The organism is Gaetbulibacter aestuarii, assembly GCF_039537665.1.
Classification (GTDB): Bacteria; Bacteroidota; Bacteroidia; order Flavobacteriales; family Flavobacteriaceae; genus Gaetbulibacter_A; species Gaetbulibacter_A aestuarii.
This window is the reverse complement of sequence record NZ_BAABAY010000002.1, coordinates 519,042-634,384: the sequence shown is the minus strand read 5'-3', so window position 1 is coordinate 634,384 and position 115,343 is coordinate 519,042. Positions and strand designations below refer to the sequence as shown.

General features: G+C 37.3%; 98 protein-coding genes, 3 tRNA genes and 1 other RNA gene (2 of these 102 cut by a window edge). 37 read left to right on the top strand and 65 right to left on the bottom strand.

The window, feature by feature from the left end; genetic code table 11:
- The 5 genes in view from ABD682_RS11640 to ABD682_RS11620 are tightly spaced (at most 31 nt apart) and all read right to left on the bottom strand, a layout consistent with a single transcriptional unit that may run on beyond the window.
- A protein-coding gene (locus ABD682_RS11640) for a hypothetical protein (protein WP_344741564.1) crosses the window boundary here: on the bottom strand, positions 1–1,146 show its 5' portion. Its footprint begins 33 nt before the window's first position; only the first 1,146 of its 1,179 coding nucleotides appear in the window; the start codon lies at positions 1,144–1,146; its stop codon lies off the left edge, out of view.
- A gap of 5 nt (positions 1,147–1,151) precedes the next feature.
- A complete protein-coding gene (locus ABD682_RS11635) occupies positions 1,152–1,871 on the bottom strand; it encodes an ABC transporter ATP-binding protein (RefSeq protein ID WP_344741563.1) in 720 nt (239 codons plus the stop codon).
- Positions 1,872–1,882: 11 nt separating this feature from the next.
- A complete protein-coding gene (locus ABD682_RS11630) occupies positions 1,883–3,094 on the bottom strand; it encodes an ABC transporter permease (protein ID WP_344741562.1) in 1,212 nt (403 codons plus the stop codon).
- A 4-nt stretch (positions 3,095–3,098) separates the two neighbouring features.
- Positions 3,099–4,286 (bottom strand): ABC transporter permease, encoded by a 1,188-nt coding sequence (locus tag ABD682_RS11625; protein ID WP_344741560.1) that lies wholly within the window; start codon positions 4,284–4,286, stop codon positions 3,099–3,101.
- 31 nt (positions 4,287–4,317) lie between these two features.
- Positions 4,318–5,088 carry an outer membrane lipoprotein-sorting protein gene (locus ABD682_RS11620; RefSeq protein ID WP_344741559.1) on the bottom strand — a complete coding sequence of 257 codons (771 nt, stop codon included), beginning with the start codon at positions 5,086–5,088 and terminating at the stop codon, positions 4,318–4,320.
- 177 nt (positions 5,089–5,265) lie between these two features.
- On the opposite strand from ABD682_RS11620, the gene ABD682_RS11615 reads away from it, so the two are divergent.
- From ABD682_RS11615 to ABD682_RS11605, 3 genes are read left to right on the top strand one after another with little or no spacing between them, the layout of a single operon-like run.
- Positions 5,266–5,796, top strand: a complete 531-nt coding sequence (locus ABD682_RS11615) for a YceI family protein (protein WP_344741558.1) — start codon at positions 5,266–5,268, stop codon at positions 5,794–5,796.
- Positions 5,797–5,829: 33 nt separating this feature from the next.
- Complete coding sequence (ygiD, locus tag ABD682_RS11610; RefSeq protein ID WP_344741557.1) at positions 5,830–6,654, top strand: 4,5-DOPA-extradiol-dioxygenase; 825 nt, start codon at positions 5,830–5,832, stop codon at positions 6,652–6,654.
- A gap of 20 nt (positions 6,655–6,674) precedes the next feature.
- Positions 6,675–7,088, top strand: coding sequence for a DoxX family protein (locus ABD682_RS11605; protein ID WP_344741556.1), 414 nt, complete (start codon positions 6,675–6,677; stop codon positions 7,086–7,088).
- Positions 7,089–7,163: 75 nt separating this feature from the next.
- Here the strand turns inward: ABD682_RS11605 and mnmE are convergent, their stop codons facing one another.
- The 7 genes from mnmE to ABD682_RS11570 form a co-directional block, all read right to left on the bottom strand.
- Positions 7,164–8,552: a tRNA uridine-5-carboxymethylaminomethyl(34) synthesis GTPase MnmE gene (gene mnmE, locus ABD682_RS11600; RefSeq protein WP_344741555.1), complete on the bottom strand. Its 1,389-nt coding sequence runs from the start codon at positions 8,550–8,552 to the stop codon at positions 7,164–7,166.
- Between the two features lies 1 nt (position 8,553).
- Positions 8,554–9,393, bottom strand: a complete 840-nt coding sequence (locus ABD682_RS11595) for a CvfB family protein (RefSeq protein ID WP_344741554.1) — start codon at positions 9,391–9,393, stop codon at positions 8,554–8,556.
- Between the two features lie 74 nt (positions 9,394–9,467).
- Positions 9,468–9,812, bottom strand: coding sequence for a DUF2853 family protein (locus ABD682_RS11590; RefSeq protein WP_344741553.1), 345 nt, complete (start codon positions 9,810–9,812; stop codon positions 9,468–9,470).
- Positions 9,813–9,851: 39 nt separating this feature from the next.
- Positions 9,852–11,612 (bottom strand): 2-succinyl-5-enolpyruvyl-6-hydroxy-3-cyclohexene-1-carboxylate synthase, encoded by a 1,761-nt coding sequence (menD, locus tag ABD682_RS11585; RefSeq protein WP_344741552.1) that lies wholly within the window; start codon positions 11,610–11,612, stop codon positions 9,852–9,854.
- 48 nt (positions 11,613–11,660) lie between these two features.
- Entirely contained in the window at positions 11,661–12,785 is a 1,125-nt protein-coding gene (locus ABD682_RS11580) for a chorismate-binding protein (protein WP_344741551.1), read from the bottom strand.
- Entirely contained in the window at positions 12,782–13,210 is a 429-nt protein-coding gene (locus ABD682_RS11575; protein WP_344741550.1) for a PaaI family thioesterase, read from the bottom strand. The genes ABD682_RS11580 and ABD682_RS11575 overlap by 4 nt, the downstream gene beginning before the upstream one ends.
- Positions 13,211–13,297: 87 nt before the next feature.
- Positions 13,298–13,882 carry an NUDIX domain-containing protein gene (locus tag ABD682_RS11570; protein ID WP_344741549.1) on the bottom strand — a complete coding sequence of 195 codons (585 nt, stop codon included), beginning with the start codon at positions 13,880–13,882 and terminating at the stop codon, positions 13,298–13,300.
- A gap of 113 nt (positions 13,883–13,995) precedes the next feature.
- Here ABD682_RS11570 and ABD682_RS11565 point away from each other — a divergent pair, with 113 nt between their 5' ends.
- Both ABD682_RS11565 and ABD682_RS11560 read left to right on the top strand, forming a co-directional pair.
- Positions 13,996–14,781, top strand: coding sequence for an MBL fold metallo-hydrolase (locus ABD682_RS11565; RefSeq protein ID WP_344741548.1), 786 nt, complete (start codon positions 13,996–13,998; stop codon positions 14,779–14,781).
- Positions 14,782–14,838: 57 nt separating this feature from the next.
- Positions 14,839–15,084 carry a hypothetical protein gene (locus ABD682_RS11560; RefSeq protein WP_344741547.1) on the top strand — a complete coding sequence of 82 codons (246 nt, stop codon included), beginning with the start codon at positions 14,839–14,841 and terminating at the stop codon, positions 15,082–15,084.
- Between the two features lie 38 nt (positions 15,085–15,122).
- Here the strand turns inward: ABD682_RS11560 and ettA are convergent, their stop codons facing one another.
- The 6 genes from ettA to ABD682_RS11530 form a co-directional block, all read right to left on the bottom strand.
- Positions 15,123–16,814 (bottom strand): energy-dependent translational throttle protein EttA, encoded by a 1,692-nt coding sequence (ettA, locus tag ABD682_RS11555; protein ID WP_344741545.1) that lies wholly within the window; start codon positions 16,812–16,814, stop codon positions 15,123–15,125.
- Entirely contained in the window at positions 16,814–16,996 is a 183-nt protein-coding gene (locus ABD682_RS11550) for a CAL67264 family membrane protein (RefSeq protein WP_344741544.1), read from the bottom strand. Before ABD682_RS11550 ends, ettA begins: the two co-directional genes overlap by 1 nt.
- Before the next feature lie 198 nt (positions 16,997–17,194).
- Complete coding sequence (locus ABD682_RS11545; RefSeq protein WP_344741543.1) at positions 17,195–18,313, bottom strand: OmpA family protein; 1,119 nt, start codon at positions 18,311–18,313, stop codon at positions 17,195–17,197.
- 274 nt (positions 18,314–18,587) lie between these two features.
- Positions 18,588–19,307 carry a pirin family protein gene (locus ABD682_RS11540; RefSeq protein ID WP_395360808.1) on the bottom strand — a complete coding sequence of 240 codons (720 nt, stop codon included), beginning with the start codon at positions 19,305–19,307 and terminating at the stop codon, positions 18,588–18,590.
- A 54-nt stretch (positions 19,308–19,361) separates the two neighbouring features.
- Positions 19,362–19,799, bottom strand: coding sequence for a MarR family winged helix-turn-helix transcriptional regulator (locus tag ABD682_RS11535; RefSeq protein WP_344741541.1), 438 nt, complete (start codon positions 19,797–19,799; stop codon positions 19,362–19,364).
- 4 nt (positions 19,800–19,803) lie between these two features.
- Positions 19,804–20,334 carry an NADPH-dependent FMN reductase gene (locus tag ABD682_RS11530; RefSeq protein ID WP_344741539.1) on the bottom strand — a complete coding sequence of 177 codons (531 nt, stop codon included), beginning with the start codon at positions 20,332–20,334 and terminating at the stop codon, positions 19,804–19,806.
- Between the two features lie 134 nt (positions 20,335–20,468).
- On the opposite strand from ABD682_RS11530, the gene ABD682_RS11525 reads away from it, so the two are divergent.
- Positions 20,469–22,097, top strand: coding sequence for an acyl-CoA carboxylase subunit beta (locus ABD682_RS11525; RefSeq protein ID WP_344741537.1), 1,629 nt, complete (start codon positions 20,469–20,471; stop codon positions 22,095–22,097).
- Here the strand turns inward: ABD682_RS11525 and ABD682_RS11520 are convergent.
- The 7 genes from ABD682_RS11520 to ung form a co-directional block, all read right to left on the bottom strand.
- Positions 22,094–23,179 carry an AMP-binding protein gene (locus ABD682_RS11520; protein WP_344741536.1) on the bottom strand — a complete coding sequence of 362 codons (1,086 nt, stop codon included), beginning with the start codon at positions 23,177–23,179 and terminating at the stop codon, positions 22,094–22,096. The two genes, ABD682_RS11525 and ABD682_RS11520, sit on opposite strands and share 4 nt — an antisense overlap.
- Before the next feature lie 12 nt (positions 23,180–23,191).
- Positions 23,192–24,160, bottom strand: a complete 969-nt coding sequence (locus ABD682_RS11515) for a CPBP family intramembrane glutamic endopeptidase (RefSeq protein WP_344741534.1) — start codon at positions 24,158–24,160, stop codon at positions 23,192–23,194.
- Complete coding sequence (locus ABD682_RS11510; RefSeq protein ID WP_344741533.1) at positions 24,161–25,219, bottom strand: o-succinylbenzoate synthase; 1,059 nt, start codon at positions 25,217–25,219, stop codon at positions 24,161–24,163. It lies immediately after the preceding gene.
- The gene (locus tag ABD682_RS11505) at positions 25,220–25,897 is read right to left on the bottom strand and encodes a metal-dependent hydrolase (RefSeq protein WP_344741532.1); all 678 of its coding nucleotides are present in this window, start codon (positions 25,895–25,897) and stop codon (positions 25,220–25,222) included.
- A gap of 31 nt (positions 25,898–25,928) precedes the next feature.
- Positions 25,929–26,834 carry a 1,4-dihydroxy-2-naphthoate octaprenyltransferase gene (gene menA / locus ABD682_RS11500; protein ID WP_344741531.1) on the bottom strand — a complete coding sequence of 302 codons (906 nt, stop codon included), beginning with the start codon at positions 26,832–26,834 and terminating at the stop codon, positions 25,929–25,931.
- Positions 26,831–27,670 (bottom strand): 1,4-dihydroxy-2-naphthoyl-CoA synthase, encoded by an 840-nt coding sequence (locus ABD682_RS11495; protein ID WP_344741530.1) that lies wholly within the window; start codon positions 27,668–27,670, stop codon positions 26,831–26,833. Before ABD682_RS11495 ends, menA begins: the two co-directional genes overlap by 4 nt.
- A 495-nt stretch (positions 27,671–28,165) precedes the next feature.
- Positions 28,166–28,834 (bottom strand): uracil-DNA glycosylase, encoded by a 669-nt coding sequence (ung, locus tag ABD682_RS11490; RefSeq protein ID WP_344741528.1) that lies wholly within the window; start codon positions 28,832–28,834, stop codon positions 28,166–28,168.
- A 47-nt stretch (positions 28,835–28,881) separates the two neighbouring features.
- Here ung and ABD682_RS11485 point away from each other — a divergent pair, with 47 nt between their 5' ends.
- On the top strand, positions 28,882–30,375 hold the full coding sequence (locus tag ABD682_RS11485; protein ID WP_344741527.1) for a YfcC family protein: 1,494 nt from the start codon (positions 28,882–28,884) through the stop codon (positions 30,373–30,375).
- A 3-nt stretch (positions 30,376–30,378) separates the two neighbouring features.
- Here the strand turns inward: ABD682_RS11485 and holA are convergent, their stop codons facing one another.
- On the bottom strand, positions 30,379–31,383 hold the full coding sequence (gene holA / locus ABD682_RS11480) for a DNA polymerase III subunit delta (RefSeq protein WP_344741526.1): 1,005 nt from the start codon (positions 31,381–31,383) through the stop codon (positions 30,379–30,381).
- 104 nt (positions 31,384–31,487) lie between these two features.
- On the opposite strand from holA, the gene ABD682_RS11475 reads away from it, so the two are divergent.
- From ABD682_RS11475 to ABD682_RS11465, 3 genes are all read left to right on the top strand, one after another.
- Positions 31,488–31,931: a type I restriction enzyme HsdR N-terminal domain-containing protein gene (locus ABD682_RS11475; protein ID WP_344741525.1), complete on the top strand. Its 444-nt coding sequence runs from the start codon at positions 31,488–31,490 to the stop codon at positions 31,929–31,931.
- Positions 31,932–32,921, top strand: a complete 990-nt coding sequence (locus tag ABD682_RS11470; protein WP_344741524.1) for a glycosyltransferase family 2 protein — start codon at positions 31,932–31,934, stop codon at positions 32,919–32,921.
- 109 nt (positions 32,922–33,030) lie between these two features.
- Positions 33,031–33,870 (top strand): OmpA/MotB family protein, encoded by an 840-nt coding sequence (locus tag ABD682_RS11465; RefSeq protein WP_344741523.1) that lies wholly within the window; start codon positions 33,031–33,033, stop codon positions 33,868–33,870.
- A gap of 47 nt (positions 33,871–33,917) precedes the next feature.
- Here the strand turns inward: ABD682_RS11465 and ABD682_RS11460 are convergent, their stop codons facing one another.
- Positions 33,918–34,538 (bottom strand): L-threonylcarbamoyladenylate synthase, encoded by a 621-nt coding sequence (locus ABD682_RS11460; protein WP_344741520.1) that lies wholly within the window; start codon positions 34,536–34,538, stop codon positions 33,918–33,920.
- A 73-nt stretch (positions 34,539–34,611) separates the two neighbouring features.
- Positions 34,612–36,942, bottom strand: coding sequence for an ATP-dependent helicase (locus ABD682_RS11455; protein ID WP_344741518.1), 2,331 nt, complete (start codon positions 36,940–36,942; stop codon positions 34,612–34,614).
- Positions 36,943–37,082: 140 nt separating this feature from the next.
- On the opposite strand from ABD682_RS11455, the gene ABD682_RS11450 reads away from it, so the two are divergent.
- From ABD682_RS11450 to ABD682_RS11440, 3 genes are read left to right on the top strand one after another with little or no spacing between them, the layout of a single operon-like run.
- Positions 37,083–38,354 carry an amidohydrolase gene (locus ABD682_RS11450; RefSeq protein WP_344741516.1) on the top strand — a complete coding sequence of 424 codons (1,272 nt, stop codon included), beginning with the start codon at positions 37,083–37,085 and terminating at the stop codon, positions 38,352–38,354.
- Between the two features lie 3 nt (positions 38,355–38,357).
- Positions 38,358–39,920 (top strand): FMN-binding glutamate synthase family protein, encoded by a 1,563-nt coding sequence (locus ABD682_RS11445; RefSeq protein WP_344741514.1) that lies wholly within the window; start codon positions 38,358–38,360, stop codon positions 39,918–39,920.
- Positions 39,921–39,940: 20 nt separating this feature from the next.
- Positions 39,941–40,462, top strand: a complete 522-nt coding sequence (locus tag ABD682_RS11440; RefSeq protein ID WP_344741513.1) for a DUF7935 family protein — start codon at positions 39,941–39,943, stop codon at positions 40,460–40,462.
- 2 nt (positions 40,463–40,464) lie between these two features.
- Here the strand turns inward: ABD682_RS11440 and ABD682_RS11435 are convergent, their stop codons facing one another.
- Together ABD682_RS11435 and ABD682_RS11430 are read right to left on the bottom strand one after the other, a co-directional pair.
- A complete protein-coding gene (locus ABD682_RS11435; protein WP_344741512.1) occupies positions 40,465–41,376 on the bottom strand; it encodes a patatin-like phospholipase family protein in 912 nt (303 codons plus the stop codon).
- Positions 41,373–43,331: a M1 family metallopeptidase gene (locus ABD682_RS11430; protein WP_344741510.1), complete on the bottom strand. Its 1,959-nt coding sequence runs from the start codon at positions 43,329–43,331 to the stop codon at positions 41,373–41,375. Before ABD682_RS11430 ends, ABD682_RS11435 begins: the two co-directional genes overlap by 4 nt.
- A 71-nt stretch (positions 43,332–43,402) precedes the next feature.
- Between ABD682_RS11430 and recG the strand changes: the two genes are divergently transcribed.
- The 3 genes from recG (at position 43,403) to ABD682_RS11415 (ending at position 48,275) form a co-directional block, all read left to right on the top strand.
- Complete coding sequence (gene recG / locus ABD682_RS11425; RefSeq protein ID WP_344741509.1) at positions 43,403–45,505, top strand: ATP-dependent DNA helicase RecG; 2,103 nt, start codon at positions 43,403–43,405, stop codon at positions 45,503–45,505.
- A 173-nt stretch (positions 45,506–45,678) separates the two neighbouring features.
- Positions 45,679–47,862, top strand: coding sequence for an endonuclease MutS2 (locus ABD682_RS11420; protein ID WP_344741507.1), 2,184 nt, complete (start codon positions 45,679–45,681; stop codon positions 47,860–47,862).
- Complete coding sequence (locus ABD682_RS11415) at positions 47,859–48,275, top strand: thiol-disulfide oxidoreductase DCC family protein (RefSeq protein ID WP_344741505.1); 417 nt, start codon at positions 47,859–47,861, stop codon at positions 48,273–48,275. Before ABD682_RS11420 ends, ABD682_RS11415 begins: the two co-directional genes overlap by 4 nt.
- Here ABD682_RS11415 and ABD682_RS11410 read toward each other — a convergent pair whose 3' ends face one another.
- The 3 genes from ABD682_RS11410 to aroC form a co-directional block, all read right to left on the bottom strand.
- Positions 48,276–49,097, bottom strand: coding sequence for a sulfurtransferase (locus ABD682_RS11410; protein ID WP_344741504.1), 822 nt, complete (start codon positions 49,095–49,097; stop codon positions 48,276–48,278).
- A gap of 17 nt (positions 49,098–49,114) precedes the next feature.
- On the bottom strand, positions 49,115–50,440 hold the full coding sequence (locus ABD682_RS11405) for a dicarboxylate/amino acid:cation symporter (RefSeq protein WP_344741503.1): 1,326 nt from the start codon (positions 50,438–50,440) through the stop codon (positions 49,115–49,117).
- A gap of 86 nt (positions 50,441–50,526) precedes the next feature.
- The gene (gene aroC, locus ABD682_RS11400; RefSeq protein WP_344741502.1) at positions 50,527–51,588 is read right to left on the bottom strand and encodes a chorismate synthase; all 1,062 of its coding nucleotides are present in this window, start codon (positions 51,586–51,588) and stop codon (positions 50,527–50,529) included.
- A gap of 230 nt (positions 51,589–51,818) precedes the next feature.
- Between aroC and ABD682_RS11395 the strand changes: the two genes are divergently transcribed.
- Positions 51,819–52,682 carry a UDP-2,3-diacylglucosamine diphosphatase gene (locus ABD682_RS11395; RefSeq protein WP_344741500.1) on the top strand — a complete coding sequence of 288 codons (864 nt, stop codon included), beginning with the start codon at positions 51,819–51,821 and terminating at the stop codon, positions 52,680–52,682.
- A gap of 3 nt (positions 52,683–52,685) precedes the next feature.
- Here the strand turns inward: ABD682_RS11395 and ABD682_RS11390 are convergent, their stop codons facing one another.
- A complete protein-coding gene (locus ABD682_RS11390; protein WP_344741498.1) occupies positions 52,686–55,613 on the bottom strand; it encodes an FAD-binding and (Fe-S)-binding domain-containing protein in 2,928 nt (975 codons plus the stop codon).
- A gap of 148 nt (positions 55,614–55,761) precedes the next feature.
- Between ABD682_RS11390 and ABD682_RS11385 the strand changes: the two genes are divergently transcribed.
- A complete protein-coding gene (locus tag ABD682_RS11385) occupies positions 55,762–56,247 on the top strand; it encodes a hypothetical protein (RefSeq protein ID WP_344741496.1) in 486 nt (161 codons plus the stop codon).
- 56 nt (positions 56,248–56,303) lie between these two features.
- Here the strand turns inward: ABD682_RS11385 and bshA are convergent, their stop codons facing one another.
- From bshA to ABD682_RS11345, 8 genes are all read right to left on the bottom strand, one after another.
- Complete coding sequence (bshA, locus tag ABD682_RS11380; RefSeq protein WP_344741495.1) at positions 56,304–57,440, bottom strand: N-acetyl-alpha-D-glucosaminyl L-malate synthase BshA; 1,137 nt, start codon at positions 57,438–57,440, stop codon at positions 56,304–56,306.
- Positions 57,441–57,492: 52 nt separating this feature from the next.
- Positions 57,493–60,402 carry a serine hydrolase domain-containing protein gene (locus ABD682_RS11375; protein WP_344741494.1) on the bottom strand — a complete coding sequence of 970 codons (2,910 nt, stop codon included), beginning with the start codon at positions 60,400–60,402 and terminating at the stop codon, positions 57,493–57,495.
- 135 nt (positions 60,403–60,537) lie between these two features.
- On the bottom strand, positions 60,538–61,761 hold the full coding sequence (gene serB / locus ABD682_RS11370; protein ID WP_344741493.1) for a phosphoserine phosphatase SerB: 1,224 nt from the start codon (positions 61,759–61,761) through the stop codon (positions 60,538–60,540).
- Positions 61,762–61,854: 93 nt separating this feature from the next.
- Positions 61,855–62,340, bottom strand: coding sequence for an ABC transporter ATPase (locus tag ABD682_RS11365; RefSeq protein ID WP_344741492.1), 486 nt, complete (start codon positions 62,338–62,340; stop codon positions 61,855–61,857).
- 41 nt (positions 62,341–62,381) lie between these two features.
- Positions 62,382–63,173, bottom strand: a complete 792-nt coding sequence (locus ABD682_RS11360; RefSeq protein ID WP_344741491.1) for a (Fe-S)-binding protein — start codon at positions 63,171–63,173, stop codon at positions 62,382–62,384.
- Between the two features lie 10 nt (positions 63,174–63,183).
- Complete coding sequence (locus tag ABD682_RS11355; protein WP_344741490.1) at positions 63,184–64,497, bottom strand: 4Fe-4S dicluster domain-containing protein; 1,314 nt, start codon at positions 64,495–64,497, stop codon at positions 63,184–63,186.
- Between the two features lie 2 nt (positions 64,498–64,499).
- Positions 64,500–65,465 (bottom strand): MlaD family protein, encoded by a 966-nt coding sequence (locus ABD682_RS11350; protein WP_344741489.1) that lies wholly within the window; start codon positions 65,463–65,465, stop codon positions 64,500–64,502.
- A gap of 51 nt (positions 65,466–65,516) precedes the next feature.
- Positions 65,517–66,638, bottom strand: coding sequence for an N-acetylmuramoyl-L-alanine amidase family protein (locus ABD682_RS11345; protein WP_344741487.1), 1,122 nt, complete (start codon positions 66,636–66,638; stop codon positions 65,517–65,519).
- A 137-nt stretch (positions 66,639–66,775) separates the two neighbouring features.
- Here ABD682_RS11345 and ABD682_RS11340 point away from each other — a divergent pair, with 137 nt between their 5' ends.
- Together ABD682_RS11340 and ABD682_RS11335 are read left to right on the top strand one after the other, a co-directional pair.
- Entirely contained in the window at positions 66,776–69,562 is a 2,787-nt protein-coding gene (locus tag ABD682_RS11340; RefSeq protein ID WP_344741485.1) for a putative LPS assembly protein LptD, read from the top strand.
- 25 nt (positions 69,563–69,587) lie between these two features.
- Positions 69,588–69,971, top strand: a complete 384-nt coding sequence (locus ABD682_RS11335; protein WP_344741484.1) for a Rid family detoxifying hydrolase — start codon at positions 69,588–69,590, stop codon at positions 69,969–69,971.
- Here the strand turns inward: ABD682_RS11335 and ABD682_RS11330 are convergent.
- The 5 genes from ABD682_RS11330 to ABD682_RS11310 all read right to left on the bottom strand — a co-directional run bounded on the left by ABD682_RS11330 (position 69,968) and on the right by ABD682_RS11310 (position 79,066).
- Entirely contained in the window at positions 69,968–71,383 is a 1,416-nt protein-coding gene (locus ABD682_RS11330; protein WP_344741483.1) for a response regulator, read from the bottom strand. The genes ABD682_RS11335 and ABD682_RS11330 overlap by 4 nt on opposite strands.
- Before the next feature lie 197 nt (positions 71,384–71,580).
- Positions 71,581–72,441, bottom strand: coding sequence for an N-acetylglucosamine kinase (locus ABD682_RS11325; protein WP_344741482.1), 861 nt, complete (start codon positions 72,439–72,441; stop codon positions 71,581–71,583).
- Between the two features lie 79 nt (positions 72,442–72,520).
- On the bottom strand, positions 72,521–73,522 hold the full coding sequence (gene gap / locus ABD682_RS11320; RefSeq protein WP_344741481.1) for a type I glyceraldehyde-3-phosphate dehydrogenase: 1,002 nt from the start codon (positions 73,520–73,522) through the stop codon (positions 72,521–72,523).
- Between the two features lie 16 nt (positions 73,523–73,538).
- Positions 73,539–74,525: a 6-phosphofructokinase gene (pfkA, locus tag ABD682_RS11315; protein ID WP_344741480.1), complete on the bottom strand. Its 987-nt coding sequence runs from the start codon at positions 74,523–74,525 to the stop codon at positions 73,539–73,541.
- Between the two features lie 152 nt (positions 74,526–74,677).
- Positions 74,678–79,066: a translocation/assembly module TamB domain-containing protein gene (locus ABD682_RS11310; protein ID WP_344741629.1), complete on the bottom strand. Its 4,389-nt coding sequence runs from the start codon at positions 79,064–79,066 to the stop codon at positions 74,678–74,680.
- 165 nt (positions 79,067–79,231) lie between these two features.
- On the opposite strand from ABD682_RS11310, the gene tsaD reads away from it, so the two are divergent.
- The 7 genes from tsaD to ABD682_RS11275 all read left to right on the top strand — a co-directional run bounded on the left by tsaD (position 79,232) and on the right by ABD682_RS11275 (position 85,427).
- Positions 79,232–80,254: a tRNA (adenosine(37)-N6)-threonylcarbamoyltransferase complex transferase subunit TsaD gene (tsaD, locus tag ABD682_RS11305; RefSeq protein ID WP_344741478.1), complete on the top strand. Its 1,023-nt coding sequence runs from the start codon at positions 79,232–79,234 to the stop codon at positions 80,252–80,254.
- A gap of 4 nt (positions 80,255–80,258) precedes the next feature.
- Positions 80,259–80,963 (top strand): 16S rRNA (uracil(1498)-N(3))-methyltransferase, encoded by a 705-nt coding sequence (locus ABD682_RS11300; protein ID WP_344741477.1) that lies wholly within the window; start codon positions 80,259–80,261, stop codon positions 80,961–80,963.
- Entirely contained in the window at positions 80,956–81,615 is a 660-nt protein-coding gene (locus tag ABD682_RS11295; RefSeq protein ID WP_344741475.1) for a DUF4159 domain-containing protein, read from the top strand. The genes ABD682_RS11300 and ABD682_RS11295 overlap by 8 nt, the downstream gene beginning before the upstream one ends.
- Before the next feature lie 23 nt (positions 81,616–81,638).
- The gene (locus ABD682_RS11290; RefSeq protein WP_344741473.1) at positions 81,639–82,154 is read left to right on the top strand and encodes a TrmH family RNA methyltransferase; all 516 of its coding nucleotides are present in this window, start codon (positions 81,639–81,641) and stop codon (positions 82,152–82,154) included.
- A 70-nt stretch (positions 82,155–82,224) separates the two neighbouring features.
- Positions 82,225–83,313: an AI-2E family transporter gene (locus ABD682_RS11285; RefSeq protein WP_344741472.1), complete on the top strand. Its 1,089-nt coding sequence runs from the start codon at positions 82,225–82,227 to the stop codon at positions 83,311–83,313.
- Positions 83,314–83,323: 10 nt separating this feature from the next.
- A complete protein-coding gene (locus ABD682_RS11280) occupies positions 83,324–84,505 on the top strand; it encodes a THUMP-like domain-containing protein (protein WP_344741470.1) in 1,182 nt (393 codons plus the stop codon).
- 280 nt (positions 84,506–84,785) lie between these two features.
- Entirely contained in the window at positions 84,786–85,427 is a 642-nt protein-coding gene (locus ABD682_RS11275) for a hypothetical protein (RefSeq protein WP_344741468.1), read from the top strand.
- A 282-nt stretch (positions 85,428–85,709) separates the two neighbouring features.
- Here ABD682_RS11275 and ABD682_RS11270 read toward each other — a convergent pair.
- The 4 genes from ABD682_RS11270 to ABD682_RS11255 all read right to left on the bottom strand — a co-directional run bounded on the left by ABD682_RS11270 (position 85,710) and on the right by ABD682_RS11255 (position 88,355).
- Positions 85,710–85,786, bottom strand: a tRNA-Arg gene (locus ABD682_RS11270).
- Between the two features lie 143 nt (positions 85,787–85,929).
- A tRNA-Pro gene (locus ABD682_RS11265) sits at positions 85,930–86,004 on the bottom strand.
- A gap of 132 nt (positions 86,005–86,136) precedes the next feature.
- A tRNA-Ser gene (locus ABD682_RS11260) sits at positions 86,137–86,220 on the bottom strand.
- 86 nt (positions 86,221–86,306) lie between these two features.
- Positions 86,307–88,355, bottom strand: a complete 2,049-nt coding sequence (locus ABD682_RS11255; RefSeq protein ID WP_344741467.1) for an HD family phosphohydrolase — start codon at positions 88,353–88,355, stop codon at positions 86,307–86,309.
- A 124-nt stretch (positions 88,356–88,479) separates the two neighbouring features.
- Between ABD682_RS11255 and ABD682_RS11250 the strand changes: the two genes are divergently transcribed.
- Positions 88,480–89,658: an acetyl-CoA C-acyltransferase gene (locus ABD682_RS11250; RefSeq protein WP_344741465.1), complete on the top strand. Its 1,179-nt coding sequence runs from the start codon at positions 88,480–88,482 to the stop codon at positions 89,656–89,658.
- Between the two features lie 6 nt (positions 89,659–89,664).
- Positions 89,665–90,414, top strand: coding sequence for a C40 family peptidase (locus ABD682_RS11245; protein ID WP_344741463.1), 750 nt, complete (start codon positions 89,665–89,667; stop codon positions 90,412–90,414).
- A gap of 60 nt (positions 90,415–90,474) precedes the next feature.
- Here the strand turns inward: ABD682_RS11245 and ABD682_RS11240 are convergent, their stop codons facing one another.
- Positions 90,475–91,722, bottom strand: a complete 1,248-nt coding sequence (locus tag ABD682_RS11240; protein WP_344741462.1) for a tetratricopeptide repeat protein — start codon at positions 91,720–91,722, stop codon at positions 90,475–90,477.
- A gap of 16 nt (positions 91,723–91,738) precedes the next feature.
- Positions 91,739–94,276: a DNA gyrase subunit A gene (gene gyrA, locus ABD682_RS11235; RefSeq protein WP_344741460.1), complete on the bottom strand. Its 2,538-nt coding sequence runs from the start codon at positions 94,274–94,276 to the stop codon at positions 91,739–91,741.
- Positions 94,277–94,534: 258 nt separating this feature from the next.
- Here gyrA and ABD682_RS11230 point away from each other — a divergent pair, with 258 nt between their 5' ends.
- Positions 94,535–97,090 carry an ATP-dependent Clp protease ATP-binding subunit gene (locus ABD682_RS11230; RefSeq protein WP_344741459.1) on the top strand — a complete coding sequence of 852 codons (2,556 nt, stop codon included), beginning with the start codon at positions 94,535–94,537 and terminating at the stop codon, positions 97,088–97,090.
- 56 nt (positions 97,091–97,146) lie between these two features.
- On the opposite strand, the gene ABD682_RS11225 is transcribed toward ABD682_RS11230, so the two are convergent.
- Complete coding sequence (locus ABD682_RS11225) at positions 97,147–98,469, bottom strand: MFS transporter (protein WP_344741458.1); 1,323 nt, start codon at positions 98,467–98,469, stop codon at positions 97,147–97,149.
- A 59-nt stretch (positions 98,470–98,528) separates the two neighbouring features.
- The gene (locus ABD682_RS11220; protein WP_344741457.1) at positions 98,529–99,344 is read right to left on the bottom strand and encodes a M48 family metallopeptidase; all 816 of its coding nucleotides are present in this window, start codon (positions 99,342–99,344) and stop codon (positions 98,529–98,531) included.
- 143 nt (positions 99,345–99,487) lie between these two features.
- On the opposite strand from ABD682_RS11220, the gene msrB (ABD682_RS11215) reads away from it, so the two are divergent.
- Both msrB (ABD682_RS11215) and msrB (ABD682_RS11210) read left to right on the top strand, forming a co-directional pair.
- Positions 99,488–99,991 carry a peptide-methionine (R)-S-oxide reductase MsrB gene (msrB, locus tag ABD682_RS11215; protein ID WP_344741456.1) on the top strand — a complete coding sequence of 168 codons (504 nt, stop codon included), beginning with the start codon at positions 99,488–99,490 and terminating at the stop codon, positions 99,989–99,991.
- Positions 99,981–100,379: a peptide-methionine (R)-S-oxide reductase MsrB gene (msrB, locus tag ABD682_RS11210; RefSeq protein WP_344741454.1), complete on the top strand. Its 399-nt coding sequence runs from the start codon at positions 99,981–99,983 to the stop codon at positions 100,377–100,379. Before msrB (ABD682_RS11215) ends, msrB (ABD682_RS11210) begins: the two co-directional genes overlap by 11 nt.
- 78 nt (positions 100,380–100,457) lie before the next feature.
- On the opposite strand, the gene ABD682_RS11205 is transcribed toward msrB (ABD682_RS11210), so the two are convergent.
- Positions 100,458–101,384, bottom strand: coding sequence for a nuclear transport factor 2 family protein (locus ABD682_RS11205; RefSeq protein ID WP_344741453.1), 927 nt, complete (start codon positions 101,382–101,384; stop codon positions 100,458–100,460).
- Between the two features lie 315 nt (positions 101,385–101,699).
- Here ABD682_RS11205 and lpdA point away from each other — a divergent pair, with 315 nt between their 5' ends.
- Positions 101,700–103,076, top strand: coding sequence for a dihydrolipoyl dehydrogenase (lpdA, locus tag ABD682_RS11200; RefSeq protein ID WP_344741452.1), 1,377 nt, complete (start codon positions 101,700–101,702; stop codon positions 103,074–103,076).
- 70 nt (positions 103,077–103,146) lie between these two features.
- On the opposite strand, the gene aroQ is transcribed toward lpdA, so the two are convergent.
- From aroQ to ABD682_RS11185, 3 genes are all read right to left on the bottom strand, one after another.
- Positions 103,147–103,563: a type II 3-dehydroquinate dehydratase gene (gene aroQ / locus ABD682_RS11195; protein ID WP_344741451.1), complete on the bottom strand. Its 417-nt coding sequence runs from the start codon at positions 103,561–103,563 to the stop codon at positions 103,147–103,149.
- Positions 103,564–103,706: 143 nt separating this feature from the next.
- A complete protein-coding gene (locus ABD682_RS11190) occupies positions 103,707–104,216 on the bottom strand; it encodes an outer membrane beta-barrel protein (protein WP_344741450.1) in 510 nt (169 codons plus the stop codon).
- Between the two features lie 149 nt (positions 104,217–104,365).
- Complete coding sequence (locus tag ABD682_RS11185; RefSeq protein ID WP_344741449.1) at positions 104,366–104,884, bottom strand: DUF3575 domain-containing protein; 519 nt, start codon at positions 104,882–104,884, stop codon at positions 104,366–104,368.
- A gap of 453 nt (positions 104,885–105,337) precedes the next feature.
- On the opposite strand from ABD682_RS11185, the gene xerD reads away from it, so the two are divergent.
- On the top strand, positions 105,338–106,234 hold the full coding sequence (gene xerD / locus ABD682_RS11180) for a site-specific tyrosine recombinase XerD (protein ID WP_344741448.1): 897 nt from the start codon (positions 105,338–105,340) through the stop codon (positions 106,232–106,234).
- 47 nt (positions 106,235–106,281) lie between these two features.
- On the opposite strand, the gene rny is transcribed toward xerD, so the two are convergent.
- From rny to ABD682_RS11160, 4 genes are all read right to left on the bottom strand, one after another.
- Positions 106,282–107,856, bottom strand: a complete 1,575-nt coding sequence (gene rny, locus ABD682_RS11175) for a ribonuclease Y (RefSeq protein WP_344741446.1) — start codon at positions 107,854–107,856, stop codon at positions 106,282–106,284.
- Positions 107,857–107,915: 59 nt separating this feature from the next.
- Positions 107,916–108,023, bottom strand: a non-coding RNA gene (ssrS, locus tag ABD682_RS11170) — 6S RNA.
- Positions 108,024–108,079: 56 nt separating this feature from the next.
- Entirely contained in the window at positions 108,080–108,373 is a 294-nt protein-coding gene (locus tag ABD682_RS11165) for a cell division protein ZapA (RefSeq protein ID WP_344741445.1), read from the bottom strand.
- A gap of 14 nt (positions 108,374–108,387) precedes the next feature.
- On the bottom strand, positions 108,388–108,678 hold the full coding sequence (locus ABD682_RS11160) for a hypothetical protein (protein ID WP_344741444.1): 291 nt from the start codon (positions 108,676–108,678) through the stop codon (positions 108,388–108,390).
- Between the two features lie 169 nt (positions 108,679–108,847).
- Between ABD682_RS11160 and ABD682_RS11155 the strand changes: the two genes are divergently transcribed.
- Together ABD682_RS11155 and ABD682_RS11150 are read left to right on the top strand one after the other, a co-directional pair.
- Entirely contained in the window at positions 108,848–110,533 is a 1,686-nt protein-coding gene (locus tag ABD682_RS11155; RefSeq protein WP_344741443.1) for a M23 family metallopeptidase, read from the top strand.
- Positions 110,534–110,543: 10 nt separating this feature from the next.
- Positions 110,544–113,018 (top strand): TonB-dependent receptor, encoded by a 2,475-nt coding sequence (locus tag ABD682_RS11150; protein ID WP_344741442.1) that lies wholly within the window; start codon positions 110,544–110,546, stop codon positions 113,016–113,018.
- Between the two features lie 7 nt (positions 113,019–113,025).
- On the opposite strand, the gene ABD682_RS11145 is transcribed toward ABD682_RS11150, so the two are convergent.
- Complete coding sequence (locus tag ABD682_RS11145; RefSeq protein WP_344741441.1) at positions 113,026–114,180, bottom strand: cysteine desulfurase family protein; 1,155 nt, start codon at positions 114,178–114,180, stop codon at positions 113,026–113,028.
- A gap of 100 nt (positions 114,181–114,280) precedes the next feature.
- On the opposite strand from ABD682_RS11145, the gene ABD682_RS11140 reads away from it, so the two are divergent.
- Positions 114,281–115,177 (top strand): hypothetical protein, encoded by an 897-nt coding sequence (locus ABD682_RS11140; RefSeq protein WP_344741440.1) that lies wholly within the window; start codon positions 114,281–114,283, stop codon positions 115,175–115,177.
- On the opposite strand, the gene ABD682_RS11135 is transcribed toward ABD682_RS11140, so the two are convergent.
- On the bottom strand, positions 115,174–115,343 hold the 3' end of the coding sequence (locus ABD682_RS11135; protein ID WP_344741439.1) for a Smr/MutS family protein. It continues 391 nt past the right edge of the window; the window shows 170 of its 561 coding nt (coding positions 392–561); its start codon lies off the right edge, out of view; its stop codon occupies positions 115,174–115,176. The genes ABD682_RS11140 and ABD682_RS11135 overlap by 4 nt on opposite strands.

Below are 115,343 nucleotides of genomic sequence, written 5' to 3'. Positions count from 1 at the left end.
ATGTGACAGACCATTAAACGATTTTTGTTCTTCAGCAAAAAACGATTGAAACACAAGGTCCAGATCAAAATTAGTTGCCATATTATAACTAAGTGCAGGTAGCAGAATGACAAGGTTTGTTCCCGGTGAATAAATACCGGTAAGACTACCATTAAAAAGTGGCGTGAATTGTTTTCTCAGGCTAAACGTTGTATTCCACTTTGTAGGCATCAAATATTGTGGGGAAAGATCAAATGATATGGCGCTCCAATCCGTTAGGGGCTTATTATAACCCATACTATTGTAAAGAAAACCTCCACCAATATACCAGCTGTTTTCAAAAAGATAATCCATTTCTAAAGTTAAATTCAGTAATGAATTTGTACTCTGATGCTTAAAATAATACTGACTTTCCCCCTTAAAACCAATATTCCCAATACTTCCTGACCAGCCTACACCTATAGTCATTGTGTTTTTAAAATATCCAGCTATAAACTGATAATCATAAAACTGTTCATTAAAGAAATATTTAATGGCAATCACTTTATTTTTCAAAGCTTTTGAAGAAGTGGCAGCCAACTCTAGATAGGACATCTCACCCCATTGGTAATTTAGTTTTATCGCATCTCGACCCGGTCGTTCTTCATAATCAAAATCTAAAAAATCATAGGTGTTAAAAATATCGTTAGGATTCCAAAGCGTGCTTATACCCCAATTAATGCGTTGACGACCTATGCGCATTTCTAAACGTTCACTTCTATACTGCAACCAGAACCTATCAATATTTGTGTGCATTACAAGATCTGGGCGATCTATCCATAAAATGGATAAATCCAGAAGTTCATTTTGATCCTTCAAAGCAATAGAAAACCCAGGTGTTTGTTGAAGTAATTCCCCCCAAAATATACGGTTCCTCATTTCCAAAGCACTGCTTAAGCCAACGGCCCTACCATACTTCAAATTAATACGGTTGTGAATGAGGTTTCCGTCTATAATTTGCTCGCTATTTCTAAAAAAACTTAAATTCTGAAGGTCCTTGATGTAACCACTAATTTTTATTTTATCCTTTTTGGGAACAAGACTATCGGACTGTGCATGAAGTTCAAGTTGGATTAATCCAAATATGACTAATAATATTATTTTTATGGACTTATCAGCACGTTCCATGACTTTTAAGTTGCGTGAGCAATTTCATTTTTTATCGGACCAACCCCCGTATCCGAACTAATCTGGCCATCAACCAGAGTAATAACCCTTCTTGCCCGATCGATGACGCGTTGATCATGTGTTGAGAAAATAAAGGTCATACCTTCATCTTTATTCAACTTTGCCATAATATCCAAAAGATTAGAGGCCGATTTAGTATCTAAATTGGCTGTTGGTTCATCAGCCAATACAAATTTCGGTTTAGAGGCCAAAGCGCGCGCCACAGCAACTCGCTGCTGTTGTCCGCCTGATAGCTGTGCCGGTCTGGTATCCAGTTTTTCCAGTAGATCAATTTCCTTGAAAAGACTATTAACACGCGCATTTATAATTGATTTCCTCCAACTTTGTAAATGCATGATCAGCTCCACATTTTCCCGAGCGGTTAAAACCGGAATCAAGTTGAAGGACTGAAATACAAAACCAATATTTTGTAGGCGAAATTCAATCAATTTATTTGGAGATAGTTTGGTGATATCGATATCATTAATAATGATATTTCCCTGGTCCGGTTTGTCCAATCCCCCTAAAAGGTTCAGCAAGGTTGTTTTTCCGGATCCGGAAGGCCCTACCAAGGCTACAAATTCCCCTTTTTCCAAGTGCAAATGCACATTTTTTACCGCATGTACCGGAATCGTATCTGGGTTAAAGGTCTTACTAATCTTATGGGCATCAATGACTGTTTTCATGTTATAAAAATTTAGTGCCTTAGAGCATCAGCAGGCTGTAGTTTAATAGCTTTTATTGAAGGAAATAATGCCGAAATCAAGGCTGTTAAAAAAACAATGATCATAACCACTGGAAGACTATCTACGGGAAATTCAGGATAGATCATTGAGCTAAAACCAAAACCCGACATGGCTGCTTCAGAGAATGAGGATATATCAATACCAACGTGTCCAAAATAATTTGAGGTGAACCAGGATAATAAAATTCCAAATGGAACGCCTACGAAGGTTAGTAAGATTGTTTCGGTAAGAATCAATACAAAAACCCTTTTTCGATTCATACCCAACGCCGTTAACATCCCTATTTCCCGAGTACGTTCAAGTACAGACATCAGCATGGTATTAATAATGCCAAAAGCCAGGGCGAACATAATGATGACGACATAAATTATTGCAAACTGATCAACGTAACCAACCATGAGGTTCGTTTCGGGTGAAGTTTCTTTCCAGGTTTCTACTAAAAGCTTTGGAAAAAGAGTGGCAATCCGGTTTCGTACTATGTCAAGATCATCATCACGGTTCAATAAAACAACCACTTCATGGCTTCCTTGATCGATTCCCAGGTAGGTATTCAAAACAGGTTTTAAAACGTAAACGTTCAATTCATCCAAGGGTGCATTATCCGATTGATAAATTCCAAGAACCCCGAAAGCACCGGCGGTCAATTCATTATTAGTATCGGCAAAAGTTAAAACGAGTTTGCTGCCTAATTTTAATTTCATTTTATCTGCTAATTTCTTCCCGACAAGTATGCCTTGCTTTCCATTCATTGATAATTCATTACCTGAAATAATTTTATCTTTAAGTTGAGAGGCTTTATTTTCCGCCTCCGGTAGGATACCGTTAATTTTCACATTAGCGCTTCCTGTCGTTGTAGAGAGCATGCCCAGAGTTATACTTCGATCAGCAACAAACTTTATTTTATCTAAATTTTTGAGTGAATCTTTTACCGTAGCTCCTTGGAGTGTATATTTCGGATCGAAGTCGTCCTTAAATTTTGGATTGTGAATTTGAATATGGCCCACTTCCGAATCAATTACGATCCGCACTCTGGAAATCATAATACCCTGATACAGAGCCAGTACAAAAATGCCTGCAAAAAGTCCTATCGTAACAGATAAAATAATGATCAGACTGCGGGTTCTGTTTCTCCAAATATTTCTCCAGGCTAAAGACACATTCATGTTATCATTTTTTTAAAGATTCAATAGGATTCAATCGAAATACCTTTAATACGGGATACAGAGATAACACAAGACCTAAAATGAGTACAATCAAGCCTTGTTGTATAAAAATGCTGCTATCGGTAGAAGCGGGAAAAATGGGTTCAAAGCCAAATTCCTGATAGGTTTTAGCAAAATCGCCGGTAAATCGGATGGGATGCCATTTTAAATAATAAACCACAGGCAGGCTTACTAATATTCCAGCCAGGCATCCTGTAATTACCGTAAACAACGACTCAAGAATAAGCAGTGTACTTAATTTGATTTTTTTCATTCCAATAGCCACCAACATACCTAATTCATATTTTCGCTCAACCATCATCATTAGAAGGGTTCCAAAAATTCCAAAGCACACCAAAATATACAAGAGGAAAAAGATGATGTACATACTGGCATTGTCCGTTTTAATATGCTGGCTTACATCCGGCATCATCTCTTCCCACGTCATCACCTCGTAATCATCGTCGAGTAGATTCCTTAAGGAAACAACGGTTTCATCCATGGTTTTGGTTGATTTAAGATTTAAAACATAAGAGGTGAGCTTATTTTGAGCCCCAAACATACTTTGTGCTTCAGGCAGATTTAAATAAAGTGATTGCTTATTCAATTCCGGAGAACCAAATTTTAACATGCCCTTAATCCTGTATTTTCCGGTAGCCATGGCGCCATGATATCCCTGACCTAATAACACAATGGTGTCATAAAGCTTTACTCGCATACGATCGGCCAGACCTTCACTTATTAAAATATCAGGGTCATCATCTTTTAGGTAACTCCCTGAAATAATTTTACTTTTCAATTTGGTGATCTCATTTTCTCTGGCGGGAGCAATACCCACCACCAAACATCCTTTTGTGAGAGAATCTGTGGCAACTAAAGCGAAGGATTCTAACCGGGGGGCAATACTTTCTATATTTTCATTTGATAAAATTTTATTTTGAACTGAGTTTTTGTTTTCAAATACATTATCCAAAATCTGTTCATCCCAAAAGCCCATTTTATGAACCTGAACGTAACCATTATAAAAACCAACTACATTTTTTATTAAATTATCAAAAACACCAACTTGAAAACTACTCGTAACTACTGCAAGAAGAATAGCAAAGAATACTGCAGAAGTTGTTATTGCCGTGCGAGAGCGGTTTCGCCACATATTTTTCCATGCCAATTTTAAAACCCACATATTAGTTCAAATATTTCATTCGATTCAAGGTGAAAAATTCATCTTTGATTGTTCTGTCAAAAAGAATTGTTTTATAGATAATTTCTGTTTTTTGATTTTCCTTATCCATTGGAATCATTTCAACCCGAGTTGGAATGAGTCTGCCATCCATTATTTGAATATCATAGGCATTCATGATATTGACCACATTTCCGTCTTCATCAAAAAATTCAGTATATAATTCCAGAAAGTCCTGCTTATCAATGAAAACCATAAGTTTACTCCAAACTACAGCGGTTTCCGGCTTCGGAATCATCTCGATCATATAACAAGGTTTATTGCGGATTATGGTATCGCCAATAATGCTGTGATGGTAATCTGATACTATAGAAGATTCCTTTACAAGATCATCATTAGTGAAATCGGTTCCCATCCAGGATTGACTCATCATGGAGGGCGGAAGCTTTATGGAGCGTTCAATGGTCGGTATCCAGTTCCAAACCTCTTTTCCTCGTTTTAAAAAAACAGTGCCTTTATCTCTTGCCGGAGATTGAATTAATAGCATGGCAAAATCAGTTCCCTTCATCCAGGTTTTTACATCCATTTCACGGGACCAGGTTGCTCTGGATGTAATTATAACCAGTTCGGCCTGAGACGTTTTTCCACGCATATTATCATCTGCCTTTTTCACAATTTCTTCGGCAGTTTGAGCCCAAATTTGGCTTGTGAAAATCATCAGTGATAAACCAATTAAATTACGGGAGAATAATGAATGCTGAGATGTACTTTTCATAGTTTACCAACTTTCAACTTTTACCAAACTAAGGTATCTGTTTGTTACATAAACCAAAATGATATGGGTCAGGTAATTCGTTCCTGAATTAATTAAGGATCGCCAGATGTTAAACTAGTTCATTTTTTATGGCTTAGTATTTAAATACCTTTGTTTCAAACAATAAAAAATACTATTATGAAAAATACAAAATGGGTTATAGACCCCGATCACAGTGAAGTAGGATTTAAAGTAAAACACCTTATGATATCCAATGTAAAGGGATATTTCTCTGATTTTGAAGGAAGCATAGAAGGTGAAGATTTTACAAAATCACCAATTGAGGTAAAAATAGACACTGCCTCGGTTTCAACGAATAGTGCAGACAGAGACAAACACCTAAGAAGCGAAGATTTTTTTAACGCTGATAAATTTGGAGCCATGACCTTCAAATCAAAATCTATTGAAAAAGTAGATGATGATGAATACAAATTAAAAGGTGATCTAACTATTAAAGATACTACCAAGGAAGTTGAGTTGGATGTTGATTTTGGTGGTGAAAATAAAGACCCTTGGGGAAATCAAAGATTAGCATTTGAGATCAATGGCAAAATAAATCGTAAAGACTGGGGCTTAAACTGGAATTCTGCATTAGAAACCGGTGGTGTTCTTGTAGGCGATGAAGTTAAATTAAATGCCGAAGTTCAATTTATCAAACAAGAGGCATAAGTAAAAAATGAAACCATTTAACAATGGTTTACTATGATCTTGAAAGATTTACATAACATGACCTCAAACTTGAATAATACAGGCAAAATGCCTGTATTATTTCTTGGTCATGGTAGCCCCATGAATGCCATTGAAAACAATGAATTTGTTGAAGGGTTCAGACAAGTTGGTAATACGTTGAAGCGTCCACGTGCTATTCTTTGTATTTCGGCACATTGGGAAACTAATGGCACTTATGTAACAGCCATGCCAAATCCTAGAACCATTCATGATTTTGGAGGTTTTCCTAAGGCATTATTCGACGTCCAATATCCTGCTCCGGGAAGTCCGGAATTAGCTCAGGAAACTAAAAACATCATTAAAAAAACAGCCGTTGGACTGGATGATAAATGGGGTCTGGATCATGGTGCTTGGAGTGTTATAAAACATATGTATCCTGAGGCTAATATCCCGGTTATACAAATGAGTATCGATTACTCAAAACCGGCAAAATATCATTTTGAATTAGCCAAAGAATTGCAATTACTTCGCCGTAAAGGAATTTTGATTGTTGGAAGTGGTAATATGGTTCACAACCTTCGAAAGGTGGCCTGGAACAAATTAAATGAAACATTTGCCTATGATTGGGCAATCGAGGCTAATGAACTTATGAAAAGCTATATTCTTAGCGGAAATTATGAAAATCTTATTAATTTTAGATCGCAAGGAACGGCTTTTGATTTAGCAATACCCACGCCGGAACATTATTTACCTTTGCTTTACGCTTTGGCATTAAAAGAAGAGTCCGAAGACATTTCAATATTTAATGACAAACCCGTTGGAGGATCCCTAACGATGACCTCTGTTAAAATTGGTTAACCCAAATCGATTATAATATTATGAAAACATTATTTAACAAACAATACAATGAAACTTCTTTGAGCCTGGTATCCCTTATTTTAAGAGTAGGTGCCGGTGCCATGATGCTCACACATGGTTATCCAAAATTTCAAATGCTATTTAGCGAGACCATTAAATTTCGTGAAGTTATGGGTATGAGTGCTTCTACCTCATTAGCTCTAGCCGTTTTTGCTGAAGTGATCTGCTCAATCTTTCTAATTCTGGGCTTATTTTCCCGAACCGCAACGATTCCTTTAATCATAACCATGCTTGTTGCAGTTTTTTTAATTCACGGCGATGATCCCTTTTCCAGACAAGAGCTAGGCCTTCACTATGTAATAGCTTACGTTGCTATTTTAATTTTAGGAAGTGGGAGATTTTCTTTGGATAGAATACTATCGCGAAAAAAATGAATTTAATTAGTTAAATTATCCCAAATTTTCGGTAGTCGTTGTGGGTTGGTGGAAGTTAAGCGTAACTGATTGAAGTTACTTTCCAATACAAAAATTAGCAAATATATTACCAAGCAGATCATCCGAAGTGATCTCTCCTGTGATCTCGCCAAAATGGTACAGCGCCTGACGGATATCGATGGCTAAAAGATCACCTGACAGTCCGGATTCTAAGCCGTCCTTCACTTTAGAAACTTCTTCCAAGGCTTTTAACAACGCATCATAATGACGCGTATTCGTAACGATGGTATTATTATTTTGAAGGGCCCCGGTGTTCACAAAACCCAGTAATTTATCCTGGAGCTCATCTACACCAAATTTTGTTTTTGCAGAAAGTAATGCTACCTCCGAAATTTGAGATTGCAATTCGGATTTTTGTACATCCGAAATACTGTCAACCTTATTCGCTAGAACGATCAGCGGTTTTTGAGGATATTTATTTTTGATTTTTTCAATTTCAACCTTAAATGTGGCTTTCTCCTCTGAAAACGCTCCGGCGTCAAATAAATAGATCACAACCTGCGCCTGCTCTATCTTTTCAAAGGTTCTTTTAATACCTATACTTTCAACAACATCCTGAGTTTCGCGAATTCCCGCCGTATCAATAAATCGGAAACCTACGCCTCCTATCGAAATTTCATCTTCAATAGTGTCTCTGGTGGTTCCGGCGATTTCTGAAACGATAGCGCGCTCTTCATTCAAAAGGGCATTAAGCAAGGTTGATTTACCTACGTTCGGCTCGCCAACAATTGCTACCGGAATACCATTCTTAATGACGTTACCCACGGCAAATGAGTCGATCAATCGCTTCAATACAAACAATATGCGATCTACTAACGCTTTAAATTCCGAACGGTCTGCAAACTCAACATCTTCTTCAGCAAAATCCAGTTCCAATTCGATCAAAGAAGCGAAGTTCAAGAGTTCTTCACGAAGTTTTGCGATCTCAGATGAAAATCCGCCTCGCATTTGTTGCATAGCGATCTGGTGTGACGCTGCATTATCACTGGCAATAAGATCGGCTACAGCTTCAGCCTGACTCAAATCTAATTTACCATTTAAAAACGCACGTAAAGTGAATTCACCGGCAGTGGCCATACGGCAGCCTTTTCGGAGGAATAATTGAATGATTTCTTGCTGAATATAATTTGAACCATGACAAGAGATTTCAACAACATCTTCACCGGTATATGAATTTGGATTTTTGAAGACTGAAGCCAAAACCTCATCGATCGTACGCTCTTCATCAACAATATGTCCTAAATGAATGGTATGCGTTTTTTGATCGCTTAGTTTTTTTCCGGATACAGAGCGAAACTGACTATCAGCTACAGCAATAGCCTCCGGTCCCGAAAGCCGAATCACAGCGATGGCACCTGCTCCGGATGGTGTTGCTAAAGCTATAATAGTATCCTGATTGATCATTTTATTCTGAATCTTTCAAATAAATACCTTCGGGTTTAATATCTATCAAACGTTGTTTGTAGAGTGTTCCTATGGCTTTTTTAAAATTCTTTTTACTCATTTGAAGTTCCTGCTTTATGGCATCAGGACTCGACTTATCATTCAAATTTAAAAAACCTTCATGATCTTCAAGGGTCTTTAAAATCTTATCAGCATTAGGTTCAATACTGCGATATCCTATTTTTTCCAGTACAATATCGAGTTTGTTCCCGGGGCGGATCTTCTTAACATAACCCTTCATGGTATCCCCGACACTAATATCCTTAAAAATATTGTTTTTGTGAATTAGTCCGCTATGCTTTTTATTAACGATCACATTCCAACCCATATCCGAGGGATGAGATGCTATAATATCTACCGCATCAAATTCCTTAACTGTAAGATCTTTATTGTCTAAAAAATGATTCGTTTTACTGGACGCTACAAGGCGATCCGTTTTTTCATCCAAATAACAATAAACCAAATACCAACCACCAGCCTTCATTTTAAAGGCTTGCTCTTGAAACGGACAAAATAGTTCTTTGGTTAAGCCCCAATCCAGAAAAGCACCATACTCGGTAACCTGACTGCAACGTAGCAAACCAAAGTCACCTCTCATGACATAGGGCGTTTCCGTGGTAGCTACCGGACGTTCCTCATGATCCAGATATACAAAAACATCAATCTTGTCCCAAATTTTAAAATGCTCCGGAACGTATTTATTCGGCAATAAAACCTGGTTATCTTCTTCATCAATCAGATAAACACCATGATCGGTTTCCCTAAGTATCTCTAGCGTATTGCGTTGTCCTAATTTTATCATGGCGCAAAGGTAATCATATTCCTTTTTGAAAAATAAAAAAGCGCTACAATTATGAAGCGCTTCCAAGTTAAATACTATGACAAGTAAATTGATTCCTTGCCGAAATGCCTGGTGAGTAAATAGTAGATCACAGCACGATATTTCACCCGATTCGATTGGCCATAATGCTCCACCACCTCAACGATAGCTTCATCCAGATCGGGGGTATCAGGTAAGCCTAACTTACCGATCAGGAAATTTGTTTTCACCCGTTCCAGTTCTGAAGGATCTGAACTCGAAACCGTTGCGGCATCAGGCTTATAAATTGAAGGTCCCAGCCCGATAGTAACTTTTGTTAGCAGCGCCATATCGGGTTGTGTATTGAATTTTTCTTTTAGTTCGGCAGCGTATTTTTCAATAAGTGCTTCGCGTTGATTCATGATTTTACGTTTTAAGATTGATATAAATTGAATGAAACTTTACTTCAAAAATTCGAAATAATGTAATAAGATAGAGTCGTTCAAGGTTCGTGGTGTAAATACTTCCAGCAATTGCGGTTGATCTTGGTCTTCAAAAAAGTCTTTTAATTCCTGTTGAAGTGTGTCTTCCGAATGGGCCTTGCGATATGTAAAACCAAACATTTTACATAAATGCGCTGCGGTAAGCTCGTGAGTCGTTTCAAAATAGGTATCAAAATTAGGTGTGTTTTTTTCACCCGGTAAAATTCTGAAAATACCTCCGCCGTTATTATTTAAAAGAATGATGCGGAAATTCTTAGGAATATATTTGTTCCAAAGCGCATTACTATCATAAAAGAAACTCAGATCGCCTGTAATAAAAACCGTTTGATTTTCACTTTGCACGGCGTAACCAATAGCTGTAGACGTGCTCCCGTCAATACCACTGGTACCACGATTACAAAATACCTCGATGGTTTTATTTAATTGAAACAATTGTAAATACCGAATCGCAGAACTGTTGGCAACATGCAGGTTTATTTTATTTGGTAAACTTTCTAAAACATGATGAAACACCAGAAAATCACAATAAGGAATATTATCTACATAGGCATCGTGACGCTCTATTCGCAATTGATTCTTAGATTGCCATTTTGGGAAATATGGTGATTCCAAATGAGGCTCAACCTGAGTGAGCAGCGTCTCAAAAAATAAATTTGGTGTCGATTTTATATGTCGATTCAAACAGAAAAAAGTATCGTTAGCCTGTAATAGATCTACATGCCAATGTTGATCTGGTTGATGCTTTCTCAAAAGGGCTTTGATGCGCTTTGAAACAATAAGACCACCAAAGGTCAATAAAATGTTTGGCCGAATATCTTTGCGCTCTTCTTCCGATAATGGCGTGATCAATTGATCGATACACGTAAAAAAGCTCTCATGATGTAAATTCGAAGTAGTTTCAGTAAGAACGATGACACTCGGATCCTGGGCCAAAAAATCCAACCATTTTTGTTCAACACTATTAGGAGGATTCACTCCTACTAATATCATTTTTTTGGAAGCCGAATTCCAATCGGATATAAAATGTTCTATTTCATTGGAATCTATTCCTAAACTCGATGGCTCCAAATCTGTTTTTAATGGAGAAACAGAGAGGGTTTCCACCGTGTCATAAAGTGGTTCATCAAAAGGAATATTTATATGAACAGGACCTGAGGTTTTGTAAGCGGTATTGATTGCTTTATTGATGGCTTTTTCATTAAACGCCTGTACTTCACCCTGAAGGTTTTCTGCATGTTCCGAGTCCGTTTCAATAAAATCACCTGCCGTTTGCAGTGCTTTAACCTTCATGGTTTTATCCCGATTCACATCGAGTTTCAAAACCGCTGAATAACGAATATGATTTTTGAAAACATAGGGTTGGTTTATGGTTTGTCCGTCTCCAATACCCACGAGATGATCAGGACGATCAGCCGATAAAACCACCAAAGGAATTCTACTAAAATAGGCCTCAGCTATTGCCGGATAATAGTTAAGTAGCGCACTACCTGAGGTACAAACCAGCGCGGTTGGTGTTTGTAATTTCTGAGCCATACCCAAAGCAAAAAAAGCAGCCGCACGTTCATCTACAATACTATAACATGTAAAAAACGGATCATGCGTGAAACTTATAGTGAGTGGCGCATTTCTACTTCCCGGCGAAATGATCACATGTTGAATTCCATGTTTTTTACAAAGTTCAGTTACGGTTTGCGCCAAAGGAATTTTTGAGTGGATCATGTATCAAATTTGTACTACAAAAATACGAAATATGCCACGAAAGAACAATCACAAAACCGATTTAATAACCATGGCTTTGGAAACGGTTTCCTGCCATTCTTCCTCAGGATCAGAATATGAGGTAATACCACCGCCAACATAAACAGAGGCGTGCGAATCTTCGAGAGACATGCAACGTAAATTCACATAAAGCTGTGTACTGTTCTGAGTTGAACCATAAGCACGATTCTCGATGTTTCGTTTACTTCGCCGAGGTGCTTTTGAAGCCAACATATTTAGCTCCCCCAGGAAACCGGTGTAAAACTTGCGATCATAAGTTTCGTTATCTAAAATGAACTGCATGGCTTTATCCTTTGGGAGGCCACAAACTGCAGGCGTGGGATGTAAATGAAATAAAAAATCTTTCAAACTGAAAGACGTATCTTTTAAGGTGCCCCAAATCTTTGTTTTCAGATGGAGTAAATTGGCTGCTTTTACCGTTTGAACATCGCTTACCTGAATATTATCAACAGCCGATTTAATGCGATCAACAATGTAATCAGTAACATATTGTTGTTCCTGAAGTTCTTTATTGCGCCAGCTAACATCCAAACTTCCTTCGTATTTTTGCGTACCGGCCAAAGCCATGATCGAAAATTGTTTGCCTTCCAACTTTACCAAAGTTTCAGGAGTGGCACCGAGCCACAAACCAACTTTGGGGTGATACCAACAATACACAAAAGCCGATTGATACTTGGATAACAGACGTTTAAAAATCAACAAGGGATCACTATTTTTTACAGCAATGTTTTCCTTCCTAGATAACACTATTTTATTAATATCCGATGCTTCAATCAAAGCTTTACCTTGAGCCACAAGCTGCATATGAGATTCTTTAGCATCTTCGTCTTCAATGAAATCTTCTTTCATCTGACCGGAAAATTCAATCTCAGGTTCAAAAGTTTCACATTGGATCTGTTCGGAGTCTTCCTGAGGAATTAATATGGTTGCATTTTTAGAATCGAAAGGTGAAAACACAAAGCCTGTATTCGAAAAATCTTTTGTAGTATGAAGTTCTGCCGTTTTCTGCAAGAAACCCTGCAATAGTGTTTGGTTCGGTTTTCGATAAACAACGAAGGGTAACTCCCGAAGAAATTGGCGATTTATGCGTTCAAAGAATGCGTCTGAGGTCATGCCTTCTTTTTTGGTAAAGAAATAGTTGATAATTTGCAGATAGAAACCAAGTTTCCGTCTTCGTCTGTTACTTTAATTTCAAATAATTGTGTGGTTCTGCCTTTATGGATAAAACGCGCTGTGGCATACACATAACCTGAGGTTACAGATTTGATATGATTGGCCGAAATTTCTGTGCCCCGAATAAAATAATTTTCAGAATCTAAAAATATATGACTTGCAAAACTTCCCACACTTTCAGCCAAAGCTGCCGTAGCACCCCCGTGTAAAACACCATCCGGTTGATGCACTTTGGAACTTACAGGCATTTTTGCTTTTAACCAATCCTCCCCAAGATCAATAATTTCAATACCCAAAGTTTCCATGAGGGTATTTTTACTCATTAAATTGCAGCGTTCTAAAATTTCCTCTTTAGATAAAGTCATATCATCTTTTAATTAGGAGCACAAAAATACGAAATGATACCGAAATGTCTCCCGGTTTTCTATTTTCGATTTCGACTGAAATAAAAATCAGTCCAAAAGCTTATGGATTTGCAAATACTGTAATAAAACTATGGTTCGGGTATCTTGGATCTCTCCCGAATTAAGCATGTTAATCGCCTGCTTAAATGGCATTTCCAAAACCTCAATATCTTCAGCTTCACTATCCAAACCACCTCCTGAATTAACTTTCATAGCATCAGTATATTCACCTATAAAAAAATGCATTTTTTCTGTCATGACCCCCGGTGAAGAATAGCCTTCATAAACCTTTGTTACCTTTTCCAGGCGATAGCCTACTTCCTCCTCGGTTTCACGAATAATACATTCCTCTGGATTATCCTTGTCTAACAATCCGGCACATATTTCAACTAAAAAACCGTCAGGATTGTCATTCTGATACGTAGGCATCCTGAATTGCTTTATTAGTAGTACTGTTTTTTTTGTTTTGTTATAAAGCAAAATACCGGCACCGTCACCACGATCATAAACTTCACGTACCTGATTTACCCAGGTTCCATTACGCATTTGGTAATAAAAACTAAAGCGTTTCAAAATATAGTAATGATCGGAAAGGATGGTGGATTGTATGTTTCTTAAGCGATTTGAACTCATTTCAGTAGCATTATAGATTACTTCTATTGACTTATAAAAAATAGGTGAAAAGTTACATGTTTCAAATACGAATAAAAAAATTATCTTTATGAAAAACCAAAAAATCAATACTTATGAATTTGAAAAAAATTGCACTATTTGTTTTAATAGCGAGTTTTTATAACTGCAAACAAAAATCATCAGAACCTGAAAGTACCGCCGATATGGCTGACAAAGTTATGGAAGCCAAAGATGCTATTGGTATCCATCCTTTTGAACACGCCACTTTTGTAATGACATACAAGGATGCAGTGATCTATGTAGATCCTGTTGGTGGTGCTGCTGCTTTTAAAGGTCAACCAAAACCTAATCTGGCCTTGGTTACGGATATTCATGGTGACCATTTTAATGTTGAAACCTTACAAGAGTTAAATGTTCCGATAGTGGCACCTCAAGCGGTAGTGGATCAAATACCAAAATCAGCAAAAATCAACAGCCTGGTAATTAACAACGGTGAAACTAAAAATATGAATGTAAGCGGCACCGACATCATGATCGAAGCGATCCCAATGTATAATTTACGGGAAGAAGCCCTGAAATTTCATTCAAAAGGACGAGGAAATGGTTATGTAGTTACACTAGGTGATAAACGGGTTTATATTTCCGGAGACACCGAAGATATTCCGGAAATGCGAAATCTTAAAAATATTGACATCGCTTTTGTTTGTATGAACTTACCGTACACGATGCCTGTTGATGCCGCTGCGAGTGCTGTTCTGGATTTTAAACCTAAAAAAGTTTATCCCTATCACTACAGAGGTACAGGTGGTTTAAGTGATGTGGCTAAATTTAAAAAATTGGTAAATACCGGAGATCCAAATATAGACGTTGTACAGTTAAACTGGTACCCGAATAATTAGTTTGTTATTAAATAAAAAATAGTATATTTGATAATACTCATATTTATCTAACCAACCATGCCCCAGTCTTTTATATTTTCGATTCTAGCTTTAATGACGGAAGACACTATTGTAGTTGTGTTGAGTGTCGTTGTTGTTTTCTTTGCAGTATTACTGCTACTCGGTATAAGAAAATCATATTTACTCAAAAAAGAAAATGAACGGCTTGATGAAATAAATAAACAGATTATGGAACAGGCTGAGGACATTGAAACATACCGGGATTTTACCGAAGGTCATTTATACAGTAATGATAAAAAATAAAAAACGCCTGCAATATGCAGGCGTTTTTTTTATAACACTTAGCGCACCAACTTTTTATATTTTATGCGCTTCGGCATGATATCACCGCCTAAACGTTTCTTTTTATTTTCCTCATAGTCTGAAAAACCTCCTTCAAAGAAATAAACCTGGCTATTTCCTTCAAAAGCCAAAATATGCGTACAAATACGATCTAAGAACCAACGGTCGTGACTTATAACTACCGCACATCCAGCAAAATTCTCAAGACCTTCCTCCAAAGCACGAAGGGTATTTACATCCAGGTCGTTGGTGGGCTCATCTAAAAGCAGCACGTTACCTTCTTCTTTTAAGGTCATGGCCAAATGAAGTCGGTTACGTTCACCTCCGGATAGCAAAGCCACTTTTTTATTTTGTTCACTTCCCGAAAAATTAAAGCGACTTAAATAAGCCCGGGAGTTTACCTGTCGCCCACCCATCATGATGAGTTCCTGTTTGTCACTAAAGTTTTCCCAAATGGTTTTTTCAGGATCAATATTGGAATGACTCTGATCCACATAGGCTATTTTAGCCGTCTCACCTACTACAAACTCGCCTTTATCCGGCGTTTCTTCGCCCATGATCATTCTGAAAATGGTGGTTTTACCGGCACCATTCGGACCAATAACACCTACAATGCCCGCTTGAGGCAATTTAAAATTCAGATCGTCATACAGCAATTTATCACCATAAGCCTTACTCACATGATTGGCCTCAATAACGTTAGTTCCCAATCGAGGACCGTTTGGAATATATATTTCGAGCTTTTCATCCAGTTGTTTCTGGTCCTGACTCAATAATTTATCGTAATTCTTCAAACGGGCTTTTTGCTTCGTCTGGCGACCTTTGGCGCCTTGCCGTACCCATTCTAACTCGCGTTCCAAAGTTTTTTGACGTTTCGATGCCGATTTACTCTCTAAAGCCAAACGTTTCGATTTTTGATCTAACCAGGAGGAATAATTACCTTTCCACGGAATACCTTCTCCTCTATCCAATTCCAAAATCCAACCGGCTACATTATCCAAAAAGTAACGGTCGTGCGTTACAGCGATCACCGTGCCTTTATATTGTGCCAAATGATGCTCCAGCCAATGTACCGACTCAGCATCCAGGTGGTTGGTAGGCTCATCGAGTAACAATACATCAGGTTCCTGCAATAATAAACGACATAAAGCCACTCTGCGGCGTTCACCACCGGAAAGCACCCCTATTTTTTTATCGCCTTCAGGTGTACGCAAAGCATCCATGGCGATCTCGAGTTTGGTATCCAGTTCCCAGGCATTCGCCGCATCGATCTGGTCTTGAAGTACTGCTTGTCGGGCCATTAACTTCTCCATTTTGTCCGGATCAGAATACACTTCCTCCAAACCAAACATATCATTGATCTTATTATATTCATCAAGAATAGCAACGGTTTCTGCGGCACCTTCTTTTACCACATCCATAACGGTTTTTTCATCGTCCAGCTTAGGTTCCTGTTCTAAATAACCCACGGTATAACCGGGAGAGAATACCACATCACCCTGGTAATTCTTATCAATCCCTGCAATAATTTTTAACAAGGTCGATTTCCCGGAACCATTCAATCCCAAGATCCCGATCTTAGCACCGTAAAAGAAGCTCAAATAAATATTCTTAAGTACCGGCGTATTAGCACTCTGAAATGTCTTGGTAACACCAGACATTGAAAAAATAACTTTCTTATCGTCGCTCATTACACGCGTCCTTTTAAAGCATTAAACACCCAGGCTACTGCAAAAAAACCAATACCCACCGAGGCAAATCCCCAGCCGGCAATCTCGTCGTACCGAAATGCGCCAAGCGCTATTAACAACAAGCCCTCGATAATCATAATCCACGTGGCCCAGGCCAACACTGTATTTTTATTCATTGCCATAATAAATCTTTTCTTTTTAGGGCGCACCCACGCGAAAAGCGTGGTCAGGCTATCCGCTATATCTTTTCCGGGCCGAAAAAGCCCGCAAAAGGATGCCGCTTCTATCCTTTGCGCAGTTTAGAACACAAATATCGTATTTTTAAATAAAAAAAGCATCCAAAAAAAGGATGCTTCAATATCTAAAAGGTTTTCAAGCGTTTAAAAACTCACAATTTTAAAATCAGCTCTACGATTCAAACGATGTTTTGCTTCAGAACACGGTGTATTATCATCACACTCATTAACTAAATTAGTTTCGCCGTAGGCTTTTCCAACCAATTGGTCCGAAGGAATACCTTCATCTTCCAGGTAATCTAGAACAGATTGCAAACGTCGTTCTGATAGTTTCATATTGTAAGCGTCAGAACCTCGAGAATCTGTATTAGCACCAACTTCAAGTACTAATCCCGGATGCGCTTTAAAGATAGCCATCAGCCCTTCAAGTGTTTTTCTTGAGGTTTGAGTTAAGAACGATCTATCAAAATTATAATAAATAGGTTCTAGCGCTTCTAGTTGATTTTGTATATCCTGACGTTCTTTTTCGCGAGCGGCTTCTTTTGCTTTGCGCTCTTGTTCTAAGCGTTCCGCTTCTTTTTGTCTGGCTTCTTCCTGAGCGCGTTTGTATGCTTCTTCTTTGGCTTTCAAAGCTTTGAACACAGAATCCTTAATACGTTCATTTTCTTTCTGGATATACTCAATTTCAGCCAATTTCTTTTCACCTTTCTTGCTCAGATCTTTCTCATAATTAAATCGGTATACCACACCGGCAGCATGCTGAATATGGTCGGTAAGATCAGGATTCATAGTCCATTTTCCGGTAGTATTGATATCAATGCCCCACCGATCTGAGAACCAGAATCTGGAACCAAAAATGGCATTATAGGTGGCACGTGTTTGGCCAACCGCGGTATTCACACCCAAACCAACCCCTACATAGGGATCAAACCAGCCGTTATCGCCAATTAATTTTCGTAAATCATAACTTAAACGAGCATCCAGCGCCCAGTAATTTTTTCCTTCCGGTAAAGGCGATCCACCAACAATTTTACCTTTTTTATAGTGATTGTATGAAGCAATACCTTCCAAACCTAAACCGCTACGCCAGTATTTTCCCAAACTTAATCGTGAAGGATATGGTGCATAGTTCCATCCGGATTTCAGATCAAAAACTTTTCCCGTACGATCATCAGAGTCATCCACGATATTCATTCCAACACCAAACATGGAGGTACTCACGATCACAGAATCTTTGGAAGTGAGCTCAGGAACTTCAGTCAATAATGAATCTAGTGCTTTATTCGCGCTTGTCTCCAAATCTGGGGACTGTGCAAATGCCATTAACGTAGAAAAAAAACAGAAATATAAAACCGCTTTTTGAAGCATAAATTTTGGGAGGACTTATAATAGTTTCAACGATTAAAAGTATTTAAATCCCTAATCCCTTTAAAAAATAAACTTCAAAGCGTACAAATAATCGATGATAGGAATGATTTCACAAGAGAACCTGTTAAATTTTCCTACTTCACAATAAATTGTACGCCTTAATAAAAAATTATTGCATCGGTACTTCGATGAATAAAAGTCCGGTATCTTCTTTAGTTTTTACCGTAAATTCTTTGGTTTTACTAATACCAATAGCATCTCTGCTATGTAAAGTTTCACCGGCAATGTCGAGCTCTCCAAAAATGGTCATTACATAAACGCCGTGGTTTTCATCTTTTAACTTATAGTTAAACGTTTTGTCTTTATCCAGATCAATGCGTGATAACACAGCATCCTGATGGATCTTTAAACTTCCTTCATGGCTGTCTTTCGTTGAAGTTACCAACGTTTGTAATTTATTTTTACGATCTGCTTCTTCAAAACGCTTTTGATCATAACGTGGTCTTACGTGCTGCTCATCAGGGAAGATCCATATTTGAAATAAATTCAAATGTTCGGTAGCAGAACCGTTGATCTCCGAGTGTTGCACACCCGTTCCGGCACTCATCACCTGAACTTCACCGGGAACCACTGCTTGCCAGGCGTTGTGCATAGAATCACGGTGTTTCAAAACGCCTTTTAAAGGAATGGTAATGATCTCCATATTATCGTGCGGATGTGTTCCAAATCCCATGTTAGGTGCAATAATATCATCGTTTAAAACGCGTAAAGCACCAAATTGAATACGATCTTTATTGAACCAACTTGCAAAACTAAATGAATGCGTTGCTTGTAACCAACCATGATTCGCATAACCTCTACTGTCAGCACGATGTACTACAGTTTCCATTTTATTTGTATTTTCTTTTATTGTTTCCATTATTTTAGCCTTTCTTTTATTAATTTATCTCATTTTATCAAGTAAACCACTTAATTGTTCGGCTTCTTGTTCGTTTAAATTCTTTAATAAATTCTTATTAAAATCTACAGGAATACTATCCAGTAACTTTTTTCCTTTAATAGTGATCGCAATTTTTACAACTCTCCGGTCTTCCTTACATGGCAACCGTTCAATGTAATCTTTAGCTAATAATTTATCCATTAATCGTGTGGCGTTGGGTGCCCGTTCTATCATACGGTCCTTAATAATCTGAACGTTCAAGGGCTCCTTGGCCCCTTTAAGAATTCGTAGGATATTGTATTGCTGCGGCGAGATACCATAAGATTTAAAAAACTCATTCTGGCAACTCGAGATCCAATTTGCGGTGTATAAAATGTTTAAAAGCGCCTTGATCCGGTTGTTAGGGAATGTAGATTGTATGTCTTTGCTTATATCTCCCATGCTTTTACAAATGGTCTCTAAATTTTTTAACAGCCGCTTTTAACTCGGCATCTAATGCGATATCAACAATTTTCCCGGCCTTAAAATTATCACTGAAATGTGGTAAAGAGAACGTTTCAATAATGTGGGCATCATGCCGTGGAAAACGCGACTTCGCAATATCCAAAACTGATTGTCCACCACGGGAACCATCAGAAGTTGCCATAAGCAACATCGGTTTCTTAAAAAATAATTTACCTTCTATTCTAGACAGCCAATCCAAAAGATTTTTAAATGCTACCGTGTAAGCGGCATTGTGTTCTGCCAGGGATATAACAAAGCCATCAGTTTCTTCAAAAAACTTCAATAACTTTTGTGCATCAGCTGGAAAGCCCTGCTCTGCTTCTACATCAACACCAAAAAGCGGAAGATCAAAATCATTTAGATCTAAAAGTTTTACGTCTACATTCTGAACCAATGACGAGGCATAGGTTGCTAATTGTTTATTAATTGAGTTTTTACTGTTTGAACCTCCAAAGGCGATTATTTTCTTCATAGTTTATTTTTTCTGATACAAATGTACAATAATTACATTTATTTTCCAAGGAATATATTTCCATGTAATGTATTTTAACAATTAATTCACTTTTATAATGCTTATTTTGTACATTCGTAGAAAAATTACTAAGGATGGACATTACCTTCAACAAAAACGAAGATCATAATAAATTACAACTGGCGGAACTCAAGAAAAAACGTGTAGATGTTAGTTTAGGTGGTGGGAAATCGCGGATAGAAAAGCAGCACGCCAAAGGTAAAATGACTGCCAGGGAACGTATCGAATTCCTACTAGATCCGAAAACAAAATCCATTGAAATTGGTGCCTTCGCAGGTGATGGTATGTATAAGGAGCACGGCGGATGCCCTTCCGGTGGTGTGGTTGTAAAAATGGGGTATGTTAGTGGAAAACAATGCATTGTAGTCGCCAATGATGCCACAGTTAAAGCCGGTGCCTGGTTTCCAATTACCGGAAAAAAGAATTTACGAGCTCAGGAGATCGCCATAGAAAACAGATTACCTATTATTTATCTGGTTGATTCTGCAGGTGTTTATTTACCCATTCAGGATGAGATCTTTCCGGACAAGGAACATTTTGGACGCATCTTTCGAAATAATGCGGTAATGAGCAGTATGGGAATTACACAAATTGCCGCTGTTATGGGGAGTTGTGTAGCCGGTGGTGCCTACCTCCCCATTATGAGTGATGAAGCCTTAATAGTTGAGAAAACAGGAAGCATTTTCCTGGCCGGAAGTTATTTGGTTAAAGCCGCTATTGGTGAATCCATAGATAATGAAACTCTTGGTGGTGCAACGACGCATTGTGAGATCTCAGGAGTTACGGACTATAAAGCGAAGAACGATAAAGACGCTCTGAATACCATTAAAAATATCATGGATAAGATGGGCGATTATGATAAAGCCGGTTTTAATCGCATAGAAGCTGAAAAACCTGTTGAAAAACCGGAAGATATTTTCGGTATTATTCCTAAAAGTCGCGCTGACCAATATGATACTTACGAGATCATTAAACGACTGGTCGATAATTCTGAGTTTGAAGAATACAAAGCCGGTTATGGCAAAACCATCATTACTTGTTATGCCCGTATAGATGGTTGGGCTGTTGGTATTGTAGCCAATCAACGAAAATTAGTAAAAACCAAAAAGGGTGAGATGCAATTTGGCGGTGTGATCTATAATGACAGTGCCGATAAAGCAACACGTTTTATTGCTAATTGCAACCAGAAAAAAATTCCTTTGGTATTTTTACAGGATGTAACCGGGTTTATGGTTGGTAGTAAAAGTGAACATAGTGGCATTATCAAGGATGGTGCTAAAATGGTGAATGCGGTTAGTAATTCTGTTGTTCCTAAATTTACAGTGATCATGGGTAATAGTTACGGTGCAGGTAATTACGCCATGTGTGGAAAAGCATATGACCCACGTCTTATGGTAGCATGGCCAAGTGCCGAACTGGCAGTTATGAGTGGTAATTCTGCAGCAAAAGTTTTACTTCAAATTGAAAAAGCGTCCTTGGAAAAGCAAGGTGAAAAGATCACTAAAGAAAAAGAGGAAAAGCTATATAATGAGATAAAAGCACGCTATGACCATCAGGTTTCGCCATATTATGCTGCCGCGCGTTTATGGACTGATGCCGTGATAAGCCCGTTAGAAACGCGTACTTGGATCAGCATGGGAATTGAGGCTGCAAACCACGCTCCTATTGAGAAAAAGTTCAATATGGGCGTATTACAAGTTTAAGGTTTCTGGAGGTTGAGTTTTTTGATTGTCCTGTTTCTATGAACCTTATGTGATGCGGTTTCCGCAAAAGAGTTAAGGAAATAAGTTTCCCTGGGTTTTTCAAATTTATCCAAAGAATCGAATAAAGAATCTTCAATTTCAAATGGTTCTCCTTCAATGATCAGGAGTACTTTCTGTCCCAGGGTTTCATCAGGTACTGAAGCTATAAAAAACCGTCTGTTTATAAATTTTTGAAGTTTGTGTTCTATTTGCTCAGGAAACACTTTAATTCCCCCGGTATTGATCACATGATCCCAACGTCCAAGCCAGTCAAATTCAGAATCAGAATACAAGGTAACCATATCATTGGTTACGATCGGTTTTTCTACCAGTTTTGGAGCGTCAATCACCAAACAACCGCGTTCATCCTGTGACACATGAACATCTGGCAGTGTTTTAAAATGTAATTTTGAAAGGTCTTTAGGTTTTTTAAAATTATTCAATTTTTTCATTGCGATATGCGACACTGTTTCGGTCATACCAAAGGTTTCATAGACGTTGGCTTTAATGCCCTGAATAGATTCCAATAAGGATTTTGACACGGGCGCACCTCCCACAATGATGGTTTTTAAGTTTTTGCAGTAGTTTAAAAAGTATTTTAACTGCATGGGTGTAAAGGCACAAAAATCATATTTCTTTTCATAATCGATCAAGGGATATGCTGACGGTTCTACCAATTCCAATCGTAAGCCTAAGGCGATCGCCCGAACGATCATCATTTTACCTGCAATAAAGTTTGATGGCAAGCAATTTAGAACTTTGTCACCGGGTTTTAATCCAAAATAATCCCCGGTCATTATGGCCGAATTAACCATGGCTTGCTTTTTAATTTTAAGCTTTTTCGGTCGCCCTGTAGAACCTGAAGTTTTTGCTATGATGTAATCTTTTTTATCTAACCAATCGAGAAGGAAATTTCCAATTTGTTCCTGATAAGGCTCACCTTCTTTTACAAAACTATATGCCACTTCCATTAAATCTTCAAAAGAATAATAATGCCCATTTAGCCTGAATCTGTTGTGAACTTGGGTAAAGGTTGGTGTCATAAGCGTTTGTTTTTAAGTTGATTGTCCGAGCTCATCAATGGATCCTGTTTGCTGTGGTTCAATGACCTGACCAAATAATTTGTCTTTCCAGTTCGTCCATTTGTATCGCTTTGATAAAATAAAAAGTAAAATAGGAAATACAACAAAAACCGGGATAAAAATTTCAAAAAGTCCTGTTTTTCCGGGTTCACTCACATCTTTCAAAACGGAATAGGTCTGAAATGCTGTCCAGTCAGCGGTAACCAAAAGAGCCGTAAACAAGTTGTTGGCCGCATGGAATCCGAGGGAGAGTTCCAAACCTTCATCCATTAAAGTCATAATGCCTAGAAAAAAACCGGTTCCAATGTAATAGACCAATATGGTATAACCCAGTTTGTCAACTTCCGGATTGGCTATATGTAATAAACCAAATGTAACCGAGGTGATAAGTAAGGGCAGCCATTTGTTTTTGAAAATTACCCCAATACCCTGCATTAAATAACCTCTAAATAAATACTCTTCAAACGCGGTTTGGAGTGGTATCATAATAATAGCAATCAGGCAAAGTACAGCAAATTGAAGCGGTTTAAAGTTAAGAACGTAATCTTCAGGTGCCATCCAGTATTCTATCAAAATAAATCCACTGGATATGATCCCCCATAGTAAAAAGATGAAAAACACCCTTTTCCAATCTATCTTTGGTCGACTCGTTGTAAGCTGCTTCAAACTCAAATGATGTAAAAACTTAACCACAAGAAACAAAGCTCCCAAACCTGCGGCAAAAGTAAGCAGCATGAGGAACAAGCCTAAATTAGAGTCTAAAATCGCCAACATCTGAGTTTGGTCTAACTGTTGGGGTGTATCCCCCATCATCTTCATTTTTATTATAACAGCTAAACCAAATGGCATTTGCCCGATAATGACCCCAATAACTACAATAACAAGACCTACTATATACCGCCACCACTCATGTAAACCCTTAAACCCTTGTTCTACATACATCTATTCTAAATGATTTAAATTTAACTGTCGTAAGTCCCAGGTACGTTTTTCGTTATAATGCAGTGACCCCTCGAGCACTTCCAGGGGACTATCTATATTATTTGTAAATAAACTTCCGGTACCCAGACCCTGAGGTAATCTGGTTCCTTTTTGATAGGTGTATTGTGCAATAGCATTCAAGCCAATATTGCTTTCCAAAGCACTCGTAACCCACCAGCCTATCTTTTGCTTTTCAGCCAGGTCAATCCAGGAATTACTTCCGGAGAAACCTCCTATTAACGTGGGTTTTAAAATGATGTACTGAGGCTTTATCTCTCGTAGTAATTCTTCTTTTTCTAAATTTGAAGTAATACCTATTAATTCTTCATCTAAAGCAATGGGCAAAGGCGACAATTCACAAAGTTTTGCCATTTCGTTAATTTGTCCTTGTTTGATGGGTTGTTCGATAGAATGCAGATCCAATTCAGACAATATGGAGAGTTTTTCAAGGGCTTCATCAGAAGAAAAAGCACCATTAGCATCTACACGTAATTCAATATCCTTCGCTGAAAAATCTTTTCTTATTGTTCTTAATAATTTGAGTTCTTCCTCAAATTCAATGGCACCGATCTTCATTTTGATACATTTGAAACCTGCCTTGAGCTTCTCTGAAATTTGTTTTTTCATGAAACGTTCCGAGCCCATCCAAATTAATCCATTTATGGTAATGGCATCTGTTCCTTCGGTAAACTTCGACGGAAAAAGCTCAAATGGATAATCACTTTCCAAAGCTTGAAAAGCCATTTCAAGGCCAAATTGAATACTTGGGAATTCAATGGTTTCTTTAAGTAAAGCCGAGAGTCCGAGATCGATATTTTTACAAACCCAGTGCAACTTTTCTTCAAAATCAGGTCGGTCATCAGCCGAAAGACCTCGAAACATACCGCACTCGCCTATCCCTGTTTGGATGCCATTATTTAAAATAAGGAACCAGGTATCCTTTGTTTTTAAAATACCTCGGGAAGTGCCGCTAGGTTGTTTAAAGTTGAGAGTATATTTTTTAAACCGAGCCTTAATCATTTATAATTCAATGGATTCACCAATTTCTAAAAGCATGAGATCTTTATTTTTTTCGAAGAACTTTTTCTTAGCCTCATCATGATCAATTTCAATATAACCAAAAGTATCATAATGAACACCAAGAACTTTATCGCAAGCTACAAAATCACTGGCTAAAATAGCATCGTCGATTCCCATAGTGAAATTATCGCCAATAGGTAAAATAGCAAGATCTAACTTCGTTTGCAGAGGAATTAATTTCATATCATACGTTAGAGCTGTATCACCGGCAATGTAAATATTTTTGTGTTCACTTTCTATAATAAAACCTCCCGGCTGCCCGCCATAACTACCATCAGGGAATGAAGAGGTATGAATCGCGTTTACATATTTAACGGTACCGAACTCAAAATCCCAATGCCCACCGTGATTCATAGGGTGACCTTCAATTTTCATTTTCTCATAACGAGAAATAATTTCAAAGTTAGAAACCAACACAGCACCGGTGCGTTTGGCAATCGCTTCTACATCCAGAATATGATCCTGGTGTGCATGCGTTATCAGAATGTAATCTGCCTTAAGCGAATCAATATCAATTTCAGAAGCTTTTGGGTTTCCTGTTATAAAGGGATCTACTAAAATATGAATATCATCAATTTGAATACCTAGGCTGGCATGACCATAAAATGTAATTTTCATTTTCAAAGATTTTTTTGTTATTATTCAGTTTTCAAAATACCTGTCCCAAACCCATTAAGATGGCTAATAAAACGGTAGATAAGGCTAACTTTTTTAATTCCGGATCTAAGAGTTTCGGAACCTTATTTTTGTTAAATCGGTTTAAGTGCTGTAATAAGGGGATAAAGCTAATGATAAACATTAAACTATAATAGGATTGAAAATACAAAATACCAAACAAAGCAGAAAGTGCCAATGCAGAAATTATTAAAACATTGTGATAAATTTTCGTGCTTTTTACACCGAGCTTTACTGCTAACGTATTTTTATTTGAAGCCTCATCGGAAACAATGTCACGTAAATTGTTAAGGTTTAGAACGCCGGCACTCAATAAACCTATCACAACCGCTGGTAAATAAACTATAGAGGTTAAAGATTTTGCAAATAGGACATAACCACCAATAACGCTTACCAATCCAAAAAAAATAAAAACAAATATGTCACCCAAACCGTGATAACCATATGCCGAATTTCCTACTGTATATTTGATTGCTGCCGCAATAGAAGCTATACCAAGAATTAAAAATATTAAGACCAATACACCATGAGAGGTTCCAAATGCTGTAAAGATCAAAATAACCGAAAAAATTAAAGCTAAAATCACATTAATAATAATCCCTGTTCGCATTTCTTTAGGTGTGATCTTACCACTTTGAATGGCCCGTTCAGGACCAATACGTTGCTCATTGTCAGTTCCTTTCAGGCCATCACCATAATCATTTGCCAAATTCGAAAGGATTTGGAAACTGAGCGTTGTAAGTATTGCTAAAATAAAAATAGTCCAACTAAAATATCCTTCTCTGGCAGCCAAACATGAGGCTAGAATTATCCCTGAAACCGACAAGGGTAGTGTGCGTAAGCGCATGGAATTAACCCATGCTGATGCTTTTTTCATCATGGAATCCATTTTTTCTCAAAGTTAGGCTTACGCTTTTCTAAAAACGCATCACGCCCTTCCTTAGCTTCATCGGTCATATAGGCCAATCGCGTGGCTTCACCTGCAAACACTTGTTGTCCTACCATACCATCATCCGTCAGGTTCATAGCAAATTTCAGCATTTTTATAGATGTGGGTGATTTTGCAAGAATTTCCTGTGCCCACTCAAAAGCTGTACTCTCCAGCTCTTCATGAGGTATTACAGCATTGACCATTCCCATTTCAAAAGCCTCCTGAGCATTGTAATTTCGACCTAAAAAAAAGATTTCACGCGCTCTCTTCTGTCCCACCATTTTTGCTAAATACGCCGAGCCATATCCACCATCGAAACTGGTAACATCGGCATCGGTCTGTTTAAAAATTGCATGTTCTTTACTGGCCAGCGTTAAATCGCAAACCACATGCAAGCTATGTCCGCCTCCAACGGCCCATCCGGGAACTACTGCAATTACAGCTTTTGGCATAAAGCGGATTAAACGTTGTACTTCTAAAATATTTAACCTGTGGTAGCCGTCATCACCAACATAGCCTTGATGCCCTCGAGCTTTTTGGTCGCCACCACTACAGAATGAAAATACGCCATCTTTGGGAGAAGGACCTTCGGCAGAGAGCAATACGACACCTATAGAAGTATCTTCATTGGCATCATAAAAAGCATCATAAAGTTCGCTCGTGGTTTTTGGCCGGAATGCATTACGAACTTCTGGTCTATTAAAGGCAATGCGAGCCACACCCTGACATTTTTTATAGGTTATATCTTCGTATTCTTTAGCGGTTACCCAATTCGGTGTCATCATGCTTAAAATTTTTATCAAAAATAATTCATATTTAACAAAAACACTATCTTATTACAAAAAGATGTAATAATCTAAAACTAACCTTTAAATATTTAAAAAAATTGAATACTCAAATTTGTCAAAACGAAAAAAAACTCGATGAATAAATGTCGAATTAGCACAAATTTGAAATAAGTATAATACTAATTTGACCGTAGTCTTTTTTTTATTATGTTTGCATTAAGCTATTAATTAAACGTTAAAATATGCGCTTCATCCAAAATGCGCTGATTTAACTTACAAATGCCCTTCGCCTATGCTATTGAATATTACTATTGCTATTGCGGTTCTTCTCTCTCTTAATTTTATACTGTTAAAGTTCAGTTGTAACAGAATTTCTCGAAAATCTCGAGAAAGTAAAAAACCAGTTATCTTGAATGCAAGAATAACTTCTGAAGAGTCTGAAGAATTAGCGCCTACCGGTAGTTAATATCTTATCAGATTCCAGAACCGTTCTCATAACCATTTAACAGGCAATTTATTTTGTTTGACAAGGATTTTATTGGCTTGGCTAAAATGTTTATTACCAAACCAATAGCCTCGATTGGCACTTAAAGGCGACGGATGACCAGAAGTTAACACGTAATGATTTGAGGAATCAATTAGTTTCGTTTTCTTTTTTGCATACCCACCCCACAACAAAAACACAATTCCTGTTTTGGTCTTATTAATTTTTGTTATTACAGCATCAGTGAATTGTTCCCAACCTTGGTTTTGGTGACTACCGGCCTGTCCGGCACGCACAGTTAACGTAGCATTCAACAGTAAAACACCTTGATCTGCCCAGGGCATCAAATTGCCACTTTTAGGATAAGATTTTCCGAGATCATTTGAAATTTCTTTGAATATATTAACTAAAGACGGCGGATGTGGAACACCGTCATTCACAGAAAAGCACATACCATTGGCTTGACCAAAACCATGATAGGGGTCCTGACCAATTATAACAACTTTGAGATTATCAGGAGTACAATGGTTAAACGCATTGAATATTTGATTTCCGGGTGGAAAACACTCGTGATTTGCATATTCTTTTTTAACAAACGCTACGAGCGACTTAAAATAAGGCTTATCAAATTCCTCCTGAAGCAAGGGTTTCCATCGCTCTTCAATTTCTACCTCCATAAAAACTCTAAAAATGTACTATCTTTATTAAATAAAGTGTAAATCTATTGAAAAAAAGGAAGTTCCCCACGGCTCAAACTATTTTATTAATCATTGCTGCTCTGGTAGCTATCATGACTTTTATTATCCCTGCTGGTAAATTTGATACTTTAGCCTATAATAGCACTGAAAACACGTTTATACGGACATCCTCTAACAACGAAACTGTCCTCCCCGCTACCCAGGAAACCTTGAATGAGTTGAATATAAAAATACCATTAGAGAAATTCACTAGTGGTGCTATTTATAAAGCAGTAAATATTCCCGGTACCTACAAAAAGCTTGATGCCAAACCTCAGGGTTTGGTTGCCTTAATATTATCTCCGGTTAAGGGCATTATTGATGCTGCAGATATTATTTTTTTGGTTCTGGTAATTGGTGGTTTAATAGGTATTATGAATCTTACCGGAGCTTTTGAAGCCGGTATTGCCTGGCTGGCAAAGGCCTTGAAAGGTAGAGAATTCATACTCATAATCGCAGTTACTTTTTTGATTGCTTTGGGTGGAACTACTTTTGGATTGGCTGAAGAAACCATAGCCTTCTACCCTATTTTGATCCCTATTTTTCTTGCTGCCAAGTATGACGCCATGGTGGCGTTAGCGTCTATATACATTGGATCCTCCATAGGAACCATGTGTGCCACTACAAACCCTTTTAGCACCATAATTGCCTCCAACGCCTCCGGAATAAACTGGACATCGGGTATTACAGGAAGAATTTTATTTTTCGTTTTGGGTACGATCATTTGTGTTTCTTATATTCTGAATTATGCAAAACGGGTAAAAAAGGATCCTTCAAAATCGATTATTTTTAGTCAAAAAGAAGCCATCGAAAAACATTTTGGAAATATTACGCATTCCAACCTAAAACTGAATTTCCGTCTTCGTTTGATCCTATTTATATTTATCATGTGCTTTGTGATTATGGTTTACGGCGTTTCAATAAAAGGCTGGTGGTTTACTAAAATGACTGCTGTTTTCTTAGTTGGAGCTATTTTAATTGGATTTACAGGAAGAAATAAAGAAGCTCAGTTTGTGGACACTTTTGTTAAGGGAGCCGGAGAGTTATTGGGTGTTGCCTTAATTATTGGTATTGCCCGCGGTATAACCGTACTCATGAATGATGGTTTAATAAGTGACACCATGTTGTACTACGCCAGTAATATGACCAACGGCATGAACAAAGGCGTGTTTATAAATGCTATGCTCTACATATACGGTGGATTATCCTTTTTCATACCCTCTTCCTCCGGGATGGCCGTCCTTACTATGCCGATCATGTCACCTTTAGCCGACGGTGTTGGAATTGGCAGAGAAGCTGTTGTAAATGCTTATAATTACGGCATGGGATTGTTTGCATTCATTAATCCTACAGGATTAATTTTAGCCTCATTAGCCGTAGTAAAAGTTGGTTACGATAAATGGTTGAAGTTTGTGATTCCTTTGGTTCTCATGCTTTTGGCGTTCACCATGATCGGTTTAACCATTTCTGTTTATATATAAAAATTAAGCTAAAATCTTAGCCATAAGCTCCTTAAGAAGGTCGCCTTGTGGAACAGCATTAGAGTCTACCCCCTTGCTTTTTACATCAAAGGTTCTTAAATGCGACACAATAACGCTAACCTTTTTCATCGGATAGTTTTTTGCTGCAGTTACATATTCGTTCACGAAATATGGATTTATTTTTAAAGCAGAAGCCACACTTCGTGGGGATTTATCCCGCAATCCATGATAATGCAAAAGTTGTGAGAAAAAATTAAATAGTAGTGCAACCGTTACAACCATCGGGTTATCTTTAGGGTTTTCAGAGAAGTATTTGATGATCTGAAAAGCCTTTTTAGAATCCCTGTCTCCTATGGCTTTTCGTAACTCGAAATTATTAAAGTCCTTGCTAATACCGATGTTTTCTTCAATAATCTCCGGAGTAATCTGACTCCCGGGCTTCAGAATAATTTGTAATTTTTCTAATTCATTATTGATCTTGCTTAGTTCAGTTCCTAAAAACTCCACGAGCATTTGTGCTGCTTTTGGCGAGATGGTGTAGTTTTTTGGCGCTAGAACCCTTCTAATCCAATCAGCAACCTGATTTTCATATAGTTTTTTACTTTCATAAACAACGCCACTTTTCCTAACGGCTTTATACAAAGCTTTCCGCTTATCTATTTTTTTGTATTTATAATTAATTACCAGGACGGTAGAGGGTTGCGGAGACTCGGCATAAGAACTCAATTTTTCGATAGTTCGGGATAGATCCTGAGCCTCTTTTACAATAACCACTTGATGCTCTGCCATCATAGGATAGCGCTTTGCCTGACTTATAATATCTTCAACCGTCACATCACGGCCATACAATACCACTTGATTAAAGCCGCGCTCAGCTTCAGTTAATATCGTGTTTTCAATAAATTCGGAAATCTTATCAATATAGTACGATTCTTCACCCATTAAAAAATAAACAGGTTTTATTTTACCGTCTTTAATATCAGCTACAAGTTGTTTTACTTCGTCCAAATTGATGAAAATTCAAATTAAAAAATCCCAATACCTAACATTTTTGAAATCCTATTGGCTATTTTGCAGTAGTGGGTTACCTTTGAAAAAATCATTACGAATACATGCAAGAATTAGACTTTCCAAAGTTTTCATTTCGATTCAAAAATAGGGAAAATAAAGTTTCTATTTTTGATCCTATTCGTAAAAAATTTGTGATCCTTCAACCCGAAGAATGGGTGCGTCAAAACTGCGTGCAATTTCTACTTGAAATTAAAGGTTTTCCAAAATCACTCATCAATATTGAGAAAGAATTACGGATAAATGATTTGAAAAAACGTTATGATATTGTAGTATTCAATACGGATGGCAGTATTCACTTGGTGGTTGAATGTAAGGCGCCGGAAATCCCGATAACACAAGCCACGTTCGATCAGATTGCTCGTTATAATTTAGCTTTAAACGCGAACTATTTGATGATAACCAACGGATTAAATCATTATTATTGTGCTATGAATTACCGGGAAGGTCGCTATCAGTTTTTAAAAGACATCCCGAAATACACTTAAATGAAAATTGCTGTTGTTATATTGAATTGGAATGGTAAAAAATTATTAGAAACTTTTTTGCCCTCCGTTGTATCCTTTTCTAAGGAAGCTGAAATTTTTCTGGTTGACAATGCCTCTAAAGATGATTCGGTGGGTTTTGTTAAAGCCTCCTTTCCTGATATTAAAATTATTCAACATCAAAAGAATTATGGCTTCGCCGAAGGTTATAATCGCGGACTTCAGGTAATAGATGCGGAGGTGTTTTGTTTATTGAACAGTGATGTGGAAGTGACTGAAAATTGGTTAAAACCGATTATAACGTGTTTCGAGCAGGAACCTAAAACGGCTATTATTCAACCGAAATTATTGGATTATAAGAACAAGGAATATTTTGAATACGCCGGGGCGGCAGGTGGCTATATAGACAAGTTTGGTTATCCCTATTGTCGCGGACGCATTTTTAATACCATAGAAAAAGATCATGGTCAATTTAATGATGAGGCCGCTATTTTCTGGGCCAGTGGTGCAGCATTTTTTATTCGTTCTGACGTTTACAGGAGTTTAGGAGGTTTGGACGCTTCATTTTTTGCCCATATGGAAGAAATAGATCTTTGTTGGAGAGCCTTTAATCAAGGATTTGAAACAAAATACATCGGAAAATCTACGGTTTATCACCTGGGTGGGGCTACCCTTAAGAACACCGATGCCAGAAAAGTGTTTTTGAATTTTAGAAACAGTTTATATACGCTTACCAAAAACGCTCACGGATTTTTACCTTTTTTAATTCTCGTTCGGCTTGTCCTGGATGGTTTTGCCGGTATGAAATTTATTTTCGAAGGAAAACCCAAATTCATGTTGGCTGTTGTAAAGGCTCATTTTGGGTATTATCGGCACTTTTTTACCTTTTACAATCAAAGACGGTGTTTGGACAAGAAAAAAAAATATTTCCAAATAACATCCATTGTTATTCAATATTTCGTAAATAAAAATAAATACTTTAAAAGTTTGTAAAAAATTAGCAAAAGTTTTGTTAATCGCTCGTGTTTCAGCTGTTTTTTAACTACTTTTGGAGAGTTTATAAAAACAAAAACCAAAACCTAAAAACCTCGTTTATACAATTATGAAAAAAATACTCTTACTTGGGGCTTCAGTACTTCTTATTTTAAGCTCCTGTGTATCTAAAAAACAATACACCGATCTTGAAGCCAAACAAAAAGAAACTCAAGATCTCTTAAATTCCGCCACTGTAAAATTAAATTCTTGTTTAGAAGAGCGTGCTTCTGCAACCGCAAGAGCTACTGCTTTAGAAGAACAAGTTGCCGATTTAAGAAAAAGCAATGAAAACTTACAAGTTCTATCTGCAAAAGGCGCTAGCAATGTAGAGAAGACTTTAGAAAGCATAAAAGAAAAAGACCTGAAAATTACCCGTTTACAAGATGCATTATCTAAAAAGGATAGTGTAACGCTTGCTTTGGTAACAAGCTTGAAGCGTGAGGTAGGAATCAATGATCCGGACATCCAAGTGAATGTTGAAAAGGGTGTTGTATTCATTTCAATCGCAGACAATCTATTATTCAAGAGCGGAAGCTATACAGTAACCTCCAGAGCGAAAGAGGTTCTTGCCAAAGTAGCTAAAGTAGTGAATAGCAAACCTGACTTTGAATGCATGGTTGAAGGTAACACTGATAACGTACCTTACAGCCAACCTCCATTATTAGATAACTGGGATTTAAGTGTAAAAAGATCTACTTCTGTAATTCGCGTATTACAAGACTTAGGCGTTAACCCTGGTCAGTTAATCGCTGCCGGACGTAGTTCTTATGTGCCTTTAGTTGATAATGATACGCCAGAGCACAGAGCAATGAACAGACGTACAAGAATTATCGTTATGCCTAAAATCGATCAGTTCTATGATATGATTGAAAAAGAAATGAAAAATCTTGAAGCTGCAGGAAACTAAGCAAAAGATTTAGAAACTAAAAGCTCAGCATTTGCTGGGCTTTTTTTTTACAGTAATTCCAAACTACCTTTTCCCTCTCTTATTATGGTTGGCGTACTTTCCGATAGGTCAATCACAGTAGAGGCTTCATTACCACCGTAGCCGCCATCTACTACTAAATCTACCAAATTATCCCACTTTTCAAGAATAAGTTCCGGATCGGTAGTGTACTCAAGGATTTCATCTTCATCTCTGATGGAGGTCGATATAATCGGATTTCCAAGTGCCTTCACAATATCCAAAGCAATGTTGTTATTTGGCACGCGAATACCAACGGTCTTACGCTTCTTAAAAGGGTTTGGTAAATTATTAGAACCGGGTAAAATAAAGGTATAAGGACCCGGTAAAGCGCGCTTAAGAATTTTAAATGTCCGAGTGTCGATTTGTTTCACATAATCACTCAAGTTACTCAGATCATGACACACAAAAGAGAAGTTAGATTTCTCGAGTTTCACCTGTTTTATCAAGGCCACACGCTCCAAAGCTTTGATATTGGTAATATCACAGCCCAATCCGTAAACCGTATCAGTGGGGTAAATGATAAGTCCGCCATCTCTTAAAACCTTTTCAACCTTCGCAATGGCCTTAGGATTAGGATTCTCTTCATAAATTCTGATTATTTCAGCCATAAACCTCGTATTAATTCTACAATAGAATCACCAAAAATTTTAAAATGTATTGCAAACTCTAATGCTTATCAAATTAGCTCAAAACTTCCAGTTTTGCAAAGCGAAGCAATAATTTTTTAGTTCCTCCATGTTGAAATTTTATTTCTGCTTTGGTATCGGCTCCACTACCTTCGATCTTCAATACTTCTCCCGTACCAAAACGGAGATGTTTTACCATATTTCCAACAGCAAGATTATTATCAAACAAATTAGCCTTTCCATTACTTTCTGATACAGGTTTTAAATTTTTAGGTGTTGAAACCTGAAATTTTTCCTGTTCCTTCTTGGGTTTTCCTTTTTTGAAATTCGCTTGTTTAGCGGGTTTAAATCGAACTTTATTGGGTTCAACATCGCCAAAAATATCGGCACTAAGCATCGGATTAATGCGTCGCTCTTCAATGGGGGTAACAATATCCAAATATTGCTCATCAATTTCTTCAATAAATCTGCTAGGCTCAGAATCTATTAATTTTCCCCAACGATAGCGCGACAAAGCATAGGTTAAATAGGCTTGTTTTTCGGCACGGGTAAGTGCTACATAAAACAGGCGTCGCTCTTCCTCAAGTTCACTACGAGTATTCATACTCATGGCACTTGGAAACAGATCTTCCTCCAAACCTACAATATAAACGTATGGAAATTCCAATCCTTTTGCCAGGTGAATTGTCATTAAAGCCACATGATCGCTATCGCCTTTATCTTGATCTAAATCGGTGGCCAGAGCAACATCCTCTAAGAATTCAGCCAGGGAGCCTGTGGCATCGGCAACCTCCTTCTGCCCTTCCACAAAGTCCTTCATACCATTCAGTAATTCTTCAATATTCTCCATTCGGGTTACACCTTCCGGAGTTCCGTCTTTATTGAATTCCTTAATCAAACCACTGGTACGCGTAACATGTTCTGCCAATTCAAAAACATCTGCTTTTTGATTCATGACCTGATAACTCTCAATCAAGGTCACAAAATTCTGCAATTTGGTTTTTGTTCCGGAGTTAACATTTACCGGCATTGAATCGATGTTTTTCATAACTTCAAACATCGTCTTATCCTCGGCATTGGCAGCCACGATCAATTTATCAATTGTCGTTTGCCCAATACCTCTGGCCGGGAAATTAATAACACGCTTTAAAGCTTCCTCATCCGCAGGATTAATAACAAGTCGCAGGTATGAAAGTACATCTTTGATCTCCTTTCTTTGATAAAATGATAACCCTCCATAAATCCGATAAGGAATATCACGTTTCCTTAAAGCATCCTCGATAGAACGGGATTGCGCATTCGTTCGATATAAAATGGCAAAATCGCTATTTGGCAATTGGTTATTCATTTTATTTTCAAAAATGCTATTGGCCACATAACGGCCTTCATCTGCATCCGTTAAAGAACGGTGAACCTGAATTTTAGTACCTTCATCATTCGCCGTCCAAACTATTTTATCAAGCTTGGTTTGGTTCTTATCAATAATGGAATTTGCCGCATTCACAATATTTTTTGTGGAACGATAATTCTGTTCTAAACGGAAAACCTTCACATCGTCATAATCCTTTTGAAAATTCAGGATATTGTTGATATTCGCTCCGCGGAACGCGTAAATACTTTGCGCATCATCACCAACGACACAAATGTTTTGAAATTTGTCCGACAAGGCCCTAACAATCAAATATTGCGAATGGTTGGTATCCTGATACTCATCAACTAAAATATATTTAAACCGATTTTGATACTTGGCCAATACCTCCGGAAACCGGGTTAAGAGTTCATTGGTTTTCAATAGCAAATCATCAAAGTCCATTGCACCTGCTTTAAAACAACGATCTACATAGGTTTTGTAAATATCTCCCATGAGTGGTCGCCGGGCCATGGCATCAGCTTCAATGAGTTCCGGGTTTTGAAAATAGGCTTTTACCGTAATAAGATTATTTTTATAGGATGAAATTCTGGAGCGGATCTGCTTGTATTTATAAACATCCTTATCCAAATTCATTTCTTTAATAATAGAAGCAATAAGCCTATCTGAATCTTGTGTATCGTAAATTGTAAAATTATTAGGATACCCCAAACGATCTGATTCAATGCGTAAGATCTTGGCAAAAACTGAGTGAAATGTGCCCATCCACAAATTCTTAGCCTCACTGGAACCAACAATTTGAGCAATTCGTTCCTTCATTTCACGGGCCGCCTTATTTGTAAAGGTTAAGGATAGAATATTAAAAGGGTCAACACCCTGATTCATTAAATAAGCAATGCGATAAGTTAACACTCTGGTTTTTCCCGAACCGGCGCCGGCAATAACAATCATTGGGCCATCTTGTTGTAACACAGCCTCCTTTTGCGCCTCATTCAATTGATTTAAATACGTCTCCAATTCCAATTCTTTTTACGTTGTGAAAATAACCATTGTCAGGCTTTTAAATAAGCAGTTTTATGAATAATTATAAACAATTAGGTTTAACAGCTGCTTTCGTATTTTTTGAATATATTTAAACAAAAATCTCAAAAAACAGCATGAAAAACCTTTTACTTATTACTCTTTTATTTGGTTTTTACCAGAATTGGGCACAAACCGCTTTAGAAAACCAATTTGCAGATATTGAACCTCAGGTTATTGAGTGGCGACGTGATTTCCATGAGCATCCGGAATTATCGAATCGCGAATACAGAACCGCTGAAATTATTGCTAAACATCTTAAATCTTTAGGTATTGAAGTTAAAACCGGAGTTGCTCATACTGGTGTTGTTGGTATTTTGAAAGGAGATGAGCCCGGAAAGGTTATCGCTCTTCGTGCCGATATCGATGCCTTACCTGTTACCGAGCGTAACGATTTGCCTTTTAAGAGCGAGGTAGTTACCGAATTTTTAGGCACTAAAACCGGGGTGATGCATGCCTGCGGACATGATGCACATACGGCAATTTTGATGGGAGTTGCTGAAATTCTGGCACATAATAAGGATAAAATTAAGGGAACTGTAAAGTTTATTTTTCAACCGGCTGAAGAAGGTGCTCCTCCAGGAGAAGAAGGCGGTGCTGCCCTTATGATTAAAGAAGGGGTGCTTCAAAATCCTGATGTTGATGCCATTTTTGGTTTGCATATTAAATCTACTGTTCCTGTGGGAACCATCAGATATAAACCTGAAGGTATGATGGCCGCAGTTGAGCGTTTTGAGGTGCATGTGAAAGGAAAACAAACACACGGTTCAAGACCATGGATGGGGGTTGATCCTATTTATATTTCGGCTAAAATCATTGATGGTTTTCAAAGTATTATAAGTAGGGAAACAAACCTCACGGAAGAAGCTGCGGTAATTACTGTTGGAAAAATAATCGGTGGTGTTCGTTTTAACATAATACCTGAAAGTGCTGAAATGATAGGAACTGTGAGAACTCTAAATCCGGATATGAAAGCCATGATTTTAAACCGGATGAAGGAAATGTCGGAGACTATTGCCAGGGCATACGGTGGCGAAGCAACCTTTGAGGTTCAGAATAATACCGCGATTACTTTTAATGATCCTGCCTTAGTGGATCAAATGTTACCAAGTTTAAAAAAAGTAGTTGGCGATGAACATGTAGAACTCAGGAAGGCTACAACCGGCGGTGAAGATTTTTCATTTTTTCAGGAAAAAGTACCTGGATTTTACTTCCAACTGGGTGGTATGACACCAGGAAATAAAACGCCTTATCCGCACCATACTCCTGATTTTAAAATCGATGAATCGGGTTTGATCTATGGTGTTAAAGCCTTGACACAGATCACCTTTGATTATCTAAATCAATAAGTTATGGAATCTATTCTGAACTTTTTTTCTAATCTAAGTTGGTGGGGCTGGATCCTTATTTTTCTGGTTCTCGTTGCTATTCGGGATATTTTTCTCCAGCGCGCACATAGTATCACACATAATTTTCCAATCGTCGGGCATTTGCGGTATTGGCTTGAAAGTATCGGCCCGGAAATGCGCCAGTATTTTGTGGCGAGTAACCGTGAAGAACTCCCTTTTAATCGCATAGAACGCACCTGGATTTATGCCTCGGCAAAGCGTGAGAATAATTACAAAGGCTTCGGAACCGATAGAGATATTTATGAAATTCAGCATGTCTTCATTAATAATGCTATGTTTCCTTTTAAGCTTCCTGAAAACCATCCAAATAAGGTCGATCCGGACTTTATTCCATGTGCTAAAGTTATGGGAGCATATAACAAACGAAAAAAACCATATCGCCCGGCGTCTATAATTAACGTATCCGCGATGAGTTTTGGTTCCCTTTCCGCGAAAGCAGTTGAATCCCTGAATATAGGCGTAAAATTGGCGGGAGGTTATCACAACACAGGAGAAGGTGGCCTATCGCCCTATCACAAAAATGGTAGTGATGTGATATTTCATTTTGGAACCGGTTATTTTGGTGTTCGCAACGATGACGGTACTTTTTCTCTGGAAAAACTGAAACAACTGGTTGAAGAACATCCCTTTATAAAAGCCATCGAAATAAAGCTTTCTCAGGGTGCCAAACCAGGAAAAGGCGGTGTTTTACCCGGAGCTAAAATTTCAAAAGAAATAGCTGAAATTCGTGGTGTACCTGCCGGAAAAGATGTGCTATCACCAGCCAATCATTCAGCTTTTAATACCGTTCCTGAACTTATTGATTTCATAGAAATGATCGCTGAAGAAACCGGACTACCCGTTGGAATAAAGGCCGCTATCGGAAAACTGGATCAATGGGAAGAATTAGCTGATGCTATGTTAAAGACAAATAAAGGTCCGGATTTTATTACTATTGATGGTGGTGAAGGTGGAACCGGTGCTGCTCCACCAAGTTTTGCCGATCACGTATCGCTACCATGGGTATATGGTTTTAGTGATGTGTACAAATTACTTAAGCGCAAAGGTTTAACAGATCGGATTGTTTTAATTGGCAGTGGTAAACTTGGGTTTCCAGGTAAAGCAGCCATGGCATTTGCTATGGGCGCCGACTGCATAAATGTGGCACGGGAGGCGATGATGTCTATTGGATGTATACAAGCTCAAATTTGCCATACCAACCGCTGCCCGAGTGGGGTTGCCACCCAAAATAAATGGTTACAAAATGGTATAAAAACTAACTTAAAATCTGTACGGCTGGCGCAATATTTTAAAACCTTCAGAAAAGAATTTTTGGAGATCACTCATGCTGCCGGATACGAACATCCTTGCCAATTTAAAATGAGCGATATTGAAATTAATGTGGACGACCATAACCTTTCCAAAGAACTCAATCAGGCCTATAATTACGAAAAAACACCTGTTCTATTTGAAGGTATGCAAAAGTTAAAAGATTGTGTATATTTGGGAAGCACAAAAAGTAAGTAACCAAAATTATTTAACCAACCATGGAAATGACCCGAGTTTTTGACCTTTTTATGTATGCCATGCCTACGATTATCACAGGTGTTATTGCTTATTATTTTTTTAGAGAACACACTAGAAATGAAGATGGTCGCAGACGCTTTTTATTAAAAAAGGACCTTCAGGTTAATGCCATGCCTTTAAGGCTTCAGGCATACGAGCGAATGGCACTGTTTTTAGAACGCATTACACCGTCAAAATTACTTATAAGAGTAACTCCGATTTCTTCGAGTAAAGAAGATTACGAAGCTTTACTAATTCAGAATATTGAACAAGAGTTTGAACACAATCTTTCGCAGCAAATCTATGTGAGCGATAAATGCTGGAGCATTATAACAGCTTCAAAAAATGCCACTATTCAGCTTATCAGAAAAGCCGGTTTATCTGAAAAAGCCGATACCGCTAACAAACTCAGGGAAATTATTCTAACCGAAATGATGGAACGCCGCGCCCCCAGTGATGCCGGATTAGCATTTTTAAAGGAGGAAGTTTCAGAAATCTGGTAATTCTATACGATGCGGAGTTCATTCGAACGCCCTTGCTCACTTTTAGCCTTGGCGTAATCAAAGCCTTGTTGCCACCAGGACCTCATTAATTTTTTATTAAAGATCAGCGAATTCTCGGTTAATTTAGATGGTGTATAATATAAATTGAGTTCCACATCCTTATTTTTGGCGGCCAATTTCCCAATGGTGACATCATTACGTTCAACCTGATCTAACAAATGCCCGAACAAATTAATCATAAGGGAAAAGGGATTCTTTCCCAAAATCTTGTTATATTCCATAGATTCGGATTCCAGAACAATGGCATCAACATGTGTAGCACCACGTAAAATGGCTTCGCGAATAGGCACAACACAACCTAAACCGCCATCAGCATATTCATAGCCATCACGAGTGGCCAAAGACATAAACGGAATGTAATTACAGGATATCCAGATCCAGTCGCAAAATTCTTCATAGGTAAAATCGTTGATAGACTTATACTCCACCCGATTCTTCGATAAATTAGAAACCGTAACCACAACATCCTCCACATTATTTCGAATGTAATTGAACTCAGCCCGCGTAAAGGTGGTCCGGATATTACGCTTAAGCGCCATACTTTCACCAAAAGTGCGCTTGCGCTTAATAAATTGAAGCAGCGTATTAATGTAGTTGATAGAAACGTATTCTCGATTCCCTTTCTTTCGAACTCTAAAAGGATTGATGCTGAATATTTTACTTTGATTTACATTAGTAAAAACATCGTAGATCTTATCGATCTTACCGGCAGCCAAATGGGGTACTAACAAACTTCCTGTAGAGGTTCCTAAAAACATGTCGTAATCTTTGCCTTCCTCTTCTATTAAATATTGAGCCACACCTCCGGCATAGGCCCCCTTACTGCCACCACCCGAAATTACTAATGCTTTCATTGATTCATGGTTTTTAATAACTGCTTGGCAAATTTAGAAAATTGCCAGTTATGATGATGTGTTGCTTGCTCTATATTTTCCTTACACTCCGAATTACAACCCCCGATCTGATATAAATATTGAATCGCATTTTGTCTAATTTCAAAACCATATTTTGGACTGGTGTAGTCCAAAAGTTCTCGATAATAGGTCGGTTTTTCTTCCGTGTTATAGTCCTCTGTAATTAAAGCCAGAGTCAGCCACAACAAACGCACATTTTTTGTTTTAAAGCCTTGTATTTCTTTTGTTTCATTCAGGTATTTTGAACGGTCTTCCGGAAAATTTTGCCATAAATGAAACAATGCCGCTTCAATGGTTTCATAGGAATTATCCTCAAGCAAACTTTCATAATCATTTTTGAAATCTAACGGAATTTTTGAGACATTTTGAGCAATGGCCTTTCGGACTTCCAAAGCATTCTTAAAAGCATCCTCAGAGATGTTATCTTTTAATTCTGATATAATATTGATCTTGGCCTCATCGGAAATACCTGAAGATAAATAATCCTTGCAGCGCGAATTTATGACTTCGCAATCTGCCATCAAATATTCATTGATGTAAGTAGACTTCTTTAAACTTTCCATAGCATCATGGTAATCGAAAGAGGTTGGGGTTATCCATTTCGCCTTAAAATCTTTTAGATCAATCTGACCTACTTTTTCCACTTCACCTAAAAAATCATCTGTTTGAACATTCTTAAATTTGAAATCATTTAAATAATTCCTGACCGCCGTTTTAAAAACTGAATCCCCAACCTTTTCACGCAAGGCATGCAAAACCCAGGCGCCGCGCTTGTAAAACGTGTCACTACTCGATTTTGGATCTAAAAGTGAAGTCCCTCCACCAGATTTATCCTGTTTAAAAAGGGTATCAGCGTATTCGTAAAGGCGCCAATAGTAATAATTCTTACCAAAAATATGGCGCTCAGCTAAAAGTGCATAATAGGTAGCAAAACCTTCTTGCAACCAATGATGCGTTCCAGAAGTTTCCGTAACCAGATCGCCAAACCATTGATGCGCCAATTCATGGGCACCAACATTTACAAAGTTTTGATCATTGTATCCAATGGAATCAACTACGAACCGATCGGAAAAAATCGTCAGACTTGTATTTTCCATTCCCGCATAAAGAAAATCTTTAACAGGAACTTCTTTATAGTTTTGCCACGGATAAGGGATGCCTATCTCTTGCTCCAGATAATCGAAAATTTCTTTAGTATAGCGATACGTAGGTTCAAATTTCAACGCATCTTCGGGATAATAATACATCTCAATAGGAATTCCTGAATTAGAAGAGGTTTCCTGCTTATCGTATTTACCAATAGCCAAAGCAACCAGATAACTCGCCATAGGTTTTCTCATTCCATAATGCCAGGTTGTGATCGAATCATTTGAAATTTTACTGAATAGTTTTCCATTGGCCATCACCTGATATTTTTTATTGAATGAAATGGTCAGATCAAAAACAATTTTATCATTCATATCGTCTAAGGATGGTAACCAATTACTTGTATATTTACCTTGACCTTGCGTCCAGATCTGCTTATTCCCACCGGGATCATCCCAATCAATAAAATACAACGCTTGTTTAGGTTCGGTTTTCCAGTGAACGATTAATCGATGATTTGTATTTTTTTTAAATGCTTGTTTTACAATAATTTGATTTCCGTTATATAAACTGTCATTATAACTATGGTCTAAGCGATAAGAAACAGATTTAAAGTTCTGGGCATCCAAATAAATTGAGTCAATATCCTTCAGAATATGAAAGTCGTAAGTAACAGTTCCCATAACTTCTTTTTGAATGGTGTCGAATGAAATTACAGCTTTCGCAGTTTTGAAATCGACCACATCGGTTTGTTGCGAGTAACAAATAATAGAAGCAAAAAATATAAATAGTTTAATTATTTTATTCATGTAAACAGATCTGCAACTTTTAGACCAAATTAGCACTTTTAATCTTAATCGAAATACCCTAAATTCGCTTTATGTCTGTAAATCTTCAAACACCCATAGATTATCTGAAAGGTGTTGGCCCGAATCGCGCCGACTTACTTCGTAAAGAATTAGGAATTCACACCTATCAGGATCTTATTAATTTGTTTCCCAACAGATATATCGACCGAACACAATACTACAAAATAAATCAGTTACCCCGAAATAATGCAGACGTTCAGGTTGTTGGTGTGATCACCGGTTTTAAGGAAGTAGCCCAAAAGCGTGGTAAACGGCTGGTTGCCACCTTTCAGGATGACACCGGTGTCATGGAATTAGTGTGGTTTCGTGGCCAAAAATGGATTCGTGACCGTTTAAAATTACAAACCCCTTATGTGATCTTCGGAAAAACAAACTGGTTTAATGGGCGATTTAGCATGCCGCATCCCGACATGGAATTACTTGCTGAACACAAACAAAACCTGCGCTCTGCGATGCAGCCTATTTATCCGTCTACGGAAAAGCTCTCCAACAAGGGTATTTCTAATCGGGTTATGAGTACGTTCATGCAGTCTTTATTTAGAGAAACCAACGGTGAATTTACAGAAACGCTTTCTGAAAATTTACGCTCCGAATTAAAACTGATCAGTAAAAAAGAGGCGCTTTTTAATGTACATTTTCCTAAGAGTCCGGAGCTCCTTTCGAAAGCCCAATTCCGATTAAAATTTGAAGAATTATTTTATATCCAGTTACAACTCATTATTAAAAACAGAGTCCATAAAACTAAAATTAAAGGCTTTGTTTTTGAAACCGTGGGCCATTATTTTAACACGTTTTACAAAGAACATTTACCCTTCAAATTAACTGGAGCGCAGAAACGTGTAATTAAAGAAATTCGAAGTGATATGGGAAGCCACGCTCAAATGAATCGCTTATTACAGGGTGATGTAGGTTCCGGGAAGACCATAGTGGCGTTCATGTCAATGCTCATCGCACTTGACAACGGTTTTCAAGCCTGCTTAATGGCGCCAACTGAAATTTTGTCAGTTCAACATTATAATGGATTATTAGAAATATGTAATCCATTGAATATCAGTATTTCATTATTAACTGGTTCAACTAAAACTTCAGAAAGAAAAGAAATTCATGAAAAACTAGAAAATGGTGAATTAAACATCCTGATTGGTACCCATGCACTCCTTGAAGATAAGGTTCAATTTAAAAATTTAGGTCTTGCCATTATCGACGAACAACATCGTTTTGGCGTAGCCCAACGGAGTAAGTTGTGGCATAAAAATGAGTCGCCACCACACATTTTAATTATGACCGCCACCCCTATTCCACGAACTCTGGCGATGTCGGTTTATGGAGATCTGGATATCTCGATTATTGATGAATTACCACCCGGAAGAAAAGCCGTAAAAACGGTGCATCGTTTTGACAAAAACAGGCTTCAGGTTTTTAAGTTCATTCGGGACGAAATAAAAAAAGGACGGCAGGTGTACATCGTGTATCCTTTGATCCAGGAAAGTGAAAAAATGGATTACAAAGATTTGATGGATGGTTACGCCAGCATCGAACGTGATTTTCCTAAACCGGAGTATCAAATATCCATCGTGCATGGAAAAATGAAACCTGCCGACAAGGATTATGAAATGCAACGCTTTATTAAGGGAGAAACAAACATTATGGTCGCCACAACCGTTATTGAGGTTGGTGTTAATGTACCGAATGCTTCAGTCATGATCATTGAAAGTGCTGAACGGTTTGGCCTATCGCAATTACACCAGCTTCGCGGGCGTGTAGGACGTGGTGCTGAACAAAGCTATTGTATTTTGATGACGAGTCATAAATTGAGTGCTGATAGCAAAACACGTTTGGAAACCATGGTTAGAACAAATGATGGCTTTGATATCGCTGAAGTAGATCTGCGTTTACGTGGCCCCGGAGACATTATGGGAACCCAACAAAGTGGGGTGTTGAATCTGAAGATTGCTGATATAATCAAAGACAACGACATCCTGAAAAGCGCTCGATTCTACGCCAAGAAAATCATAAATCAGGACCCTTCGCTTGGCCAACCTGAAAATCAACTTATACTTAGAACTTACAAACAATTGACTAAGTATAAGAATATCTGGAATTACATTAGTTAACCCGGTATTTTTATTTCACATAGTTTCGTTCTAATAGCCTAAAACATACGCCTAGATTCTTTAAATTTGCGCTGCATTAAAAATGAAATGAGCCTTAATACGAACTTGAAATTAACCCAAATGAAGGTTAGCGAAATACATCTTACCGACCTAAAACAATTTTATCGCTAAAGATGAAAGAACGCCATATACATATTCACGAAAAAACGCTTCAGGATCTGGAGTTTCCGCAGGTTTTAGAACAAATAAGCGAACTATGCATAACGCATTTGGGACGTGAGCAGGTTTTAAGTATTACGCCTTACCGAAATGAGGCCGCTTTAAAAACCAGTTTAAACCTCACGAATGAATACCTGTCTTCATTCTTTAATGATAACCGCATACCCAATCATGGTTTTGAAGCCATTACAAAAGAGCTTCAGTTATTAAAAATAGAAAATACATTTTTAGAGGTTCACAGTTTGAAAAAACTGGTAAGTATGTCTATTACGGTCAATGCCATTCTAAAGTTTCTTAAAAAGTTTGAAGACTACTATCCGGAGCTTTATCAATATGCTTCAGATATTGAAATCACAGAACTTTTAATTGAAAAAGTGGATAGTGTTGTAGATCGATTTGGGGATATCAAAGATCAGGCATCCGATGAACTTTTCCGCTTGCGGCAAGAAATCAATAAGGTAAAAGGAAAGATCAATCAGAGTTTCGCAACAGCATTACACACCTATCATCAAATGGATTATTTGGATGATATCCGTGAAACCGTTGTTGAAAACCGACGCGTATTGGCCGTTAAAGCCATGTACAGACGGAAAGTGAAAGGTAGTGTTATGGGCGGTAGTAAAACAGGTAGCATTGTGTACATTGAGCCTGAAACTACCATGCAATATTCCAGAGAACTTAATAATTTAGAATATGACGAGCGCGAGGAAGTCGTTCGTATTTTAAAGGAAGTAACCAATTTTATACGCCCGTTTTATTCACTTTTAGAACGCTATCAGGAATTCCTAACACGTATCGATGTAATTTCTGCGAAAGCCAAATATGCGAAATCCTTGAATGCTATACTTCCGGAATTCTCTGAGGATAAAAGTATGCATTTACGAGATGCTTACCACCCGCTTTTATATTTAAACAATCTGGAAAAACAGGAAAAAACATTTCCGCAATCGATAGAACTTAAAAAGGACAGTCGTATTATAGTGATCTCCGGACCTAATGCCGGCGGTAAAAGTATTACCTTAAAAACGATCGGGCTACTTCAGGTGATGTTACAATGCGGTATTTTAATTCCGGTTCATGAGCGGAGTAAGGTTTGTTTATTCGATCGCATCATTAGTGATATTGGAGATAACCAATCCATCGAAAATCACCTGAGCACGTACAGTTATCGCTTGAAACAAATGCGCTATTTCCTTACCAAATGCAATAAGAATACCTTATTCCTAATTGATGAATTTGGTACAGGAAGTGACCCGGAACTTGGTGGTGCTTTAGCCGAAACATTTTTGGAAGAATTTTATCATCGGGAAGCGTTCGGGATCATTACGACGCATTATTCTAATTTAAAAATACTAGCTACGGAACTCCCACATATGGTGAACGCCAACATGCTTTTCAATGAGAAAACACTGGAACCTATGTTTAAACTTGTTGTTGGACAGGCCGGAAGTAGTTTTACATTTGAAGTCGCTCAGAAAAATGGCATCCCTTTTAGTTTGATAAATCGGGCGAAGAAAAAAATTGAACGTAGTAAGATCCGTTTTGATGCCACGATCGCCAAATTACAGAAGGAACGATCAAAACTGGAAAAAACAGGACAGTCCTTAAAAGAAAATGAAAAGAAAACTTCTGAGGAAGCTGAAAAACTGGAAGAGATCAATGCGCGCATACAGAAAAAACTGGAAAGCTATCAGGAGTTATATGACAGCAATCAGCGTTTGATCTATTTAGGTCAGAAAGTAAATGATCTGGCTGAAAAATATTTTGAAAACAAACGGAAACGCGACTTAATGGGCGAATTATTCAAATTGATACAAATTGAAAATTCCAAACGCAAAAAAATTTCAGCGAAGCAAAAGAAAGCCCAAAAAGCAAAAGAGCAGCAGGTAAAAAAAGAAGCTGATAAAAAGGTTGAAGTTATTCGTAAAAAGAAAAAAATAGCCAAAGAAAAAGCTAAGGAAATACCTGAAAAACCTAAACCAGTTCTAAAAGTAGGCGATCGCGTGCGTATGGAAGATGGTCGTGCTGTGGGAAGTATCGATAAAATTGAAAAGAACAAAGCTGTTGTAAACTATGGCATGTTCACTACCAATGTGAGTTTGGAGCAATTGGAACTCGTTGAAGCTGTTAAAAAATGATAAAACTTCCGCAGGGAAAATATTTAATTCTTTTTGATGGTGTTTGCAATCTTTGCAACAGCAGTATACAATACGTTATAAAATACGATAAGAAGAACCAATTCATGTTTACAGCGCTTCAAAGTAATACAGGCAAAGCATTGATTGAACGATTTAATATCGATACACAAAAAACTGATTCTGTATTGCTTTACACCCCTGAAAAAGGTTTGGATTATAAAAGTACGGCCGCCTTAAAAGTGGCTTACCGTTTAGGATTTCCACATGCTTTGTGGTGTGTGTTTTTTATTGTTCCTACATTTTTAAGAAATTGGATTTACGATTTTATAGCCAGGAACCGCTACAAATGGTTTGGAAAGAAAGCGGAGTGCATGGTTCCGACGCCTGAATTAAAAGCAAAATTTTTGGAATAATCAGTCTTCAACTAAAGTCCCCCACTCGGTCCAGGAACCATCATAAACTGAAATATTATTATAACCGGCAACTGATGCGCCTAATGCAAGCACACAGGCCGTAATACCCGAACCACAAGAAAAAACTACAGGATCATTTTTTTGAGCCACCATATAAAGTGCTTTTTCCAATTCGATCTTCGATTTAAGGTGACCGTCTTCCAGTAGATCAGTGAAAGGTAAATTCACAGAGTCGGGAATTGTTCCTTGTCGCAATCCTGCTCTTGGCTCAGGAACTTTACCTTGAAAACGATCTGCTGAACGCGCATCCACAACTTTATGAGAATGATTTTGAACCACACTTTTTAAACCCTTAAAGAATTGCATGGTTTTGGGTTGAAGTACGGCTTTAAAATTCCCGGATTCACCGGAATAGGATTTGGCTATTTCAGTAGCGTACCCTGCTTTTTCCCAAGCCGGAAACCCGCCACTTAAGACCGCGACGTTATTGTGACCGAAAGATTTGAATAACCACCAAACACGAGCACTGGAATAAATACCCTTATCATCGTAAACCACAATGGCACTATCGGAATTTATACCTAAAGTTTGAGCTTCCTTTTGAAATTGTTCTGTTGAAGGAAAGGCATTAGGAAAAGGATCAGATGTATTGCTAAATTTATTTTTAATATCGAAAAAACGAGCCTTTGGTATTTGCGAGTAAGCCTCATCGAGGTTTTTCCCCATGGTTCCATCTAAAACCACAAGATTATCAGCATCCAGATTATCATGTAACCAGGACACAGAAACAATTGGATGGTTTATGCTTAAGGTGTTACTCATGATAATTTTGATAAATTCTATTTTACTTCATTGTAATTGTCGTTCCATTCTTTAGGTTTTGGCTCATGAATTTTGCCCAGAGATTTCGCAACAATAAGGGAAACCGTTGCATCACCGGTAACATTCACAACCGTTCTACACATATCCAATGGGCGATCAACTGCAAAAATCAGGGCTAGTCCAATTGGTAATAATTCCGCCGGAAAACCTATAGATTCTAAAACAATCACCAACATAACCATACCTGCACTAGGTACGGCTGCACTTCCAATGGAAGCTAAAAGCGCCGTTAGAATAATAACCAATTGATTTGTGAAAGTTAAACCTTCAGGCCAAATAACCTGCATGATAAATACCGCGGCAATACCCTGGTATAAACTTGTTCCATCCATATTCACGGTAGCACCTACAGGAAGCACGAAACCAGAAACCTCCTTATCTACGCCCAGGTGTTCCTCAACGCGTTCCATGGTAACGGGCAGTGTTGCAGCACTACTACTGGTAGAGAACGCCAATAGTTGCGCCGGACTGATTTGTTGTAAAAACCACATCGGTGATTTTTTTACGTACACGCCAATAAGTAACAAGTAAAAACAAATCATCAAGATAAGACCACCTACCACACAAAGTGAATACATAAGTAATTTTAAAAGAATATCAGGATCGTCAAATGCAACGATCACATTCGCTAATAAAGCAAATACGGCGTAAGGCGCAAATAACATAATAAGATCCACCATTTTCATGACGACCTCATTTAGGGAATCAAAGAAATCGATTAAAGGTTTTGCCTTTTTTTCACCAATCAAAAGTAAACATATACCCACGAACAAGGCAAAGAAAATAACCTGGAGCATGGATGCACTGGCAAAAGATTCAAATATATTACTTGGAAAAATATCAACCAAAGGTTGCAAAGGTCCGGCATCTTTCTGCGCAGAAGCCTTTTCTAATTTATCCGCCACTCCGGCGTCATTTTGATAGCGCTCCTCAATTTTTTGAAGGGTATCCTGAGGCATCCCCTTTCCGGGCTGCACTGTATTTACTATGGTAAGACCAATAATAATCGCTACCAGGGTCGTAATAATATAGATAGAAATGGTTCTTAAACCCATGGATTTGATCTTGGAAATATCTTTTAAATCAGAAATCCCTTTGATCAAAGAGGCTAAAATTAAAGGAACCGCAATGAGCTTCAAAAGATTTATAAAAATGGTTCCAAAAGGTGCTATCCAGTCTCCAACAAACCCTCTTCCACCTTCAACAGAGGTTAAAATAAACCCGAAAATAATTCCGAGAACCATACCAATAATAATCTTCCAATGTAATGCTAGTTTCTTCATAGCGTATTTAAGTCAGTTTTTCTAGTTTGTAAAACAACAAGGTACGTATTTCAATAGGAATAATAAAGATTGAAAAGATCCTCCTCCTATTGATAAATTTTGTTTAGCAGATAAAAATCGGTAATCACCAGAGCAGCCATGGCTTCTACAATAGGCACTGCACGAGGAACAACGCAAGGATCATGACGTCCTTTGCCTTGCATTTTAACAACCTTTCCTTCTTTATCAATAGTTTGATATTCCTGAATGAGCGTAGCTACGGGCTTAAACGCCACATTAAAGTAAATGTCCATACCGTTACTTATGCCACCCTGAATACCACCTGAAAAATTGGTTTTGGTTGTGCCGTCGGTATTAAAAGCATCATTATGATCGCTGCCATACATTGTGCTTCCATGGAATCCACTTCCATATTCAAAGCCCTTTACTGCGTTAATTGACAACATGGCTTTTCCTAATTCGGCATGAAGTTTATCGAAGACAGGTTCACCAAGTCCTGCAGGAACATTTTGAATAACGCAACTAACCACACCACCAACGGTATCTCCCTTACTTCGTACTTCTTTAATATAATCCTCCATTTTCTTAGCCATTTCGGTATCAGGACAACGCACAATATTCGATTCTACCAGAGTAAGATCCAATTCTTCGTAAGGTTTATCGAGTCCCATAGTACCCACACGTGATACGTAGGCTGTAATTTTTATGTCTTTTAAAACTTGCTTTGCAATAGCGCCTGCCACTACCCGACAAGCAGTTTCCCTCGCCGAACTGCGCCCACCTCCACGATAATCACGAAGGCCATATTTTTTGTCATAAGTATAATCGGCATGGCTTGGACGATAAGAATCCTTAATATGGCTATAATCCTTAGACTTTTGATTAGTATTCTTGATCACAAAACCTATAGGTGTTCCTGTTGTTACACCTTCAAAAATTCCGGAATGAAATTCTACAGTATCAGGCTCCTTTCGTTGCGTTACAATTTTAGATTGTCCCGGTTTTCTTCGATTTAATTCATTTTGAATTTCTTCGAGGTCTAAAGAAATTCCCGGAGGGCAACCATCAATAACTCCGCCCAATGCCGGACCATGAGATTCACCGTAAGTTGTAAGATTAAAAAGTTTACCGAAACAATTTCCTGCCATACTATAATTTTTTGCTAAAATAAAGCTTTTTTCGAATTCAACCCTTTAAAATTCCATGATAAAGATTCAGAACAAATTAAGGAATCAAACCTTAGTTTTAAATTAAAATTTGTACCATTGAATAGCCTTGCATAACAATAAGTTAACAAAAAACTGATATATAAATAATTATTACATAATCATTACGTAATATATAATGAGGTTATTTGTACCGTAAATAAATCGAAGAATTGACTATTAAGAGAAAAATAGAACTGGCTGTTATTTCTGATGTGCATTTGGGAACCTATGGATGTCAGGCCAAAGCTTTACTTACATATCTCAACAGTATTGCCCCAAAAACCTTGATCTTGAATGGCGATATTATTGATGCCTGGCATTTCAATAAACGTTACTTTCCTAAATCCCATTTGAAAGTGATAAAGAAAATAATTGATATGGCTGCTAACGGCGTTAAAATTATTTATATCACCGGAAATCACGATGAAGTTTTTCGAAAATTTGACGGCACGGAGGTTGGAAATATTTCAATCGTAAATAAAATAGTTTTAGAACTTGATGGCAAAAAAGCCTGGTTTTTCCATGGAGATGTTTTCGATTTTTCAATTCAACACGCAAAATGGCTTGCTAAATTAGGCGGTTATGGTTACGACTTGTTAACCGTTCTTAACCGGTACATCAATTGGGTTACCCATAAATTAGGTAGAGAACGCTTTTCCTTATCTAAAAAAATAAAAAACAGCGTAAAAAGTGCTATTAAATTTATCAAGGACTACGAAAGAGAAATAGCGCATTTGGCTATTGAACAGGGCTATGATTATGTGGTTTGCGGACATATTCATCAACCTAAAATGGAGCTTATAGAAACCAAGAATGGCAAAACCATGTATTTGAATTCAGGGGATTGGATCGAAAATTTCACAGCTTTGGAATACCAATTCAAACGTTGGAAAATATACCATTATAACGAAGATAAATTAGCGCCATTCAGCGTTAACGAACAAGAAGATAACTTCGATATGCAAGATCTTATAGCGGCTATAACCATCGTTGAGCAAGCTGCCAAAAAGCCTAAAAAGGAAAAGGTAGATTAAGCTTTAGGGGTGACGTAATGCCGCTCTAAGAATAGATATAGGGTGAAATGCCTTTTTCCCGGTACCGTCGTTTATTTGATGTCTGCAACTCGTTCCATTAGCAGAAATAACAACCTCATTTTTCGCTTTTCGAATGGCCGGAAATAAGGTTTGTTCACCAATAGTCATGCTAACCTCGTAATGTTCTTTTTCGTAACCAAAACTTCCCGCCATACCACAGCAACCACTCGGTATTACTGTTACCTTATAATTTTGAGGTAAATTCAAAATAGAAAAACTAGGCATTACAGAACTGATTGCTTTTTGATGGCAATGGCCATGAAACTTGATCGTTTTCACTTCATTAGTGAATTGTTCCGGTTTTATATTTCCTTTTTTAATTTCAGCTTCCAAAAACTCTTCAACCAAAAAGGTGTTTTTAGCCAGATATTTTGCGCCTTCCAGATCATCGGCCAACTTTAAATAATCATCTCGAAAACTTAAAATTGCGGAAGGTTCAATACCAATTAATGGGGTGTTTTCAGAAACTAGATTCTTAAAGGCAGCTACATTAGTGTTGGCACACTTTTTTGCCTGTTTTAATAACCCTTTGGAAATAAAACTTCGTCCGGATTCAGTATGGTCTATTAATTTGACCTCATAATTAAGAGCCTCCAATAATTCAATGGTATCGATACCTATATTCGTGTCCAAACGATTGGTAAATTCATCATTAAAGAGGTAAACCGTTTTAATATAGAGTTTTTGTGACTTTGAGTTATTGAAGCTTTCAAACCAACTATGCAATGTGCTTTTCGACACCAATGGTAATGATCGCTCTTTGGCAATACCTGCAAGAGACTTCAATATGTGGCCTGTAACTTTATTGGAATACAAGGCATTTGTTATTCCGGGTATCCAGCCACCGAATCTATTGATCGTATCATTGTAAGCAAACAATTGGGTTCTCAAAGAAACACCATGAGCTTTCTGATACTGATATTGAAATTCCGCCTTTAAACTGGCTACATCCACACTACTCGGGCATTCGCTGGCACAAGCCTTACAACTTAAGCAAAGGTCAAATACTTCTTTTAATTCTTCGTGATCAAAAGCATTGGTTTTATTCGAATGTGTTAAAAACTCTCTTAACGCATTTGCTCTGGCCCGCGTAGTATCTTTTTCATTTTTAGTGGCTCGGTAACTTGGGCACATGGTACCACCGAACTCAGGTAATTTTCTACAATCACCGGAACCATTACATTTTTCCGCCTCACGCAAAATACCTTCTGAAGCTGAAAAATCCATTAAGGTTTCAACTTGAGGTTCAATACGGTCAGGGTCATATCTCAAATTTTTGTCCATGGGTAAAGCATCTACGATCTTACCGGGATTAAAAATATTATGAGGATCGAATGTTGATTTTATGTGCTTTAAAAGTTGATAATTCTCCTCACCGATCATCATAGGAATATAACTAGATCGCACAATGCCATCACCATGTTCACCGCTCATGGAACCACGGTATTTCTTCACGAGTTTGGCAACTGAAGTTGTTATATCCTTGAATAAAGCAACATCATTTGATTTTTTCAAATTAAGTATGGGTCGAAGATGCAACTCGCCTGCACCGGCATGAGCATAATACACAGCATCCTGATCAAAGGAGTTCATTAGAGCACTAAATTCCGAGATATATGATGACAGATCTTCAAGATCCACAGCTGTATCCTCAATACAAGCCACAGCTTTTTTATCACCAATAATGTTCCCCAATAGTCCTAAACCCGCTTTTCGAAGCTCAACAGCTTTATTGATTTCTTCTCCTCGAAGGATTGGGGCAGCATAACTCCATCCGGAAGCCATAACGGATTTTATTAATTTCTCAGCCAGCAGTTCCACCGCTTCCGCGGATTCTGCGCGCACCTCGCACATTAAGATCGCTTTTGGGTCTCCCTCCAGAAATTGACGGTTAGCCTGTTGCGTTCGGTTGTTTTTTGTACAATCTAAAATGGTTTTATCCATCATTTCACAGGTGTACAAATGATGCTTCATTGCAGGAACAACAGCCTGCAGACAACTTTCAATGGTATTAAAATGAAATGGTACCATGATGGTGTGTTGCGGAGGCAGATCGTCTAATTGTAGCGTAATTTCAGTGGTAAAAGCCAGAGTACCCTCACTTCCTGCTAATAACTGGCACATATTAAAATCTTCCGCAGCCGTTTTAAAGGTGTTCGAATTAATTAAAGCATCGACGGCATATCCGGTATTACGTCTGTGAATGGATTGTTTTGGAAAATTATCAATGATTCTCTTTTGAACCGTTTCTGATTTTAGAGCATTATAAATGGTATTGTAAATTTTACCCTCTAAGTTGTTTTCTTTTGTTTTTTGTTGAAAAGTTTCCCTCGAAACTTTATGGAAAACAGCCTCTGAACCATCACTTAGAATTGTTTTTAACTGGATTATTTTATCTCGGGTAACGCCATATTGAATTGAGGTTGTTCCGGAGGAATTATTTCCTACCATCCCTCCCATCATACAACGATTGGAAGTGGATGTATTCGGTCCGAAAAATAAACCATGCGGTCTTAAATATGAATTCAGGCTATCGCGTACAACTCCTGGTTGAACCGTTATGGTCTTAGCTTCTGTATCAAAATCAAGGATCTCAGTAAAATATCGTGAAACATCAACAACAATGCCTTCTCCAACACACTGACCTGCTAATGAGGTTCCTGCTGTGCGTGGAATTAAACTGGTATTGTTCTTTTGAGCAAAAGCAATTAAAACCTTAATATCCGCCTTGTTCTTTGGATAAGCGACTGCAAGCGGTAACATGCGATACACCGAAGCATCTGTGGCGTAAAGTGATTTTGTGAGATCATCAAAAAGCAATTCGCCTGTAAGATGCGATTTTAATATATCTAAGCGATTTTCTAAGGACATATAATGAAGAAAATTCTACTATTTTTTTTGAAGGATAAAGATAATTACAATTTTGGTCTTATTTTTGTTTAAACCAAATGAATAAAAATTATATGGTCTTTTTTTGCGAAAGGCTCGTATATAGTAGTAAACCAAAACATTTTAATTTATGAAGAAATCAATTTTTATTACCTTTTTATTAGTTGCCTTTGCTTATACTGCTCAGGCTCAGGAAATTTCTCCTAATGCCCTTGGACTACGTTTAGGCGACGGAAACGGCTTTGGTGCTGAGGTGTCTTATCAAAGAGCATTGGGCATGAACAACCGTTTAGAATTAGACCTGGGACTCCGTTCCGACAATAATTTTGATGGCTTCAGCTTAGCCGGATTATACCAATGGGTATGGTTATTAGACGGTAACTTTAACTGGTATGCCGGTGTTGGTGGAGGAGTAGCCTCATATGATTATAAACCTGATTTTCCAGGCTATAACGGTAGCGAAACCTTTATTTTTGGAGCTGGTGACATCGGTATAGAATATAATTTTGATATCCCACTACAAATATCATTGGATGCCAGACCAGAATTTGCTTTTGGTAACTACAATGACAATTTAGATTTTGATATTGCATTAGGTATCCGTTACAGATTCTAATAGAAAGTATTTCAATACATAAAAAAAGCGCCTCTTGGGCGCTTTTTTTTATCTCATTAGGAGATCAAACATTTCTCCAAAGTATCTTGGTAAATTTTTTCGTAAATCGGAACAATTTTGTGCACGTTAAACTTTTGAGCCTGCTGTCTTGCCTGAGCTTTAAAGGTTTTTAAACGTTCTTCGCTTTTTAATATATACAAGGCATTTTTGGTCATTTCGGCAATATCTCCAACATTACTCAAAAATCCGGAATACCCTTGCTCATTAACTTCGGGTATCCCTCCTGTATTACTAGAAATTACCGGTACGCCAGAAGCCATAGCTTCTAATGCTGCAAGACCAAAACTTTCCGTTTGAGATGGCAATAAGAATAGATCGCTAAAACATAGGATCTTGTCGATCTCATTACTTTTCCCAAGAAAAACAACTTTATCGTAAATATTCAGTTTCTTACATAAGGCTACAATTTTTTCCCGTTCAGGCCCTTCACCAATCAACATTAATTTAGCCGGAATTTCCTTTTGGATATTATTAAATATTCGGATAACATCCAATACTCGTTTTACCGGTCGTAAATTACTAACATGCGTAATTATTTTTTCATTTTCTTCAGCCATCATAGCTCTTTGACAGTCGGTAAATGAAAATTTATATTTTTCCAGATCAATAAAGTTCGGCACAACATGAATATCATTTTTAATATTGAAAAGACGTAAAGTATCATCCTTCAAGCTCTGAGATACCGCCGTAACCGAATCTGATTTGTTGATACTGAAGGTCACCGCAGGTTTGTAGAATGGATGACTTCCTACCAAGGTAATATCTGTACCATGCAACGTGGTTACGATAGGAACATGAATACCTTCTTCAAGCAACATTTTTTTGGCCATATAAGCAGCATAAGCATGCGGAATGGCATAATGCACGTGTAAAATATCGATCTGATGTAATTTAACCATATCCACAAGTTTACTGGATAGTGCCAACTCATAAGGTTGATAATGGAACAAAGGATATTCCGGTACATTCACTTCATGGTAATGAACATGGTTACTTAATAATTCTAACCTCACAGGTTGGCTGTAGGTTATAAAATGAATTTCATGACCCCGTTTGGATAATTCCAGACCCAGTTCTGTGGCTACTACGCCACTTCCACCGAAGGTTGGGTAACATACAATTCCTATTTTCATTTCTTTTTCAGCAGTTTAAATTTTTTATTTCAACCAAAGCCTTATTTAGCTTTTAATCATCAATAGCCTCATAAATAAGCTCTTGAATATCGGTTCGAACGTTCTCGCGCAGTAACGTATTTTTCCCGGCTTTAGGATACGTTCTATTTGCCATGAACACATAAACAATATCAGCATCAGGATCGGCCCAGGCATAAGTACCCGTAAATCCGGAATGTCCGAAACTGGTTAAGGATACACAGCCGCAAGTAGGTCCTTCACCTTCTAATTGAGGTTTATCAAAGCCCACACCGCGACGGTTATCTTCAGAGCAATAATAACAGGTATTAAATTTATCAATTGTTTCCGGTTTTAAAAACCGTTTTCCTCCATAAAATCCTTTTTGAAGGTACATTTGCATGATTTTAGCCACATCATTGGCATTACTAAATATACCGGCATGGCCTCCTACTCCGTTTTCCATGGCAGCGCCCATATCATGAACGTAACCGTGAACTTCCTGATATCGAAAATAATCATCTATTTCAGCGGGCACAATTTTGTTATCACTTACCGTATGATATGGATTGTAGGTGGTGTGATTTGCACCAAGGGATTGGTAAAAATGTTCTTGAATCAATTCATCCAGACCCTTATTATAATGGCCCTCGATGTATTTCTTCAAAATATAATATGGAAAATCACTGTAACGATATCTCAGCGTTGGAAGTAAGTCTGAATCCTTTATGATCTTTTGAATGGAATCCGGATAATCGGAGCGCAGGTAAAGATTTTTTGCTACTTCAACATTGAATTTCGGACTTCGTTCTGTGCGGTAATATTTTGCGCTTGGCCGCTTTGTATCCGGGTTCAAGGTGTGATAATAAAATGGCTCCCAGGGACGCAGGCGTGCATAATGCGATAACATTTGTTTAAGGGTAATATTGGCCTTGTTAGAACCTTTATAATACGGTGATAATTGCGCCAATGTTTCATCAAGCGAAACAATACCTTTCTCCTCTAACTCCATTAATAAAGGAAGTGTGGACAAAATTTTGGTTAGTGAGGCCACATCATAAATATCATCGTCTTTTACCTTATTCTTTCCGTTATATGTATGGCTTCCAAAGTTTTTATTGTAAATCACTTTTCCATGGCGTGCTACCAATAGTTGAATTCCGGGTGTCATTTTTAAATCCACAGCACGTTGTGCGACGGAATCGATTTTGTTCAGTCGTTCTGAACTCATCCCTTCCCGCTCAGGAATGGTATAGCCTAAACGTTTTAAGTTAAAGGTTGTAATGCCTGTTCCTACAGGAAATTCTGGTCTAGCAGAAACCGGTAATTTCCCCTGGGCAGCAATAGCTCCAAAAATGAGTTGAGCTGATTTCTCCTGAGCTATTTTACTATTCTGATAGCTTACCACAATGGATTCAATATTTTCAGAATTCTTCAATTCGCTCAAAGCATATGGCTTCACAAAAACATCCAGAATAACGGCATGATCTTTTGAAATATCATTTAGCCAAGTAAGCTCTTCTTTAGTAAATTTGTAAGGTTTCCAGGGCGACTCATCAGAGCGGTGTAAACCAACAATAACGGTATTGTAACCCAGAAGTGTATTATCCGAATGAGGGTTTTTTACCTCGTTCACCTTGGTATACTTTTTCAATTCATTTAAAAAGTCAGATCCTGAGTCATCACCCAAATTCACATAGGCTATTTTTTTGGTCTCCAAATTTCGAATAGGAAGGAGATCATTTTTGTTTTTTACAATCGTGATCGCTTTTTCAATAAGATCTTCATTTAGAACCTGATCATCAATGCGATTTAGATCAGAAACTAAATCATTCACATTAATGGGTGAATAATCCGCTAAGCCAGCTTTATACTTCGCTTCCAGAATCTTTTTTACGGAATGAGACAAACGATCTTCAGTGATTATATTGTTCTTATACGCCTCGACAATTTTTGAAATTCCTATACCTACATCTTCCGACATTAACATCACATCATTCCCAGCCAAGAATGCAGCCAGATCAATATCTCCGGTCTCATTAAAGTTGGAAGCCCCTTTCATGGTTAAGGCATCTGTAAAAATAAGGCCGTTAAAACCAAGTTGTACCTTTAGAATATCAGAAACGATATGTTTAGACAATGATGAAGGGTAACCTTCTCTGGGCTCCAGAGCAGGAACATTCAAGTGTGCTACCATAACACTGGAAAGCCCATTTTTAATCAAAGATTTGTATGGATATAATTCAACGGAATCGATACGCTTTTCATCGAAACTTACCGTTGGCAAGGTTTTATGAGAATCCTGATCTGTGTCGCCGTGTCCGGGAAAATGCTTGGCACAAGCTAAAACTCCGGCACTTTGCATGCCCTTCATAAAAGCTAAAGCTTTTTCGGTAACATTAATTTTATCCTCCCCAAAAGAGCGATTTCCTATTATGGGATTGTCCGGGTTCGTGTTAATATCTACCACCGGCGCAAAATTAAAATGAACCCCCAAACGCTTGCAATGTTCACCAATATGTTTTCCTACCTGCTCAATGAGTTCGTTATTTTGAATGGCTCCTAGGGTCATATTCCAGGGAAAAACAAAGGTTGAATCTAAACGCATACTAAGTCCCCATTCCGCATCCATGCCAATTAATAATGGAGTTTTTGAAAGCGCCTGTAATTCATTGTTAAGTTTCGCCTGACGCACCGGACCACCTTTCGAATATATAATGCCACCAATATGATACTTCCTGATCGTATTGATAACTTGATTTTTTGTTTGTTGATCCTGATCGGACATGACCTGTACCATGTACAACTGCCCTACTTTTTCTTCGAGACTTAATGAATTGTAAACAGAATCCACCCATTTTTCTTGTGCTAAAACATCTTCAGACCTTAATGGATCGGAGACATTCTGAGCGTAACTTATTCTAAATGTTATTAGTGTAAGTAACAAGAAAAAGATGTGGCGCATATAAAGGATTATTTTTGTTATTTATTGTTGTACTGGGGAACAGTAATAACCGTGCCAAAGTACTACATTTAAGAAAAAGATGAAAAGACTTTAAGATAGTTTTATAACGAAGTTATTAAACAATAATGGGATGATTTATTCCAGAAGATCGATATGCCTATCGTGATACCCCAACAAATATAAAACCCCATCTAAACCAATACTAGAAATTGAGCTCTGGGCATTCTTTTTAACCTTTGGTTTAGCGTGAAAAGCAATGCCTAATCCGGCTAGATTTAACATGGCCAGATCATTTGCTCCATCACCAACTGCGATCGTCTGACTGATGTGAATTCCTTCTTTTTTAGCTATCTCTTTAAGATACTCAGCTTTCTTATTACCGTCAACAATATCGCCTATATAACCTCCGGTTAATACACCGTCTTTTATCTCGAGTCGATTAGCATAAACATAATCGATTCCTAATTCCTTTTGAAGGTACTCTCCAAAAAAAGAGAATCCCCCGGAAAGAATTGCCGTTTTGAATCCGTAAGTTCTTAATGTATCGATAAGTCTGCGAGCCCCTTTAGTAATAGGAAGACGCACGGCAACATCGTGTAAAACTTCTTCTTTCAAACCTTTAAGCAATTTCATGCGACGCGTAAAGCTCTCTTTAAAATCGATCTCACCCTGCATGGCTAGTTCGGTGATTTCTTTAACCTCAGGACCTACACCAGCTAATTCTGCTAATTCATCAATAACTTCCGTTTGAATTAGCGTTGAATCCATATCGAAACATACCAAACGTCTGTTTCTTCGGTAAATATTATCTTCTTGAAATGCAATATCAACATCCAATTCACTTGAGATCTGCATGAACTTCTCTGTAAATTCGGTCTTATCGTCAATTTTACCACGAATAGATAGTTGAATGGAAGCTCTTGGATATTCTTCCTCTTTAATTAAAGATAAACGTCCGGTTAAACGTTTGATCGAATCTATATTGAGATTTTTATCAGAAATGATCTTGGTCACTTCAGAGATTTGTTGCGCTGCTAATTTCTTACCTAAAATGGTAACGATATAGCGATTTTTACCTTGTAAGCCTACCCAATGCTCGTAATCATCGGAAGAAATCGGTGTGAATTTCGCTTTAATGTTCAATTCATAAGCCTTAAAGAGTAAATCCTTTAAAACCGCAGCCGATTTTTTTCCAGATTGAATTTCGAATAAAATACCTAGAGACAAGGTGTCATGAATGTTGGCCTGGCCAATATCGAGAATTTTAGCTTCATATGCCGCCAAAACTCCTGTTAAACTCGAAGTTAAACCTGGTTTATCTTGTCCTGATATATTTAGTAAGAAAATCTCGGTGGCCATATTTTTTGCCTTTTCAGCTCTAAAAAGATGTAAAATTGATTATTCTGTTTGAGAAATAAAAGTTTTTTCAAAATTAAAAACGCAACGACGGCGTTATTTGATAAACCTACTGTGCCAGCTCTCTGAAGCAGGCACTTCCCAATTCTCTTTAAATTCTGCTTTGTTAGTTACAAGATTATTGAAAACAATGGTGTTCTTAGAAACCGCTTTGTCTTTGGCCATTTGTTTAAAATCAATTAGCGATTTATAAGCAACGAACTCACCCTGCTTGTAGGACACATTCATTTTATCCATAAGATCTACAACATATTCCTGCTCTAATTGCTGTATAAAATGCACAGAAGCATCAATAGAACATCCGGTGGCAGCATTCCTGTTCTGATCCAGGGCAATTATAATGAAACGCTTGTATTCAATGGTATAGCCTGCCTGAAGATCAGCTCCGTGGGCCGTCCATTGAGTTATAAAAGTATCTAGTTTTTGAGATATTTCATTAAGTTCTTCCTCTGTGAAGGAACGATTCGCCTGATAGATCCAAACTCGAGATTCATCGGGTAAACTTTCAAAATCTACTAACATTTTATTTTAGGGAATAAATCGATTAAAATTAAATTAATGGATTACAGATCCTGAGCATTCGCAATAAGCTCAGCAACATCCATAACGGCAATCGCGCCTTCTTTTTCTTTAGCCTTAATACCATCGGTCATCATGGTGTTACAAAATGGACAACCGGCTGCGATAATTTCAGGTTTTACATCCAGCGCTTGTTCAGTACGCTCAATATTAACCTCCTTATCACCTTTTTCAGCATCCTTGAACATTTGCGCTCCTCCGGCACCACAACAAAGCCCATTTCGTTTACAGTTTTTCATTTCCACCAACTCTGCTTCCAGTTTTTGGATCAGGTCGCGTGGTGCTTCATAAACATTATTGGCGCGCCCCAGATAACAAGGGTCGTGAAATGTAATTCGCTTACCTTTATACTGACCTCCTTCGATACTGAGACGCCCATCATAAAGTAAGGACTTTAAAAACTGAGTATGATGCATCACCTCATAATTTCCGCCTAATTCAGGATATTCATTCTTTAAGGTATTAAAGCAATGTGGACAAGCCGTTACTATTTTTTTAATTTCATAGCCATTCAAAACTTCAATATTGGTCATGGCCTGCATCTGGAATAAAAACTCATTTCCAGCGCGTTTTGCCGGATCACCGGTACAACTTTCTTCTGTACCTAAAACTGCAAAATCTACCCCGGCTTTATTCAGGAGTTTTACAAAGGCTTTTGTTATTTTTTTTGCTCGGTCATCAAAACTACCGGCACAGCCAACCCAGAATAAAACTTCAGGTTGTTTGCCTTGAGCCATATATTCGGCCATTGTAGGTACTTTTAGTGCTTCGCTCATGTATACTTATTTATTCGTTTTTCCAATTTAATCTATCCATTTGATTGTATGGCCAGGGCGCTCCATTATTTTCAATATTGGTCATCATATTGTTTAATTCCATGGGAGCAGCCGATTGTTCCATAACTAAATAACGTCGCATTTCAATAATGATTGAAAGCGGATCAATACTTAGCGGGCAAGCCTCAACACAGGCGTTACAGGAAGTACATGCCCAAAGTTCCTCTCTGCTGATATAATCATCGAGAAGTTGTTTTCCGTCAGGTTTAAATTCGCCATCATTAGCATCGATATTTTTTCCTACCTCTTCCAGCCGATCTCTAGTGTCCATCATGATCTTACGAGGTGATAATTTTTTCCCTGTTTGGTTCGCCGGGCACTCGCTGGTGCATCTACCGCATTCTGTACACGTGTAAGCATTAAGTAATTGTAACCAATTAAGATCTTGCACATCACTGGCACCGAACTTTGCAGGAACATCATCTTCTGCTCCTTCGGCAGGTGCAGCGAACGGATCTGCGTTCGGATCCATCATCATTTTAACCTCATTCGTAACAGATTCCAAATTATTGAACTGTCCTTTAGGTGTTAAACGACCGTAATAGGTATTAGGAAATGCAAGAAGTATGTGTAAATGCTTTGAAAAATACAGATAGTTCAAGAAAATCAGGATCCCAACGATGTGAAGCCACCAGGCACTGCGTTCTATAAAATGAATTGTTGTTTCCGGAAGTCCGGAAAACCATGGCGCTATAAACTGACTAAATATATTTCCGGTATTGGCTTGTTGTAAGGTAGGATCGGTAGCATTCATTACCAAAAATAATCCCATTAGAACCATTTCAAAATATAAAATATAATTGGCGTCATTCTTAGGCCATCTAGTCATTTCCTTACTCCAAAAACGCTTGATTTTTAAAGCATTCCGACGCAACCAGAAAACAATAACCGATACAAACACAAGCACAGCCAAAATCTCAAAAACACCTATTAGAAAACCATAAAATGATTCAGGTAGCACATGCAATCCAATGCGATGCGTTCCGAAAATACCGTCGATAATAATCTCCAGGACTTCAATATTGATAATGATAAACCCGAGGTAAACAATAACGTGTAAAATACCTGCAATGGGTCGACGCACCATTTTGGTCTGACCCAAAGCGATCATCGTCATGTTTTTCCAGCGTTCTGCTTTGTTATCGCTGACATCAACATCGTGCCCTAACTTAATATTTCGACGTAATTTTTTTACGTTTTTCGTGAAATAACCGACACCCAAAATGAGTACGATCACAAATAATATTTGAGAAACAAAATCCATTTTTAGTCTTGCTTATCTTTAATTTCATTGCCTTCTGCGTCGTACTGTTTTGCTTTTTTTCCGAATACAGAAAAATGTACGTAACGCTTAGGATTCAATTTCAGATCTTGAAGTAATTCTTCTAATTGTCTTGTAGCGCCTTCCAGATTATCGTAGAGGGAATCATCATTCATTAATTTTCCCATGGTACCATTGCCCTCATTAATTCCGGCAATCATGGTATTAAGGTTATTTAATGTTGATTGAAGGTCATTTATAGTTGATTTTAGATTCGCCTGTGCGAGAGAATCAGATACTTTTGAAAGATTACTACTAAGATGTTCAACATTGGCCAGCGATTTATTGAGATTACTTTCCTTATCACCGAGCATGTTATTTAGGTTATCTGAAGTTCGTTTGAAACTTATCAAAACACCATCTAAATCCTCGATGCTTTTTCTCATTTTAGCTTTGGCTTCTTCATCAAAAACATCATTCAAATTCGTAAAAGCTGTATTCACGCTAGTTGTAACTTTTTCAACTTTTTCTTGAAGGGGTGTTAATCGTTGATTCACCAGTTCACTTAAACCTGGTTTAATGGTACCTTCTAAAGTAGCACCGGACTCTGCCTTAGGCGCTCCATCAAAAGCCGGAACAACTGCAATAGCCTTCCCTCCTATGAGGCCGGTTTCATATAATTCCGCTTTGCTATTTTTTGAAAATTCAAAATCGCTATCCACGGTAAACTCCACAAGCAAATGGGCTGATCCATCACCTTTAAATCCAATTGATATTACTTTTCCAACACGAAGACCATTGATGGTAATTGGGGTTGAAGACTCCAAACCTTCAACATTGTCATAAACGGTATAATACGTTCTTGAAGAATTTAAAAGGTTTTTCCCTTTGAGATAATTAAAACCAAATATGAATAAAACGATACCAGCAATAACTAATACTGAGGTTTTTACTTCTTTAGATATTTTCAAATTAATTGAACTTTAGATTAACAAATTTAAAGTAAATATAGGAAGAACCTTTTAATTTGCCGCGGTTTTTAGTGCCTCTGTAAGACTAATTTTCTTTCCATCCTTAAATGCCACCACGAAACTACTGGTATACCCTTTCTTTTTCACCTCGTTTTCAAGATCTTTGGTCATATCGTAATTCGAGGTCTCGCCGTAAAAATATTTATAAAGATTTCCTTCCTTTTCACGAGTTACATGATCCAAACCATTAAAATTATAGGGTTTGGGTTCAAGCGCTCTGGAACTCGCTGCGATTTGGATTTTATATACAATGGGACTGTCATTTCCTGAGGTCGTTGTACTAGAATTGTCATGTTCAGTAATTGCATATTCCGTTGTATAACCGCTACTCAACTGATCTCGGTACTCTAAAATAGCTTTCGTAATAGCCGTTGCCGTTTGATTTTGTCCTTTAGAAGAATTTAAATAAGCGCCCTCCGTTTTGTTAGTTACAAAACCTGTTTCAATTAGTACACTTGGCATTGCCGTTTGATGAATAACCCACAAACTAGCCTGTTTTACACCGCGGCTTTTACGTTGATACATTTGTGAAAAGTTCTTCTCTATCAAGCTGGCCAACAATATACTCTGATCCGTATACTCTTCAGTTACAACAGAAAATCCGAGTAAGGATTCCGGTGAATTCGGATTAAAGCCCGAGTATTTATCTTGATAATTATCTTCAAGAAAGATTACCTCATTCTCCGCCTTGGCTACCTCAAAGTTACGCTGTGTATTTCCAACGCCCATCACATAGGTTTCCGTCCCGTAGGCCTGGCTGTAGTGAGCATTACAATGGATCGAAACGAACAGGTCTGCTTTGGCTTTGTTTGCAATTTTAGGTCGGTCGCGTAATTCAATAAAAGTATCTGTTTTTCTTGTGTAAATGACTTTTATATTTGGATTTTTCTCTAATTGTTCACCAACATCAAGTGCTATTTTTAGAGCTATATCCTTTTCCTTGTAACCATATTTTGAGGGCTTGCCAGGATCTTTTCCTCCGTGACCTGCATCCAGGACAACAACAAATTTATCTTTACTGTACTGAACCTTTTCATTTTCAAATTTATGGAATGAGCTTAGTGATAAAAACCCTACTAAAAATACGAAAAGTACTATATGCTTCGTTTTCATGAAAAACTATTGATTTTCTCTTTAAGATTTAAGAATTGAACGAGATGTTACCGTTTTAACGACCATTGATCCGGTTTATTTTAAATTGCAATTTTTAATTGGAATTATAAAACATACCCAGAAAAATATATGTAATTTTGGCATTTCAAAAACCGAGCCATACTTTTACAAAAATACATTTAAAAGCGTTGCATACAAACAACATTAAAATACTTTTTACTCTAAGTTTTACAGTGTTTATTAACATGTTAGGCTTGGCCCAAGAATTACCTACCAAAGGAAAAACCATTCCCAAAAGCGAGCCTATTATCCAAACCACGCGAGATACGACTCTGGTTATTGGAGATAGCCTTATAAACCCTGCTACAAACGTTAAAGAACAGGATTCTACGCTTAAAGACTCCATAGCTCCAAAAAAGGTCTTTTTAGAAAATAATGTAGTCTATCATGCTAAGGATTACACAACGTTCGACAGAAAAGCTCATAAAATGTATTTGTATAATGATGCCAAAATAGATTATGGCGACATGAATATTACGGCTGGAAATATCGTAATTGATTATACGAAGAACACTGTTTATGCTAAAGGGATAACAGATTCCATTGAGGGCTACACCCAAAAACCTGTTTTTACTCAGGGTAACAACAAAGTAGAACCTGATTCCATAGTATTCAATACAAAAACCAAGAAAGCCTTAATCTATAATTCTCAAACCGCACAAGGCGAAGGAACCGTTATTGCTAAGGAAACTAAAAAAGAGAATGATTCGGTTTATTTTATAAAAGATGCTAAATACACAACCTCAAAAAATCTTGATGATCCCGAATATTACTTTAAACTCAGAAAGGCTAAAGTGGTTCCTGGTAAGAAGATTGTAACCGGTTTAACGAATCTTTTTATTTATGATGTTCCAACGCCGGTTGGTTTACCTTTTGGATTTTTTCCACAATCTGAAAAGCATACATCCGGAGTGCTTATACCAAGTTTTGGAGAACAGAATGACCGGGGTTATTTTCTGCAAAATGGCGGCTATTATTTTGCTATCAATGACTATGTAGATCTTTCTGTTCTGGGAGATTACTATACTAACGGAAGTTATGGTTTACGCACGCAAAGCACCTATAGAAAGCGTTATAAATTTACAGGAAATGTTGGCTTGCGTTATGAAAGCCTTATTACCAGTGAGCGTGGTTTTCCGGATTATTCCAAATCAACAATTTATAATATTCAGTGGTCTCACAGCCAGGATGCTAAAGCAAGTCCGAATTCCAGGTTTTCTGCTTCGGTGAACTTAGGAAGTAGTACCTATTATCGAAACTCATTGAATCAGATAAATACAGGAGCCTTTTTGAATAACACGCTGTCATCCTCTGTTTCGTATTCAAAGACCTTTATGGGTGAACCACAGGTAAATTTAAGTGTTACAGCTACCCATTCACAAAATACCAATACCCAGCAAATTAACATGACCTTACCAACACTGCAGGCCAGTGTTAGTAGAATTTATCCGTTTGCTCCCAAAAATGGATCAAAAAAGGGTATCATTCAAAATATTAACTTTCAATACAATTTAAGAGCGGAGAATCGCATTCAGACCACGGACTCCTTATTTTTCACAAGCGCCATGTTCGACGATGCAAAAACCGGCATGTCTCATAGTATTCCGTTAACAACAAACTTCAAACTTTTTAAGCATTTTAGTGTTAGTGCGAGTACCAATTACCAGGAGGTTTGGACACTTAAAACCATAAAAAAATATTACGATGAAGTTAGTCGGCAATTCGTTACTGAAAATGTAAACGGTTTTGATGCCTTTAGAACCTACAATTTCAGCACCAGTATTGGAACAACCCTATATGGAATGTTCAATTTTGAAAAAGAAGGAAAAGATCGCAAGATAAAAGCCATAAGGCATGTTATGAGACCATCTATAAGCTATAACATCAATCCGGCCTTCGATAAATATTACGATGGTGTTGAAATTATTACAGCTGATGGCCAAACCCAAGAGGATATCAATAGGCAATATGGTACATACACGCGTTTTGAACAAGGTGCTTTTGGAACTCCTTCTCAAAGCTTTTCAAGTAATATCGGATTGTCGTTATCGAACAATATTGAAGCTAAGGTAAGAGATAAAGATAGTACGGCTACAGAACCTAAAAAGATCAAATTATTAAACAATTTAAATTTTTCAACCTCCTATAATTTAGCCGGTGATTCGTTGAAACTAAGCCCGGTAAGAATGAATGGTGGTACCACCCTATTCAAGAACAAACTGAATATTAACTTCGCAGCTACTTTGGACCCCTATGCTTTGGACAGCCAAAATAACCGAATCGATAAACTCAATATCAAAAACGGTGGAAGTTTGTTCCGACTCACCGGAGCAAATTTAAATGCCAGTTGGTCGTTCTCGAGTAAAAAGAGTGGTGCCAATGATAGAAATAAGGCCGGTATTGAGCAAAATGTGAGGAATGGTGGTCGCGCCGATGACCTTTTAGGTGTATCAGAGGATTTTACCAGGCGTAATTTAGAGGGCGACGACGAGAAAGAAAAAAGCGAAAATGATAGTCAATTATATAATTATAAAGTGCCCTGGAGTATTCGCGTGGCTTACGCCGTAAATTATTCCAATAGCCGTAGGCAAAATGAAATATCTTCGCATTCTATCATGTTCTCCGGTGATATACAACTTTCCGATAAATGGTCAGTTGGAGGCTCCTCCGGTTACGATCTGAAAAACGCCGGATTTACCTTTACGCAATTGCGTTTTGAGCGTGATCTTTTAAGTTGGCGTATGAATTTTAGTTGGGTACCATTTAGCTCCAGAAGTTCCTGGAATTTCTTTATTGGAATTAAGTCCAGTATGTTGAAAGATCTTAAGTACGAGAAACGTAAACAACCGGACATTCAACTATAAATTCAGCAATTAATTTTTTAAGTAAATGAAAACGATTATTACTACCTCTGACGCACCGCAACCCATCGGCCCATATAATCAGGCTATCTTAAGCGGAAATACCTTATACACTTCCGGTCAGATCGCCATTGATCCAACTAACAATAGCTTGATAACGCACAACATAAAAGCTGAGACAACACAGGTTATGGAGAATCTCGAAGCTGTTTTAAAAGCTGCAGATATGGCATTTTGTCACGTTGTAAAAGCTACAATATTTATAGCCAATATGGATGATTTTGGAGAGATAAATAGTGTATATGGAAGTTATTTTGATGAATCTACCGCTCCGGCTAGAGAAACCGTTCAGGTAGCAAAATTACCCAAAAATGTAAATGTGGAAATTAGTGTTATTGCTGTAAAATCTTAATGTATTATTGAGGTTTTTGGAGCGTAATTCTCAAGCAGTTCTTTAAGCCTATTTACATCAATTGGTTTTGCAATAAAATCATCAATTCCTGCTTCTTTGGCATTTGTAATATCTTCTTCAAAGGCACTTGCGGAAACGGCAACAATCGGAGTGTTTTTTTTGAGGTATTTTGCAGTCTCTTTGATGGCTCTGGTTGCCATGTAACCATTCATGTCAGGCATATAAATATCCATAAAAATGATATCAAAGTCCTCTTTTTCATAAAGTCGCACCGCCTGTAATCCGTTACGAGCAAAAGTACACTCCGCTCCTAATTGCTCTAATAAGAACTTAATTACCTTTTGATTGGTAAGATTATCTTCAGCTATCAAAACATGAATGTTCTCTCTTAAAATCGGTTGGATCTGGCTCGATTCCTCTTTAACGTTTAACGTCTTCTTAAGTTGTAAACTAAAATAAAATGTGGAACCCTCATTTTCCTTACTTTCTAATTTAAGTTCACCACCCATTAATTCTACTAAACTATAAGAAATAGAAAGCCCCATGCCTCCACCACGGTAATCCATAAATAAAGGGTTTAAATGGTCTGAAGGTTGTAAAACACTTTTTACCTCCTCCGGCCCCATACCAACTCCTGTATCCTTGATATAGAAACTTACGATCTGGTCGCCATCCAAATTCACGGTATCATCAACTATAATAGAAATTTTTCCCGTATTTGTGAATTTAATAGCATTATTTATCAAATTGATTAATACTTGTTGAATCCTTGCTGAATCGCCTAATAAAGAATATTTCTTCTTGTTTTTTGATAAGAATTTGAATTCAAAATCCAATCCGTTTTCCCAGGCCTGATATTCAAAAACCTTAAATAGTCGCGTTAAATCAGTTTTCAAATCTATAGGAGAGAGCTTCAGTGTCACATCGCCACTTTCCATATCGGCGTTATCGGTTATCATATTAACCAATTGCAAAAGATGCTTCGATGAATATTCAGCAATTTCTACCTGAGCGATTTGATCACCATTTAAGTCCGTTTCCTTAAGCATGTTCAGCATTCCTAAAACCGTACTAAGTGGTGTACGAATTTCATAACTCATATTGGCTAGGTACGCCGATTTATGATCTACCGTATTTTGTGCTTTATCGAGCTCGAATTTAAGGTCCTCAATGCGGTTATTCAGGTTTTTCCTAATCAGATCATGTTTTAATTGATTTTTAAAAAAGTATTGTAAAATGAGAATTTGTACCACACATAAACCCAAAAGAATTTTCACCAAAGTAGAGCTCTCAATCGATTGGTCTATAAAAAAGTAGGTAAGAGAGAGTATCGCTACAATTGAAAGGAAGACAACAAAAGAAAGTACAAATCTGGGTGTTAAACTATCTTTAATTTTGCTATAAAACGCCATTAATATGTGATTATATCACAGGGTAAATATATTAATAAAAAGTTTAAGAGAGCTACTTGATTTCTATTAAACTTAATGAAATAGTTACGTTTGAATGAAAAAAGATCGACATCATGTCGTTGAAAAAACAATTAAACTACCGAAAATCAAGACGATAATTGAAGAAATAAAAACATTTAGTAATTCAAATACGCGAATTACATATCATTTGTATGGAAAGGTATCAAACCATCTATTGGACGTCTAATAAAATTACCAACTTTAAAACCCATTTCCTGCGCTACTTCCCTAATTTCATTTTGAGAAAAATATGCAATCGATCCGGCAAAATGAACAGGGACGGTTTTTAACTCTTCCTTATATTGCATGATCATATTAGTTGCGAAAAGACGAATCCCCTTTTTAATTAGGTTCGTGGTATACTCTGAATCTTTATGTAAAAACATAAATTCAGCAAAGTTTGCTAAATAAGCATTCGGACTTGGCTGTTTATATAAGTTATATTTAATATAGTCGGCATCCATATTATATTTTGCACCAAAAGCCACTTTTTCATTTTCCGGCATATGGTTGAAGTAATAATCTCTAATCAACTGTTTTCCATAATAGTTTCCAGATGCATCGTCCATCAAGGTATAACCTAAAGATTTAACACGTTGATGTAAGTTTTCGCCATCCCAGTAACTACAATTAGAACCGGTTCCTAAAATACAAACAACGGCCGCTTCTTTGGGGTGATTTATTGTGGCAAAAACGGCTGCCAAGGTATCTTCATTCACTTCAACATGAGCATTCGGAAAAATATCTTCGAGAACTTCACTTAATAATTTCTTGGCATTTTCGGTACCACAGCCTGCTCCGTAGAAAAAAACATGGGTGACAATATCCTTATTTTCACTCAGATCCTTGCTTTCTCGAATTATTTTACTCAATTTTTTTTTAGAAAGAATAGCAGGGTTAAGACCCTTCGTACGTATCTTCTCAAGTAATTTATTTCCGTTTTTATCTACCGCGATCCAGTCGGATTTGGTAGATCCACTGTCTACTATTAAAACCATAGCTTAAAGATAAAAAAAAACTTCACATAAAGAACGTTAAGCTCATTATGTGAAGTCTTATAGTGTTATAAATTCAAAATTAAATTTTGCTGATGTATTGAGCCAAATCAACAAGTTTCGTTGAATAACCAAACTCATTATCGTACCAGGACACCAACTTAAAGAAGTTATCATTTAATGCAATACTTGCTCCGGCATCAAAAATACTGGTCATAGATTCTGAAACAAAATCCTGAGATACCACAGATTCTTCAGTATAACCTAAAACACCTTTAAGAGGTCCTTCGGAAGCCGCTTTTAACGCTGCCTTCACTTCATCCCAAGAGGCTGATTTTTCAGTTCTAACCGTTAAATCAACTACTGAAACATCCGGGGTTGGTACTCTAAAAGCCATACCGGTTAATTTTCCATTCAATTCAGGAATTACCTTACCAACAGCTTTCGCTGCTCCTGTTGAAGATGGAATAATATTGGCTAATGCGCTTCTACCGCCTCGCCAATCTTTTTTAGATGGTCCGTCTACAGTCATTTGCGTTGCTGTAGTAGCGTGAACTGTAGTCATCAAACCTTCAATAATACCAAAGTTATCGTTAATAACTTTAGCCAAAGGCGCTAAACAGTTTGTTGTACAAGAGGCATTAGATACGATGGTATCTGCTGCTGTTATTTTATCCTGGTTAACACCCATTACAAACATAGGTGCATCCGCAGAAGGCGCTGATATAGCCACCTTTTTAGCACCTGCTTTTAAGTGCGCTTTAGCTTTATCTAAAGTGGTAAAAATACCGGTACAATCTAACACAACCTCTGCACCTACAGCATCCCATTTAAGATCTTCAGGGTTACGCTCAGCTGTAATTCTGATCTCATTACCGTTTACTACCAGGTTACCGTTCTTAATATCAACGGTACCATTAAATCTTCCGTGAACTGAGTCATATTTTAATAAATAAGCTAAATGATCAACATCTAAGAGATCATTAATTCCTACTATTTCGATATCAGGTCTAGAGGCCGCTACTCTAAAAGCGATTCTACCTATTCTTCCAAATCCGTTAATTCCTAATTTTAGTTTTGACATATTATTATATAATTGGTTATGTGCTCATGATATCTGAGACACGTAAAAGTTCTAAATTAATTTTTGTTTTTCCTTTAATTGCCTTATCCAAAGGCGTTAATTCCATTTTACTATTTAATAAACCAACCATAAAATTGGTTTTACCTTCTAATAATGATTCCACTGCTTTAACACCCATACGACTTGCTAAAACACGATCAAAGCAAGATGGAGGTCCACCGCGTTGCATGTGCCCAAGTACGGAAACACGAACATCGTACCCTTCCATATTTTGATCTACGTAGTCTTTAAGTTCAAAAATATTCTTTCCTATTTTATCCCCTTCGGCTACAACAACTATACTTGAGGTTTTACCTGTTTTTCTACTTCGGTTCAGAGAGTCTACCAAGCGTTCCATTCCTAAATCTTCTTCTGGAATCAGAATTTCTTCAGCTCCACCGGCAACACCTGTATTTAGAGCAATATGTCCGGCATCTCGTCCCATAACTTCTATAAAGAACAAACGATTATGCGAACTTGCTGTATCCCTAATCTTATCAATGGCGTCAACCACAGTATTCAAAGCGGTATCGAAACCTAAAGTATGTGACGTTCCGAAAATATCATTATCAATGGTTCCGGGAATTCCCATAACAGGAAAACCAAACTCCTGGTTAAAGATCAGAGCTCCGGTAAAAGAACCGTCACCACCAATAACTACAAGCCCGTCCACATTATTTTCTATGAGATGTTTATGGGCTTTTTGGCGTCCTTCTTTAGTTCTGAATTCTTTAGATCGAGCCGATTTGAGGATCGTTCCACCTTTATTAATGATGCCGCGAACACTACGGGCATCCATTTCTTTAAAATCTCCTTCAATGAGTCCCTCGTATCCACGATAAACTCCAATACATTGAATATTGTGATAAGCACATGTCCTGACCACAGATCGGATAGCGGCATTCATTCCCGGTGAGTCTCCTCCTGAAGTTAATACTGCTAGTTTCTTTATTAATTTCGGCATTTATTTTCTGATTAACTGAGTAAAATTACTAAACAAAAAGCACATTTCTAAGTCTTAGGCTATATTTTCAATCAGGAATAGAAACTATAACGTTTTAGTTGATAAATTAATCGAATCCCTTGGTATACAAGGGGTAATAAATAGGTGATTTTCTAGATTTGACTCGCCGGTGATACATCAGGAATTACTTTTTCCTCGGTTTCTACGGGTTGTTCTTTAGTATCTTCTTTGGCCTTAGTATTCTTCTTTACAATATTTCGGAGCAGTTCCTTAAAGGTATCAAAATCTACATTATATGACAAACCGATACCTTGTGTGTAACCAATATTCTCTCCAAAATTTCGAATGCTGTTCTCACGATTGAACACGCGCGCCGTTAGGGTTCCCTCTTTATTCAACAGAAAATTAATCTCAACATCACCGGCTACAACCGTTTCGGTAGCACCGGCACCTCCTACAGGCACACCCACTTTACCATTAATTAATACACGATCGCTTATCTGGGTTTGCAAAGTAAAGCCTACTCTATTATCTGTTTGATAATCGGCTGTATTTTGTCCGGCTTCAAAATAAGGATTCATATTGAATTTACCATTTTTCGAACTAAAAATACCGCCAATAATACCATTAAGACGCTCGGCAATTGTACCCGACAAGCTTATATCATTAAATCCTCGTCCTTGAAACGATCCTCCACTAGCAAGAAAATATAAAGCCTGATTACTAATATTCTCATCGGTTCCCAAACGGTACTGCAACTCTGATTTAATGGCTGAATTCACATTAGGAAAATCAAAATTAAATGTTGGTTCGGGTTGTTCCAGATTTCCGGTTAGTTCAATAATCAATTCCACCGGGATACTTCTGTTTACCGGGTTATCCAATAAAGGCGATGGATTAGCTTGCGTTTTATAAACAGCTTTCATATTAATTTGTGCGTCAAGAGGATCCCCATTCCAAGCAATGGTACCACCGGGTTGTACCGTGAATTCTTTCTGCACCAAACCTCCATAAGCAAAATTATATACACCTTCGAATACGGAGAAATCCCCCCACATATCAAACTTTCCATTGGTGTTTATTTCAACCAAAATACCACCTCGTCCGCGGCCTTTCAGGGAATGTCCGGTATCTTTATTAATTATAATTTCCACCTCAGCATCTTCCGTAATATCTAAATCAAAATCAAGTTCTAATCCTTTTATTTCGTTAAATACGATCTCCTCCCCTTTTTCTCTGGCACTTTTTTCTTCGGGAGTTATAAAATGTATATACGAATTGTCTCCAAAGGATTCTGTGTCCTTTAATGGAATTTTAAAAACGGTTCCTGCTTTTGTTGCGCCTTCAACACTAATTACCAAAGCTTCCGTTGGCCCCTCTAATGTGGCTTCTCCTCCTATAAAACCGGTACCGTAATAAAGCGCTTCATCAGATTCCTGAGTATCTAAAACCAATAATCGATCTGTTTGAATATCCAAATCTAAACTCCAATTAGAAAAATTTTCATGACTTAAACGACCTTTGAAAATACCTTTGGATTTATATTTCGTATCTGTTATACCAATAGAATTGAAAATGAAAGTTTGGTCTTTTAGTGTGACACTAGACTTTTGTTCAAAATCGTAATCTACGTTAAGATACGGAATACCCAATCCGGCATTTTCCAGCGTCAAATCACCATCAAAACCCGGTTTGGATAAATCGCCTACAACATCTACCTTGCCTGTTACCTGTCCCCTAATTTTGTTAAGCACGTCCTGAAGCAAAGGGTTTAATGGCTTTAAATTGAACTTGTTAAAATTAAGTGACACATCAATTTTCGAGCTTTTTCCCTGAACAGAAATATTCCCTTTTGCATTAAATGATTTCGCCGTATCATTTTTAATAAAAGCATCTACCGTGTAATTGGTTAAATCTTCATTACCCTTAATACTGGCGTCAAAAGATCCCAGCATAAAATCATTAACCTCAAAGTCGTCAATTACCACACTTGAATTGGGTAAATAACTACCATTTTTTTGTAAAATATCTAATTTACCATTCACTTTTCCAGCCAATGACAAACTATCTATATCCGGTGTTATTTTCGCCAGATCGACATCAGTAAAATTCAGTTTAATATCTTTTTGAGTGGAGTCTTTAACGAAACCCGATAGCCTGATTATTTCGTTCTGATGATTAATCCTAAATTTATCAATATTAAAGGTTGTTAAACCTTTATCGAACGAAACTTTATTGTTCTGGTTCTTATCTTCATTAATGTACCATTTATTATTTTTAATCGTAATATCGGATTTTTTAAATCCAACTACCGACTCATTATCCTTATTTATCGTATGATATAAACTCAAATTGAATTTATCATTGTTCTGTTTACCTCCCGTAAATTCGGAGCGTACAAATAAAGTATCATTAACCGTAACATTTATCAAATTGAATTTAGAAACTTCGTAGTATTTGGTGTTCAAACTGTCAATTTCCAGGTAGGTATTAAAAAGCGGATTACTATTGTCTACCTGCAACTCTATATTGTTGGCAAAGTTCTTTTGAAACGTAATTTCCGGCGATTTAAAAGTTAAACGAAATTTCTTTTCATCACTATCCACCCGCCCTCGAATAAAGGTATTTTTTCCTAAACTCAGTTCCGGATAAATAACTTCGATAATTTTGTTATAAATTTTAAAATTGAAATCGATATGCTGATTTGTTTCAACCTTATTGGGCTTATAATTGGTATAAATGTAACCTATAGAGTTTTCAAAAAGTTTTTTCAGATCTCTGAACTTAAACTTTCCTTCCATGTGGCCATCTATAATATCTGGAGAAAGAATGTCTATAAAACGGGTACCATCAACAAATTTTGATTCTAATGTAAGGTTATCGAAAACATAAGTATCATTTTGGTTTTTATAACTGGTGTTTTTAAACACAATTTTACCATAAGCATCATCGTAACCGCTGGCATTCATGTTCATTTTTACCGAGCTTTTTAGAATGGATATATCATCCTTTTTTACAAAATTTAAAGCCTTTAAATCTGCATAACTCACTTCAGCCTCGAAATCATATTTGTTCACCTTTTCTGAAAAATCAACAAATCCGGTAAAATTCAATATTAGGTTTTTATCGTTTGCTATTAAGTTTCCATCAAAAATTTTATTTCGCACATTCCCGGCAACCTTGATGCTGGAGTAATTGTAATTGTTGTATTCAATATTGTAAATATCTCCTTTTACAGCCGTGTTTATTTTTTCGGCTACAAAACCTTTACCATCCACATCAAAATCTAATGAAGCTTTTCCAACTTTGGGATCATTCAAAAAAGTTCCAAAATCAAACTGATCGAATTTAAGTGTTCCCTTATATCCGGCATTATCAATATCATTCACCTTATTGATCTTAAGATTAGCATCAACCAACCCAAGATCCGTATTGATATTTATATCTGCATCAACAGTTGAGGCTGTGACATTAGAAGTTCCAGTAATTTTAAACTTACCAAGATTTTCAAAAGCAGTAGGAATTACTTTCCCTAAAACGTTAGGCATTATGGCATCGAGATCCCAATATGTAGATGTTAAATTGCTAAATTGGGCGTCCATTTCAAAACCTCCTTTTTCTTTACTAAAGACATTTTTAAAGTTGATATCTCCTCGAATTCGCGTATTCCTACTTACCAGATCCAGTTTATTAACATCCAAATCGTTTAAGGTTCCACTGATATCTACATCCAAACGCGCGTATTGATCTCTCCCGAATTCGTTATAAAAAGTATTCAACTCATCCAACTGAATTTTAGAATCTCGTAATTGTGCGTCTATCTTTACTTTATCAACAAAATATTGTAAATCCTTACGATCGTAGGTAAACTTAAGATATCCTTTTATTATCGATCTTGGTGTTTCTATTTCAAGATCATCAAAGGTCATTCCCGTTAATGTATACTCGAAATTGGTCATCATATTTTTAACAGCCAGACCTCGACTATCTTTTAAAGCTAGTTTATTTATTCGGGCACTTACATCACTCCCCTTGATCAGGAAATTCGTAGCATTAATATGAAGATCATCAAGCTCCAAACCTTTAGAATCCGGATTGTTATCATCTGAAATACGGAATATCCCATCATTAATATTCACATCACTGGAAGACATTAAAAAATCACTTTTTTCCTTTCTCGGGTTGTCATCTTCAAACTTGGCCACAAAAACATCCAAATTGGTGTCCTTGTAACCTTTATAAGTTCTAATATTGAAAACCAGACCCTGAATATCAATATCTCCAAAAGTGAGTTTATTGTTGAATATCTTTTTTAAACTAATGATCGAGGTATTGAGTTCATCAATGGCGATTAAGGTATCTTGTTTAAAATCTTCAATGTATATTTTCTTGATTTGAACGTCACCGTTAAGTTGCATCCCGATCTTATCAATGTTGATGTTCGTTCCAAAATCTTCATTGAGTCGTTTGGTAGCATAGTTTCCCAAAGCCGTTTGAACAGGCGGAATGGAAAGTACTAAAACGCAAATAATAAATAGCATCAAGAGGATGCCAATAATTTTATACGTTATTTTAAATGCTTTTTTGATGGAGTTAAGAGTTATGATTTAAATTTGAATAGCCTATTTTTGTACTTACGAACATGAAGCATAGCAAAGACTTCCAATTTGTTCAAAATTAACAATTATTGTGCCTAAAATTCACATATGGACTCAGAAAATATTTTTATTCTCGGAATTGAATCATCTTGCGACGATACCGCGGCTTCCGTGATCCATAATGGTCAGATTTTGAGCAATGAAGTAGCCAGCCAAAAAATACATGAAGCTTACGGCGGTGTAGTGCCGGAACTTGCCTCCAGAGCACATCAACAAAATATTGTCCCTGTAGTACATCAAGCGCTTAAAAAAGCAGGTATTGAAAAATCACAACTTGCGGCGGTAGCTTTTACCAGAGGCCCCGGTTTAATGGGAAGTTTACTTGTGGGCACCTCTTTTGCTAAATCTTTAGCTTATGGTTTAGATATTCCACTCATTGATGTTAATCATATGCAAGCCCATATTCTGGCCCATTTTATTGATGAACCCGGATTTAAAAAACCGCCTTTTCCGTTTTTAGCGCTTACCATTTCCGGAGGTCATACACAGATTGTTCGCGTGGATCATTATTTTGAAATGACCGTTATTGGTGAAACTATTGATGATGCGGTTGGAGAAGCCTTCGACAAAAGTGGAAAGATACTTGGGTTGGGTTACCCTGCCGGTCCTGAAATAGACAAACGTGCCAAATTAGGAAATCCCAAAGCCTTTAAATTCACGAAACCTAAGGTTGATGGATTAAATTTTAGCTTCTCCGGATTGAAAACAGCTATCCTTTATTTCATTCAAAAAGAAACCAAATCCAATCCAAATTTCATTGAAGAAAACCTGAATGATATTTGTGCATCCATTCAATATACGATCATCAGAATTTTAATAGACAAATTAAAATTGGCTTCAAAAGAAACAGGAATCAGGCATATAGCTATCGGTGGTGGCGTTTCTGCCAATTCAGGAATTCGCAATGCCTTAAAACAGGGCGAATCAAAATTTGGTTGGACCACATATATTCCTAAATTTGAATTCACTACTGATAATGCCGCAATGATCGCTATTGTGGGATATTTAAAATATCTTGAAGGCAATTTTTCAAAACAAAGTATTACAGCCACTGCCAGATTGAAGCTTTAAAACCATGCAATTATTTTTTACACCTCATATTGATGAAAACAGCAACACCTTTAGTTTTGATAAAGATGAAAGTAGGCATATTGTTAAGGTGCTTCGAAAAGCTAAAGGAGATCTTTTAACTATAACGAATGGAAAAGGGTGGCTTTTTGAAGCTGAAATTTTGCAACCGGATCAAAAGCAATGTTCAGTAGCCATTATTTCAAAAACGAAGCAACCGCCTCGTCCATACACGGTTCATCTTGCTGTAGCTCCAACCAAAATGAACGATCGTTTCGAATGGTTTTTGGAAAAGGCTACTGAGATCGGGGTTGATCGTATTACACCACTGCTTTGTGAACATAGTGAACGACGCGTGATAAAAAAAGAGCGGTACGAAAAAGTAATTCAAGCGGCAACCAAACAATCCTTACATTATTACATGCCGGAACTTGATGATCTGACGCTGTTTGATGATTTCATAAAGGAAAAATTTACAGGTGAAAAATATATTGCCCATTGTGAGGAAACCGAAAAAAAATCGCTTAAAACAGAATTAAAACCGGGTTCTCACGTTACCATTTTAATCGGTCCGGAAGGTGATTTTTCATCCCGGGAAATTACTGAAGCGCGTAATTCCGGTTTTAAACCGATATCACTTGGAGACACCCGACTTAGAACTGAAACAGCAGCCATAGTGGCTTGTCATTCCATAGCTTTTATAAATGAATAAAAATATATTGAAATACCTTTTTTGGAGTTTAAGTTTTTGCTTCTTAGCAATAGCTACAAATGCTCAAGAGATCGCACTTTTAAAATATAAGGGCGGTGGCGACTGGTATGCCAATCCTACGTCTTTGCCAAATTTAGTAGCTTTTTGTAATACACATATTAACACCAAAATAGATCCAAACGTCCCTACCGTGGAAGCTGAAAGCCCGGAGATATTTCAATATCCATTCGTACACATGACGGGCCATGGTAATGTATTGTTTGATGATGAAACAGCGGCAAACCTTAGAAAATATGTGTTATCAGGCGGCTTTTTACATATCGATGATAATTACGGGCTGAAACCATATATTGAGCGTGAACTTAAAAAAGTTTTTCCTGATAAAGAGCTCATCGAACTACCAGCAGATCATCCAATTTTTAGTGCTTTTTATAAATTCCCAAAAGGACTTCCCAAAATTCATGAACACGATGGCAAAAGACCGCAGGCTTTCGGAATTTTTAATGATGGCCGACTTGTAATACTTTTTACTTACGAATGCGATCTTGGTGACGGCTGGGAATCTCCTGCAGTGCACAACGACCCACCTGAAATTCGGGAACAAGCATTGGAAATGGGTGCCAATATTGTAAAATACGTTTTCGAACATTAGTGCATTAAAAGCGGTTTTTAAAAATGAAACAGCTTACACATTATAATTCCAAATTCAAAGAGCGACGTTTTCCGATCGTATTAGTTTGCGATAATGTAAACAATGCACCAAATATTGGAAGTTTATTTCGAACGGCAGATGCCTTTGGAATTGAGAAACTTATACTTTGTGGAGAGCATATCCATTTGGGTAGAAAAATTAAAAAGACATCAAGAGCAACAGAAAAAACTGTTTCATTTGAAATGGAAAAAGACATCAACAGTGTTTTGCTACAATTAAAAAATGAAAATTATAAACTTGTTTCTCTAGAGATCACCGAGAATAGTTCTCCTATTAGGAAGTACAAATTTGCGGGTGAGAAACCAATCGCTCTGATAGTTGGTGCAGAAAATGAAGGCATTTCCGAAGAGGTTTTAAAATTATCTGATACCGTTTTGCACATCGATATGTTTGGCCTTAATAGTAGCATGAATGTGGTTCAGGCATCCACGATTGCTTTATATGAGATCACTTCACAACTTCAAAATACCTCGGAATAAAATCTCAATTAACAAAAAAGAATAGCAAAACAGGCATTTTTTGCTAAATTCAAATTAGTATATTTACCGCATGAACTCGAACGATATTTCGAAAGGAATCCTGAAAGCCGTAGCCATCATTGTTGGTGTGGCCTTGCTTTGTTACTTACTCTACGAAATTCGCTCCGTGATCAGTTATGTAGCCATTGCCGCAGTGATCTCATTGATCGGACGGCCCATCGTTATTTTTCTGGTGAATAAGTTAAAATTTAAAAACACCATCGCCGTTGTTGTTACCATTGTGTTTTTACTCAGTGTCTTTTTGGGTTTGATGAGTCTGTTTGTCCCATTAGTACTAAAACAAGGACAGAATCTATCCCTGCTTAACATTAACGATTTACAACGAAATGTTGAAGATCTCTATTCTGAAATTGTTAATTATTTCAACTTAAGGCAGATTGACATTGAACAATCCTTTAAAGCTTCAAACCTCCTGGATAATATCGATTATTCCATGATCCCAAATTTCCTGAATAGTGTTATCAGTAGTTTAGGAAGTTTTAGTATTGGGCTTTTTTCGGTGTTATTTATCTCATTTTTCTTTCTAAAAGACAGTCATTTACTTGAGAACAGTTTAACGGCTCTTGTTCCGGAAAATAATGAAATGCGATGGAAAAAGTCGTATGTTAAAATCAAAGATCTTTTGTCCCGTTATTTTGTTGGACTTATTTTCCAGATTCTCGTACTTTTTATTGTTTACACAATTGGCTTATTTATAGTAGGTATCGATAATGCGGTAGTGATCGCCTTCCTTTGTGCTCTCTTTAATTTAATTCCCTACCTGGGACCATTGATCGGATTGATTATTATGATCACTTTAACCATGACCAGCAATTTAGGTATGAGTTTCAGTGAAGTAATATTACCAAAAACATTGGGTGTTTTAGTTGTTTTCGGTATCGGGCAGCTTATCGATAATTTTGGTAGTCAGCCTATCATTTATTCAAAAAGCGTTAAATCGCATCCTTTAGAGATCTTTTTAGTGATCCTTATTGCCGGAATTTTATTCGGTATTGTAGGTTTAATTATTGCCATTCCGACCTATACTTCTTTAAAGGTGATTTTAAAAGAATTTTTATCCGAAAATAAGCTCGTTAAAAAATTAACCCGAAATTTATAATGGGATCCTTTTGAACACGGCAGTTTTAAATACAGAGGTTCAGGAATTTATCAATAAAAATTTAAATACCGACTTACCCGGACTGGTATTAAAACAACCGGAGTTACCGGATGTTACTACCGACGATCTCATTCAACAGATCGAATCAAAAAAGCGTTGTGAAAAGAAATTACCAACCTGGTTTCATTCTAAAAATATTTATTACCCAAATAAGCTGAATATTGAGCAAACCTCCTCAGAAAGAACAGCAGATTATAAATCAACATTGATATCTGGAAAATCATTGATCGATATTACAGGTGGCTTTGGAGTGGATGCTTTTTATTTTTCTAAAGCAATTGATCAGGTTACGCATTGTGAAATTAATCCTGATTTATCTCAAATTGTTACTCATAATTTTTCTGCTCTGGAAGTGGAAAACATAACGTGTATTGCCTCCGATGGTTTGGAATATCTGAAAAATTCCAAAGATATTTTTGATTGGATCTATGTAGACCCATCTCGACGAGACGCCAACAAAAGCCGTGTTTTTTTTCTGAAGGATTGCTTACCAAATGTACCCGAAAATTTAAATATCCTATTTGATCATAGCAAGGATATCCTCATTAAAACAGCTCCTTTACTAGACCTAAGTGCCGGATTAAACGAACTTAAGAGCGTAAAGCAAATTCATGTTGTTAGTGTAAATAACGAGGTTAAAGAATTGCTCTGGATTCTTCAAAAAGGATTTTCAGGTACGGTGGAAGTGATCACTGTAAATTTAAAAAATAAGAAAACAGAGATCTTTCAATTTAATTTAGAAGAAGAAAAAAAAGCCCATGCTCATTATAGTGAACCGCTATCCTATCTTTATGAACCTAACGCATCAATATTAAAAGCCGGAGCATTTCAAATGATTGCTGAAAAATATAAGATAAACAAACTTCACAAGCATACCCATTTATATACCAATGAAACTTTGATCGAATTTCCCGGACGTCGTTTTATGATTGAAAATGTGATTCCTTTTAATAAAAAAGACATCAAAAAAGTTGGAATCAAAAAGGCTAATATAACTACAAGGAATTTTCCAGAGAACGTGAAACAAATTCGACAAAAATTCAATATCTCCGATGGTGGCGAGGCCTATTTATTTTTTACTAAAGATTTAAAGGAGAAAAAGATGATAGTTGTTTGCAATAAAATTGAATAAAAAAATAAAACTTCAATAAGTTGAACATTTGCGTTTTAAATATTTTAACCTATTTGGAATAACCACTAAAAATAGAAAATTATTTTTTGGTAATTTCTGATATTCATCATTAAAAAATATTACTTATCTTACTATATTTCAATACTTTAAGCACAAGTGATATCAATTTTTGGTATAAAACAGCTACGAGATTAATGTAGTGAATTAGCTTAACCAACCACCTCTTCTACCTTTTCGGTTCTACATTATTTAAATTAAAAATATCTAAATTTTAAAAAAAATGAATCGTTTACATGCATTTATGACAGCCCTAACATCTTTATTGCTTATTCTTTCTTGTTCCAATGAGCAAATTCAAAGTACAGAACCTACTGATGGCATTTCTTTAAAAATGGCAGCACAAAAGGCCATTACGGTACCATTCAAAGCAACTTTTTATACGCTTAGAGATTATTCGTTTACCCCCGATTGTTCAGCGTATGCTTCAGACGTTCCTGAAGAAGATTTTGGTAGTGCCGGTAATTATCAGGTTGGTGAAGGTGAGGGCACCCACTTGGGAAAATTTACTACGATCATCTCATTTTGCGGCGGTCCTAATTTCCAATATAAAGCAGGAGAAGGTGTATTTGTAGCTGCAAACGGAGACGCGTTGTATTATAACATTCCACCTCCAGGTGTTATAGGTCAAATATATCAAATTTTTGATGACCCTTATTATGAGCTTTGGTTCGGAGATGCTTTTGAGTTTACTGGCGGCACAGGTCGTTTTGAGGGTGCTACAGGAGGTGGTTACACAGACAGTTGGGTGAACCTTATTGAAGGTGGCTGGGCTAACTTCCCGGACGGATTTATACCAGAACATCAAACCGATCATGTTTTTACCGGAACGCTTACATTTTATCCGGGTAGTGCATCCAAATAAATAGTGTTAAAGGTATTTTATGGTAAGATAAGGAGTTGCATAGTGTAACTCCTTTTTTATTGGTTTTAGTCTTTAAAAAGCAATATGTTAGTTAAAAAACAACCTTTTTAAACCAAATTCATTTTTAATTTCAGCAACAATTTAATTACTTTTTGTGCATAATACTAACAGATAGTAACAACTATTAGCCGAATACTTGGCTAGATTACGGGAAAATAGCGGGAAAACGATTGTAAAAAAATAACGTAAAGTATTGAAAATCAATACTTTACGTTAAAATAATGGTGATCGCGACAGGATTCGAACCTGTGACCGTCTGCTTAGAAGGCAGATGCTCTATCCAGCTGAGCTACGCGACCGGACCATGTGTAAAAAATTCACATTTTAATTTGTCGGGGTGGCAGGATTAATTGCTTTGATCCTGATTGGATTTGTTGCAAATTAAACCATTCCACTCCTTTAGTAAAGCGAGCTTTCCACAAGAGTTCCTCGCTTTAATTTGTCGGGGTGGCAGGATTCGAACCTGCGACCTCCTGCTCCCAAAGCAGGCGCGATAACCGGGCTACGCTACACCCCGAATTGGGCGTTAAAAAATAGTCCGACAGACTATTTTTCTGAAAGGGCAAGCTGTCGAGCCGTAATTCCTTTCATGACGCTATCCATATTCTTCCTGTTTTTTCAGATGCGAAGATTGTTCATCCATTTCTAGCGGAGAGACCGGGACTCGAACCCGGGCGACACTTGCGCGTCGACAGATTAGCAATCTGCTCCATTACCACTCTGGCACCTCTCCTAAATTCTAATAAGAACTTGTGCAATAAAATTGCGGTTGCAAATGTAATTTAATCAAAAGAACAACGCAACTTTTTATTTATTTTTTTATTCCGGGTATTCGATCCTTAAATGATAGATATTCGCGAGCTTTAATTTAAGCACCTTCTTGATCGACTGGATTTCCTTAAAAGTGATATTGGCATTTAAAAATTGCCCTTCCTCGATCTGCTTATCAATGATATTCTCTACAAAAGCATCGATCTTTGTAGTGGTTGGTTCCTTCAAGCTTTTTGAAGCCGCCTCGATACTATCACTCATCATTAAAATAGCGGTTTCCTTGCTAAAAGGTTTGGGTCCGGGATACGTGAAATCTGCCGTATCGGTTTCATCAAAATCCTTCTTATGCTGTACATAAAAATAATACACCAAACTTGTACCATGGTGTGTCCGAATAAAATCGATAACACGGTCCGGCAAATTATTCTTTCGAGCAATTTCGATACCATCAATAACGTGATTTATAATGATTCTGGCACTTTCCTTGGCGGATAATTCGTCATGCGGATTTATTGCTGTAGATTGGTTTTCAATGAAGTACGTAGGGTTTTTCATTTTACCAATATCATGATACAAGGCTCCTACCCTTACCAACATAGCATTTGCTCCAATTTCATTTGCCGAAGCTTCAGCTAAATTCGCAACATTCAACGAATGATGAAATGTTCCTGGTGCTACATTCGACAGTTCTTTAAGTAATTTTGAATTGGTATCCGATAATTCCAAAAGCGACACATCACTTACCAGCCCAAACAATTTTTCGTACGCATATATCAAAGGTTGCACAAATAGTGTTGCCAGACCGTTTAAAATAAAGAGTCCGAAAACCGTCCACTCTAAAGTTTCTATAGTGCCTTCATGGATTACGAAAAAGGCGAAATAGGCAACAATGTATATCAACGTAATTTGCCCTACAGAAATAAATAAATTCGCACGTTTGTACAACTCAGAAACCGTAAGGATCGTAACAATTCCTGCAATAATCTGGAGGAACATATATTCATAACTATTGGGAACTATAAACCCTAGTAGTAATACGGTTATAACGTGTGCAAAAAGACCTAAGCGGGCATCAAAAAACGCCTTGAATATTAAGGGCATGATACAAATGGGGACTACATAAATATATTTAGAATTGTAGTTGATCACCAGAGTGGTTAAAAAAACCATTAAAAAGATATTAAAGAAAATGAAGGTCACCTTGGTGTTATTATCAAAAACGTCAGGTCTGTATTTTCTCAAAAATAAAAGAAGCATCAAAAGGGCTAGTGAGACTAGTAACGTATAGGCGAATAACACCCAATAGAAACTGGTTTGATTCCATACCTGCGACTGGTATTCCAATTCCAGTGATTTTAATATTTGAAATTTATCGCCCTGAACTACTTCCCCTTTCGCTACAATTAGGGTTCCCCGTTCAATACTTCCACGGGTGTAAATAATTTTATCTAAACTTTCCTGGAGCGCCTTATCCGTGAAAACTTTATCGAATTTTAAATTTGGTTGAATTAGATCAAAAAATAAGGAGGTAAATACGGTTTTATAATCCTGAAGATTTTCCTTGCTAAGGTCTGAATTTATAATGGTTGTGAGATGATCCTGTTTGGTAAGATCCGAAAATAATCCGTCCTGCTTTTTAACTCGTCCATCTAAAATCGCAATAGTTCTGTCGTTTGAAAAATTATAATTCTCATCTAGAACACCATAATCGTAAATATCATTAATGATGGCCTGTCCTGCATTGTAAAGGTGATTTAACCGACGGTTGGGAACTGAATCAGCAAAAGTTTTTTGAAATTCCTGTTTGTAGGCTTCATCTACAGCAGATTTTATACCATTGTCCAGGTCAAAATACAGGGTAGCGTTTTCCGTAACAGCTTTTTTTTCTGCGGAAATTTCATCTTCTGATTTTTTTATAGCAAAATCAAAAGGTGCATAAAGGTTCTCAGATTGCCAGGGCTTTCCTTTCTCAAAATTGTATTTAAATTTTCCGCTTTTCGGAAAAAGATATACAATAACAAATGTGGTACAAACAAACAATAATCCTTTGTAGATCAGGGAATGGTTTCTGTACAATTTGTTTATAAAGTCTTTCATTTAAAATAAATAGGTTTTCAAATGTAATAAAAATAATAGCCCGCCGCCGTTTTCTGATACCTGAATCATTCACTTTGTGCCAAAAAATGATTAATTTCGCGGGTACTAAACTAAAGATGATGTTATGAGTAAAGAAGTAGTAATTGTATCGTATGCAAGAACGCCAATAGGTAGTTTTATGGGATCACTTTCTACCGTTCCTGCCCCGAAATTAGGTGCTATTGCGATTAAAGGTGCATTAGAAAAAATAAATTTAAAACCGGAATTAGTAGAGGAAGTTTTAATGGGCCATGTTGTACAGGCAGGAGCCGGTCAGGCACCGGCCAGACAGGCTGCCATTTATGCTGGAATTCCGGATACTGTGCCATGTACAACGGTAAATAAAGTTTGCTCCTCAGGCATGAAGGCTGTAATGCAAGCTGCTCAGTCTATTGCACTGGGCGATAATGATATTGTTGTAGCCGGAGGTATGGAAAATATGAGTTTAATTCCTCATTATTTGCACGCCAGAACTGCTACAAAATTTGGTCCGACCACTTTAATTGATGGTATGCAAAAGGATGGTCTGGTTGATGCGTACGACCAAAATGCCATGGGTGTTTGTGCTGATGCCTGCGCTACGGAATATAAATTCAGCCGTGAAGATCAGGATGCTTTCGCCATTCAGTCTTACAAACGCTCTGCTGCTGCATGGGAAAGCGGAAAATTTAATGATGAAGTTGTTCCTGTTAGTGTACCGCAACGTCGTGGTGACGATCTGGTAGTTACTGAAGATGAGGAATTCAAAAATATACGAATGGATAAAGTATCCAGTTTACGCCCTGCTTTCATTAAAGATGGAACAGTAACAGCTGCCAATGCCTCCACGATCAATGACGGCGCCGGGGCCATGGTTTTGATGAGCAAAGAAAAAGCAAATGCCTTAGGTTTAACACCTATTGCGACTATTAAGAGTTATGCCGATGCTGCTCAGGAGCCTAAATGGTTTACTACAGCCCCAGCTAAAGCGCTTCCAAAGGCTTTAAATAAAGCTGGTATTACCTTAGATGATGTAGAATATTTTGAGTTTAATGAAGCCTTCTCCGTTGTTGGCCTGGCCAATATGAAAATTCTTGGACTCAGCGATGATAAAGTAAATGTAAACGGTGGAGCAGTTTCTTTAGGTCACCCGTTGGGCTGTTCCGGTGTGCGAATTTTGATTACTTTATTGAGTGTTTTGAAACAAAATAATGCTAAGATTGGTGCTGCAGCTATTTGTAACGGCGGTGGTGGCGCTTCGGCCATGGTTCTTGAACGTAATTAAATTTTAATGCAGTACGGAATTTGTAACTTAAGTATTGTTCCTCTTAGAATTGAACCTGATGATACCAGCGAGTTGGTCTCGCAGTTGTTGTACGGTGAACTATTTAAAATATTGGAACAACGAAAGTCATGGAGCAAAATACGCTTGAGTTACGACGGTTATGAATGCTGGGTAGACAATAAACAATATTTCGAAATTTCTGAAGAAGATTATAAAGCTTTAGAGAAAAAGCCGCCTAAAATGTCGGCAGATTTAATCGAATTTATTCAAGATTCCAACCAGCAATTATATCCTATTCCTTTAGGAGCTTCCTTGAACGGTTTAACCCTTTTGAATCATCATCATGATGGTCATACTACACAGGGAAAAAAGGCCAAAGAAAAATTAGTAGAGACCGCATTTTTATATTTGAATTCGCCTTATTTGTGGGGCGGTAAAACGCCTTTTGGAATTGATTGTTCGGGATTTACCCAAATGGTTTATAAACTAAATGGCTATAAATTATTGCGAGATGCATCACAACAGGCTACCCAGGGTGAAGCTTTAAGTTTTATTGAAGAAAGTGAGCCGGGTGATCTGGCATTTTTTGATAATCATGAAGGTATCATCGTTCATGTGGGTATTATTATGGAAGATAATTACATCATACATGCCCATGGTAAGGTTCGTATTGATCGTTTAGACCACTCCGGAATCTACAATGTAGATAGGCGCATGCATACTCACAAGCTCCGTGTTATTAAAAAGATTATATAAAAAAAACCTCCGGAAATTCCGGAGGTTTTTTTATATCAGAAAGTGAGTATTTATTTTATCTTAGTTTCCTTGTAATTCAGCAACTTTAGCTTTCATTTCCTTGTATTTTTCAGTTTCACCTAAAATACTGTAAATGTTCATTAAAGTCTGAGCTGCATCAACATTTTCAGAATCTATTTCCATAGCCTTGGTTAAATAAGGTACGGCGTTTTTATAAAGATCCTGACGTTTTTCTTTCAACTCATCATACCGTTTATTATCAGCAGCAGAGTTACCGAGACCATTCATTTCTTTAATAATATCCTTCTCATCAGCCAAGGTTAAAACAGCCAGGTTAATGTAGGCATTAATATATTGTGGATCTAATTCGATAGATTTTTCATAATACGTTTTTGCCTGCTCCGCTTCGCCATTTTGAGAAGCTACAACACCTAAGTTATAATATAATTCAGGGTTGGTAGGATCCATTTCAGTAGCTTTTTCCAAAAGTTCTTTGAACTTCTCCTTATCTCCTGTTTTGAGATAAATGTTAGCCTCATTCAATACGAGATTAACGTCGTTCGGATCTTCCTCTCTAGCCGCTTTAATAGCACCAATTGCTTTATCGTTATCTCCTTCATTGATATAGATCAAGGCAATATTTTTGATGATTTCCGGGCGTTTAGATTCTGTTTGACGTGTACCTGGCTTAATATAATCATTTGATTTTTTGTACAATTCCCAGGTTGCTTTATCAAAAACTTCCTCTTCACCGGATTCCTTATTCGTAGCAAAGTATTCTGTATGAACACCTGTATAACCAAGATCTCTTAGTTCCTCATACAACTTCAAAGCTCTTTTATATTCTTGAACATTTAAAGCGGTAGCCGCTGCATAATATAAAAAAGTAGTATCCTGTGGAGATAATCTGTACGATTGCTCAAAGTATTTTGATGATTTGGAATAATCTTTATTCGTGTAGAGGTCATTCCCTTTCTTCAATAACTCATTTGCCATTTTGGTTTTGAATTCTCCGGCTTCTTGAACGTAATCAGAAGTCACTTTACCCAAATTTTCTGTGGCTTGCTGAATGTCATCATAAGACCCCTTACCTTCGGCATATAAAGCTTCAGCCTTAAGATAATAGTATTTAGATTTCAGATCCTCATCCATTTGAGACATCATAGCCTTAGCACTTTCTAAGGCTGAATTGGCCTCAGCAAAATTGGAAGATCTAATCGCCTTTTCAGCGTCTCTCAGTTCCCTTTTTTGCGCGAACAGCAAAGTGCTCATGAATAAGGTTATAATTATAAGTGATTGTTTTCTCATTTTTAAAATATTTAATTTAGTTATCTGTATTATTCTCATCATTAGAATTATCAAGAGTTGTGCCATCTTCTGAAGACGCCTGTGTATCCGTAGATTCATTCTCATCAACTTCCTCCTCATCGTGCATCACCTTAGCTACAGCAGCTATAGAATCATTACCTTTTAAATTGATCAGTTTTACACCCTGAGTTGCTCTACCCATAACGCGTAAATCCTGAACTGCCATACGGATAGCGATTCCTGATTTGTTGATGATCATCAGGTCGTCATCGTCAGTGACATTTTTTATGGCTACTAAATTACCGGTTTTTTCTGTAATAGAAATGGTTTTAACACCTTTTCCGCCTCTATTTGTAATTCTGTAGTCTTCCAGACTTGAACGTTTTCCGTAACCGTTTTCAGAAACCACAAGGATATTACTGTCAAAATCATTAACAGCGATCATACCAACAACCTCATCCTTAGGTCCAGCCAATGTAATCCCTCGAACACCGGAAGCATTTCGTCCCATCGGACGTGTTTTTGCTTCTTCAAATCGAATGGCTTTACCGGATTTTAACGCAAGCATAACCTGACTTTCGCCAGTTGTTAATTTTGCTTCCAGTAATTCATCATCATCTTTAATGGTGATCGCATTGATACCATTGGTTCTTGGTCTTGAATATTGCTCCAAAGAAGTTTTCTTAACCTGACCATTTTTCGTTGCCATTATGACATAATGACTGTTGATGTAGTCTTCATCTTTCAGATCTTGCGTACAAATGAATGCTTTTACAGAATCATCCTGCTCAATATTGATCAGGTTCTGAATAGCACGACCTTTCGATGTTTTACTTCCTTCCGGGATTTCATAAACACGCATCCAGAAACATTTTCCTTTCTGAGTGAAGAACAACATATATTGATGGTTCGTTCCAACAAATAAATACTCCAGGAAGTCTTCATTTCTGGTTGTTGAGGCTTTTTGTCCAACCCCTCCTCTATTTTGAGTTTTATATTCTGAAAGCGATGTACGTTTAATGTAACCCGCATGAGAAATAGTGATAACCACTTTTTCATCAGGGATCATATCTTCAATACTTAAATCGCCACCGGCATACTCAATAGTAGAGCGACGTTCATCACCATATTTACTCTTAATTTCCTCAAGTTCTTCCTTGATGATATCCATTCTACGCGATTTCTTATCGAGGATATCCTTAAGATCTTCAATGGTTTTCATTAATTCTTCATATTCAGAACGCAGCTTATCCTGTTCTAATCCGGTAAGCTGACGTAAGCGCATTTCCACGATCGCTTTCGCTTGAATTTCAGTGAGTTTAAATCGCTCAATTAATTTTTCACGAGCTTCTTCAGCATTAGATGACGCTCTGATTAAAGCAATAACTTCGTCAATATTATCTGAGGCAATAATAAGACCTTCTAAAATATGTGCTCGCTCTTCCGCTTTGCGTAATTCGTATCTTGTACGTCTTACAACAACTTCATGACGATGTTCTACAAAGTAATGGATAAGATCCTTCAGATTTAATAATTGCGGACGCCCATTAACCAATGCGATGTTATTCACACTGAAAGAGGATTGTAAAGCCGTGTATTTGAACAACTTATTCAGAACGATATTCGGAATGGCATCACGTTTTAAAACGTAGACGATTCGCATTCCGTTTCTATCTGATTCATCACGAATAGTGGATATACCTTCTAATTTTTTATCGTTAACAAGATCTGCTGTTTTCTTGATCATATCCGCCTTGTTCACCTGATATGGAATCTCTGTAACAATAATAGATTCTCTACCATTAACCTCTTCTATATTGGCTTTTCCACGGATCACAATACGACCGCGACCGGTTTCGAAAGCTTCCTTAACACCGTCGTATCCATAAATAGTACCTCCTGTTGGAAAATCAGGTGCTTTAACATGCTTTATCAATTCATCGATCTCGATGGTATCATCATTAATATAAGCAATAGTACCATCAACAACTTCCGCTAGGTTATGCGGCGGCATATTGGTTGCCATACCTACAGCAATACCTGAAGCACCGTTCACCAAAAGCCCGGGAACTCGCGTGGGTAACACGGTAGGTTCTTGTAAAGTATCATCAAAATTCAAACGATGATCTACAGTTTCCTTATCGATATCGGCAAGCATATCTTCAGAAATCTTCCGCATACGCGCCTCTGTATAACGCATCGCTGCCGGACTATCGCCATCGATAGACCCAAAGTTACCCTGGCCATCTACCAACATATAACGTAAACTCCATTCCTGAGCCATACGTACCATAGTGTCGTAAACCGAGGTATCACCGTGAGGATGGTATTTACCCAAAACCTCACCCACAATTCTTGCAGATTTTTTATACGCGGAGTTCGATCTAACTCCCAATTCATGCATCCCGAAAAGTACCCGTCTGTGAACTGGTTTTAAACCATCTCTAACGTCTGGTAATGCACGTGACACAATGACCGACATTGAATAATCAATGTAGGCCGATTTCATCTCATCTTCAATGTTGATAGGTATCAATTTTTCACCTTCTGCCATATAAAATTAGTTTAGTTTTTATCCATAATTCATAACGTGCTAATATAATAATTTCGGTAGGGATAGCAGGGTGTACAGCCTGTATTTTTCATGTTTTTTATTAACAATTTTAGGGGTGTTTTCAGTTAATAAGTAATCCACTAATTATTTTGATTTTATAAACTTTTTTTCGTCAATTAGCAACATACATCTAATTTAAGGTATAGTTTTTGCCTTTAGTGAAATGTTTTATTACTTTTAAAGCAGAAAGGATAGATTATGGATGATAATTTTTCACCAAGAGTAAAGGACGTTATTGCGTACAGCAAAGAAGAAGCATTGCGCTTAGGCCATGATTTTATTGGTACTGAGCACTTAATGCTTGGTCTTTTACGTGATGGCGATGGGAAGGCAATAAACATTCTGAATGCTCTGGAGGTTGACTTGAACCACCTGAGACGTAAAGTAGAAATTTTAAGTCCTGCAAACCCCAATATTACAATAGCCTCGAATCAAAAAAAGAATTTACATTTAACCAGACAGGCAGAACGTGCCTTGAAAACAACATTTCTTGAAGCCAAATTGTTTCAAAGTACCTCAATAAATACAGCCCACCTATTGTTGTGTATTTTAAGAAATGAAAATGACCCAACTACAAAACTTTTAAATAAGTTGAAGGTGGATTACGATAATGTTAAAGAACAATTTAAATCAATGATTACAAACGACAGCGATTATATAGAGCCTAAAGCGGAATCATTTTCTGATGATGATGCGGCTCAGGCTGATGATGATAATTCAAAAGAAAATATCTTCAACGCCCCATCCGGAAAAAGCAATAAAAAGAGTAAAACTCCGGTTTTAGATAACTTTGGTCGCGATCTTACCGCCCTTGCGGAAGATGGTAAATTAGACCCGGTTGTGGGTAGAGAAAAAGAAATTCAACGTGTGTCTCAGGTTTTGAGTCGACGTAAAAAGAACAATCCACTTCTTATAGGTGAACCCGGCGTTGGTAAATCCGCTATCGCCGAAGGTTTGGCTTTGCGTATTGTAAAGCGAAAGGTATCGCGTATTTTATTCAACAAACGTGTAGTAACTCTGGATCTTGCAAGTTTAGTAGCGGGAACCAAATACCGTGGTCAGTTTGAGGAACGTATGAAAGCCGTAATGAACGAGCTGGAGAAAAACGACGATGTCATCCTCTTTATTGACGAGATCCATACGATCGTTGGAGCCGGTGGCGCTACAGGAAGTTTGGATGCTTCGAACATGTTCAAACCTGCCTTAGCACGTGGTGAGATTCAATGTATTGGAGCTACAACGCTGGATGAATACCGACAGTACATTGAAAAAGATGGTGCTTTAGAACGTCGTTTCCAAAAAGTGATCGTAGAACCTACGACCATTGAAGAAACAATAGAAATTCTGAACAATATTAAAAGTAAATACGAAGAACATCACAACGTAGATTTTACACCCGAAGCTATCGAAGCTTGTGTAAAACTAACGGCACGTTATATGACTGATCGTTTCCTTCCGGACAAAGCTATTGATGCATTGGACGAAGCCGGTTCACGTGTTCACATCACTAATATTGATGTTCCGAAACAAATACTCGAATTAGAGAAAAAACTGGAAGCCGTAAAGGAGACTAAGAATTCTGTAGTTCGAAAACAAAAGTATGAAGAAGCTGCAAAGCTTAGAGATGATGAAAAACGTCTTGAAAAGGAGCTGTCTATTGCCCAACAAAAGTGGGAAGAAGAAACCAAGCAACATCGTGAGATCGTGACTGAGGATAATGTCGCCGACGTGGTATCGATGATGACTGGTATTCCTGTAAATCGTATCGCTCAAACCGAAATCAATAAATTAGCTGAATTACCGAACCTAATCAAAGGAAAAGTAATTGGCCAGGATGAAGCAGTTTCCAAAGTAGTTAAAGCTATTCAACGTAACCGTGCCGGATTGAAAGATCCGAATAAACCTATTGGATCATTCATTTTCTTAGGACAAACCGGTGTTGGTAAAACGCAGTTAGCTAAAATTCTATCACGAGAATTATTCGATAGCGATGATGCCTTAGTGCGTATCGATATGAGTGAATACATGGAGAAATTTGCGATCTCTCGCTTAATTGGTGCGCCTCCGGGATACGTAGGTTACGAAGAAGGTGGTCAGTTAACAGAAAAAGTAAGACGTAAGCCTTATGCTGTGATCTTGCTGGATGAGATTGAAAAAGCGCATCCTGACGTGTTTAACATGCTTCTCCAAGTTTTAGATGACGGTTATTTAACAGATAGTTTAGGTAGAAAAATTGATTTTAGAAATACAATCATTATCATGACCTCAAATATTGGTGCCAGAAAACTTAAGGATTTTGGTACCGGAATAGGTTTTGGTACGGCGTCTCAGAAAGCTCAGGAAGATGCGAACGCCAGAAGCGTGATTGAGAACGCTCTTAAAAAGTCGTTTGCTCCCGAATTCTTGAACCGTATTGATGATGTGGTAGTATTTAATACACTTGAAAAAGAAGATATTAATAAAATCATCGATATTGAATTGCGAAAACTTCTAGACCGCATTAAAGGCCTGGGTTATAACTTAACCCTTACCGATGGAGCCAAAGATTTCATTGCCGATAAAGGATTCGATAAGCAATATGGAGCCAGACCATTAAAACGTGCTATTCAAAAGTATGTTGAAGATGCTTTGGCGGAAGAAATTGTATCCTCAAATCTGAATGAAGGTGATGACATCATAATTGATTACGATTCAAAAAAAGAAGAACTTAAAATTGATATCAAAAAGGCCGAAAAGCCTACTGAATCAGAATAAAGTCTTTGAAAAATAGATTTTAAAAAATCCTATCGTCTCACGGTAGGATTTTTTTATTAGGCAGGTTTCGAAACCCGAGTTAAAAGAAAAATACCGGTGAGGAAAAACACCAACAAAAATAACACAGCATTGCGCATGCTGCCCGTTATTTGAGCCACGAAACCATAGAGGAATGTTCCGATGATGATGCCTATTTTTTCAGCAACATCGTAAAAGCTAAAAAACGATGTTGTGTCCTTAGTTTCAGGCAAAAATTTAGAATATGTAGACCGCGATAAGGCTTGAATACCACCCATTACGATACCCACAAATCCAGCAGCAATATAGAAATCTATGGGTGTAATCACATAAAAGGCGTAAATACAAATCACAGCCCAACACATGTTTATAAAAATCAAGGTTTTTATATTCCCAAATCGCTTGGAGGCCATGGCTGTAAGGGTCGCTCCGATAATAGCAACGATCTGAATAACCAAAATACTCACGATCAATCCAACGGTACGCTCTGTATCAGAACCCCAATGAATTTCTTCTTCTCCAAAATAGGTTGCAATAAGCATCACCGTTTGAACCGCCATACTGTATACGAAAAAAGCACCCAAATAGCGTTTCAATTTTGTGTTTTCACCCAATTGATGCCAAACCAGTTTCAACTCTTTAAAACCATTAAGGATTACGTGAGACTTATGCGTATTTCTTACTTTTTTATTTCCCTTCGGAAGAAAATAGAAGGTATATTGACTAAATGCGATCCACCAGATGCCCACAGAAATAAAAGAGTATTTCATTGCCTTGATCTCTGCCAGTCCGCTTTCATCAGTAGTGATTCCAAAAAAATCAGGTTTCATAACCATGGCCAAATTAACAAGCAATAAAATAACACTACCAATGTATCCCAAAGAGAAGCCTTTAGCACTAATTTTATCCTGCTGTTCCGGATAGGCAACATCAGGCAGATAGGAATTATTAATGGCAAAACTCACCCAAAAGCCAACAAGACCAAAAAAATAACACAGTAAGCTGATGTAAATATGCTCCAAGGAAAACCAATATAAACCAATGCAGGAAATTCCGCCCAGATAACAAAAGAATTTCATGAAGACTCGCTTATTCCCAATGTAATCAGCTACACCGGAAATCAAAGGCGTAACGATAGCAATAAAAACAAAAGCGAATGATGTTGTGTAACTTATTAGCGGTGCTCTGGCTATATGACCGCCAAAAACCTCTACCGTTTCTATTTTAGCGATTCGAAAAAGGCTACCGTAAAAAATAGGAAAAATGGCCGAAGCGATTACTAAACTATAAACAGAATTAGCCCAATCATAAAACGCCCAGGCATTGAGCAGTTTTCTACTTCCTTTTGCAAGTACACTCATAAAAAAAGCGACCTTTAATTGGCCGCTTCTAAAGTAGTGAAATATTTTAGAATGAAAAATTACTTAAAACTAGTAACGCCAAATTTGGCAGCCTCCGCTTTAGCTTCCGGAACCCATTTCGTTAGATTTTGAATTCGTGTATCATTGGAGGGGTGTGTACTTAAAAATTCAGGAGGTGCTTGTCCACCACTATTTGCCTTCATGCGCTCCCATAAAGCCGGTGCAGCATCAGGATTATAACCTGCAATAGCCATTAAAATGAGACCAATATGATCGGCTTCCGTTTCATGCGACCGACTGAATGGTAACATTCCACCAACGGTTGTGCCTACGCCATACGCCTGATTGAAAATTTGACGAGATTGCTCATCATTCAAAGCTACATTACCAACAACAGCGCCTAATTGTTGAAGCATTCCCGCACTCATTCGTTGCTGCCCGTGATTGGCTAAAGCATGCGCAATTTCATGTCCGAGCACAACAGCGAGACCAGTTTCATTTTGTGTTATTGGAAGAATTCCTGTATACACTACAATCTTACCTCCAGGCATACACCAGGCATTTACTAATGAATCTCTTACCAGATTATATTCCCATTTATAATCTTGAAGGTAACCTATATTTCCATTAGCAGTCAACCATCTTTCAGCAGCTATCGCTAACTTTTGTCCAACTCTGTTTACCATTTCGGCTTCTCGCGTCCCTTTGATTACTTTATGGTCGCTCAAAAAGGAATCGTATTGCGCGAAAGCGGTTGGAAATAATTGGGAATTGGGCACAAAGGCCATGGTTTTCTTTCCTGTGAAAGGATTCGTGGCACAGGCTAGGATGATACCTGAAATTATGCTTAGTAAGATGATTTGCTTGAGTTTCATAATATTATTTTTATTCCTAAATGTACAAAATTGTATTGCGAACAAAATTTTAAAAGCAACTTTTTAACAATAATTAATATAAGTTTCATTTATCTCGTGTTATTTTTGAATAAAACCATCGACTTATTACGAAAAGTAAACTTATGAACTTCAAAAAAATTGCATTAATTGGATTGTGTACTATTGCTTTTGGTTGCAAGGGTAACACCCAAAAAGAATCTTCAAATAAAAAATCTTCTAATACTTTTAAAGTTACTAAAACTCCTGCAGAGTGGAAAAAACAACTCACAGATATGCAATATTATGTGATGCGCCAACAAGGCACTGAGCCTGCATTTTCCAGTCCTTTGTACAATAATCACGCAAAGGGAACTTATGTTTGTGTGGCTGATGGCACACCGCTTTTTAAAAGTGAATATAAATTTGATTCCGGAACCGGTTGGCCAAGTTTCGACAGACCAGTAAAAGGAAATATTGGGGTCGCTAAAGACAATAAATTAGGCTACTCCCGAAATGAAGTTCATTGTGCGGTATGTGGTGGGCATTTAGGACATGTTTTTAATGATGGTCCGGTACAAACCACCGGAAAACGCTATTGTATCGATGGTGTTGCTTTAAAATTTATTCCGGCTAAAGATGAGCAATAAAGTAAAGAAGTCAGATGCGGAATGGCGTGAAAGCCTGAGTCCTGAGGAATACCGTGTTTTAAGAGAAAAAGGTACAGAACGCCCTCATACGGGAAAATTCAATTTACACTTTGAAGATGGCACTTACGTGTGCAAAGGTTGTGGACAAAAACTTTTTGAAAGTGATAGTAAGTTTGATGCTCATTGTGGTTGGCCAAGTTTCGACAAGGCCATAAAAGGTACTGTAGATTACGTTTTAGATAAAAGTCATGGCATGATCAGAACCGAAATAGTTTGTTCAAACTGTGGCGGGCATCTCGGACATGTTTTTAATGACGGCCCTGCAGAAACCGGCGAACGTTATTGCGTTAATTCAGTGAGTATCGATTTTAAAAAAGCTTCCGAGTAAATTTCAATTTTATAAAATTCTATAAAAAAAACCTTCAAAGTTCATTTGAAGGTTTTTTTGTTTTGATGTTTTAACTATTTAGTTTGCCATAGCTGCGGCAGTGTAATACCCTGCCTCACGGGTAATTTTGCCATCATCATTAAAATCATGTACAAAATGAATAGGAATAGTTACCGTTTTCCCATCTGATTTGCGTTTTGCTTTAAAGTTCCACCAGGATTGTACTACTTTGGCATTTCCTCTATCGTATTCTAAATAATCAGGATATCCTACAACATCCATACTCACAATATCCCAATCCTTGAGCATATTTTTAAAGCCTTCTTTCTCCTCTGCCACAGTATGCGTTTCACCCATGGGCATATCTAAGTTTGAAAAACGGGCGTCATCTGTAAAATAACTAAAACCTTTGTCTACATCGCCGTGAACCAGAGCGCCGAGCATTTTTCTAACGGTATTAATGTTAGTGTGCTGATCATAGATTGTTCCATTAGGACGCACATCCATAGCTTCACGCATTCCCATAAATTTACTTTCGTCAAAATAATTAATAACGGAGGCAATTTTATTGTCCTTATTCACCACGTATAAGCGATGAATAGGCATCGTCATATCCATACCGGTGCGTTTTTCCATACCGGAAAGGACATCCCAGGTTTGCACCCAAGTACCCGCTTCGTCATATTCAAGGGCATCCGGATATGCTCCGGGAAAACGAGAGATGTTGAAGTAATCAACATATTTGTTCCAACCGATAGCTCCTCCTGCAAAATTAGCTTTGGTCATTGGTTTTGCATCCGGATTATCGTTAAATCCGCTCCAGCCTTTAAAATCATCAGCTAGATAACTTGCCACTGCGGCAGAATCTCCTTTAACAAATGCTTTTTGCATATCCTCAACAACTTTGATTGCAGGATGTTCTTTGTAAATAGTTCCGTTTTTTTTCTTTTGAGAATACATGACTACAGTGCATAGTAGCATGCATAGAATTGATACTTTTTTCATTTTGGATTAATTTTGGTTTGTTAATAGACTTACAATGTAATCAAAATATTTGAACATCAGTAAGTTATATTAAAATATTACATAAAAATTTCCAGAATAGACATTTTTATAAATGTTTGATAATCAATTATTTCAAATTCTTAAACAAAAAGCAATATATTCTGAATCATTGACGATGTAAAATTCAGTATGAATCTGTAAAACCAATTTCTTTGAGGCAACCAATGTCTGAAGCTCAATAAGAATAAAATTAAAATTAGTCTGTATTCTTTTTTAGCGTTCGATTTCGTAAATTCGCAGTCTAAAAAATAACTCATGAGTAAATACGATATTATAGTTCTTGGAAGCGGTCCTGGTGGTTATGTTACGGCGATCAGAGCCTCACAATTAGGTTTTAAAACTGCTATTATTGAAAAAGAAAGTTTAGGCGGTGTATGCTTGAATTGGGGATGTATTCCCACAAAAGCCCTTTTGAAATCTGCACAAGTATTTGAATATCTAAAACACGCCGAAGATTACGGTTTAAAAGTAAAAGATGCTGAACATGATTTTGACGCCGTTGTAAAACGCAGTCGTGGTGTTGCAGAAGGCATGAGTAAAGGCGTTCAGTTTTTAATGAAAAAAAATAAGATTGACGTTATTGAAGGGTTTGGAAAATTAAAGCCTGGAAAAAAAATAGACGTTGATGGAACCGAGTACAGTGCAGATAATATCATTATCGCAACAGGAGCACGTTCCAGAGAATTACCTAGTTTACCGCAAGATGGTAAAAAAGTGATTGGATACCGTGAAGCCATGACACTTGAAAAGCAGCCTAAGAAAATGATCGTTGTTGGGTCCGGGGCTATAGGTGTTGAGTTTGCTCATTTCTATAATACTATGGGTACAGAAGTTACGATAGTAGAATATCTGCCAAATATTGTTCCGGTTGAAGATGAAGACGTATCCAAGCAATTAGAGCGTTCCTTCAAAAAGTCAGGTATCAAAATCATGACCTCTGCTGAAGTAACCAGTGTGGATACTTCCGGCGAAGGCGTAAAAGCTACTGTTAAAACCAAAAAAGGTGAAGAGCAACTTGAGGCTGATATTATCTTAAGTGCTGTAGGTATTAAAACTAATATCGAAAATATTGGTCTGGAAGATGTTGGTATTGTTGTAGACAGAGATAAGATCTTAGTAAACGACTTTTATCAAACAAATATACCGGGATATTTTGCCATTGGTGATGTTACTCCTGGCCCTGCATTGGCGCATGTTGCTTCTGCAGAAGGTATTTTATGTGTTGAAAAATTAGCTGGCGAACATGTACAACCATTAGACTATGGAAATATCCCAGGATGTACCTATTGCTCTCCAGAAGTTGCCAGCGTTGGTTTAACAGAAAAACAAGCCAAAGACAAGGGATTCGATATTAAAGTTGGAAAATTCCCATTCTCTGCGTCTGGTAAAGCTAAAGCTGCCGGAAGTGCAGACGGTTTCGTTAAAGTGATTTTCGATGCAAAATATGGTGAGTGGTTAGGCTGCCATATGATTGGTGCCGGTGTAACCGATATGATCGCCGAAGCTGTTTTGGGTAGAAAATTAGAAACAACCGGCCATGAAGTTTTAAAAACTGTTCACCCGCATCCAACGATGAGTGAAGCCGTGATGGAAGCCGTTGCCGATGCTTATGATGAAGTGATTCACTTATAAAAATTTAATCGATATATAGAAAAAGTTCCGGCGAAAACCGGAACTTTTTTATTTATAATAGATATTGGTATTATAAAAAACTTTGAATAGCAAGGGCATAACTTTGTAAGCCAAATCCTAAAATTACGCCTTTAGCATTTGTTGATATATAGGATTGATGACGAAATTCCTCACGACTAAACGTATTGGAAATATGAACTTCTACCACAGGAGCCTCAATCGCTTTTACAGCATCACCTATTCCAACAGATGTATGAGTATAGGCCGCAGCATTTAAAATGATACCGTCATAGGAAAATCCGGTTTCATGAAGTTTATTAATGATTTCGCCCTCAACATTAGATTGGAAATAATCCAACGAAACCGAATCAAATTGATTTTTCAATTCTTTAAAAAAATCTTCAAAAGTTGAACTCCCGTAAATATCCGGCTCACGCTTTCCTAAAAGATTCAAATTAGGCCCATTAATTATGATAAGCTTTTTCATGTTTCAATTTTCAGATAACAGCATTACATTTATTTTGTTAAAAGTAAAAAAAATTATTGGCTACTAAAGTGGCGATACATATTTATGTCAATAAAAAAAGCCGAAAATAAATTTTCGGCTTCAAATTAAAGTAAGGTGTTTTTTTAATTAAATTTATAACCAACCCCGATGGTGATAAAACTATCACGTGCTGTTAAATCAAAAGGTCCGGTATAATAATTATTGATTTGAAACGAATATCGGGCTTCAAGGAAAAAGTTCTGATTAATATCATAACCTAATCCTATGCCTGCAGCTATTCTTAGAGAGGTTTCATCTTCAGCTTCCTCCTCCAACAAATAAGTAACTTCAGGACCAGCTTGAATATTAAATTTCTCCGACACGTAATATTTAAGCATCACAGGTAGATTGATGGCACCAGAGCTATTCACATTAACATAAACTAATTCGGGTTGAACGTGTAATTGTTCTGACACTGTAAAATCAGCTACACCACCAATGTAAAAACCGGAATTTGATTCGGAACTAGAATTTCCGTCAAAGAAAACCTTAGCATTGCTATTTAAATAACCTGTTGTTATACCGAATTGAGTTTGCGCGTTAGCTGAAAAAATAAAAAGGGATAGTAAAGAAAATAAAATGAGTTTTTTCATGTTTAAAAAAGTTTAAGTTTATGAAGATTAAATCAAAAAGAATTTCTAAAAAGATAAACTCCTATGGTTTAACATTTTTAAAATTCCAGGTTAGCAAATGCATACACTAAAAAAGGGTTAAACGGTCTTTTTTTAAGTAGAAACATTTTTTAAAACCCTATTCCTAAGGAAAACCCTATTAAAGGTCCGAAACCGGAAAGTACCGCATCATAATCTGGGTCATCAGCCTTAAATGAATAATAAGCAGGACCGGTAAAGATATCTATAATAACAGGGTTCAGTTGAAATTGATAACCAATCGCAAGACCGACAGTAGTCCTTGTAAACTTGAGATCGTTGGTACCCGTTGATGAAGCATATAGACCATAAGGTCCCACAAACCAACCTTTCAAAGCGGTATCCTGTAAATAAAAACGATACTGGACAGCACCTCCAAATCCGGTATACTCCACCTCATTTATATTTCTCATAATATAAACACCATCAACTTGAAAGGAGCTATTCTTTGAGACCTTGATTTCATATCCCATTTGGACTGTACCAAAAATCAAGGAAGAAGGTTTAAATTTAATGGCTTGGGTAATGTCTGATTCCTGGGCATTTGCCTTTTGAATTGCAAAAGAACTCAAAAGTAATGTGCATAATAAAAAAAATGTTTTTGTTTTCATGGTTTAATTAATTTGGGGATTAAAAAATTAGTTTAAAATATAGTTTTGTTGGTTGTATTAAGGGCCAACATGACGTATACGATATTGCCTGTAGCTTACGAATCCAAAGTTAGTATCAATAAAAAACGAAGACCTAATTAAAACAGTTAATCAGTCTGTTAGAAAGGAACAATGAATTTTTAGCTGAGGTCACTTATGACAAAAAAGAGAGAGGGGTGGATCATAGTAGAATTTTCATGAATATTAGATTTAGGATGCCGCAATATAATTATTATTCTGTTTCAGGTTTAAAAAAAATATATTTATCTCCTAAAAAACAGTTAGTTATGTCCGTTTATCGAACTTTTTAAAAAATTTATACTTAAACGGTTCTCCAAATTAATAGTTTGAAAATGCTAAAATTATAATCGTTCATTTCCTATCAAATTTTAAAGTTTATGTACATTTATGACCATGAAATGGCAACAGGCACTAAAAGATTATGAACTTTATTTGAAGATCGAACGTGGATTAGCTGCTAATTCCATTGTTAATTATCTTCTTGACGTTAGAAAGCTTATCAATTATTTAGAAGACAATGAAATAACCATCTCTCCTATTGATATCGATAAGGAGACTGTTCAAAAATTTATCTACGATATTGCCAAGGTTATAAACACCCGTTCACAAGCGCGAATAATTTCAGGCTTAAGGAGTTTTTTTAGTTATTTAGTTTTTGAAGACTACAGGAAAACGAATCCTCTGGACCTTATTGAATCGCCTAAAATTGGAAGAAAACTTCCCGATACCTTATCGGAAGAAGAAATTGATCGTTTAATTGCCGCCATTGATCTAAGTAAGCCCGAAGGCGAACGAAATAAAGCCATGCTGGAAACACTTTATGGATGCGGACTCCGAGTAAGTGAACTCATAAATTTAAAGCTATCCGATCTTTTTTTTGAAGAAGGCTTCATCAAAGTAACAGGAAAAGGCGATAAAGAACGTTTTGTTCCCATTGTAAACTCCACTAAAAAGTTTATCAATAACTACATAAATTATGTTCGAAATCATATTGACATTCAAACAGGTTATGAAGACACCATGTTTTTAAACCGTCGAGGAAAACAACTAACCAGAGCTATGGTCTTTACGATTATTAAACAACTGGCTGAAAAAATTGGGCTCAAAAAAAATGTTTCGCCCCACACCTTTCGTCATTCGTTCGCTACGCATTTATTACAAAACGATGCCGACTTGCGTTCTATACAATTAATGTTGGGCCATGAAAGTATAACGACAACGGAAATATATGTTCATATGGACAAAAGTCACTTATCTAAAGTGATTCAGAAATACCATCCTCGAAAATAAAAAATCCAGCCCTGGAGCCGGATTTTTCAATATCATGTTATAAAAATTTATTTTGCAATATTAACGGCCCGTGTTTCACGAATTACAGTAACTTTCACCTGGCCCGGATACGTCATATCGGTTTGTATCTTTTGCGAAATGTTGAAGGATAAATCTGCCGCTTTATCATCGGTTACTTTTTCGCTTTCTACGATAACACGCAATTCTCTACCGGCTTGAATCGCATAAGCTTTTTTAACACCACTGAACCCAAAAGCAATATCTTCCAGGTCTTTTAATCGTTGGATGTAACTATCCAATACCTGACGACGTGCTCCCGGACGTGCTCCGGAAATAGCATCACAAACCTGGATTATAGGTGCTAGCAACGATTTCATTTCGATCTCATCGTGGTGGGCACCAATGGCATTACAAACATCTTCTTTCTCTCCAAACTTCTCCGCCCACTGCATACCTAAAATAGCATGCGGTGTTTCCATGTCAGCTTCAGCATCCGGCACTTTTCCTATATCATGCAAGAGTCCGGCACGCTTTGCTAATTTCGGATTTAAACCTAACTCAGCAGCCATCACACCACACAATTTAGCAACTTCACGGGAGTGTTGCAGTAAATTTTGACCATAGGAAGAACGGTATTTCATACGACCCACAACCTTAATTAATTCAGGATGTAAGTTGTGAATACCGAGGTCTATAACCGTACGTTTACCCACTTCGATAATTTCCTGATCGATTTGTTTTCTTGTCTTTTTAACAACTTCCTCGATACGGGCCGGATGAATACGACCATCTGTAACTAATTTATGTAGTGATAAACGAGCCACTTCACGACGTACAGAATCAAAACAAGATAAAATTATCGCTTCCGGGGTATCATCTACGATGATCTCAACACCTGTAGCAGCTTCAATAGCACGAATATTTCTACCTTCGCGACCAATAATACGTCCTTTCACATCATCAGATTCTATATTGAAAACTGATACACAGTTATCAACAGCTTCCTCTGTTCCTATACGTTGAATGGTGTTAATGATAACCTTTTTGGCTTCTTGCTCCGCTGTCATTTTGGCTTCTTCCAGAGCGTTTTGAATGTAAGCCATGGCGTCGTTCTTAGCCTCTCCTTTAAGTGATTCCACCAATTGTTCTTTGGCTTCTTCCGCCGAAAGGCTGGAAATAACTTCAAGTTGCTGTACTTGATTCTTGTGGAGTTTGTCTATTTCTTCCTGCTTTTTCTCGAGTACAGATATTCTGTGATTGTAATCTTTTACTTTGTCCTCAAGACTTTCATTAAGTTTTTTGTTTTTTGATAACTCACTAGATACCTGAGATTCTTTGTCGCGGGTTCTTTTTTCAGCTTCTGCCATTTTTTTATCGCGAGCAAAGATCACTTTTTCATGCTCTGATTTTAACTCGATAAATTTTTCTTTGGCTTGAAGGATCTTATCTTTTTTAATTGATTCACCTTCACTTTGAGCTTCTTTTAAAATCATTGCTGCGCTCTTTTTTGCTTCTTTTATAAGCTTCGAGGCATTGTTCTTTTCAAGAGTTTTAGCCACAATAAAGCCTATAATCAAGCCAACAACAGCAGCAACTATTATAAATATAATTGGGTTTTCCATGTATTTAATTTAGTTGACGGTTAGATATAAAAAAGCCTACACTGGTAAAGGTTTTGAATGAACTCCTTAAAAACAAGTTTAAGGCTAACAAGCTGATCAAGGATCTGCTCGGAGGCAGCTTGCTTTTACAACTTAGACTCACCTTTTTTAAAGAATTAACGTTGAGTTCAGCAAAAAAATAACCAATGTAGGCAGTAACTTTTATGTATTTAAAGAACGTTTTTTAAGAGTTTAATTGCGCGTATAACAGCGCATCTAATGCTTTTAGCTTTTCTTCAACATGTTCACTCACGCTCGCCTTATCGATTGATTTTTGTTCAACCTGCGAGGCAAATTGAAGGGCGCACATAGCTAGCACATCTTGTTTATCTCTTACCGAGTAACTCTGCTCAAATTGCTTTATCATTATTTCAATGTTTTTAGCGGCTTTTCGTAATCCTTCTTCCTGATTCGCATCGATGGTAAGCGGGTATACACGATTCGCTATAGATAGCTTTATTTTAAGCTTTTCAGACATTGATTTTCATTTCTCTAATCAGATAACTGCGCAATGCAATGGTCTATCTCTCTTATTAAAGCGTTTATTTTGAGTTTCGTTTCTCTTTTATTTTCGCTACTACCAAGCATGGTATTTGCAACTTTTAAAGCATCGAATTTTTCCTGCCAGTCTGCAATATCCTGAGCCTGGGATTTAATCGTTTTTTGCGATTGTTCTAATTCTTCTTTTAACTTCGAATTAGTTTGCTTTAAAATATCCAATTTGTGTAATATCTTACTAATTTTGTTCTCTAACGAATCAACAATATCTTCAATATTACTCATGTACAAATATCAATACTTATCACACAAAGTTAACATTAGTAGTCAAAACTTACAATAGTTTTTTCATAAAATTTAGATAAGGTGTTTTTAACACAATAAGGTACATTGTTTTGTGTTTTATAGTTTGCATATTTGAATCGAATTAATATTTTAGCACGAATACTTGCTTATGCGTTTCATCCCTATACTATTATTTTTTAGCGTTTTTGTTGCCAAGGCCCAAAGTTTCTATCCTCAGGATTATTTTAAAAGTCCCCTGGACATTCCGTTAATACTTGCAGGAACTTTTGCAGAGTTACGTTCTAACCATTTTCATTCCGGTATGGATATAAAAACACAGCAACGTGAAGGACTGAAAGTAAAAGCTGCAGCTGATGGTTACGTAAGTCGTATAAAAATATCTCATTACGGTTATGGAAAAGCGTTGTACGTAACTCATCCAAATGGTTACACTACAGTTTATGGCCATTTACAACAGTTTAATGATACCATAGAAAACTATATCAAAAAAAAGCAATACAGTCAGGAATCCTATGAAATTGAGGCCTTTCCAAGTGCCGGAGAACTTCCTGTGAAACAAGGCGAATTTATTGCTTACAGCGGTAATACCGGAGGTTCCGGCGGTCCACATCTTCATTTTGAAATTCGTGATAAAAATCAATATCCCATGAATCCGATGCTTTTCGGAATCGATATTAAAGACACAACCCATCCTTATGTTTCTTCTGTTTTTGCATATCCTATGGATGAAAACTCCGGTGTTAATAATGAAAATTCCCGAGTGAAATTACGTCTGATTCCATTACAAAATGGCGATTATATTACCGAAAACGTCGATGCTGTTGGTAAAATAGGTTTCGGTATTGAAACCAACGACCGGCAAGATCAGGCCTCAAATTCAAATGGCGTTTACAATATTGCCACCTTTCTTAATGGGCAGCAAAACTTCGATATGGATTTTCGTAAGTTCTCATTCGCTGAATCCAAACATATCAATCAACTAATTGATTATGGATATTACGAAACTCACGACGAGCGTATTCAAAAACTCTTCAGAATAAATAATCCATTAAGTATTATTAAAGATGCGGTGAATGATGGGTTTGTAACCATAAAAGATAGTACCAATGCCGTTTATAAAATTAGAGTGGCTGATTTTAAAAACAATGAAACCTGGGTTACCATTAATATTAATGGAACAAAAAAGGCTCTGGGAGAACCAGCTCCTGTTGAAAAAACACCTTACTACATCCACCACGATCAAAAAGTGAACCTCAGTAAAGATGGTATTGATGTTACATTTAACGCAGATACTTTTTATGAAGATTTTTACATAGATTTTGATGTTAAAAATGATACACTAACACTCCATAAGGATGTTGTTCCGGCTAAAAAGTATTTCAAAATTTCGTTTGATGTGAGCCAATACAAACCTGAAGATATAAATCATTTGTATATCGCTCGTTTGGTAGGTTATAATGGATTTCCGGCCTATTCAGCAACGAAACGCATAGGAAATACCCTTACTACCGAAGCAAATACTCTGGGTACTTACACCATTGCCATGGATACTATTGCTCCTACAATTACACCCCGTAATTTTTTTGATGGACAATGGATGAGTAATTTCCGGTTCTTAAAATTAAAGATCGAAGACGAGGCTTCAGGCATTTCAGCTTATAGAGCCACGGTGAATGGAAAATGGATCCTTATGGAATACGATTACAAGACCAATACCCTGACCCATGATTTTAATGATAATATGATTCAGGATGTAAAAAACAATTTGAAGGTTGTCGTTGTTGATAATGCCGGAAATAGTACTACATTTAAGGCAGTTTTTTACAGGAAATAAATTTTAACTATTGAAATTTTCGAGGCATATTTTGGTTTTACTATTGTTGGCAACAGCGTTTGTCTCGGCGCAAACAGCCACTGTAAAGGGTATTATTTTAGACGAAAATAATAATCCCGTTTCCGATGTAAGTATCACCACTGCCACCTCAGGAACTCAAAGTAACGTCAACGGTTTTTACCTGATCCAAATTCCTTCGGATCAGGCAGTAAAGCTAAAGTTTTCTCATATTTCTTTAAAGAATATCGAAGTGTCCTTCGAATTGAAAAATGGAGAGATCATGGAATTCAATCCGGTAATGAAAATCGCAGTTGAACAAATCGCTACCGTTGTTGTTAGTTCTTCTCGAAATAAAAATGTTGAAGGCATAACGAGCCTGGATCCCGAAACGATCCGGAAAATTCCCGGAGCTAATGCCGGTGTTGAAAATTTGCTCATGACGCTTCCCGGTGTAAGTAATAATAATGAGTTAAGTACCCAATACAATGTGCGTGGTGGAAATTTTGATGAAAATCTGGTTTACGTGAATGGCATAGAGGTTTATCGCCCGTTTTTAATTCGATCCGGACAACAAGAAGGTTTGAGTTTTGTAAATTCTGACCTGGTTCAGAATGTCGATTTTTCAGCCGGAGGATTTCAGGCAAAATACGGCGATAAGTTATCCTCTGTTCTGGACATTACCTACAAAAGACCTTTTCAATTTGAAGCGCATGCCGATATCAGTTTACTTGGCGCCCAAGTTTCCGTGGAAAACATGAGTAAAGATTCTAAATTTACGGCATTAGTTGGGGCGCGATACCGGGATAACAGCTTATTAATTAACGCCAAAGAAACAGAAACTACGGTTTCGCCCGTTTTTGCTGATATTCAAGGTTTATTCACCTATCGTTTTACCGATAAATTTCAGTTGAGTTTTTTGGGTAATGCCTCGGTTAATGATTATCAGTTCATTCCCCAAGCCAGACAAACTAATTTTGGCACTATTGCAGATCCTAAAGCTTTGGTCATTTATTATGATGGACAAGAAAAGGACCGCTATAGTACACTTTTTGGAGCATTGAAAGGAACCTATTTAGCTAATGATCATCTCACACTGAATTTGACCGCTTCGAGCTATCACACCACGGAACAAGAATATTTTGATATTTTAGCCCAATACGCCTTAGGTGATGTTAATACAAATATTGGTGATGAGAATTTAGGACAAGTTGAATTTACCGAAGGTATCGGAAGCCAGATCAATCATGGTAGAAATGATCTCGATGCTTTGATCTCAAATTTTGAATTCAACGGTAGTTACACCAAAAATGACAACAAGATAGATTGGTCCGTAAAGTATTCCAATGAAGATATTCGAGACCGATTGGTGGAATGGGAAGTGATCGATTCTGCTGGGTTCTCCATCCGCCCACCTAAAACAAGTCCGATTAACGAGCAACCTTATGCACCATATTCAGGCCCGATAGTTCCTTTTGAGAATATTAGATCTACTAATTATACAACTATCAATCGCATTCAGGCTTACGGTCAATGGAGCAAAAAAACGGATATTGGATCCTCGCAATTATGGTTGAATGCAGGACTTAGAGCGCATCTTTGGGAGGTGAAAAATAAAAATAATAATGGTACGGTTTCAGAATCCGCTGGCCAAACAGTGATCAGCCCCAGAGCTCAAATTGCGCTGAAACCTGATTGGGAAAAGGATATGGTGTTCCGACTTTCAGGTGGACTATATTATCAGCCACCTTTCTATCGTGAATTACGCGATAGCACAGGAACCGTTCGCCCTTCAGTTAAGGCTCAAAAATCCTTCCATGTTGTTTTTGGAAACGATTATAGTTTTAAAATGTGGGATCGACCTTTTAAATTAACTTCCGAAGTCTATTATAAAGGCCTTACAGATGTGAATCCTTACACCCTTGAAAATGTTAGAATTCGTTATCGCGCTACAAATAATGCGAAAGCTTATGCCTACGGACTGGATTTGCGTTTGAATGGTGAATTTGTTCCGGGAACTCAATCCTGGTTCAGTTTTGGGTATTTAAAAACGGAAGAAAATATTGAAAATAGAGGTTATATTTCACGGCCAACAGATCAACGTTTAAAGTTTGCTGCTCTTTTTCAAGATTATGTGCCAAATGTGCCGAATTTAAAAGTGTATCTCAATTTAGTTTACAATACGGGACTTCCGGGAGGTTCGCCCAGTTATGCCGATCCGTACCAATATCAAAATCGCTTACCGGATTATAAACGTGGTGATCTGGGGCTGCAGTACGTTCTAGTTGATGCCGATAATCAATTTGATCGTGGTTGGAAAAAACCTTTTAAAACACTGAGTATTGGATTTGAGATCTACAATATTTTTGATGTGCAGAACTCCATAACCAATACTTGGGTTCGCGATGTGTATACCAAAAGACAATACGCCATTCCAAATTATCTTACACCACGAGTTTTTAATGTAAGAACGACCATGTCGTTTTAGAGTGACATTAACTAACTGTGCTTAAAATGTTTTCTTTGAGAACAGAAACTACATAATCTACTTCGTCCTTTGAATTAAAAATACTGAATGAAAATCGAACGGAAGGTTTTTGAAGATCAGCTTCCTCAAGGATTTCGTTAAGTACATGTGAATTTTGATTGCTTCCGCTTTGGCAGGCACTTCCTTTTGAACAGGCAATACCTTTCAAATCCAATTGAAACAATAACATAGAGGCTTTTTGTGCGTTCACCGGTAAACATACATTCACCAATGTATAGGTACTTTTTTCCAGATCCCCGGAATACCCGTTAAATTTCACCGCAGGAATCGCGTCTTTCAGGGAGGTCATAAAATAAGATTTCAAATCTTTAACTTTTTGATGCTCTGCTTCAAAATTCTTATCTGCCAATTCCAGCGCGGTAGACAAGCCCACAATATTATGGGTGCTTTCTGTTCCGGCACGCAAACCTCGCTCCTGCTCGCCTCCAAATATCAAAGGTTTTAAACCGGTATTTTTCCGAATAAAAGCAAACCCCACGCCTTTTGGACCATGAAACTTGTGGGCGGCAGCAGCTAAAAAATCAACCGGTGTTTGTTGAAGATTAATAGGATAATGGCCAATAGATTGTACGGCATCAGAATGCAACAAAGCACCACTAGCTTTGCAAAGTTCAGCTACTTTTTGAAGATCTAAAATAGTACCTATCTCATTATTCACATGCATTAAACTCACTAAAGTTGGTTTATCTGATGCCAGCAGAGTTTTTAAATGATTCGTGTCGATACCGCCCTTTGAATCTAAATTCAGGAAGCTTAATTCGATATTATATTCCTCAGCTAATTGATCCAGTGTATGCAACACCGCATGATGCTCAATTTTAGAACTGATGATATTTTTAATACCCAGATCGCGAACAGCACTGCGAAGCACAAGGTTATCAGCCTCAGTACCACCGGAAGTAAAAATAATTTCACCGGCAGAACAATTCAAACTATTAGCCACTGTTTTACGAGCTTGCTCTATCAAAGCTCGGGAATGCCTTCCAAAACTATGGGTAGATGACGGATTCCCAAAGTTATTTTGCATAACCGCGGTCATGACTTCCACCACCTCTTTTCTCATAGGTGTCGTAGCTGCATTATCAAAATAAACCTGTTTCATGCCTGGTGTTTAAAGTACAAAAGTACTTGAAATAAAATTATTCTCAATAAGCTACGTTATAATTAACAATTCCACTATTTTTGCCTAAAACCCAAATACGATGCGAAAGTTTTTCTTTCTTTTACTGCCTTTGCTTTTACTACCTTCTTGTGATGATGGTAATGTGATAACAGTTGAATTGAACTTTGGAGAAGATTTTCAAGCCTGCGAAAGTGCTTCAGATATCGTTTTGTATAAAACGAAAACTGACCCTACAGAATCCCTATCTTTATTGATTACTAAATTTTCTAAAGCTGATCTAATTGCGGTAGGAACCGATGGAACACTGACTACAACAAAATCTGCCACCATTTATTACCGAACCTATACAGATGCTTCCCTACCGAATGACCTTTTTTGTACAGATATTCCGCCGAATGTTCATATTGTTCAGGACGAAAATGATGCTTGCTCAGTAGACTTTAGTACCATTCTGGCCGAAGACGATAAAGACGGCATACCTGCCGTATTAGAAGATCTTAATGGTGATGGCAATTATGAAAATGACGATACCGATGGTGACGGTTTACCTAACTATATCGATATGGATGATGATGGCGACAATGTCTTAACTGCTAATGAAAACCCGGATCCCAACGGTGACGGTAATCTGGATGATGCGCAAGACACCGATGGTGATGGTATCCCGGATTATTTAGATCCTGATGACGATGGCGATGGCGTACTTACCCGCGATGAAGAAAATCAATCACAGGATCAAAACCCCGAGAACGATATTACAAATAATAATGTTGGAGCAGATTATTTAAATCCAGATGTTAGTACTACTGTACCGGCAACAGCATACAGACAACACACCATATATCAAACCTATACAGTAAGTGCTCAGGTTCGTGACATTAGCTTATCGTTTCTTTCTCAGGAAATACTTGATTTTGGAATTCTGAAGGATGGTATTACAACAAACACTAGAAAAGTAACGCCGCCTTTTAATTAATTTTTAGGGTTCTGATAAATGTAGATCTCTGTGGCGCCCAAGCCATATTTCTGGTAATTGGCATCATAATATTTTATGTTATCATACCGACGGAAAAGGTACTCCAATTCCAATTTTAAAACGCCTTCACCGACGCCGTGAATAAAAACCACCTTCGGGATGCGGT

What these genes read in the sequence shown, in the direction of transcription:
- ABD682_RS11635 (WP_344741563.1), bottom strand. Translation starts at nt 1,871, where the DNA reads ATGAAAACAGTCATTGATGCCCATAAGATTAGTAAGACCTTTAACCCA.
- ABD682_RS11630 (WP_344741562.1), bottom strand. Translation starts at nt 3,094, where the DNA reads ATGAATGTGTCTTTAGCCTGGAGAAATATTTGGAGAAACAGAACCCGC.
- ABD682_RS11625 (WP_344741560.1), bottom strand. Translation starts at nt 4,286, where the DNA reads ATGTGGCGAAACCGCTCTCGCACGGCAATAACAACTTCTGCAGTATTC.
- ABD682_RS11620 (WP_344741559.1), bottom strand. Translation starts at nt 5,088, where the DNA reads ATGAAAAGTACATCTCAGCATTCATTATTCTCCCGTAATTTAATTGGT.
- ABD682_RS11615 (WP_344741558.1), top strand. Translation starts at nt 5,266, where the DNA reads ATGAAAAATACAAAATGGGTTATAGACCCCGATCACAGTGAAGTAGGA.
- ygiD (WP_344741557.1), top strand. Translation starts at nt 5,830, where the DNA reads ATGATCTTGAAAGATTTACATAACATGACCTCAAACTTGAATAATACA.
- ABD682_RS11605 (WP_344741556.1), top strand. Translation starts at nt 6,675, where the DNA reads ATGAAAACATTATTTAACAAACAATACAATGAAACTTCTTTGAGCCTG.
- mnmE (WP_344741555.1), bottom strand. Translation starts at nt 8,552, where the DNA reads ATGATCAATCAGGATACTATTATAGCTTTAGCAACACCATCCGGAGCA.
- ABD682_RS11595 (WP_344741554.1), bottom strand. Translation starts at nt 9,393, where the DNA reads ATGATAAAATTAGGACAACGCAATACGCTAGAGATACTTAGGGAAACC.
- ABD682_RS11590 (WP_344741553.1), bottom strand. Translation starts at nt 9,812, where the DNA reads ATGAATCAACGCGAAGCACTTATTGAAAAATACGCTGCCGAACTAAAA.
- menD (WP_344741552.1), bottom strand. Translation starts at nt 11,612, where the DNA reads ATGATCCACTCAAAAATTCCTTTGGCGCAAACCGTAACTGAACTTTGT.
- ABD682_RS11580 (WP_344741551.1), bottom strand. Translation starts at nt 12,785, where the DNA reads ATGACCTCAGACGCATTCTTTGAACGCATAAATCGCCAATTTCTTCGG.
- ABD682_RS11575 (WP_344741550.1), bottom strand. Translation starts at nt 13,210, where the DNA reads ATGACTTTATCTAAAGAGGAAATTTTAGAACGCTGCAATTTAATGAGT.
- ABD682_RS11570 (WP_344741549.1), bottom strand. Translation starts at nt 13,882, where the DNA reads ATGAGTTCAAATCGCTTAAGAAACATACAATCCACCATCCTTTCCGAT.
- ABD682_RS11565 (WP_344741548.1), top strand. Translation starts at nt 13,996, where the DNA reads ATGAATTTGAAAAAAATTGCACTATTTGTTTTAATAGCGAGTTTTTAT.
- ABD682_RS11560 (WP_344741547.1), top strand. Translation starts at nt 14,839, where the DNA reads ATGCCCCAGTCTTTTATATTTTCGATTCTAGCTTTAATGACGGAAGAC.
- ettA (WP_344741545.1), bottom strand. Translation starts at nt 16,814, where the DNA reads ATGAGCGACGATAAGAAAGTTATTTTTTCAATGTCTGGTGTTACCAAG.
- ABD682_RS11550 (WP_344741544.1), bottom strand. Translation starts at nt 16,996, where the DNA reads ATGGCAATGAATAAAAATACAGTGTTGGCCTGGGCCACGTGGATTATG.
- ABD682_RS11540 (WP_395360808.1), bottom strand. Translation starts at nt 19,307, where the DNA reads ATGGAAACTGTAGTACATCGTGCTGACAGTAGAGGTTATGCGAATCAT.
- ABD682_RS11535 (WP_344741541.1), bottom strand. Translation starts at nt 19,799, where the DNA reads ATGGGAGATATAAGCAAAGACATACAATCTACATTCCCTAACAACCGG.
- ABD682_RS11530 (WP_344741539.1), bottom strand. Translation starts at nt 20,334, where the DNA reads ATGAAGAAAATAATCGCCTTTGGAGGTTCAAACAGTAAAAACTCAATT.
- ABD682_RS11525 (WP_344741537.1), top strand. Translation starts at nt 20,469, where the DNA reads ATGGACATTACCTTCAACAAAAACGAAGATCATAATAAATTACAACTG.
- ABD682_RS11520 (WP_344741536.1), bottom strand. Translation starts at nt 23,179, where the DNA reads ATGACACCAACCTTTACCCAAGTTCACAACAGATTCAGGCTAAATGGG.
- ABD682_RS11515 (WP_344741534.1), bottom strand. Translation starts at nt 24,160, where the DNA reads ATGTATGTAGAACAAGGGTTTAAGGGTTTACATGAGTGGTGGCGGTAT.
- ABD682_RS11510 (WP_344741533.1), bottom strand. Translation starts at nt 25,219, where the DNA reads ATGATTAAGGCTCGGTTTAAAAAATATACTCTCAACTTTAAACAACCT.
- ABD682_RS11505 (WP_344741532.1), bottom strand. Translation starts at nt 25,897, where the DNA reads ATGAAAATTACATTTTATGGTCATGCCAGCCTAGGTATTCAAATTGAT.
- menA (WP_344741531.1), bottom strand. Translation starts at nt 26,834, where the DNA reads ATGATGAAAAAAGCATCAGCATGGGTTAATTCCATGCGCTTACGCACA.
- ABD682_RS11495 (WP_344741530.1), bottom strand. Translation starts at nt 27,670, where the DNA reads ATGATGACACCGAATTGGGTAACCGCTAAAGAATACGAAGATATAACC.
- ung (WP_344741528.1), bottom strand. Translation starts at nt 28,834, where the DNA reads ATGGAGGTAGAAATTGAAGAGCGATGGAAACCCTTGCTTCAGGAGGAA.
- ABD682_RS11475 (WP_344741525.1), top strand. Translation starts at nt 31,488, where the DNA reads ATGCAAGAATTAGACTTTCCAAAGTTTTCATTTCGATTCAAAAATAGG.
- ABD682_RS11470 (WP_344741524.1), top strand. Translation starts at nt 31,932, where the DNA reads ATGAAAATTGCTGTTGTTATATTGAATTGGAATGGTAAAAAATTATTA.
- ABD682_RS11465 (WP_344741523.1), top strand. Translation starts at nt 33,031, where the DNA reads ATGAAAAAAATACTCTTACTTGGGGCTTCAGTACTTCTTATTTTAAGC.
- ABD682_RS11460 (WP_344741520.1), bottom strand. Translation starts at nt 34,538, where the DNA reads ATGGCTGAAATAATCAGAATTTATGAAGAGAATCCTAATCCTAAGGCC.
- ABD682_RS11450 (WP_344741516.1), top strand. Translation starts at nt 37,083, where the DNA reads ATGAAAAACCTTTTACTTATTACTCTTTTATTTGGTTTTTACCAGAAT.
- ABD682_RS11445 (WP_344741514.1), top strand. Translation starts at nt 38,358, where the DNA reads ATGGAATCTATTCTGAACTTTTTTTCTAATCTAAGTTGGTGGGGCTGG.
- ABD682_RS11440 (WP_344741513.1), top strand. Translation starts at nt 39,941, where the DNA reads ATGGAAATGACCCGAGTTTTTGACCTTTTTATGTATGCCATGCCTACG.
- ABD682_RS11435 (WP_344741512.1), bottom strand. Translation starts at nt 41,376, where the DNA reads ATGAAAGCATTAGTAATTTCGGGTGGTGGCAGTAAGGGGGCCTATGCC.
- ABD682_RS11430 (WP_344741510.1), bottom strand. Translation starts at nt 43,331, where the DNA reads ATGAATAAAATAATTAAACTATTTATATTTTTTGCTTCTATTATTTGT.
- recG (WP_344741509.1), top strand. Translation starts at nt 43,403, where the DNA reads ATGTCTGTAAATCTTCAAACACCCATAGATTATCTGAAAGGTGTTGGC.
- ABD682_RS11420 (WP_344741507.1), top strand. Translation starts at nt 45,679, where the DNA reads ATGAAAGAACGCCATATACATATTCACGAAAAAACGCTTCAGGATCTG.
- ABD682_RS11415 (WP_344741505.1), top strand. Translation starts at nt 47,859, where the DNA reads ATGATAAAACTTCCGCAGGGAAAATATTTAATTCTTTTTGATGGTGTT.
- ABD682_RS11410 (WP_344741504.1), bottom strand. Translation starts at nt 49,097, where the DNA reads ATGAGTAACACCTTAAGCATAAACCATCCAATTGTTTCTGTGTCCTGG.
- ABD682_RS11405 (WP_344741503.1), bottom strand. Translation starts at nt 50,440, where the DNA reads ATGAAGAAACTAGCATTACATTGGAAGATTATTATTGGTATGGTTCTC.
- aroC (WP_344741502.1), bottom strand. Translation starts at nt 51,588, where the DNA reads ATGGCAGGAAATTGTTTCGGTAAACTTTTTAATCTTACAACTTACGGT.
- ABD682_RS11390 (WP_344741498.1), bottom strand. Translation starts at nt 55,613, where the DNA reads ATGTCCTTAGAAAATCGCTTAGATATATTAAAATCGCATCTTACAGGC.
- ABD682_RS11385 (WP_344741496.1), top strand. Translation starts at nt 55,762, where the DNA reads ATGAAGAAATCAATTTTTATTACCTTTTTATTAGTTGCCTTTGCTTAT.
- bshA (WP_344741495.1), bottom strand. Translation starts at nt 57,440, where the DNA reads ATGAAAATAGGAATTGTATGTTACCCAACCTTCGGTGGAAGTGGCGTA.
- ABD682_RS11375 (WP_344741494.1), bottom strand. Translation starts at nt 60,402, where the DNA reads ATGCGCCACATCTTTTTCTTGTTACTTACACTAATAACATTTAGAATA.
- serB (WP_344741493.1), bottom strand. Translation starts at nt 61,761, where the DNA reads ATGGCCACCGAGATTTTCTTACTAAATATATCAGGACAAGATAAACCA.
- ABD682_RS11365 (WP_344741492.1), bottom strand. Translation starts at nt 62,340, where the DNA reads ATGTTAGTAGATTTTGAAAGTTTACCCGATGAATCTCGAGTTTGGATC.
- ABD682_RS11360 (WP_344741491.1), bottom strand. Translation starts at nt 63,173, where the DNA reads ATGAGCGAAGCACTAAAAGTACCTACAATGGCCGAATATATGGCTCAA.
- ABD682_RS11355 (WP_344741490.1), bottom strand. Translation starts at nt 64,497, where the DNA reads ATGGATTTTGTTTCTCAAATATTATTTGTGATCGTACTCATTTTGGGT.
- ABD682_RS11345 (WP_344741487.1), bottom strand. Translation starts at nt 66,638, where the DNA reads ATGAAAACGAAGCATATAGTACTTTTCGTATTTTTAGTAGGGTTTTTA.
- ABD682_RS11335 (WP_344741484.1), top strand. Translation starts at nt 69,588, where the DNA reads ATGAAAACGATTATTACTACCTCTGACGCACCGCAACCCATCGGCCCA.
- ABD682_RS11330 (WP_344741483.1), bottom strand. Translation starts at nt 71,383, where the DNA reads ATGGCGTTTTATAGCAAAATTAAAGATAGTTTAACACCCAGATTTGTA.
- ABD682_RS11325 (WP_344741482.1), bottom strand. Translation starts at nt 72,441, where the DNA reads ATGGTTTTAATAGTAGACAGTGGATCTACCAAATCCGACTGGATCGCG.
- gap (WP_344741481.1), bottom strand. Translation starts at nt 73,522, where the DNA reads ATGTCAAAACTAAAATTAGGAATTAACGGATTTGGAAGAATAGGTAGA.
- pfkA (WP_344741480.1), bottom strand. Translation starts at nt 74,525, where the DNA reads ATGCCGAAATTAATAAAGAAACTAGCAGTATTAACTTCAGGAGGAGAC.
- ABD682_RS11310 (WP_344741629.1), bottom strand. Translation starts at nt 79,066, where the DNA reads ATGCTATTTATTATTTGCGTTTTAGTACTTTCCATTCCGCCTGTTCAA.
- tsaD (WP_344741478.1), top strand. Translation starts at nt 79,232, where the DNA reads ATGGACTCAGAAAATATTTTTATTCTCGGAATTGAATCATCTTGCGAC.
- ABD682_RS11300 (WP_344741477.1), top strand. Translation starts at nt 80,259, where the DNA reads ATGCAATTATTTTTTACACCTCATATTGATGAAAACAGCAACACCTTT.
- ABD682_RS11295 (WP_344741475.1), top strand. Translation starts at nt 80,956, where the DNA reads ATGAATAAAAATATATTGAAATACCTTTTTTGGAGTTTAAGTTTTTGC.
- ABD682_RS11290 (WP_344741473.1), top strand. Translation starts at nt 81,639, where the DNA reads ATGAAACAGCTTACACATTATAATTCCAAATTCAAAGAGCGACGTTTT.
- ABD682_RS11285 (WP_344741472.1), top strand. Translation starts at nt 82,225, where the DNA reads ATGAACTCGAACGATATTTCGAAAGGAATCCTGAAAGCCGTAGCCATC.
- ABD682_RS11275 (WP_344741468.1), top strand. Translation starts at nt 84,786, where the DNA reads ATGAATCGTTTACATGCATTTATGACAGCCCTAACATCTTTATTGCTT.
- ABD682_RS11255 (WP_344741467.1), bottom strand. Translation starts at nt 88,355, where the DNA reads ATGAAAGACTTTATAAACAAATTGTACAGAAACCATTCCCTGATCTAC.
- ABD682_RS11250 (WP_344741465.1), top strand. Translation starts at nt 88,480, where the DNA reads ATGAGTAAAGAAGTAGTAATTGTATCGTATGCAAGAACGCCAATAGGT.
- ABD682_RS11245 (WP_344741463.1), top strand. Translation starts at nt 89,665, where the DNA reads ATGCAGTACGGAATTTGTAACTTAAGTATTGTTCCTCTTAGAATTGAA.
- ABD682_RS11240 (WP_344741462.1), bottom strand. Translation starts at nt 91,722, where the DNA reads ATGAGAAAACAATCACTTATAATTATAACCTTATTCATGAGCACTTTG.
- gyrA (WP_344741460.1), bottom strand. Translation starts at nt 94,276, where the DNA reads ATGGCAGAAGGTGAAAAATTGATACCTATCAACATTGAAGATGAGATG.
- ABD682_RS11230 (WP_344741459.1), top strand. Translation starts at nt 94,535, where the DNA reads ATGGATGATAATTTTTCACCAAGAGTAAAGGACGTTATTGCGTACAGC.
- ABD682_RS11225 (WP_344741458.1), bottom strand. Translation starts at nt 98,469, where the DNA reads ATGAGTGTACTTGCAAAAGGAAGTAGAAAACTGCTCAATGCCTGGGCG.
- ABD682_RS11220 (WP_344741457.1), bottom strand. Translation starts at nt 99,344, where the DNA reads ATGAAACTCAAGCAAATCATCTTACTAAGCATAATTTCAGGTATCATC.
- msrB (WP_344741456.1), top strand. Translation starts at nt 99,488, where the DNA reads ATGAACTTCAAAAAAATTGCATTAATTGGATTGTGTACTATTGCTTTT.
- msrB (WP_344741454.1), top strand. Translation starts at nt 99,981, where the DNA reads ATGAGCAATAAAGTAAAGAAGTCAGATGCGGAATGGCGTGAAAGCCTG.
- ABD682_RS11205 (WP_344741453.1), bottom strand. Translation starts at nt 101,384, where the DNA reads ATGAAAAAAGTATCAATTCTATGCATGCTACTATGCACTGTAGTCATG.
- lpdA (WP_344741452.1), top strand. Translation starts at nt 101,700, where the DNA reads ATGAGTAAATACGATATTATAGTTCTTGGAAGCGGTCCTGGTGGTTAT.
- aroQ (WP_344741451.1), bottom strand. Translation starts at nt 103,563, where the DNA reads ATGAAAAAGCTTATCATAATTAATGGGCCTAATTTGAATCTTTTAGGA.
- ABD682_RS11190 (WP_344741450.1), bottom strand. Translation starts at nt 104,216, where the DNA reads ATGAAAAAACTCATTTTATTTTCTTTACTATCCCTTTTTATTTTTTCA.
- ABD682_RS11185 (WP_344741449.1), bottom strand. Translation starts at nt 104,884, where the DNA reads ATGAAAACAAAAACATTTTTTTTATTATGCACATTACTTTTGAGTTCT.
- xerD (WP_344741448.1), top strand. Translation starts at nt 105,338, where the DNA reads ATGAAATGGCAACAGGCACTAAAAGATTATGAACTTTATTTGAAGATC.
- rny (WP_344741446.1), bottom strand. Translation starts at nt 107,856, where the DNA reads ATGGAAAACCCAATTATATTTATAATAGTTGCTGCTGTTGTTGGCTTG.
- ABD682_RS11165 (WP_344741445.1), bottom strand. Translation starts at nt 108,373, where the DNA reads ATGTCTGAAAAGCTTAAAATAAAGCTATCTATAGCGAATCGTGTATAC.
- ABD682_RS11160 (WP_344741444.1), bottom strand. Translation starts at nt 108,678, where the DNA reads ATGAGTAATATTGAAGATATTGTTGATTCGTTAGAGAACAAAATTAGT.
- ABD682_RS11155 (WP_344741443.1), top strand. Translation starts at nt 108,848, where the DNA reads ATGCGTTTCATCCCTATACTATTATTTTTTAGCGTTTTTGTTGCCAAG.
- ABD682_RS11145 (WP_344741441.1), bottom strand. Translation starts at nt 114,180, where the DNA reads ATGAAACAGGTTTATTTTGATAATGCAGCTACGACACCTATGAGAAAA.
- ABD682_RS11140 (WP_344741440.1), top strand. Translation starts at nt 114,281, where the DNA reads ATGCGAAAGTTTTTCTTTCTTTTACTGCCTTTGCTTTTACTACCTTCT.